Origin of the sequence: Flavobacterium sp. T12S277, from assembly GCF_048514875.1 — a bacterium.
In the GTDB taxonomy this organism is placed as follows: Bacteria; Bacteroidota; Bacteroidia; order Flavobacteriales; family Flavobacteriaceae; genus Flavobacterium.
The window spans coordinates 57,672-159,864 of the sequence record NZ_JBLYEG010000015.1 but is presented as its reverse complement, the minus strand read 5'-3'; the positions used below and the strand labels follow the sequence as shown (position 1 = coordinate 159,864).

Here is a 102,193-nt window from a genome sequence, read left to right as displayed (position 1 = left end):
GATGACAATAATCTTCCGATTGACTTCTTATGCCCTTTAATTTCGTCTCACAAACGCTTGTTTCAATATTTTTTTGGTTCATCATAATATTTTTCATTTTTTATTTGGATATAACTTAGGATGCCGTTGTCCCGCGACAACTTTTTAATAATGGATTTAAATTAAAAGGGTTGACACCCTTTTTTCTTTTCGATTGGTAGAAATAATGTTATTGAAAAACATTCTTAAAAGCAGGGATTATCGGAATCTGCTTCGATAATTAAGAACGGGAATAAATTTCGGCAGCCATGAAGGCTGCCCGGCGATGTCCTTTATAACTGAAAGGATTTCTATTGTAGATTAGATGGAGATTAAATAGGTATATTTCAGTGATATTATAGATTTCTGGAATGGTAGCTTGTGTATTTACTTACCTATGTATTTACGTATTCATGCATTCATGCTTTTACGCTTTTACGCTTTCATGCTTTCATGCTTTTATGTTTGTATGCTTTTATGTTTGCATGCTCTTATGCTTTTACGTTTGCATGTATTCACGTATGCACGCTTACATGTTTCCATGTATGCTAATCTGCAAGCCTGTAGTTAAATAGATATGCACTACTGTATAAAAGTAAATTTTTAAGCGCAATTGCGCAGGTATAATTAAATCTGTATAAACACCCAGAAAATATATTATTTCAAAAGAAAACAGAAAAACCGGAAAAAAGAAAAAGAAAGCAATTTTACAGGACGGGTTGTGGGCAGGCCAAAAGGAAACGGAATAAGTCCCGTAAGGGTGGATTGCGAGTATGCGAGCAAGACATTATGCCGTAGTCTTTTGGTTAGCCAAACAACCCGACCTACCTTCGTTTTCTTTTTATTATTTCTCTTTTATTGTTTTAGAAAAACATAAAATCAATCTGTACATAACCTTATACAATCCTGTCAAATGAAGCCATAAAATTCAATAGCTTATAATGCTTGTCGTGCCTTAATGGATGTTCTCTACCTGGACAGTAAAAGCCAAATACTTCCTTTTGGTTCTACGAATGCTAGCTGAAGAAGACTAGGAAGTAAATTTGCGTCTATAATACGAATTGATTTAAATATGGAAGGAAACAGTAATAACTCTCGTCAAAAAAAAGGCGGCAGGCATCTAAAGAAAGATCCTGCCGTTTTTCGCTATTCCATTAGCTTGAACGCTGAAGAAAATGCCCGATTTCTTTCCTTGTTTGAACATTCAGGAATGAATGTAATGGCACATTTTATAACTGCCTGTATCTTTCAAAAAACTATTAAAACAATAAAAATAGACAAGACCACCATGGATTATTATATGCGACTGACTACATTATACGGTCAGTTCAGGGCTATTGGCGTTAATTACAATCAAGTTGTTAAGCTATTGTATCGCAATTTTTCCGAAAAGAAAGCCGCCGCCTCTTTATACAAGCTGGAAAAAGAAACAATAGAATTAGCCGTTTTGTCCCAAAAGATGATACAGCTTACAGGTCAATTCGAAACAAACTACCTTAAAAAATAGCATCAGAAATGATAGAAATTATTAAACGATAGAATTATTTATAGAAGAGGATAATTTAATAGGTATGCTTTATTATAATCATCACTATTTAATAAGCTTAAGAGGGTTATTTTCTCCTTTCCGCTTCTAACAAACGCTCATAAAGCTTTCTGTTTTCTTCGTATGCCTCGATCAATTTATCTAAAGGATTAAATGTACAATTTGTATTAAACCCAGAACTCTGATCATTAAATGTATTAAAATAATTAATAACACCTTCCTCAGAAAAATTCTTTATAGCCTCAGTACTAACCCCCAGAGCCTTTGCCACTTCAATTAGTTTTTCTTCATCAATTGTCTCACTGTTTTCCATAATAGATATTGCCTGTTGGGTGGTTCCCAGTGCCTGTGCCAACGCATCTTGCTTAATATCGCGTAGTTCACGGATACGGCTGATTTTGCGTCCTATATGATTTGATTTTGTTGTCGTACTCATAAATTCAAAGGTAATCGTTAGTTATGATAATCTATGCAATGTAAAAAACATGATTTTCAATGTATCGTATATAAAAAAAGGATATGATACATCTGTGCGTTTTTTTTACTTGCCGGTCATTACAAAAATACAATTTTTCATTTATGTTCTACCGCAAATATTTAATTTATCCCATAAGGTCTCCGCCTCTCAATTCGTTTTACTCATGGATTAATAAAAATTGTTGCTCCTGTGCATTTTAATTTTGCTAGATAGCTGTCTTCAAGTTTTATTGAATTGTATTTCCCTTCTAAAAACATATTGTCTTATACATTACGCCATTAATAGACAAACTACGCCAACAATATCACTGTCGGGATCACTTCAAAGATGCATTTTTATATTTGTTAGAAGACAAATAAACGGATTGAAAAAAGACCATCCAAAATGGCTTTTTATTTTTAGCGGGCTGGTGAAGAAAGAAAAATGATTTCCCTTGTATTAGGCAATTACTATTTGTATTAATCAAAGGTTTTATCCAAAGTATTCCCATTCTCCTTTCCCTAAAACAACACAGTCCTGTAACGGCTACGGGTCACCTTACGGCCTGAAAATAATGGAAAACCATTAAATATTTATGGAAAATTTAGAAAGCCTTTTCCGCTCATTTGAAACAGGAATCCGAAGTGTCAAAGCCCTAAAGCCCAATGCATACCTCAAGGGTATCGGGTTGGATTATTCCCAGCTTAGGATTGGCTTTAACTCCGGACAGTTCCACCACCGTAAGCCGCAAGAGGTAAAAGATAACTTTGAAAGCTTGGGACTTCTTACCAAAAGTTATGCTCCGATTAGATGGGATACAGATATGACCTCCTATACTGTTTTCGGACGTTATGGTCTTATTTTTCCACTGCTGGACAAAGATAATGTGATTGTCAATTTTTTTGCCCTGCGGTTTGACCTTGACTCACCAAAAGAAGAATTCCTAAATGATAAAGGCATTTATCCTGCCTATCCGCATCCTCTGACCAAACGATTATTTATCGTGGGATCAGTTATTGATTGTGCCACCCTTCTTCAAAGCAAGGCACTTAACCAAAGAGAGGCGGTTATAGCACTACATGACGGAGAATTATTGCCACAACATCAACAAGCTATCAAAGCATTACATGAATTAGAAGCAATAATAATCATAAAGGGGTAAAACTATGGAAAAGATCAGATTACAAATGCAGCAGCTAAAACCCGATGTGCCCTTGTCAATGGTGGAATTGCCAGAAGGACACAGTCTCAATGACATTTGGGTCAATTATGGAACGGACGGAATACTGAAGCTTTTTAAAAATGCAGAAACTGAAAAATCAGGAGTCGCCTTGCAGGTACACAACGATTATAAAATTAGTTATAAGGGAACTACTGGAACATTTTATGTCGTAGGTAATCTACCGATGGACTTGGGAAATCTGAGGGTTTCACTCCAAATTGTAGAGACGGACACCCAAAAGAAACACCGGTTGAAAGTAGACTTATTTGACTTTTCAAATGTACAGAACCAGTGTACTGAGCTATCCGAAAAACAAGGTTTTGATTATCAGGAACTGGAAACGGATTTGGTACAGCTGACAGATCTTTTGGAACAGCATAGGGATTTACTTTTTGAGGCGGAGATCAACCCAGTAACGGATAAGTATTCCGAAAAGGAACTTACACCACAGGCACATGAAAAAGCCATTGCTTTTCTCTCCAAATCCAATCTGTTAGAGAATATCAATACACTTTTGGAACAAAACGGTATTGTCGGGGAAGAAGAAAACAGGCTGCTACTTTTTGTATTGGCTTCAAGCTATAAAATGCCGTACCTCATGCATGGGCTTGTACAAGGTTCCAGCGGTGAGGGAAAAAGCCACCTGATTAACGGAATTGCCCAGTGCATGCCTCAGGAAGATGTAATGAACATGACCCGCATTACCAGTAAATCGCTCTACCATTACAAGGACAAAGAACTTATTAATAAACTGATCGTGATTCAGGATTTTGACGGGCTGGATGAAGAAGCGCAGTATGCTTTTCGGGAAATGCAGTCCGCTAAATTTTTAACCAGTTCTACTGTGGTCAAAGATATTTTTGGTAATAACAGGGGTAGGATGAAACAGGTACAGGCGCACTTTGCAAGTTTGACCACAACCACTAAAGCGGAAGTATATTATGATAATATGAGCCGTTCGGTCATTTTAGGTGTGGATGAAAGCCAGGCACAGACGATGAGAATTATCGAAATTCAGAACAGAAAAATTGCAGGGAAAAGCAATAATGAAAATGAGCAGCAGGCAACACAGTTGCTTCGAAATACCATGCGTGTTCTGAAATCCTATGAAGTCGTGAACCCTTTTGCGGACAAACTCATGCTTCCCCTTGAAGCCAAGATGCTCAGAAGACTTAACAGTCAGTTCCAAAACTTTGTTTCACAGATTGCTATCCTGCACCAATACCAGCGAAAAACCGATGTACAAGGCAGATTGATTGCCACCAAAGAGGATATAAAATATGCTGTGGATATATTCTTCAATTCCATCATTATCAAAGTGGACGAACTCGATAAAAGCACAAGGCAGTTTTTTGAAAACCTCAAAGGCTATGTAAAGAGCCAAAAAAACGGCTCAATACACCGTTTTACCATTAGAGAGATTCGTCATAAGCTTAATATCAGTAAGACATCGGCATTTAGATATATGCAACTGTTACAGGAACTTGAATACATTCAGGCAATTGAAGGTTCAGTAAACAGAGGTTTTAAATATGTGATTGTCCACTGGGACAATATGGAAAAACTGAAAGATAGAATAAAGAAAGATCTGCACAAACAACTAGAAGCGTTTTAAAAAAATAAAAATGGAACGCCCCGGAACGCCAGCGGAACACCACAGCCCCAGTAAATACTACCAATACGATACTGGCGTTCCGTGTTCCACGCAGTGCGCAAGCGACCACTTAAAAATACCATCATTTAAGAACACTAAAAACAATGAAAAAGACCATACAAACCAAAGATTTTCAAAAACTTGCCAAGAGCTTTGACAGTTTTATAAAAGTCCGGAATTACAAATCGGGAAAAGGACGCATGTATCAAAACACCCTGACGGAATTTCTGACATGGCTCGAAGAAATAGGAATCAATAAGATTAAAGATGTAACGACCAAAGAAAGCGTGAAATATTATGAGTATCTCATTGCAAGACCAAAGCTACGGGGTGAAGGAACACTATCACAGCAAAGTATCAAGTTTCATCTTTTTGTACAGGGATTGTTCCTTGTGAACCTTATGGAAAACAAGGAAATTGAAAATGGGTATTATATACCTGCTTATAGTGGAGGTATTCAAAATCCCCGAAATGTCCTGAGCGTGGAAGAAATTAAAATCGTTTATCAAAACTGTGAAAATCAAATGGAAAAGGCTTTACTGTCTGTAGCCTATGGCTGCGGGCTTCGCCGATCAGAAATAAATGCGCTGGATTTAAGAGATATACAGTTAAACAGCGGAATGCTCATTGTCAGAAGCGGAAAAGGAAGCAAAAGACGCGAAGTCCCAATGAGCGATACCGTTATGAAATACCTCAAAAAATACATACTGGAAGAGCGCAATCAAAAGCTTGTTGGGAAAAGCCAAATGGAAGAGGCATTTTTTATCAATAGTAAAGGTAAACGAGCTACTGGCGAAAACCTGAATGAGATACTTAAAAAGATGATTGAGCAAACCCAAAAGTACGAACTGATTCAAAAGGATATTACCCTGCATTGCCTGCGTCACAGTATTGCGTATCATCTGGCGGAGAATAATGCAGGTATTGATTTTATACGCAGTTTCCTCGGGCATTCCGATATCAATACAACCTATATATATGCCATCAAAAACAAGAAACGAAAACCAATAGTAACCTTTTAAACAATTGTTATGACAAAACAAACACTGGAGCAATTCCTGCTCCAAAATTATAGTAAACAAACGGTGTCAAGCTATTTGTTTGCCATCAACCATTTTTTAAAATTAAACCCCAAAGCCAAGCGATACAAACACGAGAATATTGTAAAGTATATGGATGAAATTAGCTTAAAGCAGCCCAACAGTAAATATCGGGTTGTGATTTTATCAGCCATCAAAAAATATTATGATTATTTGGTTATGAGCGGTTACAGGACCGACCATCCATGCAAACGCCTGAATATTAAAGTGAACAGCAATCAGGCAATACAGGTGCAGGATCTGTTCAGTAGCTCGGAATTACAACTGCTCTTAGAAAGAGAAAACCGGTACAAGCATTTAGATATTAGAAATAACGTATTGCTGTCGCTTCTGATTTATCAGGGACTCACCAGCGATGACATTATAAAGCTTACGGTAAAAGATATTGATTTGGAGAATGGAACTATTTATATAAAAGCTTCCAATATGCTCAATAAGCGAACGCTGGAACTGGTATCAAAACAGATGATTTTATTCTCCAATTATATCAACCAAACGCGAGGTGAAATGCTGCGTTGTAAAACCGAGAAATTTATTATTACCAAGCTAGGCAAGCCTATTACAGTAGGCGGTATTCATGGAATGATTGATCCGCTCAGGGCATTGTTTCCCGACAGGAAACTTAATCCGCAGACCATCCGCATGAGCGTAATCTGCAACTGGCTCAACGAGAAAAAGATTACTTTAGAAAGGGCTCAAGAACTTGCAGGGCATAAATGGCCAGGAACTACAGAGAAGTATATTAAGGTAAACAGTTCTCAGCAAAGGGAAATGATCAACCGATATTTTCCTATGATTTAATTTTATTCGCTTTGTATAATTAGATATCATAACTTAGCGTAGATTTCTAGTTTTAAAAAAATGAGACTACGCAGAATCACATTGTTTCCTAACAATGTTTTTACTTAGATTTATTATTATAAATTTGTAATAAATAGTTTTAATTTATGGAAGAAAACGAAATAGAAGATAAAATTTTAGAGTTAGATAGCGACGACACTACGGATAGCTCCCGATCTAGTTTATATCCATATGAACCTACACTTAATGATTTAGATATGAGTGCAGAACAATTTTCTGTATTTGAATATTTGCGTCAAAAAGATAAAGGGAAAATTATCACACAACCTGATTTTCAAAGAAATTTGGTTTGGAAGGATAAGTCTAAATCTAAATTCATTGAATCTATACTGCTTAATTTCCCTATTCCTTTTATTTATTTAAATGAGATTCTTGAAAAAAAAGGAAATACAGCAGAATCAAAGTATATGATTATTGATGGACTACAAAGAACTTCAACTTTAGAATCTTTTTATAAAAACCAATTTAAATTAACCGATTTAGATGCTATTCCGCAATACAATGATTGTACATTTGAAATGCTACCCGAAATTTTACGAACAAAATTTGAGGATAAAAAGCTGAATATCTTTGTGTTAAAGCCATCTACTCCGATGGAGGTAGTCTACGATTTGTTTAATAGGATAAACACCGGAGGAACCCAATTAAATAGACAGGAAGTTAGAAACTGCATATATATTGGTAAATCTACAAAATTATTAAAAGAACTTTCAGAACAAGATTATTTCAAAAAAGCAATTTCTTATGGTGTAAGTCCTATACGAATGAAAGACAGGGAATTGATTTTACGATATATAGCATTTAATTACTTTGACTTTAAAAACAAATATGATGGTAATTTAAGTGGTTTTGTTGAAAATGCGATGAAAGAAATCAATATGTGGGATGATGAAAAAATAGGAAGAGTGGTGGTTGATTTTAAAAGAGTAATAGAATGGACATATAAAATATGGGCTGATAAAAATTTTAGAATAGCAACAGACAGAACTCGAGGAACTATCAATATGGCAATTTTTGAAACTATTTGTTATTCAATATCTACGATGTCTGATGATTTTATTAGTAGAAATAAAGCAATGCTTAAAAAAAATTATAATGAACTAATAAAAGATAATATTTATTATGATGCTGTAACTCGCTCTACCAATAGTAAAACGAAAGTAGATGACAGGTTTCGCTTAGCAGAGGAAATTTTAAAACAAAACACCCATGATTAACAAAGTTACACTTAAAAATTTCAAGTGTTTTAAAGATGAAACTACTTTTAAAACAAAAAGACTGAACTTATTAACAGGTATCAATGGGCGCGGAAAATCATCTTTATTACAGTCTATATTACTCATTACACAATCAAATTGGAATATCTGGGATAAAGAAGAAAATCCCATTTATCTAAATAGTTCTTATATAGAATTAGGCGGGTATGCTGATATTAAAAACAGCTACACTACTCAAAGAGAAATTAATATTGGTTTTGATATAAACATCGGAGTTGAAACAACAATTCAATACGTTATTAAAGAAAATGAACAAGATAACTTAACGTTAAATGCTAAACTATTTCTTGATAAAGAAATATTAGACGTTAAACAAGTTTCAACATTTTTTAAAAACATTCACTATGTATCAGCAGATAGAATTGGGCCAAAGAAATATGTAGAAAAGATTTCCATCCCTAAAAGCATTCATACCGGTGCTAAAGGAGAATATGCTATTAATGTGCTCTTCTATTCAGAGAAATTAGAGTTAACTGTAGATGAAAAATTATACTTAGGAAATGATTCTTATTCGATTGTAAAACAAACAGAAGAATGGCTAAATTATATTTTAGATGGTGCTCATTTAAATTTGATTGGAAAAGAGGACGAAAGTAGTGTTTTGAGTCTATTAATGAATAATAAGAAAGACGGCAAAACATACAAACCAATCAATATTGGATTTGGGTATAGTTATATTTTACCATTAATTATAACGGGATTGATATCCAAACCTGGAGAAGTTATAATCATAGAAAACCCAGAAGCTCATTTACATCCGAGAGCTCAATCTAGAATTAGTGAGTTTTTTGCTAGAGTTGCATCCACGGGAGTTCAGGTTTTTATAGAGTCTCATAGTGAACATATCTTAAATGGACTTCGAGTAGCATCACTAAATAAGAATATAGAAATAGATAATTCTGATATTAATATTTTATATTTTAATGAAGAATTTGAACATTATGAATTGCAAATTAATGAAAAAGGCAAAGTAGAGCATTGGCCAGCTGGTTTCTTCGATCAACAGGATATTGATATTTCTTCGATTTTTAAATATTCTCGTGATTGATATGAAAGCTACTTTTTTTATTATCCCCGAAAGTTTTAAATTTAATGGTGCTTCTCAAATAGAAATTGAACAAAAGATTGAAAATTTTGCAATTGATTTAAGAAGGATAAAAGGAGTTTCTGGAAATGAAATTTTTTGCCACCCAGATGTTTATAATATAGAAATTTTTGATAAAAAAACTATTAGCGATGTTCTTTATGATCCATCTATCCAATTAATTGATAGAGATATAATTCAACAATTAAGAATCATATGGGAATTACAAGAAACTACTGATTCAATAAAAGATATTTGTGAAGTTTACCTGCCAAATCATAATGTAGATGAATGTTACGGTTTAATTGCATTTAACCAGATAGAAAATGTTTCGCCTGAATATCAGCTAATTTACGGTATAGACAGTTGGTTTAATTTTAAAAGATTTTTTTTAGCTACTTACCCAAAAGATACTGATTTTTTCATTGAGGAATGTAAAATATATTTCGAAGCTTTGTTTTTTCACGAGGATAATAAAACTACTGTAAAAAAATTATTTCCGGATTGTGTGAAAAAATTGATTCACCATTTATCCGAATTGAATGATAAATTTCCACCATCAAAAACAAGTCCGTACAGTCGAGTAAATACATTGGCTAATTTTAATGTCATTTATAATCACGACGGACAATCTGCTTCAATAGAGGGAGACATAAGTAAAAAAAAGAAAATGACTTTTGCATTTATAAAAGCAGATGGAGAAGATGAAGATGTATACTGCGAAATACATTTAAAACTTAGTTTAGATGATAAGGGTGCTTTTAGCAATGATCGTAGAATCTATTTCCATGAAGGAAATAAAGATATTGAAAAAGGTAAAATTCTTATTGGTCATATTGGAAAACATCTTTAAAAAATATTCTAAAATAATAGTAAAGCCCTCAGATATGAGGGCTTTTTTTGTGGGATAAATTAGATTATATTTTTATTAGGAAAATAATTAAACTAAATCTACTTTCGTATTATTGAAAAATGTAATCGGACGTTCTTATATAGAGATTTTTTTACAAGGAGTTATTTTATATAAAAAAGGTTTGCAGAACCTTATAAGTATAAATTCAGCGGAAAAGAGCTGCAAGATGAGCTGGGACTTAACATGTACGATTATGGAGCGAGGAATTATGACCCTGCACTTGGTAGATGGATGAACATTGACCCGTTGGCTGAATTATCAAGACGCTGGTCTCCTTATAACTATGCCTACAATAATCCAAATTATTTTATCGACCCAGATGGAATGTTAGTTGATACATCAAAAATTAAAGAGGAAGGGAAAGATGATGGTAGTTCAATGGGGAAATACTTAGAAGAACAAGCTGAGATTTCAAATGAAAGCAATAAATCATTCAAAGCATATTTAGAATCTTTATCTAACGAAAGTGAAGAAGATGAGAGTGAGGATGAAGAGCCTGTTAGTCTCTTTTCTTCAGGAAATAATCGTTTTGATGGTGTTGTGAAATCAAGAAAATATAAAAAAGGCGATAGAAGTTTTACTGTTTTTGGTCATGGTGCTGTTCAGTTCATGTTTGATGAGCTAGGAAGATTCACTGTACGAAATGCAGAGGATTTTGATAAAATGATGAGTGCCTTGAATGACCAATGGGATGAAGCCAAAGGTAAAAAGGGAACAACATTATCTCTTTGGACATGTGAGTCTGCAAGAATTGGGAAAAATGGCTTAAGTTTGGCTCAAATGATATCAGAAGCGTATCCTAATATTACAGTGATTGGTGCAGATGGATACGTAAATTATAGGGAAATAGATAAAAATACTGGACCTTGTGAATATAAGATTTCAGGCGTATCTAAAGTTATGTATTCGGGTAAGAATGACGGTGATTTAGTAGCATATAAAAATGGTGTTGAAGTTAGTAGAAAAAATTTTTAGTTTAAAATAAATAAATTATGAAATCAAATATTATAATTGTTGTTATAATCTTAGCACTATTTTTTTCATGTAAAAAAAAGGAAGAGGCAAAAGTTAATTATACAGACGAAAACTCTGGGACTGTTTTTAGGGAAAAATTATCTAATCAAAAATTAATGGATAGCTTAGAAAAACTTGTTTTGTATAGTGGAGATACGCTTGCATATAATCAATTAAAAGGGATTCACTATATGGGAGAACAAAAGTTAGCAGGACTTTTGTATTATTCATTAATTATGTCTAATAAGTATCACTATAAAAAAGCATCCTATGATGTATTTGATATTCTTACATATGATGAAAAAGCTGTAGATGAAAAAACTAAAAAAATGGCTAATGAATACTTGGATATGAGTAAGTAATACAGGGTATCGTAAGATTAGAAACACGGAAATATATCAGATGGGTAGTGTACGTGACCGCTTAGATATATCAATAAAGTTAGATTTGTAATCCGTGCCAAAAAGAGAATCAAAAAGCCATTCCATAACGGAGTGGCTTTTGCTTTTATAGTACTTTAAGATGTACCAAACTGTTAAAATAGAATTCATGTTAGCCTGCAACTACTTGGAAGCCTCAATAGAATAGAAAAATGGAATTCAGAACATCCTCTCTCCCTGTATCGGCTGTTTCAGTACTAAATTTCACGATTTAAATCTCAAATTACCTCCCCGTACTATAAAATTGTGTACCTATTCCAACCGATACCATCCGTGTTTCAAGTGAAAACTCTACAGTTTTTCAAATTCTACTGACCAGTGTCTCATTTTGGAACACATATTTTCCCATCCAAAAAAATATTTTTGAAAAAAAAGTGCCAAAAAGCTACACTTTTCGAGATTCGTTAGTATTTATTGTAAAGATGCTTGACTAACCTCCTTGTATGGAGTTCCTGTATCTAACCATAACGAGATACTAACCAACTAAGAAATGAAATATGAAGATTTAAAGAAATTTATAAAAAGCACAAAATCAAGTAAAAGCACCATCTACCGATTTTACAAAAAGAATGAAGACTTATTTTTAGAAACTAAAAAGCCAAACAGAGAAAGACTTTTCCCCGTTGACCATGCAAGATACTTCGACAGTGAAATCATGTTCGATGAGAACAAAGCCCTCAGACAGGAAAACCAATCCATGAGAAACCTTATAGACTGTCTGGCTGATAAACAGAGCCTACAGCATACTTTCTGGCAGATGGACTGGAGTTTCTTTTTTACCGTAGCTTACAAAACAGACCGCAATAAGACCAGTTGTTTTAAGCAGATGCATGGACTCTATGATTATCTGAACCAAAAATACGGAGCATCAACAGAAATCCGACTGTTCTTTACTACTGAGCCGTTCCCAAATCGAAAAGGCTGTCACAATCATTTTGTTGTCTACATTGCTGATAAGAAGCTTTATGAGCAGATTGTAACGGATATTCAGGACTACTTCAACTACGACAGAACCGATGTAAGTATTTATGACCGATACAAAGCAGGATTGTTCTACATGTCCAAAGACGGTCTGAGCGGAGAAGACTGGGATTTTATCAGTAACAGCACAAACGCTACAGGCTATGAAAATTAAGCTTAAACTTTCTCAGCTCAAACAGGTATTGAGGTCACAACCGCTCAAACTGCCAATTAATTTTAAAAGGGAAAATTTTACCGACCATGAATTTTCAGAGTTTTCACGATTGATACAATCCAAAGAACGAGGCTAACGACCTCGTTTTTTTGTGCTCTGAAATGACCCGAAAAAGCTGTGAGCCCAGGAAATCCAGGATTTTTCTTGTTTAATCCAAAATAGACCTGGACATTTGTTTCACTTTTCCGCAGAAGTGAAAGCGACCATGTAAACCCAATGAAATCAGCGGTTTACGGAACATGGAGAATCGACCGCTTTCAGATACATATATTTAAGGTAGAAAAGTGAAACTAAAATCAAGAATTATGGCATTAAAAGGACAAAAGACAACAAGTGATTTTTTAGAGTGGGACAAGATGCAGACCATCGTTTTGAAACTGGAGCGGGACAATGACCTGAAATTTGCGCTACTCATTGCGACGGGTTCTTACATTGGACTGAGAATTTCAGACCTGCTTCAACTAAGATGGAATGAGGTTTTGAATCAGGATTACTTCACCATCACGGAAAAGAAAACCAAAAAGACCAGAAAAGTGACCATCAACCCAGAGTTGCAGACCATACTTAAAAGGTTGTTCGTTCACCTTCAAGCCAGCGAAACTGATTTGATGTTCGCCAACCGCTCAGGAGAAAAGCCGTTCAGTATCCAATATGTGAACAGCAAGCTGAAAGACATTTTTACCAAATATAAGGTCAGAGGTCAGTATTCCAGCCACTTCATGCGTAAAACACTGGGTCGCAGGGTTTGGGAAGTGAACAAGTACAGTGACCAAGCACTGCTATTGTTATCCTAACTGTTTAATCATTCTAACGTATCCACAACAAAAATCTACTTAGGTATTAGAGAGCAGGAAATCAGTAACTTATATTTAAACGTGTAAATTTAAGTGTTGTAAAATACAAATAAATCTGAAAATAACTTGTGTAATCCAAAAACATGTGTTACATTTGTAATGTAAATTTGAAAATACAACAATATGAGCGATAGTCAAAAACATTGGAGTAGTAAAATGTTAGTTCTTTTTGGAACATGGTTATGGAAGCATGACGAATATGGTCATGCCCTTTTATGTATCCATGGTGCGCAATGGGGACTTAAAATAGGAACTCTGCTCAGTATAACTTGGGATGATGTAGTTCAATATGAAGATGGTTTTTGTAAGCCTGAATTATGGCTATACAGGAAAGATGAATCTATACTACGACCGATTAATATTGATATGAATCAAAATATTGCAAAGGCATATGCTAAACTTCCTATCGTGAATTTTGAGGACAGTCTTTATATGAATTATAAAACAGGCAAGCCATTGACATCTTCAACGCTCAACAGAGAATTACAACGATTCAGCGAAAGATTTTTAGCAGAGATTAAAGAGAAAACATCTTTTGATTTTAATTTGAAGCCTTTAAAGACCAATGCTTTTGAAATTGCATGGGCATTGGATATGGTAAAAAAATACCATTACTCAAAACAAGTGTTTTCTGCTCTTTCAAGCCATATGGGGCATAGGACAATTGGAGATACGATTAAATTACTGGAAGTAGAGCCGACAGATAAGATTAAGTTTGATTTTGATAATATGAGAGACCTTGGTAAAATGTTAGAAGGGAATCTTTTTGATGATGCTGATACTCTTGCAAAATTCATTCACTTCGATATGTTTTTTGAAGGTGAAGAATGGGCTCCTGTTCTGCTTAAAAAAATAAAATAAACCCTACTTAAATAAAATATTTTTTTTCGACTTAATGCTCGAAGCAGGATACCTATGTCCATACGTTACCCAACTTAAAAAAAATAAAGCTTATGAAAAATACATTAGAAACACTTTTCCAGTCATTTGAAACTGGCATCAGAAGTTCCAAAGCAATAAAACCCAAAGACTACCTAAAAAACATAGGACTGGATTATGCAGAACTTAGAATTGGCTTCAATTCTGGACAATTCCATCATAGAGAAACCCAAGAGTCCAAAGATGAATTTGAAGCTCTAGGAGTGCTTAAAAAGAGTGATGCAGGTGTCAGACAGGAAGACCTGACAGCTTATACGGTGTTTGGCGGATATGGACTGATTTTTCCGCTCATGAACAAGGAAAACAGAATCGTAAATTATTTCGCTCTACGCATCAAGCTCGAAACAGTAAAAGAAGAATACCTCAACAGTGAAGGCATTTATCCAGCTTATCCCAGTCCGCTGACCAAACGACTCTATCTCGCTCCAACGGTCATCGACTGCGCCAGCCTTATGCAGTCCAAAGCACTGGAGAACAGGGATGCCGTTATGGCGATACACAACGGAGAGCTATTGCCACAGCACATTGAAGCCTTAAAATCACTGTACGAACTTGAAGAAATCATAATCATAAAAAACTAAGAAAATGCAAAACAACATAAGAACCCAGATACAGAACATCAGACCAGAATTGCCAGTAAGCATGATTCAGCTCCCAGACGGACATAACATGAACGATATGTGGCTGAATTACGGAACGATTGGAATTACTGACATGTTACAGAATCCAGTAAAAGAGAAGATAATCCCAACACTGGAGATTCTAAGCGACTACAAAATCAGTTACAAAGGAAAAACAGGAACTTTCTATGTGATTGGAAGCCTGCCGATGGATTTAGGAAACCTGAGGCTTACCATCCAGATAATTCCAAATGACAGCCAGAAAAGACTGCGTGTGAAGATTGATTTGTTTGACTTTACCAGCGTAGAGAATCAGTGCAGGGAACTCAGCGAGAAACACGGATTTGACAGCACGCTTTTGGAAGCTGACCTTTTGCAGTTCACTGACCTTCTGGAAGACTACAGGGAAAATCTCTTCAACACTGAAATGAATCCAGTAACTGACCAATATTCAGAAAAGGAACTCACACCGCAAGCCAGTGAAAAAGCAGTGCAGTTCCTCTCTAAACCCAAGCTTTTTGAAAGTATCGACAAACTGCTCGGACAAAGCGGAATTGTTGGAGAAGAAGACAACAGGATTCTGATGTTTGTATTGGCATCGAGCTACAAAATGCCCAATACCCTGCACGGACTCATACAGGGAAGCTCTGGAGAAGGCAAATCACACCTCATAAACGGAATTGCGCAGTGCATGCCTCAGGAAGACGTTCTTAACATGACCCGAATTACCAGCAAATCGCTGTATCACTACAGAGAGAAAGAGCTCATCAACAAACTGATACTCATACAGGATTTTGACGGTCTGGACGAAGATGCGCAGTTTGCATTCAGGGAAATGCAGTCTGCTGGATTTCTGAACAGCTCCACAGTGGTGAAAGACCTGCTGGGCAACAACAGAGCAAAGATGAAAAAGGTTGAAGCCCATTTTGCAAGTCTGACCGCCACGACCAAAGCAGAGGTTTATTATGATAACATGAGCCGTTCTGTAGTCTTGGGAGTGGATGAAAGCCTTGAGCAGACCCTTAGAATAATCACAGTGCAGAATCAGAAAAATGCAGGTATCAGCAACGCAGAGCGTGAACAGGAAGCCAGACAGTTACTGAGAAACTGCCTGCGGGTTCTAAAGAGCTATGAAGTCGTGAATCCGTTTGCCGATAAGCTTATGTTACCGCTGGAAGCCAAAATGCTCAGAAGACTCAACGCCCAGTTTCAGAGCTTTGTTGCTCAGATTACAATCCTGAACCAGTACCAGCGAAAAGCAGATGATAAAGGAAGACTCATAGCTACCGAAGAAGATGTGAGAAAAGCCGTTGAGATTTTCTTTAGTTCCATCATTATCAAAGTGGATGAACTGGATAAAAGCACCAGACAGTTCTTTGAAAAGCTGAAAGGATACCTCAGAAACCAGATGAGCGGAACAACGCACCGATTTACGACCAGAGAAATCAGACAGGAGCTTAATATCAGCAAGACCTCAGCCTTTAAATACATGCAGACCTTGCAGGAACTGGAATACATTCAGGCAGTTGAAGGCTCGCCAAACAAAGGATTTAAGTATGTGATAAGCTACTGGGATAATCTGGAAAAGATAAAAGCCAAGATTAAGGAAGACCTCAACAAACAATTAGACAAGCTGAAAAACACCTAAAAGAACACGCCAATCCCAGTAATTACTGGTAATATAACGCTGGTGTTCCCAGAATTGGAAAATGTGCATAAGGGAAGTTTTAAAATGATGATTAAAAAACAACAACAAAACCAATGAAAACAACAATACAGACCTCAAGATTTAAGAACCTTTTGAATGATTACGACCAATTTATCAAAGTAAGAAATTACAAGACTGGAAATTCCAGAATGTACCAGAATGCTGTATTGGAATTTCTTATCTGGTTGGAAGAATCAGGAATCACTATGATAAAAAGCGTTACAGGCAAAGAATCGGTGCGCTATTACGACCATTTAATCAGCAGACCCAAAAAGCGGGGAGCAGGAACACTGGCAGGAAAAACTATCAAATTTCATTTGTTTGCTCTTGGTCTTTTTGTTTTCAACCTTTTGGAGAACAAGCAGATTGAAAAAGCTTACTACGTTCCAAGTTACTCAGGAGACAGCGGAAATTCCAGAAATGCCCTGAGCGTTGAAGAAATCAAAATGCTCTATCAGCATTGCGAAAATGATTTACAGCGGGCTTTATTATCAGTGGCTTATGGTTGCGGACTTAGAAGGTCAGAATTAGTGGCTTTAAACACACGGGATATTCAGCTCTCAAAAGGAATGCTCATTGTCCGAGACGGTAAAGGAAGTAAGAGACGTGAAGTTCCCATGAGTGATATGGTTGCGGGTCACATCAAGAGATACATAGCCGAAGAGCGATATGAAAAGCTGAAAGGCAGTAACCAGAATGAAGATGCATTTTTTATTCATGATAACGGGAAGCGGATGAATGGCGAATACCTCAACGATACCTTAAAGAAAATACTGGAACAGACCAGCAATTATGAGCTAATCCAGAAGGACATAACGCTTCACTGCCTCCGGCACAGCATCGCCAGCCATCTGATGGAAAAGAACGCAGGTATTGATTTTATACGTGGTTTTTTAGGTCATTCCCAAATCAATACCACCTATATCTATGCTGTCAAGAACAAGAGAAGAAAACCTATTACAACCTTTTAAGCAACAAGCCTATGAATAAACTCAAAATTGAAGATTTCCTGCTCCAAAGCTACAGCGAGCAGACTGTAAAGAGCTACATGTTTGCCATTAATCACTTTTTAGTGATGAATCCCAAAGCCAAACGATACAAATACAGGAATATCGTTGAGTACATGGAACAAATCGGAAAGCAACAGCCCAATGCCAAATATCGGGTTGTTATCCTCTCAGCTATCAAGAAATACTATGATTATCTTGTTATGAGCGGATACAGAGAAGACCATCCGTGCAAGAAGCTTAATATCAAAGTCAACAGCAATCAGGCAGTACAGGTTCAGGATTTGTTCAGCTCAGAGGAACTTCAACTGCTTTTAACCCGTGAAAATCGATACGAGAATTTGGATACCAGAAACAACGTTCTTTTGAATTTGCTTATTTACCAAGGTTTGACCAGCGATGAGATTATCAGGCTCAATGTAAAGGATATTGATTTGGATGCTGGAACAATCTATGTCAAAGCATCCAGCAACCTCAACAGCAGAAGACTCCAATTGTTAGCCAAGCAGATACTTCTGTTCTCCAAGTACATCAACGAAGTAAGACCCAGAATGCTCAGAGGCACAACCGATAAACTCATCATTGGAAAACTGGGAAAGCCAATAACTGTTGATAGTGTCCATGCCATGATTCAGCCGTTAAAAGCATTGTTCCCAGATAAAAACCTCAACCCCCAAACTATCAGAATGAGCGTTATTTGCAACTGGCTCAACGAAAAGAAACTGCCTTTGGAACATGTTCAGGAACTGGCGGGTCATAAGTGGCCTGGAACAACGGAAAAGTATTTCAAAGCAGACAGTTTGCAACAGCGGGAGCTAATCAATAGATTCTTTCCAATTTAGCATCCATATTTTTAATATATCGGTTGTTAATTTACTAATCGAATCCAAAACCTATCATTGATTTGATAGGTTTTTTTTATGGCATATAGTTAGGAATTTCGTAAGATTACTTCTATTTTCGTCACGGAAAGTAAGTTCTTTGAATTACATAACGATTGGCAAAGCGCAGTAATTACGTTTAAGGAAAATTTGTAAATCCTTATAAGTATAAGTACAATGGTAAGGAATTGCAGGATGAGCTACAGCTTAATGTTTATGATTATGGTGCACGTAATTATGACACAGCCTTAGGCCGTTGGATGAATATTGACCCATTGGCAGAAGTTTCAAGAAAATTTAATCCATATACTTATGCTCTTAATAATCCAATATTTTTTATTGATCCTGATGGGATGAGTGATTTTAATTTTCAAACTGGACAATATGCAAGTGGCTCTTTTGAAGCAGCAATGTCTAAACAAGGATTGAATACTGATGGGAGCAAAAAAAATAAAAATAATGATACACCATCAGATGATATAACAGTTAACTCTTTTGGAATTGTTACTCATGTTATTAAAAATGGTAAACCAAATAGGTATTTTGATGAAGATGGAACACGATTATTCTTCAATGATCCTAAATTTGATAATATTTGGTTAAAAGAAATTAAAGAAGGTAGTAAGTTGTATACTCCAGTATCTAATGCATTTTTAGGAATTTTATTATCCCGAGGCGGATTTGTTCGAGACTATTTAAATATGTACACGGGTTCATATGTGAAAACAGGCCTTACATCATATACATCTGGAGATTTTGGTTTTAATCAATTAAGGGATATTTTCAACACCTATAGTACAGAATATGATGGTGTAAGTGAGGGCAATGGAATGTTTTTTAGAGTAACCAATCAGAAAAGCATCTATAATTTTGCTGATTTTGCTCAATTTGCGTGGGGAGCTTGGATGGGATATAATAAATACTCTTTGTTGGAAGCAAAAGCAGGCGCTCATGCAAATAATTTTTTATCCACTATTTTTTCAACTGATAGGAGTGGAGGATTCATGGATTCAGATGCTGATCAAAGAGCGATAAATAATGGACACAAATATTTTAACTATATAATGAATAGAAAATAAGAACATGAAAAAGAAATCAATTATTAATTTTTTTTTAGCTACTCTAATAATAATATGTGGATTGATTCAATTGCATTATTGTGACGAATATGATTTTTATCGGAGATTTAGAGCTGTTTTAGGGTATTTTTTAATTTTGCCATCAGCTATTTGGTCTTTTTTTTTAACAATAGATGTCTTAAAATTTTATTTAAAAAAAAGCAAGAAAAAAACATTTGTTCCATTATATTTATCAATTCCTTCTATTGTGCTATTATGTTATTTTATTATTTCCATATTAGTTATGACAATTATGTTAATACTTGGCAATTAGTAGTGTTTCAAAGTTAGTCATACAAGATTTTAGATTTCCAACGTATTAAAAATAAATATGATCAAAAAAACATAAAAGATGAGCATTACTGCTCATCTTTTATGTTTTAATATTACTAGTAATTTATCAACTGTGTGGTTTGATAGAAAGGTCTGTAGTGTATATGAAGGAAAAATTAAGTAAATATGGTTTTAATTCTTCGAGAAAGATTAGATTTAAGTATTCAAATTGCAAGAAAACAAGAATGGAGGGCTACAGTAGTAATGCTTATAAATCAAGTACAAACGAAAAGATTTTTCAGTTTATCAAAGAAGGATTAAAAATAAGAAGTGCGGCAAGAATATTGAAGATACCCCGCTCCGCAAAGTGTAGCTGCTGGGCGAATGTCTCTGACTTCACAGCGACAAAGATAATCTCACCGCTGGGTAATGTTACAGATTAGGTGTTTTTATAAAATAATGAAGTAACAAGCTGAAAAGAATATAAGTTATTAATTATTGAATAGAAATAGAGGCGACCTATTGCTCGTCTCTTCTTCTATATCAAAAAAAGATTTTATTACACCTACAATATACTCATCGGTTATAGAGATTATTCTCACACATATTAGGGTACAGCAAAAGTTATATATAAAGATCGGGGATAATGTTAACCTCGATAATATACTACTTCAAAAACTTCTGTAAACAAAGCGCAGGACACAACAAAAATAAAATGAAAAAAAAAAGACTTCTTAAATTTATATTAGGGCTATTATTTATTAGTATTTCTATTATTTCTTTTTATAATTATTTAGAATTTAAATCATCCTTCATTAATAACAAGTCATTGTCATATTCATTTGTTGAGAAAAGAATTAATAGAGGCGGAAGAGGAGAGTCTTATGAAATGGATTTTTTATATAATAATAAAAAACATTCAATATCTATAACTAGTAACGAGTATAATTTGATTGAAGAAGGAAAATACCCCGATTTGTATTTTTCAGAAAGAAGTGGCAATTTTTTTTCAAAATGGGAGGCAAAAAAGTCTTTTAGAATTTCACTCCTATTTTTTTCTCTTTTCATTTTTACAATTATACCATACACCTATATAATAAATAAATTAAAATGATGTAGTGTTTAAGAGGTAATGTACCCCGCTGCCCGAAGAGTTCCTTATGAAAAGCTGCGCAAATGTCTGTGACTTTGCGCAGTTTTTTTTTGTTACTTATAGCTCATAAGCATTTCAAAAGTCTCTGCCATTTTTAATTGACTTATTGATGCTATTAAATTTAGCTTCTTTTTAAATATATTTGTTAGTTGTAATTCAAAGTCAGAGACATTTGGGCAGCGCATTTATGTAATCAAAGGACACTTGGCAAAGCTGGAGGTACTGCGGAATATAGTAAACGAAAAGAAGACAAACCAAATGCAAAATAGTTTTGAACTTATAAACAAATACAAAAAGAGCTTTATATGGCTTGTTATTATTATAATTATGTTTTGGTATGTAGGAATTAGACCTGAAATCAGAGTTTCAGATTTAAAAGAAAACGGCAAGCAAATAAAAGCTTATCTATATGATGTTAAAGACGTTGGATCAAAAGGAACTATAAGAGGTCTTTACAGATTTAAAATAAACAACAACCTTTATGAGGGTTTTTATGACAATGATAAATTAGTAAAATACGATAGCATTGACATAATGTATCTTCCTGATAATCCTGAACGCAATCAAGCTAAACAATTTCTGGAAGATTATTAAAGTAATAACCATTAAAAGGTTAATGCCCGCTCTCCGAAGTATTAAAATATCAACTAAAAAGGTACGCATTCTATGTAATAAAAGAACATTTTGTAGCGTGATTGTCTTTACGAAATACTATAAATGATAATTAATAAAAAAACATGTATTACATTATAATGTGCGAAATAGCAACAGGAATAATATTAGAATTAGATGGAAAAACTAGATTTTTGAAAACTGAAACCAATAGTCATCCATATATCACTTTTGAAAATCTTAAAGAAGCTGAAGATAGAGCTAACATATTTGTTTTAGAAAATCAAGATTTAGAAATAGTAATTTATGACCACGCTTGGGAATTTAAAAAAAGAGTTACAAAAGAAAAGTAGTTCGGTAATATCGCAATTATTTGATTCTTTTTTCACAAAATCAAAATACATTAATAGTCAATATTTTTTGGATAAAATTATTTAAAAAAAGTGAGGAATATTAGACTCCAACTCCTACCATTACGATTAATTTATAAAACATCTCCATGACTAATCAAAGAATTAAATTCAAATGGAGAAGAAATTACATATGAAATTCAAAATAACTGTACCTGCTGGATATCAAGTTAAAAACTACGAAAATGACAATTTAGATATTAATGTAGTTTTAGAGAATAAAGAGATCTTTTTTGCCACTCTTTTTACGACAAATAACATAAAAATGCTTTTAGAACGAGATGAAAGCACCTTTTTCTGGGCCCACACCATGGTAATACTAAAAGATTTAAAAAAAGAAACAATTAAAAAATTCGTTCAAGAAGCTATAGATAGTGAGAGTCTTGAGGCAATTTTTTATAAAATAGGTAACCTTGGTCAAACAAAAGGTTATCCATCAAAGTTCGAAAAAATAACTGATTTTAGTAATGAGCCTAAATAAAAGAAGTCAAAATAAACAATGAGAAAATTTTTAATCCTTATGGCTATTGCCACTTTAGGTTGTACAAATAAACCAGAGCGAAAAGACCGTCTGTATTTAAAGGAAATAAAAGCAAATAATAAAACGATAGAATGGTTTTATTATTCGAATGTCGCTTCAACGAGTGCTGATTATATATTGCTCTACGATTCAAAAAATGACAGAAGCGATACTATTGTTAATTCCACAAATATTAAAGATGTCCGTTTGGTAAATGACACGATTACTTTATATTTTTATGGCAAACCTAAAATTTATGATACTTCTATCATTATAAAAAAGAAAATGGATGAATTCAAAATAATAATTGATACGAACGCAATATCACCAGGGCCTGATCCAAGTAGAAAGTCTTATTTAAAAAAAGACCTTTAAATACTTATCGTTCAAGTGGATTTTAATTGTATGAAAGAAAAATTTATAAAAAAATATTGTTATAACAGAAAAAGATCCACCTAAAATACATTTACAGTATAATAACTAGATTTAATGATTGATAAAATAAAGACCTTAATTAATTGTGTTTTACTAATTACGTTGTTTACTTCCTGTAATAATGGAATCTTGAAGGATTCTGAAATAAAAGAAGCAAAAGCAATAATTGTAAAATCCGGGGATAAAAATTTATATGCAAGCTTGTGCATTTATTATTATGAAAAAGAAGAATATGAATTGACACTTCCTTATTCTCTAGTCATGGCTTATAAATATAATGATAGGGATGCTTATTATAATATTTATAGAACAATGATTCAAATTAATAATGGTGGAAAATTCAATTACAAAGCAATTAAAAAACTAGACAAAAAAAGTAAAGAATTTGCATTGCAAAATTTGACTAAAAGTGCTGATTTAGGATCTATTAGTGCCAAGAATGACTTGGAAAAATATCATTTGGAAGGTACTTTGAAAAATTAAAATTTCAAAACATAACCCATTTATTAAAATAGCAGTTAAAAAAATATAATAAAAAAAGCGCCTCATCAACTGAGGCGCTTTTCGTTTCAAAATTTAAAATAATAGAAGCCGCGAAGACTATTTCCATCCGCCACCTAAAGCACGATACAAATCAACGACGGCTTGCAATTTTTGCAGGTTATCAGTGATTCCGCTTAATTGGGCGGCCAATAGGTTTTGCTCGGAAGTTAGTACATCCGTATAATTGGTAGCCGAGCTATATTCTAAAAGCTGTTGTGTAAAATCAACTGATTTTTCCAGGGCCTTAATTTGTTTTTCTCTTGAATCTTCTTTTTCAACTGCCATTTCATAAGCATACAGAGCGTTCGAGACTTCCTGTCCTGCTTTTAAAAGACTTTGCTGAAAATTATTCAGTGCCTGCACTTGTTTGGATTGTGCTGTTGTAAGTCTTGCTTTATTCAGTCCCTGATTAAAAATAGGCTGTGTCAACCCTCCTATCAAAGAGTAAAAAACAGAATTAGTAAAGAAATCCGTCAATTGCAGGTTCGAGAATCCACCACTTGCGGTAAGGGTCAAACTTGGGTAAAAATAAGTCTTGGCCATATTGGTTGTTTCAAAAGCTGTTCTGAAATCAAACTCGGCCTGACGAACATCAGGGCGATTCTCCAGCAATTGCGCCGGTAAACCTACAGCCAGATTTTCGGGAACGGTCTGATTTCCTAATGTGCCTCTTTCGATTGCTCCTGGGCCTTGTCCCAACAAAATGTTAAGTGCATTCTCGGTTTCGCGAATACTTCTTTTTAAATCCGGAATTAAAACTTCAGCTGCATGCTGATTGGCTTCACTCTGCACTACTGCTGCACCGGTTACGATTGCGCCTTCTTTTAAAGCTTTAATCGTTTCCACATTTTTAATACGACTTTCCAAGGTAGCCTTGGTTATTTCCAATTGCTTGTCATAGGCCAGCAATAAAAAATAGTTGTTGGCGATATCAGCAATCAATTGTGTCTGAATGGCCTGTTTTGCCGCATCTGTAGAAAGATAAGTTGCCAAAGCCGCTCTTTTTGAACTGCTTAATTTTCCCCAGATATCGGCTTCCCAAGAGGTACTCAAACCTAATTTAGAAGTTGTTGTTAATGTATTGATGTTAATTCCCGGCGGAAAGTTTAGTCCGGCCTTTGATTGTTTATTATGCGTTACATTGGCATCAATATTCAGCGTTGGGTAATAGGCCAGTTTTGCCTGTTGCAAAGAGGCTCTGGACTGTACTATATTTTCGATCGCATTCTTTAAATTGAGGTTTTGATCCAATCCTTTCTGAATTAAAGCATTCAGTTTTTCATCTTTAAAAACGGTTTGCCAGGGCATACTCGCCATAGTGGTCGAATCGGCAGCAGCCTGATCCCGATACAACTTATCCGTCGAAATCGTCGATGGACGTTCGTATTTCTTAGTAATCGAGCACGCACTCAGCAGCGCGGCTGCCAGTACCACAAGAATATATTTATTTGAACTATGAGTCATTTTTTTTGAATTAAATTATTACTCTTTATGAGTTTCTGCCAACTGTACTTCCTCGTCATCGTCACCTTCGTCGTCATAATTTTCTTTTGGCGGACCACTCACACGCTCCTGCAAACTCTGGAAAATGATGAACAATACCGGAATAACGAATACTCCCAAAATGGTTCCAATTAACATCCCTCCTACGGCTCCTGTTCCAATGGATTTGTTTCCAACTGCACCGGCTCCCGAAGCAAACATTAAAGGAACAAGTCCTAAAATAAAGGCAAAAGAGGTCATTAAAATCGGGCGTAAACGTGCTACCGCTCCTTCAATGGCAGACTGAACAATAGGCAATCCTTTTCGGCGTCTCTCGAGGGCAAACTCCACTATCAGAATACCGTTCTTCGCCAAAAGTCCAATTAACATGATCAGCGAAATCTGCAAGTAAATGTTACTGTTCAGTTTGAAAATAATCGAGAACAAATAGGCTCCTGCCAATCCAAACGGAATTGAAAACAATACGGCAAAAGGCAAAATATAACTCTCGTACTGTGCACTTAACAGGAAGTAAACAAACACCAGACACAATATAAAAATAAAGACGGTCTCACTTCCTGAGGCTAATTCTTCACGCGTTAAACCTGAAAATTCATAACCATAACCCGCAGGCAAACTTTCTGCTGCCACTTCCTGAATGGCTTTAATGGCGTCTCCTGAACTATAACCCGGTTTTGGTGCTCCTGTGATCGAAATAGACGTAAACAAGTTAAATCTTGAAATCGATTCTGGTCCAAATACTCTGGTCATTTTTACAAATTCAGTAATGGGTGCCATAGTTCCTGCACTGTTGCGGACAAATATTTTGTTCAATCCTTCGGTATTGGTTCTGAATTCCGGAGAAGCCTGAATCATTACACGGTATTGTTTCCCGAATTTATTGAAATTGGAAGCGTACAATCCACCATAATATCCCTGCATGGTTGACAAAATGGTATTGACAGAAACTCCTGCATCTTTCGCTTTTGCCAGATTAATATCCATCATATATTGAGGGAATCCCGGATTAAAAGGCGTCGTTGCATATTGTATCTCCGGACGTGCCGAAAGCTTGGCGAGAAATTCATTGTTTACTTTATAAAATTCAGCTGTACTGTGCCCTCCTTTGTCCTGTAACTGGAATTCAAATCCTCCACTTTGTCCAAATCCCTGAATGGTTGGCGGTGAAATAAAGAAGATATTCGCTTCACGAATTCCGCTCGTTTTAGCAAACAGCTGTCCAATTACATCATCGACGCTCAGTTTGCGGTCTTCCCAGCTTTTCAGCCTCACAATTACCATACTATAAGCACTACCCGCACCCGCTGTAAAGTTCTGACCAACGATACGAAGGGTGTTCTCAACTCCCGGAATGGTATGTGCAATACTGTCTACTTTTTTCGCCACTACATCCGAACGTTCCATAGAGGCTGAAGGCGGTAAGCTGATGTTTGCAAAAACTACTCCCTGATCTTCTGCCGGAACGAAGGCTGACGGGGTTGTTTTCATCATATAAAACAAAGCTCCCGCGGCAATAAGTATAGACGCTAATACAATCCATTTTTTTACGGAAAGGAACTGAACGGAACGTTTGTATTTTTCGGTTACATTGTCAAATGCAACGTTGAATGAGGTGTAAAAACGCTGAATGAAACTTTGATGTTTGTGATCGTCAGCATGTGGTTTTAAAAGTAAAGCACATAAAGCCGGACTCAAAGTAAGCGCATTTACTGCCGACAGTATAATCGCTACCGCCAGCGTAATACCAAACTGCTTGTAGAAAACCCCGGTTGAACCGGTAATAAAGGTTACCGGAATAAATACGGCTGCCATTACCAGTGTGATCGAAATAATCGCTCCCGAAATTTCGTTCATGGCGTGAATCGTCGCTTTCTTAGAGGATTTATACCCATTGTCGAGTTTGGCATGTACCGCTTCGACGACTACAATCGCATCATCGACCACAATACCAATGGCCAGAACCATCGCAAATAGCGTCAGCAGGTTAATGGTAAATCCGAATAAATTCAGGAAGAAAAATGTTCCTACAATCGCAACCGGAACGGCAATCGCCGGAATTAAAGTCGATCGGAAATCCTGAAGGAAAATAAATACTACGATGAAAACTAAAATAAAGGCTTCTACCAAAGTATGGATTACTTTTTCAATTGAGGCATCCAGATTCTCATTAACATTGATCAGAACGGTATATTTTACTCCTTTAGGGAACATTTTTACGGCTTCATCAATAAGTTTTTTAGAATTATTAATTACGTCACGCGCATTCGAACCGGGCGTCTGGCTAATCGCAACCCCTACAGACGGGCGTCCGTTTGTTGTACTTGTAGAAGAATAACTTAGGGAACCCAATTCTACTTTTGCCACATCTCTTAATCGCAGCAATTGTCCGTTTCCGGCCGATTTGATGACGATGTCTTCAAATTCTTTTGCGCTTGTTAAACGGCCTTTGTATTTGATTACGTATTGAAAAGCCTGGTTTCCGTTTTCTCCAAATTTACCCGGTGCGGCCTCAATGTTTTGTTCTGCCAAAGCTGCCGAAATATCGCTCGGAATCAATTTGTACTGCTGCATCACATCCGGTTTCAGCCAGATACGCATCGAATAATCTCTTGAACCAAAAACAGTAACATCTCCTACCCCCACTACACGCTGAATTTGTGGTACCAGGTTGATCTTGGCGTAATTTTGGAGAAACGTTTGATCGTAAGCTTTGTCATCACTGTATAAAGAGAAAATCAATAAGTTACTGCTTTGGCTTTTGGTTACGGTTACCCCTGCCTGAGTTACCTCAACAGGCAATAAACTTGTAGCTCTGGAAACTCTGTTTTGTACGTTTACCGCAGCTAAATCAGGGTCTGTACCTACTTTAAAGAAAATTTTTATAGAGGCATTACCATCGTTAGTCGCTGTAGAAGTCATGTAAGTCATGTTTTCTACACCGTTAATTTGTTCTTCAAGCGGAATTACGATACTTTTTAGTACCACATCTGCATTGGCTCCGGTATAACTTGCCGCCACATTTACGGTTGGCGGTGCAATGTCCGGATACTGCGCAATAGGAAGTGCTGCCAGTCCCAGTATACCCAGGATTACGATAATAACCGATATTACCGTAGAAAGTACTGGTCGTTGTATGAATATTTTAAACATTTGTTTTTATTTTAAGTCCGCGTAAACAGTTTCTGCATTTTGGTTCTGCGCTTTAATCGCTGTTCCGTCTTTAAGTGCTGCCACTCCTTCCAGAACAATCTGATCTCCGGTTTGCAAACCACTTTTTACGACATAATAATTTCCTGCCGTATTTTCTAAAACTGTAATATTTGCATTTTTTGTTTTCCCGTCTTTTCCAACCACTACAGCAAACAATTTATCCTGAAGCTCGAAAGTGGCACTCTGAGGAACGATAATCGCTTCGTTAACTTCATTCGGGATTCTGACAGTAGTACTGTTTCCGCTTCTGATTATGCTTTTCGGATTGGGAAAACGTGCTCTGAAAGTAACCGAACCCGTTTCCGTATTGATTAATCCGTTTACCGTTTCGATATGTCCTTTATCGCCATAAGCGGTACCGTCAGAAAGAAGCAATGAAACCGGAGGCATTTTTTTGATTTTAGCTGCCAGTGAAATTCCCGGATCTGTGTTCTGAGTAAAATTTAAGAGCTTTTTTTCGTTCACCGCAAAATAGGCATACACGTTTCCGATACTTGAAACAGTGGTCAAAGGATCGGTTGTATTGGAACTCACTAAACTTCCCAGACGAAACGGAATGGATCCCACAACGCCATCAACAGGACTGGTTACTGTGGTATATCCTAAATTGGTTTTCGCATTTACCAGACTGGCATTCGCCTGCGCCAGTGTTGCCAAAGCCGATTCATAGGTGTATTGTGCCGATTCTAAATCGTACTTGCTGATGATTCCTTTTTCAACCAAAGGCTTAACTTTATTGACAGCTAGTTTTGCTGCACTTAAATTTGCCTGTGCACTTTTTATACTTGCGGCCGCTGTGCGAACTTCCTGCTCGTACTCGGGAGCACTAATTTTAAACAAAGGCTGTCCGGCTCGAACCACAGCACCTTCATCAACAAAAATCTTATCAATGTACCCTTCAACCCGAGGGCGAATTTCTATATTTTGCTGTCCCTGAATGCTGGCAGGATAATCTGTATATAAAGTCGCCGATTTAGGTTCTAAAGTCAGCGTTTTATATTCTTTAACTTGTGGTGCACCTCCGGCCTGAGCGGTTTTATCATTTTTGTTTCCACACGAAGTGATGATAATAGATGCTGCTAGAATACTTAAAAAAGATTGCTTGTTCATTTTTATCGAATGTATGATTATCTATTTATTAAGGAACAAAAGAACTGAAATAGTACATGCAAAATTTTTACAATAGACGAAAAGCCTGCTGCAATCGATAAAGATTAGATGAGAGCCGATGGAAGATGTTCCCTCATAAATAAGTATTTTTGTAATAGTCTCGTCGGCTCTAAAATGGTTTTTACGGATTGTGAATCTGTTTTGGGCGATTGGTTTTATAAACTGTTCAAATAAAATGTAATATTGTCCTTAAAATCAAAACTTATAATGGCAACCCACTTTTTTAAACCCTTTATGTCTACCGGATTACACATCCTGGCCTGGATACTATTAGGTTACATTCAACTCTTTTATATACCCCTTACCTGGAATATTGTACTTCCCTACATTTTTTGGTTGTGGCAAACTGTTGTCTTAGTTTTTATGATTGTGATTTTTTACTACAATGCCAAAATCATTGTTCCGAAAACGATCATTAAAGACAAAATTGGCCCATTTTTATTATGGATTCTTTGGATCATTTTTGCAATGCAGCTACTTTCTTATTTCTATAATTTAAACACCGATTTACACAATAAACTGGCGGCACTTATTGGATTTAAGAAATACAGAAATGATTATTTCGACAACTATATTTTTAGCTTAACCTTACTGGTTTTAGGAATCAGTACCAGTTATGCCATGTTGCAACACTGGCAAAGAGCGGCACAGCACAAACAAAAACTGGAACAGGACAAAACAATGGCCGAACTGGCGATGCTGAAAGCGCAAATCAATCCGCACTTTTTCTTCAATTCACTTAACAGTATTTACTCACTTACCTATACCAATATTGAAGATTCCCGCAGTGCATTACACACTTTAAGCCGAATGATGCGCTACCTGCTTTACAGTACCGAAGGCGAAAGAACGACCTTATTAAAAGAAGTCGAGTTCATGAAGGATTTCATTGCTTTGATGAAACTCCGTGCCAACAGTAAACTAACGGTTACAGCGGATATTCCGGAAAAAATTCACGATTATCCGATTGTTCCGATGCTGTTATTGCCTTTGGTCGAAAATGCCTTTAAACACGGTGTACATGCTACCGACAAAAGTGAAATTCATTTTGTATTGAAGCAAAACGAAACCCATCTTGAATTTGAAGTCGAGAATACTTTTTTTGAAAAAACAGCTTCAACAGAACCGGGAGGAATTGGCTTAACCAATACCAAACGCCGCTTGCATCTGATCTATCCCAACAAACATACTTTGACCGCCGGTGTCGATCAAAACGGAAAATATAAAGTAAACCTGCAAATAACGTTAGAACAATGATTGTATTAAAATGTATCGCAGTAGATGACGAACCGCTAGCTTTAAAACTGGTGGAGACCTTTATAGAACAAACTCCTTTTTTACAATTGGCCTGCAGCTGTGATAATGCAGTAGAAGCCATGAGTAAAATACGGGAACAGCAGCCGGATATTGTTTTTCTGGATATCAATATGCCCAATTTAACCGGTATGGAACTCGCTCGTCTATTACAGGAACAGCCGGGGCCCTTACCCAAAATTATTTTCACGACAGCTTACAATCATTATGCTATTGAAGGTTACCGCGTAAATGCTGTCGATTATCTTTTGAAGCCCTTTAGCTATGAAGAATTTTTAAGGGCCGCCAACAAAGTTTTACAATTGTCGGAAGAAGCATCCAATCAATTTCAGTCGGTTACTGCCGACGATGAATTTATTTTCCTGAAAGTGGAATACCAGTGGGTTCGAATTTCATTAAAAGACATTCTCTATATCGAAAGTCTGAAAGATTATGTAAAAGTACATCTTGAAGATTCTCAAAAAGGATTGATGTCTTTGATTTCCTTAAAAGCACTAGAAGAAAAATTACCTGCCTTAAAATTTATGCGGATCAATCGTTCTTTTATTGTTGCGCTGGATAAAATAAATGCGATAAGCAAGAATTCGATATTTATCAATAAAAATGAAATAACGGTTGGCGAACAATACAAAGAGACCTTTAAAACCATCGTTGACAAATGGTTGAAGTAAATTAAAAAAAATAATATCATGCAAAAAAGATCCAACAAATATTATCTGACTTTAAGCTTAAAAGAGTACGCAAACGGTGAAACAGAACCTGCAAAAGAACTGGGAATAGAATTTGACAATCACGATGAAATATTTGGCATCATCGAAAAAATAAAAGAAAAAAACATATTTGAAAACCCTTATGAAGCTACGCAATTTGCGCTTGGTTTAAAATTATTCAGCGAAATCAAACTAAAGCACCGCAACAATCCGCTCTTTGAAGAACTCAATGAAGTATTTCCGGTTTTTATGAAAAAATTAAAAAGTTTATAGTCTTTAAATTCATTTTAACACATAAAAACATAAGTTCTATAGCTATCAAAAAGGCTGAAACCATAACGTTTCAGCCTTTTTTATACAAAACTAAAGAATCCGTTAATTGCAATTCTCCATTTCGATAATCGAGAACCCATCCCTAAGAATCTGACTTTCAACAGCAGCAGGAGCTTTATCAATATGACAAAATTTACATTCCTTTGAGGTCAGCGGCTGATCTTCCTGCGCTACTGTTTTAAGATACATTTTGCCATATTCAAAAATCTGACTTTCATCAACGGTGGCTTCGTCAACTAGTATATCAAAATGCATTACTGTTCCGTCTTTTCGGATCACATAAGTATCCCACACCGCTATCTTCATACTATTTAAATTTTACATTTTACAGCTAACATTTCACAGTTAACATTTCACAATAAACCTACCCAATTACGTCTGCTATAGAAGCGCCAAAATTGATATGAAGTACATTTCCATTGGGTGTTACCAAAGCCGGAACCGACTTCAATCCCGCTTTTTGAGCTTCGGGAATTCTGAATTTATCGACCCCCAAATTAACAACTTCAACCTCAGAAGGGTTAATTAGACTTAAAATATCCTGTTCTGCACTAATACAAACCGGACAACCGGCATGATAAAAAATTGATTTACTCATTTTAATTTGTTTTTAATTTGACTTCATTGTCCGTACAAAATTAGTGCGATTCCGGGCCTGCTAAATAATCCAGTTTTTTCATTTATAGCGATAATCTGGTCCAGTTTAACCCGAAACTGGACTATTACTTATACTCAAAACTGGATCTTCTCCATCCACTTCCTTGCGATTACTTTTGTCCTCATGAAAGAAGAAGTGCTATTTAATTTGAAACAGGTACATCAGCGTATTGAAAATGCCTGTAAAAATTCCGGAAGAAATGTGTCGGATGTCAGGCTATTACTGGCTACTAAAACCGTTACCGCCAATGACATTCAAATTGCAATCGAAGCAGGCGAAACGCTCATTGGCGAAAATAAGATGCAGGAATTGCGCGATAAAAATCCGATCTTAAAAGATTTAAAAGTGGAACGTCATTTTATTGGCCATCTTCAAACCAATAAAGTAAAAGACGTTCTTAAGTACGTCACTTGCATTCAGTCTCTTGACCGATTGAGTTTAGCCAATGAATTAGACAAACAATTGCAAAAAGAAGGACGAACACTGGATGTTTTTATACAGGTAAACACCTCGTTTGAAGAAAGTAAATTTGGCTTGCCTCCAACGGAAGTACTTTCATTTATTCAAAAAATAAAACGTTACGAAACGCTAAAAATCAAAGGGCTCATGACGATCGGATTATTGGATGTGGAAAAGGAAAAAATGCGTCCGTCTTTGCGTTTACTGCGAAAAATCAGGGATGAGATTTATGCCGCTGAACCTGAAGAGATCCCTAATTTACAACTTTCAATGGGAATGTCGCAGGATCTAGAACTGGCTATTGCCGAAGGTTCAAATTTAATACGGGTTGGAACTGCCATTTTTGGGAATCGCTTTTTAGGAAAAGAAATCTGGAACGAAAATATTGCAGAATAAAGTCTAATTTTGCACCAAATAAAATCTCAAATGAATCTGTACGAACTTGTTGTAAACGATACTGAAAAAATAGCACTGGATGATTTACTATTCAGCGAAGAGAATAAAGCTGCACTGCTTCAGACGATAAAGGAACATAAATATATTGAGGAATTAAAAAAGTACAAGCTGAAAGTAGATCATAAAATACTACTTCACGGGCATTCGGGCTGTGGTAAAACGACCACTGCAAAAGCCATAGCAAATGCTTTAAACAAGAACATTGTTATTGTAAATCTGAGTACGATAATCGATGCCAAAATTGGCGAAACTTCCAAAAATGTAAAAGCCCTGTTTGATAAAGCCATTCGCGAAAAAGCGGTTTTGTTTTTGGACGAATTTGATCAGATTGGCAAAAGTCGGGACAATCAGGACAAAGATGTTGCCGAAATGAAACGCCTTGTGAATACTATTATTCAACTGATTGATTATTTTCCGTCGGACTGTTTACTCCTTTGCGCGACCAATTATTACAGCAGTATTGACACGGCTTTGCTCAGAAGATTTCAAATTAAATTACAATTTGAAATGCCAAATGAAAAAGAACTGGACCGCTATTATGATAAAGTATTGGCTGATTTTCCGGTTCATCTTCAGGAAATTCCACTGAAATACAACATATCCTATGCCGAAGCCAAAGACTATGTGCACACTACCATGAAAAAACAAATCATTGCCGAACTGGAGCTTCAGGAGCAGCAAGAACTTATTAAAACTCTCTCATAAAAAAGAGGCTGTCCGAAAAGTAAGGACAGCCTTGTTTTTATAAATAATTTAAATTGAATTATAATCCAAAAGTAGTTTATTTGGTCGTCAAAAATTATACGTCTTAATTCAACGCTGATTTGACAGATTCGCTATCGCGAAGACACTGATAAAAAAGGATTCTAAAAATTAAAAAAACTTTTAAATGAGGAAAAAATCTGTTTTTATTCGCGTTTTTACGAAGTAAATCTGTTTTATCCGCGTCGAACTAAAGTAGAGATTTTAAACAATAACATAATAAGAGGAAGTTCATACTTTTCGGACAGCCCCTTCTCTTTTACGATAGTTGCTTAAAAATTAAGCTTTCACTTTTCTTTTTACGGTACAGCCAATTTCTTTGGTTTGCGTGATTGCCGGCTTCTGATTGCTTTTTAATGCTGCAATTACATCTTCGGCATATTTTGTTTTTTCTGTTTTCGTTCCTTCCGGATCGTTATCGATTGCTCCCACATACTCTACCACATTTCCTTTGGCGGTTTTAGAAACAATAAAAAGATGCGGCGTGCGCTTTGCACCGTACTGGTCGGTAATTTTTTGTCCGTCATCAAACAAATAAGGGAATGGGTACTTTTTATCCTTCGCAAGCTCCTGCATTTTCTCAAAAGTATCCGCTTTAGAAGCTTCCGGATCATTCGGGTTAATTGCAATTACAGGATAACCCTGTGCTTTGAACTTTTTATCCAATTCAATTATTCTTTGCTCATACGCCACCGCATAAGGGCACGTATTACAGGTAAAGACAACGATGTATCCTTTGGCTTTTGGAAAACTGGCAAAAGAAACTTCTTTTCCGTCTACATTCTTTAATTTGAAATCCGGAGCAGTCTCCCCGGCTTTAAGTGTTGTCGTCTGAGCCTGAGAAAGCAAAAGACTAAACAAAAACAAAGTTACAGTGATAATAAACTTATTCATAATTTACAGTTTTTTATATTCAGTTAATAATTGGTCATAGGTAAATTCAGATTCTATAAATTTTCTTTTATCCTCTTTAATGAATAATGTTGCCGGAATACTTCCCGACCAGTTCGGATCAATGCGGTCAATATATTCCTGCGGACTACTCTCGTTTAACAGGAACACTTCATTTTTCAGGGCTTTTCTTTTAACAAACGGAACTACAGCCGACTTTAATTTCGATTTAAAATCGACACTTACCAATAAAACGGCTAATTTATCTGACTTATAATCGGCTTTTAACTTCTCAAAATGAGGTAGCTCTTTAATGCAGGGTGCACACCAGGTAGCCCAGAAATTAACGACATAAGTACTGTCTTTTCCATTCTTAATTCTTTCGTTTAGCTGATCTATATTTAACAGCTTCACGTTTTGACTGTAACCACTTACGGAGAAAGCAAATAAAACAAGAATTCTTAAGACGTTGGTTTTCATATTCGTTAGTGCTATTTACATTTTTGCCTTACAAATATAAACCAATGAAAATTTACTTTTTGTTAATAAAAGTTTAATGATTACAGCAAAATTTTCTTTTGGTCAAATTTACAAAGCTGTAAATTGTAACAAAATACTGAAAATTCCGTCATACCAAAAAACAAAACCAAATGGATACCAATCAGAATACCAGTAATTTAAAAGATTTCGAACTCAATATCAGAATAAAACTTGCCTTTCTTTGGGCAGCGGTAACGTTGTGTTATTTGTACGGTGATTATTTTGAATTGTACCTGCCCGGAAAAACAGCCGGACTTGTAAGTGGTGACAATCTATTAAACAGTCCGATGAAACTACTTTCTGCAGCTATTTTACTTGCTCTGCCTCCTCTAATGGTGCTGTTCTCTATTTTTTTAAAGCCAAAAATAAACAGATTGCTCCATATATTTTTTGGGATATTCTTTACCCTAATCATGCTGCTCATTGCGATTGGCTCGCTAACAGTATGGAAAAGTTTTTATGTTTTTCTGGCGCTGTTCGAAAGTGTCATTACCGCCATAATTGTAGTTCTGGCGTGGAAATGGCCCAGAAAAAACTAATCGCAAAAATTTTTCTTAGCGGTACTACTTTGCTGTTGTTATGTTTACATCGTTAACAAACAAAAGCGCTTCCATATTACTCATATTCGTCATCGATAATATGCCGTTTTTATTTTCATTTACGCCATTCAATCTAAAACAAAACTCATCACCGTCCTTATCCATTAAGGTCAAAAATTCAGCACTATCATCTGAATTGTTCTGACAGCTATTTGAAATCGTATAGCGGTACATCACTTTGAAGGTATTTTTGTCGTAGTTAAACACTTTTCCGTCTGCGGTAAATACCCATCTTGTATTTCTGTTTGCATCGGCAAACCAGGTTCCTACAATTCTTTTAGCCGAAGAATCCTGACTTGGTTTGTTCCCCGAGATTACAGGGATTTGCAATAACAACAAAAAAATTAGTACTAGCTTTTTCATAATGTATAGGCTTTAGTCGTTTGCTTGCGTAGTTGTCTAAAATCACCCCGAACCCTTACCTTATCCCTGAGAGAAAAACTCCAGTTGTTTAAAAACCGGAATTAAAGACGCTCCTTTCTCGGATAGATTATATTCGATATGCAATGGTTTTAACTGGATTACCTTTTTATCTAAAATTCCAAAATCTTCCAGTTCACGAAGTGCTGTCGCGATAGATTGTTTGTTCGCTCCTTTTATATCTCTTAAAAGTCCGTTGAAACGTAAAGGACCGCTAACCGCCAGCAAAAAAATCTGTGGTTTCCATTTGCCGGAGAGTAGCTTTAGAAGCCCCTGTGCAGGACATTCGGTCTCTGTTTCTGCTTTATTTTGTGTAGTCATATTTTTTAGACTAATTGACTTGTGATTATAGATGGACGAACTTTACAGTAAAATTATAAAAATTTAAAATTGAAGCGTAAATTTAAAACAGTTATTTATGAAAAGGCTGTCGCTATTACTAATTCTGATTTGCAGTACGAACTGTCAATCGCAAATAAATTCAAAAATGAGTGCAAGCAAAACAAATCCCCTATTATGTGATCCCGAAACCGGAACATGCGAAATGCCCGCTAACGAAAAAACAAATGAAAATAACACCATTCCAACAGAAAATAAACCTGTAAAAATTATTTATTACACAGATCCGATCTGTTCTTCCTGCTGGGGAATTGAGCCTCAATTGAGAAAATTAAAACTCGAATACGGTGCTTATATTGATATTGATTACCGAATGGGCGGTTTACTTCCGGATTGGTCCTACAATAGCGGCGGAATAAGCAAACCAGCAGATGTGGCCCATCACTGGGATGCCGCAAGTGTACGTTATGAAATGCCGATCGACGGAAATGTATGGATTGAAGATCCGCTTGATTCTTCCTATCCCTCCTGTATTGCTATGAAAGCAGCACAAATTCAGGATAAGGACAAAGCTGTAAAATTCATGCGGATTTTAAGAGAGCAATTATATCTCGAAAAGAAAAACATCACTAAATGGGAAAACATTTCTGAAGCTGCCAGTCTTGCCGGACTCGATACAAAAAAGTTAAAATCAGACTATGAAAGTGATGCCAGACTTCTTTTTCAGGAAGACCTGAATTATGCAAGAACCCTTGGCGTAAGAGGCTTTCCTACCCTGTTTTTCTCTGACGGAACGAACAACCAGCTAACGGTTTACGGCTCTAAACCTTATGCTTCTTATGAAAATGCGCTGTTAGCCTTGTATCCTGAAGCCAAAAAGAAAAAAATTGCAAGCGAAAATCCATTATCTCTTTTTGAAATTTATCCGACTCTTGCTCCAAAAGAATATGCTGTTCTATTGGACATTTCGCTTTCCGAAGCAAAAGACATCTTAGAAAATTTATCTAAAAAAGGAGCGTTGAATAAGAAATCTATAAAAAACGGAGTGCTCTACAGTACCGATAAAAACTAATAATCCGAATGAGGGCGATGATCGTAACAAACACTTAAGACAGCTCTCACAGGCTTCTTTTTCCGACATAAATCGTAAAAAACTCTAAAAATTTTGCCAAATATATCCCATAACCGTTAAGAAATTAAACTTAACGGTTATTTTTGTAAATTAACAACTGGAATGAAATTGTATAATAAAAAAACAAAACTATATAATTGTAGTAAGCAGAATTGCAGTAATTTTAAAACATTGGTTATTGTCATATAAAATAGAATTGCGCGTGCTATTTTAGCCATTATGTCACAATTTCCTTATGGTTCTTGTATAATTATAAAATTTTGCTAAATGATGGTCACGCTTATAATCTGGCAGGATTTTCGCTTGTTTTTTGAACAAGTATTTGCAGGAGTCTTTTTTGACGGCAATTGAAATAAAAACAAAACGGATAGTGAAAACTATCGGAATAAATAATAAACAAGTTTAATTAAATAAATTAGTATAATCATGGAAAAATTAAATTTTATAGATCCTCTATTACACGGAATTACCCCAAAACCAGCCTCTAAGCTTTCTGTAAAAAATTTGATTTTCGCAGGTGTAGGAACACTTATCGCTGGTGCCCTTTTAAAAAAAGCAGGACAGAATAAAACCGCTGCCGTTGTGGGAAGCCTTGCCGTACCCTTATTAGCAACAGCTTGTTACAAACAAATATCAAAAACTACAAAAGCTAAAAGAGACCGCAACGTAAGCAGCGGTATCGAATACAATCATTAGGTCTTTTTTGTTTCAGGTTTCAATCCTGAAAACGAGCAGACTTATTTCAAAATTGATCAAAAATAGTTTAGCCTCGAATTTATGAATATGGCACTGTATCCTCAGACCATCGTTCATGAATTCGAGGCTATTTTTTTTCCTTAGAAATTCTAATGCAAATTAATATTCCCTTCCACCCAGTTTAGTGCTTTATTAAAGGATTCTCTTTTAAAACCCTGAAATTCGCCCGGAACGATAGAACTAAATCCATTAGCAAAGGAAATAACCACTTCCGAATCTGAAATGATGGCGGCTCTATTCCACTTTCCAAGAGGTTTTAAGCCTAGTAAAGCATTTTCCAGCCATATACCCGATGAAAAAATTTCGCTATCCGTATCCAGCACCAGCAAAAAATTGATTTCGTTGGTTTGTTTTACTAATTGCTCCACGGCTGGAATCACTACATTTAAAAAATCTTCTGTTGTGAGCTCTGCCAAGGCCCGAAAAGCAACTATATTGTCTGTTGTATCAATTTGATGTATCATAATATTTTATTTGAATGGTTATTAATCCTGACTTATTATCCTTCCCAAATCTGAATAAAAGATCTTTCCAAAAATACGTATAGCTTACACTTCAAATGCTATCTTCTTTCCTTGCTTATTTATAGTTTTCAAAAGACGAAAACATCCTAAAACACAAAGATACAAAGGTTTACAAATTGAATTACAAATTAAACCCTAAAACCTTCACGGTTCATATCCTTGTACTTAGCATCCACAAAACTTTGCACTTTGCAATTAAAATTCATTAAATTTATAATCATTTTCAATGCTGAACTTATGGAAACAAAAGACGGAAGAATAGCAGTCTATGCCAAAACCCGAAAAGAATGGCGTGATTGGTTGCAGGAAAACAGTCAGATCGAAAAATCAGTCTGGTTGATTTTATACCACAAAAAAAGTAAAACGGAAAGTGTAAATCTGATCGAAGCAACTGAAGAAGCTTTGTGTTTTGGTTGGATTGACAGTTTGTGCAAAAAAAGGGATCCCGAGAGTTATTATTTGACATTTACCCCGAGAAATCCTAAAAAAAGCAAATGGAGTCAGCCCAATAAAGACCGGGCGGAAAGAATGATCGCAGAAGGTTTAATGACCCAATACGGTCAGCTTTGCATTGATCTTGCCAAGCAAAATGGGAAGTGGGAATCGGTTTAGAAAGATAAATTATGTTTTAAATTATGATTAATAAAATTTGTACTTAACACATAGAAACATAGCTTTTTAACCTTCAAAAAAGGCGCTTCACTTCTTTAAAATACACATAAATAGGCTATGTGAAAAAAATATATTTCTTTCTGCATTCTTTCCTGCCAAAGAAATCTATGTTTCTATGTGTTCCAATCATCATACCTAATAAACAACTGTACAACAACAACTTGTACATTATTACTCCTAATCCGTATTTTTAAATTCAATTTCATTTGTAAATTTATAATTCACAAAAAACAATGCCATTTCAGAACATTAAAAAATTGAATTTTGAAAAAACAACTTGTATTCACTGCGATTCTGGCCAGTAGTTTTGCCCTTCATGCCCAAAATAAAATCATCACGGTTACCAACCCTCTGCCCCTGGACCGTGAATTTGAAACGATCGAACTGACCCAAAAAATCCTCGGTTTCCCTGCCGGAACTAAACTGGAAAATTGCATTATTAAAGAGATCGGCAGCAATACACTCTTGACCACTCAGGCGGTCGACAACGACGGTGACGGGACAATGGATGTATTGTTGTTTCAGCCCGAAATAAAGGCTTCCTCCCATAAAGATTTTGAAATTTCAGTATCCGAAAACCCTCCAAAAGAAACAACAGTCAATTGTTACTCGAGATTTGTTCCGGAACGAACAGATGATTATGCCTGGGAAAATAACAAAGTCGCTTTCAGAACGTATGGCCCGGTCGCCCAAAAAATGGTGGAAGATCAAATTCCTGGTGGAACGCTGACCAGTGGAATCGATGCCTGGCTCAAAAGGGTTGACTACCCCATTATCAATAAATGGTACGAAAAAGCAACTAACGGAACCGGAACGTATCACAAAGATACTGGCGAAGGTTTAGACAATTTTCACGTAGGTGACAGCCGCGGTGTAGGCGGAATTGCAGTTAAAGTTGATGACAAATACTATTTTTCTAAAAACTTCACTCACTGGAAAACCATTACTACCGGCCCCATCAGAACCAGCTTTACGCTGACTTATGCCGATTGGGATGCAAAAGGCAACAGAATTACCGAATCGAAGCTCATTAGTCTGGATTACGGAAGTTACCTGTCCCGCTTTGAAATTAGTATTACAGGAACAAAATCTGTGGCAGCAGGACTAACGCTACACGACAAAAAAGGAACAATAGGAACCGATATTAAAGAAGGCTGGATAAGCTATTGGGAACCTATTGACGATTCTGAAATAGGAACCGGAATTGTAGCACCAAAAAATACTTTATTCAATTTTGACTACTATGTTACCGATAAAAAAGATCTGAGTAATCTTTATGGAAATATCCAAGTAAAAAACAACAAAGCGATTTACTACACAGGTTTTGGATGGAAAAAAGGAAGCCCTTTTCAGACTAAAAAAGACTGGGAAACTTATTTAACTTCGTTCGCTAAAAAAATAAATAATCCGCTTTTGGTAAAGATAAAAAAGTGATTCTTGGTTACGCGTTTAACCTTTTTCAAACCCGACAGGTTTCAAAAACCTGTCGGGTTTACTATTAGAAGCCTATTGACAATTAATTAACTTCGTTTGCTAAAAAAATAAATAGCCCGCTTTTGGTAAAGATAAAAAAGTGATTCTTGGTTACGCGTTTAACATCTTTTCAAACCCGACAGATTTCAAAAACCTGTCGGGTTTATTAATTAAAAAATATACAGAATCGATTTTAAAAACCTCTCCGGTTTGCTGGAAAATAATTCTCTTTTAAAATAACATCCAGCGGAATATAATGCATGTCTTCTACCGTTTCCTGCAAAACTAATTTTTTATACAAATAGTGAATCCCCATATACCCCTGCTCTTCCGGTCTTTGATTGATTAAAAAATCAATCACACCCTTGTTCAGGTATTCGATATTTTCTTTCAGTAAATCATAACCAATAATCCGGATGCCTTTTATATGGTTTTCTTCTAAAAATCTGGCAACGATATAGGCTCTCGAATTTGGTACAAAAACACTGTTGACACCTTCAAACATTTCCAAATTCAATTGATCAATTCCGGAATCTTTAATGGTGACTTCTGAAAATTTAAAATTCTTAAGATGCTCCTGATCTTTAAAAAACGAATGAAATCCGGCAATGCGCTGCAAATAGACTGAAGTACTTTCGATCTCTCTCGTAATCTTAAAAATGAGAACCTGTCTTTCATTTTTTACCGCAAAACTAATCAGTCTTCCTGCTAAATAGCCACTCTGAAAAGCATCCTGCCCAATATAAGCATGAGGGGTATCCGAATCAATATTAGAGTCAATCATCACCACGGGAATATTGGTTCTTTTATATTCTTTCAGGAATTGAACGGACTCTTCATAGAAAATAGGCGCAAACAATAATCCGTCGCATTCAAAATCCAGTACTTTTTTGACAGCCTCTTTGAAAGAAGCGGTATTAAAATCGTAAAAGAAATAATCCAGCACAATCCCGAATTTACCAAACTCTATTGCTGCCTTTTCGATACCCTCAATCTGGCTTTTCCAGTATTCTAAATTTTCATACTGAGGTAAAAATACTGCAAAATGAAATTTTTTATTCAACGCCAGATTACTGGCCAGAATGTTTCGTTTGTAGCCATACTCCTCGATAATAGCATTTACTTTATCTACATTCTCCTGAGCTACCTGCCCACGATTATGGATAATTCTGTCAACAGTTCCGGGGGAAACGTTAGCCAGTTCCGCGATTTTTTTTATAGTTATGATATTGCTGATTTTTAAGTTAAATGATTTTACGAATCACTTTAAATTATTATTTTTTTTATCAAAAACGAGTTGTTTTACTTAACTTTTTATATACATTTGTAAAATACCGTGTGCGCACACGCAAATATACACAGGTCGATCAAATAATCATAATATTTGGTAAAAATAATAGTACGATTTTCGCTTTTAAAGGATTTAAGAGCCTTTTTTCGAGCTGTAAGAAAGCTAAATCAATTTATTAAAAATACATAACAAACTAACAAACAACAAATTAAACCATTTTATATCAACAACAAATATAAACGTACAAAGAGTAAAACAACTGGTTTTCGTTAGACTGACAGTCAAAAAACAAATTTTTGACCTGTACTGACATCAGAACACAAAAAGCACTCAACAAACTAACTACCAGTATTTTACAATTAAACACATAAAGTAAAAAGCAAATTATCAACCTGCTCTAAAACTGTTAATCAAGACAGCTTAAAGCCTTTAAAAAACATAAAAACCAACTCACAATGATTGTAGATTCATTACCAAACGCAGCCAAATATTACAGCCTGCATCCTAGTTTTAAAAAAGCATTTGATTATGTAAACCAAAATGACATCAGTACTCTTGAAGAAGGTGCTTTTGAAATTGACGAGAACTTAAAAGTAATCGTAATTGTGGGCGAAGGCGCCACTAAAGAAGAAAGTATAAAAGGGTTTGAATGTCACGATAAAAATATTGACATCCAGATTTCAATCAAAGGTCCGGAGATTTTTGCTTGGAAACCCCGAGAGAAATGTGTTAGTCCAAACGGAGATTATAATGACGAACGCGATGTTCGTTTCTTTTATGACAAACCGGATATGTATTTTGAATTACAGGAAAAACAGTTTGCGATTTTATTTCCCGAAGATGTTCATGCAGCAATGATTGGCGAAGGAGCACTTAAAAAAATTGTGATTAAAGTAAAAATTTAAAATAGGTCATGAGACAAAAACAGTCTAAATTATAAAAACTTTACATGGATTCAATATTTAATCTAAAGGGAAAAATTGCATTAATTACAGGCGGTGCCGGAGTACTAGGAAGTAATTTTGCCAACGTTTTGGCCAAACAGGGCGTTATTACGGGAATTGTTTCCCAATCTATCGAAAAAGCCAATGCGACCGTAGCTGCCATAGAAAGCAATGGCGGAAAAGCTTTTGCCATTCAGGCGAATGTTTTAAACCAGGAGGAACTGGAAAAAGCCAGAGATTTTATTATCGAAAAATACGGCCGTCTCGACATTCTCATCAATGCTGCCGGAGGAAATATGCCCGGGGCTACCATTAGACCAGATCAGGCGATCTACGATTTACAGTCCGAAGATTTACAAAAAGTAATCGATTTGAACATTATTGGAACGATGTTGCCATCACAAGTCTTTTCCGAACTTTTTGCCCGACAGAAAGAAGGAAATATTATAAATATCTCATCGGCATCAGCACAGCGGCCTTTAACGAGAGTCGTGGGATACTCCGCTTCAAAAGCTGCGATCGACAATTTCACGCAGTGGATGGCAGTCGAACTGGCATCAAAATATGGTGAAGGAATACGTGTCAATGCTATTTCACCCGGTTTTTTTATAGGCGAGCAAAACCGGTCTCTATTACTGACTCCGGAAGGAAAACTGACTCCAAGAGGCGAAAAAATAATCGAACACACTCCAATGGGAAGGTTTGGAACACCCGAGGACATCGACGGAGCACTTTTGTTTTTGTGCAGCGACATGTCAAAATTTGTGACAGGAACGATTTTAAAAGTTGATGGAGGATTTGCCGCTACCAGTATTTAAAACAAAAATTAAACTCCTGCTTGGTTTTCAAAATCATACAGAATCTACTAAAAACACTTAAAGAATGGAACAAACGTTAAGATGGTTCGGCCCAAATGACCCGGTTTCTTTACAAGATATTAAACAAACCGGAGCCACCGGAATTGTAACCGCATTACACCATATTCCCAACGGAGAAGTTTGGAGTATTGAAGAAATTTTAAAACGAAAAGTCGAAATTGAACATGAAAACGGTGATCCCAAAAAAGGAGCATCCGGATTAACCTGGTCTGTAGTCGAAAGTATTCCGGTACATGAAGACATTAAAAAACAAAGTGGAAATTACCTGCAATACATTGAAAACTATAAGGAAAGCATTCTAAATCTGGCTTTGTGCGGCATCAAATGCATTTGTTACAATTTCATGCCTGTTTTAGACTGGTCCAGAACCGACTTGGCCTATGAAGTTGCTGATGGCTCTAAAGCATTACGATTTGATATTAATGCCTTCGCGGCTTTTGAACTGTTTATTCTGAAAAGACCCGGAGCTGAAAAAGAATACTCCGCAGATCAAATTAAAAAAGCGACAAAATACTTTGAAGCCATGACAGCGGCTGATAAAGTAAAATTGCAGCAAAACATCCTGGCAGGGCTTCCGGGTGCCGAAGAAGCTTATAGCATAGAAGATTTTCTGATTACTTTAAACGCTTATAATGAAATCGACCGAAAAACACTAAAACAGAATCTTTTCTTCTTTTTAAAACAAATTATCCCGATCGCCGAAAGCAAAGGGGTTCTCATGGCCATACATCCTGACGACCCTCCCTACCCGATTCTCGGATTACCCAGAGTGGTAAGTACCGAAGAAGATTTAATCGATCTGATGGCTGCTGCCGACTCAAAATCAAATGGGTTTACGATGTGCACCGGTTCTTATGGAGTGAGGGCCGACAATGACTTGCCTGGTATCGTAAGACGTCATGGCGATAAAATGAACTTTATTCATCTCAGAAGCACCCTAAGAGATGCCGAGGGCAGCTTTTACGAAGCCAACCATCTGGAGGGTGATGTAGACATGTATGAAGTTGTAAAAGCGATTCTGGAAGTAGAAAAAAGAAACAACAGCCAGTTGCCCATGCGTCCGGATCACGGGCATCAAATGCTGGACGATTTAAATAAAAAAACAAACCCCGGATATTCTGCTATTGGCCGCTTAAGGGGCTTAGCCGAATTGAGAGGATTAGAAATGGGGATTGTGAAGTCTTTATAAAATAATCTCGCAAAGACGCAAAGACGCAAAGTTTTTTATGCATGTCTAAAAAGAATTTAATTAGTAAAAACCAGTACATAAACGCTACATCCTACAAAACAGAAAACTTTACGCCCTCGCGACTTTGCGAGAAACTAACCTAACCAAATAACCACAACCATGAATACCCAAACCATCCTGATTTGCTGCAGTTTTTTTGTGTCTGGCTTTACATTTAGTCAACAGACTCCTAAAATACTAACCGATTTAAAAAACAATTACCTTCCTGACTTCAGTTATGCAGGATATCATTTCGGCGAAAGCCAAATTCAGGAACCAACCGGAAAAGTCATTAATGCCACCGATTATGGCGTAAAAGCAAATGATGCATTAGACGATTCAAAAGCCTTATTAAAAGCCATACAGGCAGCAAATGACGTTCAGGGTAATGTTATTTTACAATTGCCTGCCGGAAGAATTATTCTGAGTGCCGTTTTGTACCTCGAAAGAAGCAATTTTATACTTCGCGGTATGGGATCAGGTGAAAAAGGAACCGAAATTTACTGTCCGAGACCCATGATGTATTTCAAAGATCCGGAGTCTTTGGCAGAACTTCGTGAATATTTAACCACCTTTGATAAGAGACAACGCGAACCCGAAAACAACATCGACCTCCCCTTCTCTCAATATGCATGGTCCGGTGGATTTATCTGGACTCAGATTCCGAATGAACGCGTTAAATCTTATCTCGATAAATATGAACCCATTTCGATCCCTTTGGCAAAGGTAAATTCCGGGACAATGGGTCAGCACATCATCACCGTTTCGGAAGTAAAAGGAATCAAAGTCGGTGACATACTCGAGTTGCAGCTGTTCAATAAAGACGGTGAAAATGGCGAAATAATAAAAGACTTATATCAGGGAGCTCCTGTAAAATCGGGCTCTCATCACTGGAAATTCCCAAAACTGCCGATTGTCAGGCAGCAGGTTGAAATCACTAAAATAGCAGGTTCGAAAATCACCCTCAAAACACCACTTACGATCAGCATAAAACCAAGCTATCAGGCACAATTGGTGGAGTGGAAACATTTGAGCGAAGTGGGTATCGAACAGCTGCGCTTCACCTTTCCGGATATTCCGAGAGTCGCACATCATGTAGAACCCGGAAACAATGCCATATTCTTAACACGACTTTTCAACAGCTGGGTCAAAGATGTTGTTATTACGAATGCCGACAGCGGGATTCTGGCCGAAGAAATTGCTAATGTTACCATTCAGGACATTGTTACCGATGGGCCTCATTTGTCGCATTACACCGTTACTTTAGGCGGTGTGCATAATGTATTGGTCAGGAATCTTAAAATTCACAACAAAGCGGTTCATCCTTTAAGTTTCAACACTTTTGCTACAAAAAATGTCTATCAAAACTGTGAGATTTTTGCCGATGCCCTTTTAGACCAGCATTCGGGAGCCAATCATCAAAACTTATTTGATCAGATCACGGTACATATACGACCGGACAAAAATAACAGTTATTATTTGTTTGGCGGTGGAGGCGCCGATTACTGGAAACCCTCACATGCCCCGTTTAGTACATTTTGGAATCTGAATGTTCAGGTTGAAAATCCGATCGAAACGACGCAACCCATTTTATTATACGGCATGAAAGATGGCCCATTTGCCCGAATTATAGGTGTAAATGGTAACGCTAAATTTGAGGTAAAATATGAACCCGAGGCTTATATGGAGTTTCTAAATACGGCGATGGATAAAGTTCCTTCGTTATATGATTATCAATTGCAAAAGCGCTTGAAGAAATAATCTCACAAAGTCGCAGAGTCGCAGAGTCTTTTTTAAGTAACTATTACGCATACCATTTGTCATTTCGACGAAGGAGAAATCGCCTTCGTCGAAATGACATAACCATGAGAAAAGCCTTTGAACCTCTGCACCTTTGAACCTTTGCATCTTTCAACCTCTGCACCTTTGCACCTAAAAAAAACCGCTATGAAATACAAAATAGCCTTTCTACTACTCCTTTTTATTTCCGGAAACATGCTTTCCCAAAATAAATACCGCCTCAAAAACATCTCGACTACTGACGGGCTTTCGCAGAGTTCTGTTATTGTAATTCATCAGGATAAACTGGGTCAAATGTGGTTGGGTACCCGAGACGGGCTCAATAAATACGATGGCAGTAAATTCACCATTTTCAGGAATGATGTCACCAACAAACATTCGATCAGCAACAATGACATTTTATCCATTGAAGAAGACAATACAGGAAAAATCTGGGTGGGGACCTACAACGGACTCAATTGTTACGATCCTGTCAGTAATCGTTTTACGCGATATTTGCACACCAAAACCAATCATACCATAAGCAGTAATGCCATTTGGTCGATTAAAGAAATTGGTGACGAAATGTGGTTTGGAACTTCAAAAGGAATCACCCTTTACAATAAAAAAACCAAGCTGTTCACTTCCCTTTTTCACTCAGATACAGACGATACAACAGTACCCAGTAACAATATCATCACCATTTTAAAAAGTAAAAAAGGTGAAATCTGGATTGGAACCACCAAGGGGTTGTGCAAACTTATCAGCAGAAAAAAAGGAAAATATATCTTTAAAAACTATCCTTTAAATTCCGCAGATCTTCTGAATGTTGTGGCCCTTACAGAAGATGTTTCGGGTAATTTGTGGGTGGGAACAAAAAACAAAGGGCTTTTAAAATTAGATGAAAACTCCAACGTCTTTGTTTCCTTTTTACCGGATGAAAAATACAACGAAATCAATACGGACATCCGCTCTCTGGCAATCGACAAACAAGGTTCGTTATGGATTGGTGCCTACGACGGAATCTATATTTTAGGAAAAGACAAAAGCATTCAAAAAATAAACAGCACGAACAACAGCAACGGAATCGATAAGGTAAAATCGATATTTATTGACCGAAAAGGTTCCGTATGGATTGGCTGTTACTACAAAGGTGTCAACATCTGGGACATTTCAAATGTTAATTTCTCCAACTACAATCAGAATTCTAAAAAAATCCCCATGAGTTTTGATGTCGTAAGTTCGATTGTGGCCGATAAAAATCACAATGTCTATTTTGGAACAGAAGGCGGCGGTATCACCGTTTTTAACCGAAACACCGAAGCGGTAGGTTATATCAACAGTCAAAGTGGAAAAAATGTCAAAAACGATATCAAATCCATGTGTCTTTCCGCAGATGTTTTATGGATTGGAACTTTCTCGAAAGGGCTATCTGCTTACAACATTAATTCAAAAAAAATAGAAGACCATCGAATTGCGCCTGCGTTAAACACTTTGCTCAAAGAATCCGGTGTCTATTCGATCAAAGCTGAAAGCAACGGTATTCTGTGGATTGGGACTTTTGGAAAAGGCCTGATTCGGTACGACACCCTTTCTAAAACCTTTGAAGTCATCGGCAATGATACTGCCCAGCCTGAATATTTAACCAACAACATTGTGCGAACGATGCTGGTGGATGAAAAAAAAGGAATCTGGATCGGAACTCAAAACGGACTGAACTACATTCCATTACAACATTCCGCTTCAAAAAAATACAGCATCAAACATTACTTTTTTGACTCCTCTTCCCTATCCGGAGACGATATCCTAACCTTATTCCAAGACAGTCAAAAGAAAATCTGGGTGGGAACAAAAGCCAAAGGGCTGCATTATTTTGATGGAAAAAAATTCTCAAAAATCAATTTAAGAGTTGGAAACACCATCATTACTTCCATACATTCCATCCTAGAAGATGATGACAAAAACCTATGGATCAGTACCAATCAGGGCATCATAAAATACAATACCGTTCAGAAAACAGTTGTAATCTACGATCAGAAAGACGGCTTGGCGAGTAATGAATTTAATGACAACTCGGCCTTAAAACTCGATTCCAACAAATTCTATTTCGGGAGCCCGTCGGGTGTAACCTTTTTTGATGCCAAAAAAATCTCTCTGAACCGCTATGCGCCTCAGGTATTAATTACTAATTTGAAAATCAAAAACGAAACCATACATCCCAATGATACTCTTGGTATCCTCGAAAAAAGCATCACCTACACCAAAACCATAACGCTGGATTACGACAAAGCCAATTTCTCCATTGATTTTGCGATTCCCAACTACATTCGATCCAAAAACAATCAATACAGCTATCGTTTGGTGGGACTGGAAAACAACTGGACAACAACCAAAAGTTCCGAAGCTATTTTTGCCATTCAGAATCCAGGAACCTATGTTTTTGAAGTTCGTGGGGCCAACAATGATGGTGTCTGGAATAAAGTTCCAACGACTTTAACTGTTATCGTAAAACCTGCTCCCTGGCGCAGCATCTGGGCCTTTTTACTCTACGGAATTTTAATCGGACTGGGAATTTACGGTCTAATCTGGATCATGAAATCCAAAGCCGCACTAAAACAAAAACTGGAACTCGAATATCTAGAAACCAAACGCATAGAGGAAAACAACCTTGCCAAACTCGATTTCTTTACCAATATTTCGCATGAATTCAGAACGCCGCTGACCTTAATTTTGGGCCCTTTGCAGCAAATTCTGTCCAACTATAACGGTACAAATGAAATGTATAAAAAGTTACTGGTTATCGAAGGAAGTGCCAATCATCTTCTGAGCCTGATCAATCGCCTGATGGATTTTAGAAAACTCGAAAATCATCAGGTAACACTCGAATCAGCGGAAGGAAATATTGTAAAATTCACCAAAGAAATCTTTCTGTCTTTTATCGAATATGCAAAAGATGGCGGTTACCACTATACTTTCGAAGCAGCAGATGAAGAAATCCTTCTGTACTTTGACCGTTATAAACTGGAACGCGTTTTTTACAATCTCATTTCCAATGCCTTTCGATACACCCCAAAAGGTGGAAACATTCATCTTAAAATAACACACGATCACGAAAATCTTTTTATAGCCGTAGAAGATTCGGGAGTTGGCATCGCAGCCGAACATATTGATAAAATTTTTGATCTGTTTTACGAAGTTCCGATCCACAACAACGTACAGAAAAACTACAACAAAGGAACCGGAATTGGTCTTTCGATTGTAAAAAACATCGTAAAACTCCACAAAGGAAACATTGAGGTAGAGAACCAACCAACCGGAGGTGTCGTTTTTAAAATAACTCTTCCCTTAGGCCGATCTCATCTTCTGGACCATGAAATTATAGCCAACTTCCAAATCAGTGATGCGATCGAGCAGTACAGTTCGCAGCTGGAAGCTCCTGAAACAACTGAACGCGAAGACATTGCCAGTCTTGTAATGAACAATGAAAAACCAACCATTTTACTTGTCGAAGATCATAAAATTCTTCGATCGTTTATGAAAAATCTGCTTAAAGAAGAATACAATATCATTGAAGCTGAAAATGGAAAGGCCCCATTTGAAAAAGCCCAGCAGTATGTTCCGAATTTAATCATCAGTGATGTCATTATGCCCGAAATGGTAGGCACAGAACTTTGCTCAAAAATCAAAGAGAATTTAAAAACCAGTCATATTCCTGTAATCCTGCTCACTTCGAGAACTTCTCTGGTCTATAAATTTGAAGGGCTCGAAAGCGGCGCCGACGATTATATCAGTAAACCTTTTAATCTGACCGAATTTAAACTTCGCATTAAAAACCTGTTGAATTCCACCGAACGTCTGAAAAACAAATTCTCAAATGAAGACAGTTTTGTCCCTTCGGAAATTACCGTTTCTTCACTGGACGAGGAACTGCTGAAAAAAGCCTTTAAAATTGTAGAAGAAAATATTTCAAACGAGCAATTTGATATTCCGTTTTTCTGTACCGAATTAGGCGTCAGCCGGACCATGTTGTTTTTGAAAATTAAAGCCTGGACCAATTATACACCCAACGAATTTATCCACGAAATACGAATGAAACGTGCGGCCCAACTGTTAGAACAAAACAAATTAAATGTCTCCGAAGTGAGTTACAAAGTAGGTTTTAATAATCCGAAATACTTTAGCAAATGTTTCCAGAAAAAATACGGCGAAACCCCGACACAGTTTGCGGATAAGTTTTTCAGCTCGTCTGTCATTTATTAGGAAATCCATTATTTTAAAGGCATAAAAGAAGGGTATCTGTATTTTTAGATACCCTTTTTTGTATTTCTATATCCTTTGTGCCTCCTACATTTGTCCTTATGAAAGCCCAAAAAACAAAATTCATATTGCTGCAAATTGTGTTTATATTGCTGATAATCGGAATGAGTTTATTGCTTTTTTATTTTATCTAACACTAACCTAAAACCTAAAATGAATGTTTACAAACCAAAATTTAAAATCGCTTAAATGGTGTTTGCTGGTCTATTTTTTACTGGCAAATATTGTGATGAACGCACAGGAAAGAAAAGTCACCGGAAAAGTTACTTCCTCCGAAGACTTGCTTGGACTTCCGGGTGCTAATGTGTATATCAAAGGATCTTCAGTGGGTGCATCAGCAGATATGGATGGAAACTACACTGTTATCGTTTCTGAAAAAAATGCCGTATTAGTCTTCAACTTCATAGGATATCAAACTGTCGAAATTCCAGTAGGCAATAAAACCGTAGTCAATGTCAGCTTAAAACCGGATACCAAAAATCTCGATGAAGTAGTCGTTGTGGGTTATGGTACCCGTAAAAAGAGCGACATCACGGGCTCAGTATCTTCGGTGACAGCCAAAGAACTAACCGCCTATCCGTTATTAAATGCAGAGCAGGCATTACAAGGCCGTGCTGCGGGAGTTTCGGTACAATCCAATAATGGTGGCGAACCGGGTGCTCCTGTAAAAATCAGGGTTCGTGGCGGTACTTCTATCAATGCAAGCGGAGATGCGCTTATCGTGGTAGACGGTTTTGCCGGTGCATCGATGCCCGCCCCTCAGGATATTGCTTCGATAGAGATTTTAAAAGATGCTTCGGCTACTGCCATTTACGGATCAAGAGGTTCAAATGGAGTTATCATGGTGACCACCAAAAAAGGAAAACCGGGAGCTCCTGTTATCGAATTCAGTAATTCCACCTCTGTGCAGTCTGTCAACAATAAATTGCATTTGTTAAATGCCGATCAATTTGTAGCCTACCGAAAAAGCTTCACCACACATACTGCGGCAGGTTCGGATACAAACTGGCAGGACGTTATTTATCGTAACGGCTTAATTTCTAACTCCCAATTGTCATTTTCAGGCGGGTCAGATAAAATCAAATACTATGTTTCTGGAAATTATTTCAACCAAAATGGAGTTGTAATTAACTCCGGAATTGACAAATACACCATTGTAAGTAATCTGGAAGCCGATTTGAGCGACAAGTTTAAAGTGGGTCTGAATTTATTTCAAAGCAAACAAAACAAAGAAGGAATCATCAGCCAGACCAGTGCGGGAGGAACAGGAGCCGCGGGTGTAATTGCTGCTGCTTACCGTTTTATGCCCGACAAAGGAATTTATAATGCCGACGGAACTTTTACCACCACAGCACCTATTGGAGATGATATCGACAATCCGTACGCGACAGCTATGGAAAACATATTAGAGGTAATCAACATTACCAACAGAAGTAACTTCTTTGCATCGTATCAACTTACCAAAGACCTGAACTTCAAAACCACTTTAGGGTTAACCGAATCCAATTCACAAACCGGAAGATATATTCCATCCACCTTAATTGCGGGGAAAAACATCAAAGGAGAAGCTTCTGTAAACAATACCAGATTCTCTTCTTTCTTAACTGAAAATTACCTGACTTTCAAACGTGAAATCGTCGATAAAGGAATCCTTACGGTACTTGGAGGTTACTCTTATCAAAAAAACAGAAACGAAAACTCCTATGCCGCTGCGAGAGGTTTTTTAACGAACACCAACTCCTATCATAACTTAGGTGCCGGAACCGTATTCTTAAAACCCGATTCGGGATTGTCAGAAACAGAACTGATCTCAGCTTTCGGAAGGTTAAACTTTGATTATGCCGATAAATACCTGTTTACTTTTACAGCCCGTAGAGACGGTTCGTCAAGCTTTAGTAAAAATTACAAATACGGAACCTTCCCTTCAGGAGCAATTGGCTGGAATATCGGTAAGGAAAACTTTCTGAAAGACAGTAAAACGGTTTCAAACTTTAAATTGAGAGCCAGTTACGGAGCCACCGGAAACCCATCGATCGGAGCTTATTCGACACTTTCCCGATTTTCTGAAATTTATGATGTAAGCGGAGACGTGATTGTCAATGCTGTTCAGCTGACTTCTTTAGACAATCCGAACTTAAAATGGGAGACCTCCTACCAACAGGATTACGGAATTGATTTGGGTTTATTTGATAACCGAATCAGTATCACAGCCGATTATTACAAAACAATTACCAAAGATTTATTGTTCAACCGACCTTTACCGGGCGTTTCAGGAATTGCTTCTCAGCTTCAGAATGTTGGAGAATTAGAAAACAAAGGATGGGAACTGGGCATCAATACCAAAAACTTTACCGGTGCTGATTTTACATGGTCAACGAGTTTTAATATCTCTTCCAACAAAAACAAAGTACTGAAATTAGCCGACGACAAAGATCTTTTAATCAACTCTACGCCGGGTCACTTCCTTGCGACCGATTCTCAAATTTTAAGAGTCGGACAACCCGTTGGCTCTTTCTTCGGATTTGTTTACGACGGTGTGATTCAGCAGGGAGAAACAGTTCTGCCGGGGAATTTTGAAACCATAGCCGGAGGAGAAAAATTCAGAGATGTAAACGGTGACGGCAAACTGGATTCAAGCGACAAAACCATCATAGGAAACCCAAATCCTGATTTCATCTTCGGACTTAATAACGACTTCACGTATAAAAATCTTGACCTGAATATCTTCTTTCAGGGTTCTGAAGGGAATCAGATTTTAAACTATACGCTGATGGAACTGGCCTCAGGAAACAATAATGCGACAACCGAAGTTCTGGATGCCTGGACACCAACACACACCGATACCAATGTGCCTATTAATGCGGCAAGAACGAAAAGAGTTACTTCAAGATTTGTGTACGACGCAAGTTACATTCGTTTGAAAAACATCTCTTTAGGTTATAGTCTGGATGATAAAATTGTATCCAAAATGGGATTGAGTAAAGTTCGTTTCTACATCAGTGCTCAAAACTTATGGACGATTACCAATTACCCTGGTTCTGATCCGGAAGTAAATTACCTAAACGACACCAACGCCAGAAGCAACACCAACTTAGGATTGGATTATGGAAGTTATCCGAATGTGAGAACGTTTACACTGGGCTTTAATTTAAAATTTTAGTTTCAAAATGATCTTAAACACATCGAAACATAGATTTTATGCTCACAATTATAGAACATTCCAAAAAGCTATGCTTCTATGTGTTAAAATTAGTACACCAAATACCTAAAAAAATAATAGTATGAAAAAATATATAGCTTTTCTTTTCCTGGGAATATTCGCTTTTGGATGTTCCGATTTAGAAGAAAAACCGGTGGGAATCATTCGTCCGGAAAACTTCTTCAGCAATACAGACGACCTGCAGGCTGCTGTAAACGGAGCTTTTGCCAACATTGCCCACAATAATTATTGGGGAAGAGAATTTACAATCGCTTTAATGTTGCGCGATGACATGGCCGATATTGGCGACAGAACCACTCAGGCTGCCCGTATCGATGTGAACGATTTTTCGATGAACGACACCAATGCACTCGTGGCCAACTTCTGGCCGCAATCGTACATCATTATCACCGCTGCCAATCAGGCAATCGAAGGCGCTAAAAAAACACCGGGTGATCCCGCAAAAGTAAACGCCATTGTGGCTCAGGCTTATTTTGCAAGAGCTTTTGCCTACTATCATTTAGTTCGCATCTTTGGAGATATTCCCTACATCGACTTTGTGGTAAACGACGTTTCACAGGTAAATTCCCTAAGCAGAACCAAACAAGCCGATGTATATCCAAAAATTATTGCCGATTTGGAATTTGCCAAACAATGGCTGGAAGACAAACCAAAAGTAAAAGCAGTTCCCGGAAAAGGTACCGCTGCGGGTTACCTCGCCTCTGTTTATTTGACCCTTGGAAACTACCAAAAAGCCTACGATGAGTCCAAATATGTCATAACCAACGAAGCTAAGTTTGGTTTAGGACTGGATGCCGATTTTCAGGATCTGTTTAATGCCACAAAAACAGCGGCACTTAAAGAGCCTTTATTTACAGTTGATTTCAACAACTTAACTTCCGGAAATTACGGTCAGGATTATACTGCATTTTTCACCGGTTCTCTAAAAGACGAAACCTACAGCTACGGACAAGGATTTTCGGTAGCCGTTCCTTCTTTAAAAGTATTCAACGACTGGGACAAAAGAGATTACCGAAGAGCGGTAAGTTTTGACACCATCATCAGAAAAAAAGTGGGCAATAATTTGCAAATTTTTCCTTCGAGTGATAACGAAAAAGCGCCACGTCCGCATATTGCCAAATACTACCGTTTTCCCGGAAAAGCGGGTGCCAACGGAAGGACTTCACAGCACAATTACATCACGATGCGTTTTGCCGAAGTACTCCTGACAGCAGCAGAAGCCTTAAATGAAATCACTCCCGGAACCGCAGAAGCAGACGGATATGTAAACCGCGTACGCGCCAGAGCCAGAAATAAAGCCGGAAAACTGGTTTCCTTTCCTGCCAATGTAACACCGGGTTTATCTCAATCAGCTTTCAGAAAAATGGTTATCGATGAACGCAGACTAGAATTGGCTTTTGAATATGTAAGATGGTACGACATCAAAAGGCTCCAAAATGGTCCGGAAGTATTTGGTCCGACTGGTTTTGAACCACACGCTAATTTTGATCCCAACAAAGATTATTTATTTCCGTTACCGGGCACTGAATTAGCGATCAACCCGAACTTAAAACCAAACAATCCCGGTTACTAAAAACAAGATTTAACCTCATTGTAGTCATCCTGACGAAGGAAACTCGAGCGATAGCGAATTGGCGAAGCAAATCTGCGAGAGAAAAAATTAACACATAGAAACATAGATTTTATGCGCCTAACTATAGATCATTCAAAAAAATCAAGATTTTCTCGCATAGCTTTACGGCAATACTATGAAGGTACTATTAAAAGTGAAATGCCTTTTAAACGCCCCTATAAACTATGTTCCTATGTGTTAAAAATAAATACAACAGATTAAAAAATAAAAATAAAAATCTGCCAGATCTGCGAGAAAAAAATAATACAGCACTTAAAAACCTCTTAATCTGTAGCCAAAAAAATAGAATCTTGTATTAACACCAGATCTCTATATTAAAAACAAAATAAAACTTACATATGAATAGAGTTAGTTTCTTTACTTTAATCCTTGGGTTTGCATTGCTCACAACCGCATGCAAATCCGGGATTAATTCGCACCAAAAAAATACCTCAGCAGCGGACCAGCTTCTCGAAGCCCGATACAAAATGCTGTTGGATTATCCGGTTGATTCGATGGCGATGCCCAGAAGCATGACCCTCAAAACCAATCTCATTAGAAAAGTTCCTTCAAGAGATTGGACAAGCGCATTCTTTGCCGGAAATCTTTGGCAATTGTATCGCTTAACGGGAAATACAGACTATAAAAAACAAGCCGAAAAATGGACGCCTTTCAGTAAAAAAGAAAGCGTTAATAAAGGTTCCCACGATGTTGGTTTTAAAGTGTATTGCAGTTATGGAGAAGCGTTAAAAGCGGAAAACAAACAAGAATACAAAGATGTAATTGTTAAAGGTGCTGAAACTTTATGCAGCCGTTTCGACTCAAAAGTCGGAGCCATTCGTTCCTGGGATTTCAACAAAGAAATTTGGGACTATCCGGTGATCATTGACAATATGATGAACCTTGAATTGCTTTTTGAAGCCAGCAGATTATCCGGCAATAAAAAGTATCAGGACATCGCCATCCAACATGCCAATACCACTTTAAAAAATCAGTTTAGAGCAGACAACAGCTGTTACCACGTTATTGATTACAATCCGGTTTCGGGAGCCGTAAGAAAAAAAACGACCCTGCAGGGATATAACGACGATTCTGTTTGGGCACGCGGGCAAGGCTGGGCCGTTTACGGATTCACCATGTCGTATCGCTATACAAAAGATCCGGCCTACCTCAAACAGGCCGAAGCCACAGCACAATTTTTTATGACCAATAAAAACCTGCCGGAAGACGGTATTCCGTATTGGGATTTTAAAGATCCGGGCATTCCAAATTCGGCACGTGATGTTTCTGCAGCAACCATTATGGCTTCAGCTCTATATGAACTGTACGGTTATACTAAAAACGACCGTTATCTGGCTTTCGCCAACAAAATAATCGCGTCTTTACATTCCGAAAAATACCTGTTAGATGCAAAAATAAACGCCCCTTTTCTATTGGATCACAGCACCGGAAACTGGCCAAAACACGATGAAATCGACGAACCTATTATCTATGCCGACTATTATTTTCTGGAAGCATTGTTAAGACAAAAAGCCTTATAAACTATGAAAAAACTACTGTATCACTACAAGTCTTTCCCTGTTATGACTTTTCTTGTTTGTTGCATGCTCTTCCACAATTATACTTTTGCTCAAACGAAAACCAACCTCAACGAAAACTGGCTGTATTTAGAAAACAATACCTCTAGTCCTGATCAGGCTAAAAAAGCAGACCACTGGAGCAAACTTAACTTACCACACACCTGGAACGCCGAAGATGCAACCGATTTAAATCCGGGGTACCGACGTGATGCCAGCTGGTATCAAAAGAAACTGAATCTTCCTAAAATCGACCAAAATCAACGTTATTATTTATATTTTGAAGGATCGAATGTAACCACAAAAGTATATGTAAACGGTACCGAAGCCGGTGGACATATTGGTGGCTACATTGGATTTACAATCGAAATTACACCTTATATCAAAGAAGGGAACAACGAAATTCTTGTTCGTGTAGACAACAGTTATGATATCGAAATCATCCCGTCTCAAAAAAGCGATTTCTTTATTTATGGCGGTATAACACGTGATGTCTGGTTATTGTCGAAATACAAAAATCATATTGAGGATCTGAAAATTACCACTCCTGAAGTTTCTGCCAAAAAAGCGTCCTTGAATATCGTTGCTAAAACCATCTATTCTGATACCTCAAAAGAGCTCACCTTAACCGTGATTCTTAAAAATCCTAAAGGAAAAAAAGTAGCCACTAAAACCATTCCGATTACAGCCAATATCTCCACAATAACATTCGACAATATTAAGAACCCGGAGCTTTGGGATATTGATACCCCAAATCTATACTCAGTTACCGCGATTTTAACAGAGAAAAATCAAATCAGAGACAGTGTAAATGAAAAAACAGGTTTCAGATGGTTTGAATTTAAAGATCACGGACCTTTTTATCTCAATGGAAAACGACTGCTCCTTCGGGGTACGCACCGCCATGAAGAAGAAGCTGGCGTGGGAGCTGCTATGAGCAATGCACAGCATCGTGCCGATATGGAATCCATCAAAAAAATGGGAGCGAATTTTGTTCGTCTTGCCCATTACCCGCAGGACCCCGAAGTTTATAAGGCTTGTGATGAACTTGGTCTTTTGGTTTGGGACGAATTGCCGTGGTGTCGTGGCGGAATTGGCGGCAAACTCTGGCAAACGAACACTAAAAATATGCTCGCAGAAATCATCAATCAAAACTACAACCATCCGAGTATCATTATTTGGTCGTTGGGGAATGAAATGAACTGGCTGCCGGATTTTCCTGATGGAGATAATACAGACCGAACAAATGTATTCCTGAAAGAATTAAACGACATCGCCCACAAACTGGATCCCACCCGAAAAACAGCGATTCGAAAATACTATGAAGGTTCTCAAATTGTCGATGTCTTCTCCCCTTCGATCTGGTCGGGCTGGTATTCCGGGAGCTATAAAAGCTATCAAAAAGCAATCGATGTTTACAAAAAAGAATACAAACACTTCATTCATGCCGAATATGGCGGTGATAGTCATGTGGGCCGTCACAGTGAAAATCCGGTCACAGGTGAGAATATCATAAAAGCCGAAGGCTGGGAAGAGGCCATAGTGCAAACCAAAGTAGCCAATATTGCTCAAATTGGCGACTGGAGCGAAAATTATATCGTTGATTTATTTGACTGGCATCTGCATATATCCGAGAATGACCCATCGTTTGTGGGCAATATTCAGTGGGCATTCAAGGATTTTGCAACGCCTTTACGACCGGAAGACGATATTCCGTATATGAATCAAAAAGGACTGACGGACCGAAACGGAAACCCAAAAGATGCCTACTATGTTTTTAAAAGTTACTGGAGCAAGGAACCTTTTGCGTACATCGAGTCGCATACCTGGACCGAGCGTCAGGGCCCTGAAAATACCCCTCGCACAATTAGTGTATTTAGCAACTGTGAAAAAGTAACTTTATTTCATCAGCAAAAATCACTGGGTGAAAAGAAAAGAAATCTTTCGCTGTATCCTGCCAATGGCTTAACCTGGGACGTAAATTTTTTAAAAGGAGAAAACATCCTGATTGCCGTTGGAGAAACAAAAGACGGAAAAAAAGTCACAGATACTTTAAAAGTGAATTACCGTTTCAATAAAAATGATACGGCTACGGCACTGCAATTGTCCAGCGAAAAATTAAAAAACGGTAATTATCTCGTAACGGCAATTGCGATCGATCACAACAACTTACGCTGTCTGGATTACGAAGAAAGCGTTTATTTTCAATGCCTAAAAGGTGGAAAAACCATGAAAAATCAAGGAACTCCCACCGGAAGCGAGTCTATAAAAATGGCCAATGGAAAAGCTTCTATTGAAGTGGTTCCCGACGGTTCCGGGATTCCGATTGAAATGACCGCATTGAACCAGAGTTTTAAAGGAGAATATTTGAAGATCGCCAATTAGGCAAATCTCACGAAGGCGCAAAGGCGCAAAGTTTTTTATGCCACTGATTACACAGATTTAAGTGATTTTTGAAGATTAAATTTAAAATTCTGTCTAAAACAAAAAATACGCATTACATTGAAATAGAACAAAATTGCAAACTAAAAAACCAATTATGAAAAATACACTATTTTACAAAATTGCCTTAGTACTACTCAGTTTTGCGGGCCATGCACAAGTCACTTTAAATGCCGATGGTCCGGGTGGCGTTGCAACTTATGAACTCATAACAAATGCATTGGCTCCCGGTACAGCAAATGGAGCTATCGAGGCACCCGATGTTATACATTCCGGTTTTGGACCTCATATTACCGAAGTTTTTGATGCTGAACTGAATAAAAATGTTTTTGTAGTTCACTCACATGTGAGTAACACTCCTCCGGACAATGAACCCGTTGTCGGGAAAACGGACAGACAGCGTGTAGAAATTAAATCGTACAACCCCTCACCTGATAATCTAAAAGGAACAATCGGTGAAACCGTGCGATACAAATGGCGGTTTAAAATTCCTGTTGGATTTAAACCAACCACGAGCTTTACGCACATCCATCAGGTTAAAGCTGTAGATGGCGACGACGACGATCCGCTTTTTACAATAACTCTCAGAAAACTTTCAACCGGCGCAACACGTTTAGAATTGTTATATGACGAAAATGCCGCAACGGCAACCACTAAATACGCTTTACCAGCCTTATCTTTATTTGAGGGCGTGTGGGTCGAAGCTACCGAAACGATCAAAATTGGCAGCAATGGAACCTACGCTATGGTGATCAAAAAAGTCAGCGACGGAACTGTGTTGGTTGACTACAGCAATTCAAATGTGCAAACGATCCGGCCTGCTTATACGGCTGCCAACGGAACTGTTTATGCAGCCAACTCTTTTATCAGACCCAAATGGGGGATTTACCGCAGCCTCACCGATATTGCCAACATGAGAGACGAAACCCTTCTTTTCTCCGATTTCAGTATTGAGGAATTGACTACTTTATCCGCCAAAGAGCATTCAAAAGCAAAAGTTGATATCCAATTCCCCAATCCGGTAGGTGACAAACTCGAACTCTCAGAAGCTGTTTTAAATCAGTATAGCGGAATAAGGATTTATAACAATACCGGCAAACAGGTGGTTTCTTACGACACAATTCCCGAAACCATTAATGTGTCGTCTCTACCATCAGGGCTTTACCTTATAAAATTCAAAAAAGAAAATACCTTTTCAAAAGGTGTAAAAATGATTAAGAAATAAAATAGTATCAATGAAAAAGCTAATCACTTTAGTGCTACTCGCCTCATCCTTTTTTGGAGTAGCGCAAAACCTGATCTCCAATGTTCCAAACCGAAATACGACCTCGTTAAACGGAGTCTGGAACTATATTGTCGATCCATACGAAACGGGCTATTACAGCTTTCATCACGACCAATACGACAAACAGACCAAGCCTTCCAATGCGGCTTTTTTTAATAACTATCATGCCGTAAACAAACAGGAACTAATTGAATATGATTTCGACAAATCTCCCAAAATCAACATTCCGGGAGACTGGACTTCACAGGTTCCGGAATTGAAGTATTACGAAGGAAATGTCTGGTTCAAGAAATCTTTCGATTATAATTTACAGGCCAAAAAACGTCTTTTTCTGTATTTTGGAGCCATTAATTACAAAGCCGATGTTTATTTAAACGGGAAGAAATTAGGAAGACACGAAGGAGGTTTTACGCCATTTAATTATGAAATCACTTCGATTGTAAAATCAAAAGACAACTATTTAGTCGTTAAAGTCGACAATACACGCCACAAAGAAGATGTTCCGACGATCAATACCGATTGGTGGAATTACGGCGGAATTACCCGTGATGTGACATTAATCGAAGAGAATGAATCGTTTGTAGAAGATTACCACATTCAGCTCAAAAAGGGCAATGTCGCTTTGATTTCCGGTTTTGTAAAAATCAATAACTTCAATTCGGCACAAAATAACATAAGCCTTTCGATTCCTGAGTTAAAGATCCATTACAAGGGAAAAATTGGTGCTGACGGAATCGTAAACTTTGAAATTCCGGCAAAAAAAATCTCGTACTGGGCACCTGAAAACCCAAAATTATACGAAGTAACAATCGGTTATAACGGCCAGCAATTAAAAGATACCATTGGTTTCAGAACCATTGAAACTCAGGGAGACAAAATCCTCCTGAATGGAAAACCAATCTTTTTGCGCGGAATTTCGATTCATGAAGAAAATGCAAAAGGCGGTCGTGCCCATTCGGAAGAAGATGCTTTGCGTCTTTTAAACTGGGCGAAGGAACTGGGCTGCAACTATGTGCGTCTTGCTCATTATCCGCATAACGAAAACATCATCAGAGTAGCCGATAAAATGGGACTCATGGTTTGGGAGGAAATTCCGGTGTACTGGACAGTTGAATTCACTAATAAAAACACCTACAAAAATGCCGAAGAGCAGTTGACAGCAGCCATTACAAGAGATAAAAACAGAGCCTGCATTATCATCTGGTCGATGGCCAATGAAACTCCTATTTCGGATGCCCGAAATACATTCATCAAAAATCTGGTGGATCACACCAAATCTTTAGACAATACCCGACTCATCAGTGCGGCTTTACTGACGCAAACCGGAGCAGACGGTTTTGGAACAATCAATGACGAAATTGGTCAGTATCTGGATCTTATTTCCTTCAATCAGTACTTAGGTTGGTATGGCGGAAAACTGGAAAATGCCGAAAAGATTTTCTGGAAAACTAAATACAACAAACCCGTGATTGTCTCTGAATTTGGAGGTGATGCCAAACAAGGTCTCAACGGTGAAAAAAACGAACGATGGACAGAGGAGTATCAGGAATACCTATACATTCAAAATCTGAAAATGATCGAAAACATACCACATCTGAGCGGCTTAAGTCCATGGATTCTGGTTGATTTCAGATCGCCAAAACGACTTTTACCCGGAATTCAGGACGGATACAACCGAAAAGGATTGATTTCCAATGACGGAAATAAAAAGAAAGCCTTTTATATTATGCAGGATTGGTATGCAAAGAAGAAAAAAGAATATTAAAAAAATTTCCTTATAAAATGATAATTTAGGAGAAAAAACAGCTGCATTCTATGTCATTCTAAATGAAACAGAAGAACCGTTAGCAATTCATTAACAAAAAACAAACCTTAATTATATGATTTTTATTCAATATTAACTTACTTTGTGGATATTCTAAAAATTGTAATTCTATGAAAAAATTAAGTTTAATGGCAGTTACTTTATTTGCTGCCTTTACAGTTCAAGCACAGGATTTAGTGAAATTTGCTCCGTTAGACGCAAGTCCGGTCGACATTTCGTACTTCCCGAATAAAGCGGTAAAATTCAAAAAAACCGATAATCCTGCTCCGGCGATTAAGGTTATTTACGCAAGACCTTCTGCTAAAGGACGTGCTATTTTTGGTGATTTAATTAAATTTGGTGAAGTTTGGCGTGTAGGTGCTAACGAAAATACCGAAATCAAGTTTTACAAACCGGTTACTATTGGCGGCGTAAATATTCCTGCCGGGACTTACAGTTTGTTTGCCATTCCTGAAAAAGACAAATGGACGATCATTATCAATAAAGAAATTGATTTGTGGGGTGCCTATGCATACGACGAGAGTAAAGATATCGCAAGAGTAAGCGTTCCCGTGAAACCGGTATCCAATACAATCGAAGCCTTATCGATTGCTTTTACCGCTCAGGGAGCTGTAGCGAATTTAGTAATTGGCTGGGACAAAACAACTGTTGAAGTTCCAATAACCATAAAGTAATTGTTTAGCGGCAGAACGATATACCAAAAGAGACACTAGTTTTAAATTAGTGTCTCTTTTTTTTCACTCATTAACATCAACCTCAAAACCAAAAAAGATGAAAAACACCTATTTATTCTTGTTTTTTTTAGGGGCAATTTGTGTCGGACATTCCCAGCAAAAGTTCAAAATTACCTATGAACAGCTAAAAGAATACGAAGGCCTTTATGAGTACCAAAACAATACCACACTACAAATCGCGGCTTCACCAAAAGATACAATTTTGTATGCGATCATCAACGAAAGCAAATATCCACTGACGCCTTCGGAAAAAGATACTTTTCTAAACTCCTCTAATGAAAAAGTGACTTTTGTACGCGATAAAACTTCTATTCTCAACGGTTATACGACGGATGAAAAGACGTTCAAACTAATCAATAAAAAAGTCATTTTCCCTAAAGAAATGTGGTACCCCAGACTGAACGTACCAAAAGATTACGTATACCTGTACCAACAACCCAAAAAAGAAAATGATGGTCTCGTGACCGGAACTATTGACAATACAGGGCTGGACAAGGCATTACTGGGCGAAATGATGCGAAAAATTGTCAACGGATCGTACCCAAACGTCCACAGTGTCCTGATTATTAAAGATGGCAAATTAGTTTTTGAGGAGTATTTTTATGAGTACAACAAAACCAAATTGCACGAAATGCGCTCGGCAACCAAAAGTTTTGTTTCGGCACTTACCGGAATCGCAATTGATAAAGGATACATTAAAAGTAAAAAAGAAACGGTACTCTCCTATTTCCCCGGTTACACTTTTAAAAACCTCAACGAAGACAAAAGACAAATTACGATTGAAAACCTGCTTACCAACCAAAGCGGACTCGATTGTGATATAAGCAATCCGAAATCTGCGGGTGATGAAACGAGCATGAACTCTTCTGACGACTGGGTTCAGTATACACTTGATTTGCCCATGATTGATGTACCCGGAGGCAAAGGAATGTACTGCTCCGGAAACCCCATTACACTTGGTAAAATAATCGAAAAAGCATCCAAAATGCCTCTGGCCGATTTTGCCAAAGAAACGCTTTTTAAAGAGCTCGGCATTAAAAACTTTAAATGGAATTTTAAACCAGATGCTTCAAGTGCCGAGACCTTCTGTCAGCTATATTTAAGTTCCAGAGATATGGCTAAACTGGGTTTGCTGTATCTCAATAAAGGCGTCTGGAACAGCAAACAGCTCATCTCTAAGGAATGGATTCAGGAATCCTTAACCAAACATACCGAAATTCAGGGGATTAATTATGGTTATTTGTGGTGGCTCAAATACCTGCAAGTCGATGGCGTCAAATATTACGGAGTAGTAGCACAGGGAAACGGTGGCCAGAAAATCTATATCTGGGAACAGCAAAACATGATTACCATTATTACAGGAGGGAATTACAACTCGCAATCCCCAAGTGACGAATTGATTCAAAAATACATTTTAAAAGCTTTTAATAAAAAATAAGTACAAATTACAATCCTGAAATTGGAGTGCAAAGCCCTGCTGCAATTGGCACAGCTGTATTTGATTAAGTATTTGATTTATTTTTTCATCCGGTTATGCTTTATACGATGAAGTTTTGTAATTTTATGAATATCAAAGAATTTAATTTTTAACTTAATCAAAAAATAGATGGGAAAATTTGTAATTACTAAAAGAGCCAATGGTGAATTTCAATTTAATTTAAAAGCTGGTAATGGGCAAACGATTCTAACAAGTGAAGGTTATACTACGAAAGCGGCCTGCTTAAACGGAATTGAGTCTGTTAAAACAAATTCGCAAGACGATGGTAGATTTGACAAACTGGAATCTAAAAGTGGAAAACCTTATTTCAACTTAAAAGCCAGTAACGGTCAGATTATCGGAGCAAGCGAAATGTATGAGAGTACAGCCGCCAGAGATAATGGAATTGCATCGGTAAAAACAAATGCACCTGAAGCTGATACAGACGATCAAACTGCATAAATACGATACAAAATAGAAAAAGATGGGGTCTTGTAACCCCATTTTTTTTGTTCCAAACTTTACCAACTAAAGCTCTCCAAATTTTTCTTTGTAACGACGTAATTCTTCTTCGGTTTTGCTTAATAATTTCTCGAGCAGTCCAATTTTATCTTCATACAAAACCTTTAAAGCGGCACTATTGTCTGAATTAATCTGAATACTTCCATTATTATTCCCTCTCACCTTATTAAAACTGTTGAAGTATCTCTGACTGTCAAAGCTGATTACATCTTCTACACTAACTTCTAAAATTCGGGCAATCTCAACCAGTTTTTCATAAGAAAGAATGGTTTTTCCCTTCTCAATTTTACTATATCCTGCCTGCGTAACACCTAACTGATCTGCCATATATTCCTGCGTATAATTTTTTAATTCTCTTATGCTTTTTATTTTACTTTTTATTGAAGTGGAAGCGGTCATAATTTTATTTGGGGGTATTTTGTATCGCTAAAAACCGACCGGTATGAAACTTTTAGTATTACCGCGATACTTTTTTAGTATACTATCCTACTACTTCAACTGGTAGGTTTATGAAGTAGACGATTTTCATTTTTTTCTGGTGGTAATAACAAAACCATACAATAGGGCAAGCGCTATCACCAGCAGATCATTTTGAGAGATTTCATCTAATAACATTATAGATTTGTTTTTGTTTTTTGTAAAAGCCTGTTAAAATTCAGGTTTAGAAACTGATCAATCTGTTTCCCTATTTCGTGACGATCTAAGACTTTGATTTTTACTTTTGTTTCTTTTTTATAAACATCTCTGACAATAACATAGTAGTCAAATTCAATGGTATTATGAAATCTTAAAATGATAAGAATGGTATAAACTAATATTGTGGGGCCGATATAATACAGCTCATTTAAATTTGAAAAAACCATCGCATAACAAGCCAAAGCGGTAGCCAGAATAAAAGCTCCGTTTTCGAGAAGATAAGTCTTCTTTTTTTTGAGTAAACCAAGTTCTGCAATTTCATTAAAACAGTATTGCCATCGTTTTGAACCATACTGAAACTGGACCTGATCCTGAGTAAGGGTAATGAACATAGTAATTAAAGGTTATTAATAAAGACAAGAAATAATTATGCTGAATGCTTAAACGTAGCGACAATTAAAAATGAATTTTGCGCTTCAAAAAGAGGCAGACTGTTGCTCTTTTTTTTGAATAAAACTCTCATTCGCAATATTACGCATTCTATGCATTTTCTTTCTTACAAACCACCTTATAGAATATAACTAAATGTTGTAATTAAATCTAAAATATCAATTTTTACTGATATTCAGGCGCAACTGATGATGATTTTACCTATTTCCGGTTTACAGCACATTGCTACCCTTATTGCTGCAAAAAATTAAAAAACCCTAATCAAAATTTTGTTTAAGGGATTACTATTTATTGCTATTGGAGATTATTCTTCCCCTCTCAGGAGGCTTTCAATTTTTGAAGTTGGAATTTTAGGATTGGCTCCCGGCGAAGCAGCAACTAAAGCTCCTGTCGCACACGCAAAATCGATTGCATATTGAGGTGTTTTTCCGGTAAGTAATGTCGTAATCAAAGCGGCTAAAAAAGAATCGCCAGCTCCTACTGTATCGATAACTTTTACAGCATATCCGCCGTTCTCATACAATTGATTTTCCCAAAGCAATAGTGCACCATGTTGCCCTCTGGTGACGCAAATGGCATTGGTATTGGTTTTCCCGGCAATAAAATGAATATTTTCCTCCAGTGTGGAAAAAGGCGAATGCAGTGCCTGGGCAATTTCTGCTAATTCTTCGTCATTGAATTTAATAAAACTGGCAGAATGCATCAAACGCTCTAAAATCTCATAGGTATAATGAGGTTTTCTTAGATTGACATCAAAAACTTTGTACACATTGGTCTGCAATAATTCTTCAAGCGACTTCCTTGATACGGCATCCCGACAAACTAGGCTTCCAAAAATCAAAACATTGGCATTGGCTGCCAGATTTCTGGCAAAATCACTCAATATAATCTTGTCCCATGCCGCCGGATGTTGAATAGTATAACTCGCCGAACCTTTATCGTTTAAGCTTACTTGAACCAAACCGGTTGAAAAATCTTCTGACCTGATAATCGCATCCGTTTCAAGTCCGAAACTTTTTATATGATTGATGAGAGCGGAGCCGTCTTCATCATTGCCTACACTACTAATCATCGCCGCTTCGCAACCTAACGATTGCATTCGCAAGGCAACGTTTAGTGGTGCGCCGCCAATCTTTTTTTCAGTAGCAAAAACATCCCAAAGTACTTCTCCATAGGCTACTGCCTTGAGATTATTTCCGTTACTCATTCTAAAAACAATTTTATATTAACAGGCTTGTTTAGTACAGTTTAGCATCGATTTTTTTCTAAAAATGGAGAAGTCAAAAAACGCTTCTCCACACATTCGACGTTATTGCAATATAATGATAAAAAGCTTTGGATATAATTAGAATCAGGTTCAAAAGTTGTGGAGTCCTAAAAAATATTTTCCATAAAAAAACCTCGTTTAAAATTCATTAAACGAGGTCTTTTTTTGAAATAAAAATATTATTTTTTAGATTCTTCGATAGAAACTTTTCTAAACTCTTTTAAAAGTTTTTCAATTTCTAAAGTTGATTTACGCGCTCTTGGACCAGCAGCTTTAACACCTTTTTCCGTTAATGATTCAGCCTCTGCTTTAAATGTTTCAATTTCGGCGTTGATTTTTACTAATAGATCGTTCATGCTTATAATTATTAAATTAAGACGCAAAAATAAAAGTTTGCATGGGAGTTACAACACTTTTGCTGTTAAATTTATCCCCATTTTTCGGGGCTTAGCTTAACAATAAATTTACTTCTTCATTTTTCAGCATCCCGTTTTACACAATAAACTAATAGTCAATATCTTATTTTTCTAACCCGATAATTCCTGCCTTGTAGCGCACTCAAAAGTATTTTTTATAAAATTTCGTTTTCTCTCTTCAAAACCTCAAAAAAGCAACTTTTTGCTCCATCCGACAACTGCAATTTGCTGTTTTATTGGAGAAAATCTACCCAAAATGGACCTGATTGAACTAAAAGTGCTTCAAAAGTGACTGTATTTAGAAGGAACGTAGAGAACAAAGAAAAGTTTATTTCTCTATTTCAATTTTTACTTTTACAAAAAGCTGTTCCTCCAAATCAGATTCTTTCTACAGGAGTTACATTGCCATCTATAAATGCAATTAACTCGGCTATTTTATGACAGCAATTGTCTTTAGTAGAAATTGAAATGATGTAGGCATTTTTGTCTCTGATGTATAATAAAAAGAAGTCTTTGGTGAGAATCGCCTTTTCAATCTGACACCATTGATGGGTGAACCCGCCTAATGGCGAATGTACTCCAATAAATGAATTGGTAAAACTAAATTTATACCTGCGCAAAAGACGGTCAAATTTCAATAATTTTTTGATTAAGCGAAAAGTTACTTTACAAATTGTATTTACAATCAAACAGTGAAAAAGTAAAAAGAAAATCACCAGAATTAAATCTCTTAAAATCCATTGGAAAAAATCGTGGTTATGGTCCCCTCCCAAAAAAACAATTCCTAACAAGACGATGGCCAAAAAAAACGTTACTCTTTTTTTGTACAAATCTTTGAAATACATTTTATTCATAGTACGTATTTCCGCATTGTTCAGATCAAACTCTAAAGAAAAGGCAGAGGTGCTCATATGCTGTTGTTCTAATTATTTTTTAATAATTAATTTTCCTTTAATCCAATCTTGTTTTCCTGAAAAAACGATCCTTTCATAAAGTTCTGAGCAAATTTAGACGCAACTTTTTTTTTCGGGCACCGCTAGAAGCCATTAAACTATCGTGATAAGACAAATCTTCAATTGGTACACATAAAGAACTTTTATACCTGTTTAACAACCACTTAAAAGTGGTTCTGAGTCACTTTCCCCATAGCTCTAAATAAAAAAAGAGAGAACCTCCGTTCTCTCTTTTTTGAAAATATCATTCTTAAACTGTTTTATCTAATTCCTTTTTTAAGCAAAGCTAAAGCAGGATCTGTACTTATTTTTATCTGGTTGATTACAAGCTGAGCGATTGCTGTAGCTCCTTTTAATGACAAATGAGTATCATCACTTTTATCTTTGTCGTAATAGGCATTTTCACCCGCTTTAAAATGCAAATGCAGCTGTTTCGATTGCTCGGGTCCATAAGTTTGTTCCAGTATTTCTGTATAGTATTCCAGGTCAATAAAAGGAACTTTATACTCCTGGGCTACCCATCTGGTTTCTAAAGGATAATCGCCATGCGTAGGCACCAAAACTCCTTTCTCATTAAAATTGCGTCTCGCGATGGAGGTCAATAATACAGGGATTGCTCCTTTTTCCCGACTTTCTTTTACAAATTTAATCAAATTGTAGCGGTAGCTTGTATGGGGATTTGTATAACGGGTTGAATCTTCTATTTTTTCATCATTATGTCCAAACTCAATAAAAACGTAGTCTCCTTTTTTAAGCTTTTTATAAATAGAATCCCATCGCTTTTCGTTGATAAAACTTTTTGTACTTCGCCCGTTTACTGCTTTATTCTCCACTTTTACATCTTTGGTAAAAAAAGGCTGTAACACCTGCGCCCATCCATGTTCCGGATTACGTTCAGGATCTTTTTTATTGGCCATTGTAGAATCGCCAATCGTATAAAGTGTTGTTTTCTGAGCGAAACAAGCCACTGAAAACAAACACATAAGTAACAGATAGTATTTCATCATTTGATTTATAATTAATGCGTAGGGGTAAATATTCAACACCCAGAAACATATTTTCGTACTACAAAAAAAGCTTAGCACCTAAGTACCTCAGCATCTTAGACCCTCAAGAAAAAATCTACTTCGCTGCTGTTGGTACCGTTGCTTTTTCTCCGATAACCACTTCATTAAGCAGCACATTTTCTGCATTCTCACTCGAGATGGCATTTTTTGCCCATTTGATAGTAATATGTTTTAAAGAGATGTTACGAACTTTTTTATCCGGAAACCCCTGAATTACGATTCCCGATTCCGTGGCTTTATTACACGTAATATTCGAGAAAAAAATATTAGACAGGTCAGACTGAAAACCACTTCCTTCCCCATGATAATTGGCCGTGATGTACAAACAATCTTCTACCTCATCCAGCTTTATGTTTCGGACAAATACATTTCTGATGAAACCACCACGGTCAGCATTAGTTTTCAAATAAATGCCTCTCTTTAAATAGCCTGCCGTTTTACAGTTCTCTACAAATATATTTTGAACTCCAGCCGACATTTCACTGCCAATTACAACGCCGTGAAGTCCTTTAAAATTACAGTTTCTGATCACAATATTTTCACTTGGTGTAGCTGAATTAGCTCTTCCCTCATGATCTCTTCCGGCTTTGATAGCCACGTTATCGTCACCATTATCAAAGGTTACATTTTCAATTAAAACATCTTTTGCATACTCAGGATCAATTCCGTCGTTGTTATAATTCAGTGATTTATAACGAACCCCGCGTACCGTAATACTTTGTGATTTCAATAAATGCAAACACCAGAAAGGAGAATTTTCAATTCGAATATTCTCGACTAAAATGTTCCTGCAATTAAAAAACTGAATCATTTGCGGACGTAAAAAATAGCCTTCTCCAAATTTCCTGTCTTTCAAAGCTACGTTATTGTGATTCATGTCACGGCTTCTGTTTTTTCCGGGGCCTTCCTTCGCTTTAAAACTTTTCCAGATTTTAGCTCCTTCTCCATCCAGAGTTCCCTCGCCAGTTATGGCAATATTCGAGCAGTCATAAGCATAAATCAATGGACTGTAATTGTAGAGCATGGTCCCTTCCCAACTCGTTAAAACCATGGGTAAATAATCTTCCGGGTTATCACTGAACTTAATTTTTGCTCCTTTTTCCAGTTTAAGATTGACATTACTCACAAAATGAATCGGGCCGTTTATTTTATAGATTCCTTTGGGAACAACAATCGTTCCGCCATTGTTCTTTTTACACAGCGCCATTGCTTTGTCAAAAAAGGGTTTGTTATTGGTAATAGAATCTCCCTTTGCCCCCAATTTCAGAACATTAATTTGATACGAAGGAAATACCGGAAGCTGAATTCGATTCACAATTGAATCTACTTTTGCTGATGGAAATTCGGTATGCTGAGCCACAGAAATCCAGGTGATGAATAGAAGAATGAAGTATTTAAGATTCATGTTTTTTTATAGGTTCTGAGGTGCTAAGTTTTTTTTTCTATTGCTGTACAGTTGTCAGGCCTGAATACCAGTTGGCAATTGAATCTTTCAAAATGTTGTCTATCGTATATTTTTCTGCATCTTTTTTCTCAAGTTGATGCGACCACGAAACTCTTTTTGCAGACGAAGCTCCTTCGCCTTTGCAATTGTATTCAGCATAAAAAGCTGTTTTTTCCGCTTCGGGTTTCGACCAGTTTTCCCATCCTTCCGGTCTGATATGTTTTGCCATATCGCACTCGATATAAACTGTTTTGGCATAAATACGCCAGGGTCTACCGAGATAAACTGCGGTTGCTGATGGCGCTGCTGTAAGTCTGCAATTTTTAAAAACAAATCCAAAAGCAGTTCCTTCGGGCGTTGAAGCGGCAGTAATATATGAGTTTTTGAGACTGTGGATTTCGCAGTTTTCAAATAAGGCTGTTGCGCTTCCAAAAATAAAATCGGTGGTTCCTTCAATGTAACAATCTTTGATATACTGTTTGGCTTCTTTCCCTGACAGGTATAAGGTATCCTGATTTCCCAGAATATTACAGTTTAAAATCTGTACCCGATTGGCTACGACAGAGAGTGCAATCGCCTGACCATTGTCGCCCGAAGCATTTTTGATCGTTAAATTTGATGCCGAAAAATCATCCCCTTCTACCAAGACTGTATAGGTATAAAAAGTACTGTTTCTCCCCGTATTAATTTTGGAAAAATTGTCATCAAAAACGATCACTGTGTTCTCTTTGCTTTCACCAATTAGCGCCAGCTGTGTATTCCATTCCGGGATTCTGATTTTTTCATTGTACGTTCCGTTTTTCACAAAAACAGTGATTTTTTCGTAGGGAAATGACGGGGCAGCATTTATAGCGTCCTGGATTTTTGTAAAATCACCTGAACCGTCTTGAGCGACCGTAATGAAGTTACTCTTTTTTTTTTCAAACGGTTCTTTAGCTGAAATTTTCAGTCCGTTTTTTGCTGCCCAGGCCGCGTATTTTTTAAGTACTTCTTTGGGTGCATCTGAATACCAGGAATAACCGTTTCGTCTTTCAGCACCAATCTCTTCTAAAGATTTTTTCCTGATTCCGTCACGATCGCAGAAAAAGGGTTCGTTGGTCGAAAGATCCATAAATCTTGCCCAAATTGGAGCCGAATTCTGTGTTACGATCATTTTTTTATCAATGATTTTTCCATCCTCATTTAAAATACGTTTTTCTTCAAGATTGGTAATTTTTGTTTTTTCAAACCAGGCCTGCGCATTTTGTACAGCCGTTATAATTTGTGGAGAAGGCTTTTCTATTGCCATTAAAAGCAGTACAATCTTTGCCGATTCAGAACCACTTAACGACGCCAATTCGAATGCCCTTGCATTTGCTGGCGCAAGAGTAACTTCATCGTGCTGTGCACACCAGGCGGTTAAAAAGCCATTTTGCCTGTACTGTGTTTTTAAAATACAGTCGATTCCTTTTTCGAAAGCTGCTTTCGCTTTTTCAACAATTGCTTTGGCTGGTTTTATACTAAAATAATTCGTTTCCTCGCTCACTTGTCTTATGGTGTTCAGAATGTTCACCATAGAATCGTCATTGTAAGTAATGTGTGTGTAATAGCCTTTTTTTAAAGGATAAAACTGAGGCCATCCTCCATTTTTGTATTGCGCATCGAGCAGGTACTGAAATCCCTTTAAAAAAGATTGCTGGTAGCGATCGTCTTTTACCTGTGTGTACATTTTCGACATGAAAAGCATTTCCTGACAAGTTGCTCCATTGTCTGTCGTTGTTTCTGCAGTTGTTTTTTTGAGTGCAAGCAGCTCCTTTTTCTGCTCGGGCGTTAGCTCTTTCTGCATCTGAATGTTCTTTGGCCAGCCACCTATATCCCTTTGATACAGTAAAACATTCTCTGCTATTTTTTTTGCTTCATCGGTACCAAACCAGGCTGCATCACTTTTCCGAATAATATCCGGCCAGTTTTTATAGCTGTTCTGTGCCTGAATACCAAAACTCAGAACCATACCAAAAAGCAATAGGATATTTTTTAACTTAATCATTATAAAATTTTATTTTGTTACTTTAACCCAATTAAACCCAACAGGTTTTAAAAACCTGTCGGGTTAATTCTATTTTATCTGTTTAATTCGACAGCTGCCAGAATAAACGGTCCGGTCGCTTTAGGATCGTTGTCTTTTTTCTTTTCGTTTACATAGTAGGTGTACGAACCATCACGATAAGGATTACCGCCTAAACCTGCCACCTGACAGGCTTGTGTAAGTGTAATTCCGCCATCAGCATCTACCTTTATCAATTGTTTGGTCAAACCGTCAAAAGCTTTACTGGCCAGGCTTTTGTATTTTGCTGGCAGGTATCCTTTATTGGCTCCTTTTGCAAAAGCATAAGCAAACATAGAAGATCCCGAAGCTTCAAGATAGTTTCCTTCTGCACCACCTTTGTCTGTAACCTGATACCATAAACCGGATTTGTCCTGATATTTAGCCAAAGCAGCCGAAACACTATTGAGGTATTTTACCAGTTCTTTTTGTTTTGGATGATTTTTAGGAAAATAATCGAGGGCATCAACCAATGCCATCGCGTACCAGCCTAAAGCTCTGGACCAAAAGTTTGGAGAGGTTCCGTTTTCTTTATTCGCCCATGCCATTGCTTTGCTTTCATCCCAACCGTGGTACAATAATCCCGTTTTGGGATCTGTGGCATGCAATTGAATCAACTCAAATTGTTTCGCAACATCATCAAGATTTTTTCCTCCTTCAAAAGTAACAGTATATTGCGCATAAAATGGTTCTCCCATATACAAACCGTCCAGCCACATTTGGTTGGGATAGATTTGTTTGTGCCAAAATCCACCACTTGCCGTTCTGGGCTGTTCTGCCAATTGTTTGCGTAATAGTTGAAGTGCTTTTAAATATTTTTCTTCCTTAGTAGCGGCATAAGTCTGAAACAGCAAACGTCCCGGCACAATTAAGTCAATATTGTATTTGTCTAACTCATAGGTTTTAATGGTTCCATCATTCTGAACCAAAGTATCCAGGTAGCTTTTTACATAAGCCGCGTACCTTGGATCCGGATTCTTTTTGTACAATTCTGCAATAGCATGCAAAACCAATCCATGAACATAATCCCATTTTGGTGTTTTCGAATCATCAATTTTATAACTTTCAGGATGGCGTTTCATTAAAGTCAAAGTCATTTTATCGGACCATTTTAGATCTTTACCAATGACAATTTCCTTTTTTGACGTTACCTGAGAAGTCACTTTACAGCTTGTAAAGGCCATCAGACAAACTAAAGCCACTGCTGTAAAACAACCTTTCGTTCTATTATTTTTCATTTTTAAACTATATTTTAGATTCTACTATTTTTCCAATTCTAATGCACTGAGCAGAAAGGCTGCAAGCGCTGGTGAGCTATTATCCTTTGTTTTGCTTTTGATGTAATACTCATTTGTTCCGTCCCGAAATGGTTTTCCTCCTAAACCTACATTCGAAGATACTTTTGAAATAATGATATGTCCCTGACTGTCTTTGCTTACAAATTCTTTCAGATAGGCTTTAAATGATTCTTCGGCTGTTTTTTTATATATCGGTTTCAGGTATCCTTTATTCGCCCCTTTCGCTAAAGCATAAATAATCATAGCCGAGGCCGAAGATTCTAAAAAGTTCCCATTCATTTCAGGCTTATCTGCAACCTGATACCACAAACCTGATGCACTTTTATGCTGCATGACACTTTTTGCAATTTGATTCAGATCTTCTGTCAGCGCTTTATATTTAGGATGTGTTTTTGGATAATACTCCAAGGTTTCAACCAAAGCCATCATATACCAGCCAATGCCACGTCCCCAAATCGTTGGTGAAGTTCCTGTTTCTGGATTTGCCCAAGCAATTTCTTTGCTTTCATCCCAAGCCTGATAAACCAAGCCTGTTTTTTTATCCACTAAATGTGTCTGTACCAATTCAAATTGCTTTGCAATATCGTTTAAAGCTTTACCATTTTCAAATCTAACCGTATACTCGGTGTAAAAAGGTTCGGCCATGTACAAACCGTCAATCCACATTTGATTGGGATAAATTTGTTTGTGCCAGAATCCGCCACTGGCTGTTCTGGGCTGGTTTTCAAGCTGTTTTCTTAATTCCTGCAGTACTTTTAAATAACGTTTGTCTTTCGTTTCATCGTACAGCTTAAACAGTAATTTTCCAGGATTGGCACAATCGATATTGTACTCATCTCTCTCATATTTACTATTATTTCCATCGGCATCAATCAGTTCGTCTGCATATTCTTTGATATAATTGAAGTATTTTTTATCGTTTGTTTTTCGATATAATTTTTCAAAAGCCGATAATACCAATCCCATTTTATAATCCCATTTGGGCTTTTCGGTCCCATCGATCTGCCAGGCTTGCGGGTATTTATCCAAAATCGTAAGTGCTGTTCTCTCCGACCATTTTAGATTATCAAGCAAGACGCTATTTTCATGTGTCTGTGCTATTGTTTTAGTACTGATCATCAGCAACAAAACAATAAGGTTAATTTTTATAAAAGTCGGTTTACGCATAAAATTATATTCTTGCAATTGATGTTTTTTTGCCACAGATTACAACGATTAAAATGGATTAAGCTAACTTGTGTTTTAAATTGCGAATATTTTTCTCTCGCAGATCTTGCAGATTATGCAGATTTTTTAATCTCTAATCCTTTTATCTGTGATCTATTTTTAAACTACATTTTACATATCACATCTTACATTCTACATCTTCCCCTTTCTATTCAACACCTCCAGCTTTTCATCTAAATATTTTACAAATTCTTCTTTCGATTTAATTCCGTTTTGTTCTTGTTCCCAAGCACCTAAAAGGTAAAAAGAAGTCGCTTTTGTTGTTGGTTTGAATACTAAAAGATAATCTAAATCTGTATCCGGGGTACTCTCAATTGTGCCGATTTCATAAAAAATAGCCATTCCTAATTTATCCGGAACTAATGACTGCTGCCCGTATGTTGCCAAATAAGCCCATTTTTTATTTTTACTTTCTTTTTTAAGAAGTTCCGTGTTTTTTTGCTTTACAATTCCGGTGCAAATTCCCTTAATTTCTTTGGATGCCTGAATGGTGTGTTTGGTATACAGTTCGTTTGGTTTGATGGTCAAAACTGATGTGAAATCGATTTTTTCAGAAGCGGTTTTCCAACCATAGTACTGCACTTTTACACCCGATTCATTGGTTTTGTTTACTACTGTTGCAATGGTAGAATCCACTTCATGGAAATGTAATTTTTCATTGTTTAAATAGCGGTCTATTGAACCAATTCCGATTCCTTTTCCGGCTTTCAGAATATCAGCACCCCAATCGCTCATCTCATGATACGAATCAAAATTATCCTGTCCCACTTTTGGCAAAATAATTTCTGCTGTTTTTTTTCCAAATATATCAATCGCATTTCTCCAGTCTAAATACAAACGATATCCAATGCGGTTATTTTCCCAACCCGGTCCTTCGTAACGAATATCAAATGAGTGATCGGTATGTTCCGGCGACAATTTGAGTCTGTCAACATTTTTGAATACTGTTCCGCCAATGTATTTACGACCTTCCCACTTTCCGTCTGTTTTAGCAGATATTTCGGCATAGGTTTTAGCGGTTTTTAGATCCTGTTTTTGCGCATTAACTGCTGTAATACCAACTAAAAGTAAGGTCGCTAAGGTGATTTTCGTTTTCATTTTTATTGTAATTATTTAAATACTTTGTTTAAAAATTGTGTGGCATAATAAACCGTTTCATCCAACCACGGCTGAAAAAACCAAAAGGAATGCGGTGAATTCTGAATTGTTCTGACCTCATTGTAAATTTTATGCTGATTTAAAATCGCAATCATATCGTCTCTGCCGGCATGAAACCGATCAAAACTACTGTTGATAAAGAGTATTGGCGGCGTATTTTTATCCGTGTGCCTTAACGCTGCTGCCTGCTCCCAATTCTCAGGATTCTCCTGATAGGTTCCATTTAACCAAAAAGCTGCCATTTCTCTTTCTTCCGATTCAGGATGTTTAAATGCTAAAATTCCGTCAACATCAACTATTGCCTGCACTTTTGACGACGATACACTCCTGTTCCGAGGATCTTCAAATGCTAAATTCTCATTTGTTGTACCAATCAAAGCTGCCATCTGACCTCCTGATGAGCATCCCAAAATGGCAATTTTGTCCGGATCTACATGGAATTTTTTCGCATTGTCTTTTACAAATTTAATGGCATTTTTTACATCATAAATCGCTTGCGGATATTTTGCTTCCGGTGATAATCTGTATTCGATTGCAAAACACGAATATCCTTTTGCGCTTATTGCCTGTCCTAAAACCTGCAGCTGCTTTTTATTCCCGGATTTCCAGCCTCCCCCATGAATGAGAATGACTCCCGGATTTGCCTTTTTACCTTTATTCCAATAGGCGTCCAGATGTAACTCCCTCTTTTCAATTTTATCATAGACTATATCCTCTATTTGAAGAACATTTGCCTTGTTGTCTGCTTCCGCTATTTTTATAAACGGATATTTCTTAATTAGTTTGGCATAGGTGCTTTTTTCGGTATAGGAAGTATCAACGGCATACTGGTTTTGTGCCAGCATAACCTTCGAAAAAAGCAATAAAACAATCCCTATTCTTTTCATTTACCTGCTCTGGTTTTTAGTTAAAAGGAGTCCGATTCCGGGTCGAACCCCTTTTTAACTGCCTCAAAAAAAAAAAAACGAACCTCAAAATTTTTAAACTACTAATTATAAAAGCCTGTTAATAAGCCGGGTTTTGAGGATAATTTTTACTTCTGTTCAAATCTAATGCTGACTGAGGGATTGGTCTTAGTATTTTAAGATTGCCATTTTGCCCGCTAAAGACGTTTGCATTTGTGATTTTAGGATTGTATAAAACCGCTCTTTGCACTAAGGTACCGGTACGTTTCAAATCGAACCAACGGTGGTACTCGCCTAATAATTCTCTTCCTCTTTCATCTAATATAGTATTGATATCAATGGCGGTCATTACCGGAATTGCTCCGACTACTCCACCACCTGCTCTTCTTCTTACTTCATTTAAACGTGCTAAAGCTGTCGCAGGCTGACCGGCTTTAAAATAAGCTTCGGCGGCTACCAAATAGGTTTCTCCAAGTCTTGCTACAATAAAATCACGGCTACTGCTTCTGTTGGTTGCCGGTGTGATCGGTGTGGTGTTGTAGTTTGCACTGGTTGCACCGCTATAGGGAGCGTTTGGATCGTCAAATTTACGAACCGGAATCAGGTTGTAGTCACCCCCTGAAGCTGCTGCTGAAGAATAGGTTCCCCAATTGTGATATCTGAAAGTTGCTGCATTTGCTTTTCTTGAAGCATTAGCCGTATTCCAGGCTGCTCTATCGGCCAAAGTAAACCAACGAGGCTCATAAAAATCTGTAATTTTTAATGCTGTTTTATCTGCTACAGTGTAAAAATCATAGTATTTGCTGTAGATTTCTGTCATGAAGGTATTCTCCCAACGTTTGTCGCCCTGCTCATACAGCGATAATGCGTAAACTGTAGGGCAAAGTGTGTAACTTCTGTTTGGATAAGGATTACCTGCTGCTGCCGCTCCTAAATACGAGCTAAACCAGTAGTTTTGCGAACTTCCCAAAGCTGTTGGACCGGTAGCATTTGACGCTACAGAAAACTGAACAGAGAAGATCGTTTCTGCATTCATTTCGTTTCCTGGTTTTACCACGTCGGCAAAAGAAATATTAAGTGGCTGTCCCGCAATTACCTGATCGGCTAAATTGGCCGCGGTTGTAAAATCTGCCGCAGTTCCAAAAGTTTCATAACCTTTCGTCAAATATACTTTTGCCAGTAAATCCTGAACGGCTCTTTTATTAATTCTTCCTGTGTAGGCGCCTGTAGCCACTGCAGGTAAGGCTTCGTTAAGATCTTTTAAAATTTGAGTGTATACTTCTTCTGCCGAATTTCTGTCGAAAGAAGTCACAGCAGTGTTGATATTTTCCAATACAACAGGAACACCTCCGTAGGTCTGAACCAAAAGAAAATAAGCATTTGCTCTTAAAAATTTAAGTTCTCCCACTCTTGTATCTACGGTACTTGCTTTTTCGGTAAGGGTTGAATAGTACAATCCTTTGTTGGCTTGCTGAATGGCCATGTAACAAGTTCTGTATAACAAATCTACTCCCGCAGAAGACGAAGAAAGGGTTAAATATTTAGCCAGTCCTTCCGGTTCCTGATTTCTTCCTTCAGAGTACATATCGGTACCTGCTTCAAACAACCACGGATCACCACCGTAAATGTCTTTTAAAGTTGCATAATTGGTGTTTACCAAAGACTCAAACCCGGGTGCCGTAAGAAAATATTGTTCTGCCGAACCGAAGGCACGATTGTCTTCTTCTATAAAATTGGAGCACGAATTTAATGTCGTCACCAGTATTCCTAAAACTATTAGTATTTTTTTCATTTTTCTTACTTTAAAATTTTAAACTTAATCCCATCTGAACCGTCATTGTTGCTACGCGATTCACCGCTAATGCTGCAGTTGCCCATTCAGGGTCATATCCTTCATAATTTGTAAATACAAAAGGATTCAACACATTCACATAAAGTCTTAAACTTTTAATTTTTAATTTACTCACCAAATCCTGATCAAAACTATAACCTAAAGCAATGTTTTGCACTTTTACAAAAGAAGCGTCTTTATAAAATGCTACGTTATTGGTATCGTAGTAAACACCCGCTCCACGTGGTAACGGATTTGTGTTTGAATACTGGGCAGGCAAACCTGCACCATTAGCCGGAACATACCAATCGCCAAGATCAAACTTCTGACGTCCTCTGTCGGTAACATCGGCAAAGTTGTCGTGGAATCCGCTAAATACCGTCATTCCCTGATTGGTGATCAAAGACATCGACAAGTCAAATTGTTTTACTTTTAAAGTGGTAGAAAAACTTCCGGACCATTTAGGATCGTAGTTTCCTAAAATAGCTCTGTCGTTATTGGCATCAATTTTACCGTCGTTGTTCAGGTCTTTTACTTTTGCTTCTCCCGGTTTCTGACCGTAAGTAAGGGCCTGTGCTGCTTCGCTCTCCTGCCATACGCCATCAAAAACATAGTTGTAATAAGAGTGAACATTTTCTCCGATAAATAAGTTATTTCCAACATCACTTACCTGATCCTGTCCATAAATCGATTCGAGTTTGTTTACGTTTTTAGTAAAAGTAAAACTCGTTTCCCAACTCACATTTTTAGTCTGAACATTTTTAGTAACCAAGGCAACCTCACTACCTTTATTTCTGATCGAACCTACGTTAGAGGTAATGGTTGGTACTCCAATTTCCAATGGAAGTGCTTGCTGAAACAATAAATCTTTTGACAAACGATTGTACACATCCACACTACCTGAGATTCTGTTATGAGCAAATCCGAAATCTAAACCTAAATTCACCTCTTTTGTTTTTTCCCAGGTCAGGTTTGTATTTCCTAAACTTGAAGCCGTGTAACCATTTGCGATGGTACCGTTGAAATCATAATAAGTAGGATTTTTTAAAACGCTTAAACTCGAATACGGACTTACGTTATCGTTTCCTGTGTACCCAATACTTCCTCTTAGTTTGAAATTAGAAACAAAATCTAATTTTTTCATAAATCCTTCTTCATGAACATTCCATCCTAAGGCTACAGAAGGGAAAGCGGTCCATTTATTATTTTCTGCTAAAACTGATGATCCGTCATAACGTACCGAAGCGGTTAACAAATAACGTCCCTTGTACGCATAATTGAAACGGGCGGCATACGATTCTAAAGTGTTTTTAGAGTACGGTGTGAATACTCCCGAAGGAATTAAGGCGATCGTCCCGGTTGATGGTGTCAAAGAGTAAGTAGACTGAACTCCTGAACCTAAATTGTAAAAACTGGTTTCAAAAGGGTTTTCTCTTGAGGCTGCAAAGTAAGTTTCGGTAGTATTAGAGTAGAAACTCTGAAGTCCTAAAAAGCTAAAAACGTGGTCTTTGTTTAAGGTATAGTTGATGTTAAACTGGTTGTCCCAGGTATAATTAAAATTATTCAGATTCGTTACGTCACCGGATGGTAAACTTTTGTTTTTAAGACCAAAATCGGTTTGAGCACCAAAGGATCTTCCTTCTCTGGCATCCATTTTTCCTGCTGAAAAAGTAGATCGGAACGATAACCAACTGTTGATTTTATATTCTCCAAAAATATTCCCAATAGTGGTGAATCTTTCGATTTCATCAGCCGAATTTGCGATTTCTAAAAGCGGATTATAAGAACCCGTTTTGTTAATCGCCAAATTTCCGTTAGGATATCTTAATGTCCCCGGCTGCTGCGCATAAGTGCCCACAATTTCATTACCGGCAGCATCTATAGCCCAAGGCGACGTATACGGATTTTGTCTGAAAGTTTCCTGCATGGCCGTTGGACTCCCTAACTGTTCGGAAGTCTTAGAAATGGTAAGGTTTACTCCAAATGAAATTTTATCGTTTACCTTATGGTTTAAACCTGCTTTAAAATTGTATTTATCAATTCCTTCATTGTCAATTACTCCGGTTTCTTTCTGAGCTCCCAAACCAATGTTGTAAGACAGTCCGTTATCAGCACGGCCCGAAACATTCAGATAATTGTTTTGTGTCATTCCGCCTTTAAGAACTGTATCCTGCCAGTTGTAGCTTTGATTTTTAGCTACTCGCTGAAATAAAACGGGGTTTGTACCTGCCTGCCCTACAGCTGCATTCAATTCTGAAGCATCAATATCATTATAGGTTGGATTTGTAGCTGAAATAGTGGTTGCCAAAAAAGCCGATTGATGGTAATACCACCATTTTTCAGGACTCATTAGTTTTGGTAATCGAACGGCCTGTTTGTTACCATAAGAGCTGTCAAATGTAACCGTTACACCCGACTTAGCGCTCGTTCCGCTTTTGGTGGTTACAATGATAACCCCACTTCCTCCTCTTGAACCATAAATTGCAGCAGAAGAGGCATCTTTCAGTACGTCCATTCTCGCAATATCCTGCGGATTCAGGAAGTCAATATTGTCACTCGGTACACCGTCTACCACAAAAAGCGGTTTAGAACCATCTTTATTGATCGAGTTTGTTCCTCTGATCACCACATTAAAACCGTCTCCAATTCGGCCACTGTTTGAAGTTACCTGAACTCCGGCAATACCCCCCTGAATGGCTTCCATTGGGTTCGTCACGTTTCTCTCGGTTATTTTAGCCGCCGATAAGGTATTGACAGCCCCTGTAAGATCTGTCTTTTTTGCTGTACCATACCCTACAACCACCACTTCATTAAGTGAGTTCGATTGTTCGGCAAGGCTAACATTTACTTTCGATTTTCCGGCGACACTCACTTCCTGCGTCTGAAAACCTAAGTAGCTTACAATTAAAATAGCTTTGTTACTGGTGACATTTATTTTAAAACTTCCTTCAAAATCTGTAGAAGTTCCATTTTTAGTTCCTTTTTCCTGAATGTTTACACCTGGCAATGATAAACCCGCAGCATCTGTAATTTTCCCCTCTATTGTAGTCGACTGCCCATAAGTGGCGGTGCTCAACAGAAAATTCAGGAAAAATAAAAATACAAGACTGTATTTTATTTTTTTCTTTAATAATGGTCTGATATTCATAATTTTTAAAAATGGTTTGGTTAATTGATAGTTTTTGTTTTAGAAGTTATTCTACTTTTTTTTCATTGATATAGGTATTCATAAATTTGATGTTCTTTACGTTTTTAAGCAGGTGTACGGAGTCTACTTTTTGAATGACTACGTTTTTAAGCGTGATATTTTCAACGGGAGATTGTGCATAACCTTCTGCCCAGATTCCATATTTTCCCCCATTTTTCACTTTTACATTTTCAAGGCTTATGTTTCGGATGGTCGGAATAAAGTTGCCCGTTTGCGATCCGTAGACGTTGTAAAACATGTTTAATTTTAAAACACATTCTTTTACAGTTCCGACTTCAAGATTTCGGACATATACATTTTCTATGACCCCGCCTCTTTTTGAATTGGTTTTGATCCGGATGGCGCGATCCAGATTGGGGCTGTCCATGACACAGTCTTCTACAAAAACGTTGTTGACACCGGCCGATATTTCACTGCCAATAACAACTCCCCCATGACCATCAATCATTTTACAATTCTGAACAATGATATTCTTGCTCGGAATAGCCACACGTCGGCCATCGGCATCTCTTCCTGCTTTGATTGCGATACAATCATCACCGGTATTAAACGTGCAGTTTTTGATGAGAATGTTTTGCGAGTATTCGGGATCACAACCGTCATTATTAGGTCCATGACTGTTTACGGTAACACCATCAATAATGATGTTCATGGATTTTAGAGGATGTAAGATCCAAAAAGGAGCGTTTATGATCGTAATGTCTTTTACCAGAACGGTATTGCATTCAAAAAACTCAATAAAATTAGGGCGCAGGTAACGTCCCTCTCCAAAAACTCTTTCGGGAACCGGAACTCCTTTTTCGGCCATATCTACCAAAACCTCACGGTTCTGCGGGTCATTTTGTGATGGAATTCCTTTTTTCCAGCCGTAATCTTTACCTCCCGACCAAATCCACCAATTGGTGTGATCAGCCTGTCCGTTTAAAGTTCCTTTTCCGGTTATGGCAATGTTGGTTTTGTTCTTTGCATAAATAAGAGGGGAATAATTCATCAGCTCGGTTCCTTCAAATGAGGTATGAACTATAGGATATTCATTAGGATTGATACTAAAAAGAATTTCAGCATGATCGTCCAAATGCAGGTTTACATTGCTTTCTAAATGAATGGCTCCTGTTAGATACTTCCCGTCAGGAACCAGTACTTTTCCACCACCATTCTGAGCACATGTTTTTATTGCTTTTTCAAAGGCTAAGGTGTTTGATGTTTTTCCGTCGGCCACCGCTCCAAAGTCTTTAATATTATAAGTCTTATCCGGAAAGCGGGTTTCGGGAATGCTGTTAACGATGGCTTCTTTGTTTTTCCAGGGATCAGATTCAGAAACTGTCAAAACCTGCTTCCCACAAGACAACATAATGATTCCTGCTGCCACCGCCATTAAAACTGATTTAAACACTAAAACTTTCCCTGTAGTCATTTGTATGATATTTTTGGTTTGATTTCCAAAACAATGCAATTATGTAATCGATTACACGAAAGTAAAAAATAAGTTCCAATGCACCAAATTTATTTGAAAATTAATTATATATTTAATTTTTATTGGGAATTATAATTACACTTAATGTAAAAAAACATATAATTTATTAGCATTGTGCAACTGAAATCGTTTTAATTATAAATTATGGTAATCGATAACAATTTGTGTAACGTTATAAAAAAATATGTATTTTTGTCAGAGATTAATTTGAAAAAACATTTTTCATGAGCGAAAAAATAACCATTTACGATATTGCCGAAAAATTAAATATCACCGCTGCTACTGTTTCCCGGGCGTTAAACAACAATCCGAAAATAAAAGAGAGCACTCGTGAGTTGGTTATTAAAACTGCGGCTTCAATGAATTACAAGCAGAATAAGCTGGCGCTCGCCTTAAAAAGTGGCCGAAGTAATAATATTGGCGTTATCGTTCCTCGTATCGACAGCAACTTTTTTGCTTCGGTAATCAGAGGTATCGAAGAAGAACTTCATCCGCATGGCTATCAGGTTATTATTTGCCAGACGCACGAAAGCCCGAAAAGAGAAAACGAAAATCTATATACTTTAATAGACGCTCAGGTCGACGGCATCATCATGTCGGTTACCGATGTCACGGGAGAAAACGACGGTGCCTTTCAATATGTCTTAGAAAAAAATGTTCCGTTGATCTTTTTTGACAGAAGCAAACATATTGACGGCGTAAGCTCTGTAACGATAAATGATTTTAGAGGCGGTTATTTAACCACCAAACATTTGATCGATGAAGGCTGCAAACAAATTGCACATTTATCCGGAGATCAGTCGCTTGAAATTTTCAAGAACAGGTTCCTCGGTTACAAACAGGCATTACTGGATAGCGGAATCCCTTTTAATGAAGCGTACGTTATTCCGGTTAAAAGTACGGTTGATCACGGAAAAGAGGCTGTTGACCTTTTGCTTCAACTGGAAACTCCTCCCGATGCGATATTCTCATCGAGTGATTTTGCTGCTTTAGGCGCTATACAGGAATTAAAAGAAAGAAACATCAATATTCCGAAAGAATTTTGTGTAGCCGGTTTCAGTAACGAACCTTTTACCAAATTCATGGAGTTATCCATTACCTCTGTAGACCAATCTCCTTTAGAAATGGGGAAAATGTCTGCACGTGTTTTTCTGGAACAGGTTGATAAAACCGAGACTATTAAAATCGAAAAAAAGGTCGTTCTTGCGCCGGAATTGCACATTCGTAAGTCTTCCAGCAGAACAACATCTTCTTCTTAAACAGAATCAGAACACACAAAGTTTATTTTCCCCAATCTTGTCATTTCGACCGAAGGGAGAAATCGCATTAGAGACTCCGCAAAAAATGTCGCCAATCTTTGTCGATTAGCGAGTGTGATTTGCTTCGCCTGTTCGCTATCGCTCGAGTCTCCCTTCGGTCGAAATGACAAACTGGATGAATTACTATAAATATTGCTAAAAAAACAAATAATAAAACCCTAAAAATCAATCTATTTATTGACTTTTAGGGTTCTTTTTTTAATCATTTTATAAATCCAATTTAAATAAACTTAAAGTGAAACTCCTCTTTTCCAGGGAATAAAATCGTTTTGATTTAAGATTGCTGCTTTGGTTTTAATGGTACCACTGGCAACATCGATGATAAATTCCAACATTTCGTCGGCCATTTCGTCGATCGTTTTTTCTCCGGTGATGATTCCGCCGGTATCAATATCAATGATGTCCGACATTTTTTTAGCCAGATCTGTGTTGGATGAAATTTTCACTACGGGTGCGATCGGGTTTCCTGTTGGAGTTCCCAAACCTGTCGTAAACAATACCATATTGGCTCCTGAACCTACCATTGCTGTTGTACATTCAACGTCATTTCCAGGTGTGCAAAGCAAGGTTAATCCTGGTTTTGAAATGTATTCACCATAATCAAAAACACCCGTAATTGGTGATGTACCGCCTTTTTTAGCTGCTCCCGCAGATTTCATCGCATCGGTAATCAATCCGTCTTTGATATTTCCCGGAGAAGGGTTCATATCAAATCCTGAACCGGCATCTACCACCGTTTTTTCGTACCATTTCATCAATTCGAGAAAACGCTCTCCTCCTTCATCTTCCACGCAACGATTGACCAATTCCTGTTCTACCCCGCACAATTCAGGAAATTCCGAAAGAATGGTAGTTCCTCCTAAAGCGGCCAGTAAATCTGACGTTACTCCTAAAGTCGGGTTAGCCGAAATTCCCGAGAATCCGTCTGAACCGCCACATTCTAAACCAATTTTTAGTTTTGACAAAGGTGCCGGAGCTCTTTGTACTTCATTGGCTTTTTTAATTGCTTCAAAGGTATCTTTTACGACACTGCTCAACATGGTTTCGATGGTTCCGATTTGCTGCTGATCGTAAATCAAAACCGGTTTTTTACTGTTTGGATTTATGGCATCTAAAGCATCTTTAAAAATCTGAATCTGCAGATTCTGACAGCCCAAACTCAAAACAGTTGCTCCCGCCACGTTTGGATTGTTTACATAACCCGCCAACAATTTAGCCAAACTATGCGAATCCTGACGAATACCGCCACAACCACCCTGATGCGTGATAAATTTTACTTCGATATTGTTGAATAAATTGGCTTCATTTGAAGCGGCTTCATTTCCTGCACCACCCGTTTCTGATTTGACCAAAGAACGAAGCAACAATTGATAATCGTTTTCCTTCGGTTTCATCAATTCTTTCTCAAAGATGTCTTTTAAGATTTCGATGTTTCGGTTCTCACAAAATACCAATGGAAAAAACAACCATACATTCTCTGTTCCAACTTGCCCGTCTTCTCTGTGATAGCCCATGAAAGTTCTGTCTTTCCATTTGTCAATATTAGGAGCCGTCCAGCCAATCGTTTCTGTTTTTCCGGTAACCTTATCGCTTTCATGTTTGACATTTGCTGTAGAAAGCAAACCTCCCTTTTCAATTTTAGCACTGGCTTTCCCCACCAAAACACCGTACATAATAATCCTGTCACCTATATTAAAAGGAACCATCGCGATTTTATGTTTCATTTTCACATCACTCTCTACAGTAACAGCCGAGCCGTCAAAATCAATCACCTCACCAGCTGAAAGATTCACTAAAGCTACCGCTACGTTGTCAGTAGGATGAACTTTTATTAGTTTTTTTTGCGTTGCCATAACTAAACTTTCTGAGTTACCTTGTTTATTTGTTTTTGAAAATTGGCGAAACCATTTTCAACTCCGTTTGCATCAATTTCTTCCAATGCCACTGCAATTGCTTTTGTTAATCCCGGCAGCAGAGTTAAATCCTCGTCCCAGAAATTTTTATTTTGCAAAGTCAGTCGCGCTATTTTTTCATAATCATCCGATTTCCAAAGACTGTCAAAAAAAGAGACGATATCCTCACTGTCATTAACCGGCAAGGCCTGCCCTTTCCAAGTTCCTTTGTAGAAACGAATTAAGGCCGCAAATGCAAATGTTAAATGAACCGGAAGTTTCTCGTGAATCGCTACATAACCTGTCAAACTAGGCAATACCCTTACTTTGAATTTTGAAACTGAATTTAATGCAATAGATGAGAGTAAATGCTTGATAAACGGGTTTCTGAAACGATCCAAAATTTCTTCAGAGAAACTGGCCAATTCTACTTTGTCCATGTTCAAGGTCTCATTAATTTCCTCAAAAACAGCTTTGTTTACGAAAGCTCCTGTAAAAGCATTATCAACCGTTTCTTTTACTGTTTCGTTGCCATAAAGCATTGAAAAAGGAACCATAGCGGTATGTGCTCCATTCAGAATTCTCACCTTGCGCGTGCGGTAAGGCTGCATGTCTGCCACGATTTTCACATCTAAAGCGGTTTGATCAAACGGAAGTTTTGCTTTTAGCTGATCATCGCCTTCAATCACCCATAAAAAGAAGCTTTCGGCACTTACAATCAAATCGTCTTTATAAGTTAACTGGCTGTTGTATTCTTCGATCTGGTCTTTAGGATAACCCGGTACAATTCGGTCTACCAAGGTATTGTGAAAAGAACAGCTGTTGGTTAACCAGGAAATAAATTCTTCTTCCAGTTTCCAATCAGCACAATATTTTAAAATAATTTCTTTTAAAGTATCTGAATTGTAATTGATTAATTCACAAGGAATAATCGTTAAAGCTTTGTCTGCCGCACCGTTAAAATGTTTGAATCTTTCATACAAAAGCACCGTTAATTTAGCCGGAAATGAAACCGGTGGCTGCATCGCCAGCTGATCGGATTCGATGTATTCGATACCTGCTTCGGTTGTATTTGAAATGATAAAAGCCAGTTCTTCTTCTTTGGCTAAAGCCAGATATTCCTGAAAAGAAGCGTAAGGATCCACTGCTTTCACGATATTGCTAATCAATTCTTTCTCCTGAATTTCTTCTCCTTTTTTAACGCCCTTCATAAACAGGGTATATAGTCCGTCCTGAGCATTAATCATATTCACCAAACCTCTGTCAATAGGCTGTACTACGGCAATTCCTGCATTAAAACCAGCGTCCTGATTTAATTTTTGAAAAGCGTATTCGACAAAGGCTCTCAAAAAGTTACCTTCTCCAAACTGAACTATTTTTATAGGAAGTTTTTCTGAAAAACCTGAGTTTTCTCTGTTTATTTTTTCCATTACTTTTCTCTTAAAGTGTTACAAATAACCACGTTTAATCTCTTACTTCCGCTCCTTCTCTCGTCTTGTAAAAGAAACATTACGCTTGTGTGAGGAAAACAAATCTTGCTGTGAGGATTCACAAAATTTATTTATCAAGCGTAATGCTCAATTACAATTTCTAAAATCTAAAAAAACGCATGTTAAATAAGGATTGGCATGATTACTCCTTATTTATTTTTAATATTTTTTATGATCTCAAGAACCTGACTGACTTTTGTTTTTAGTCCGTCAAAATCATTGTTATCCAATATGTCTTTTGAAATTAACTGTGACCCGATCCCAACACAGGTTGCTCCTGCATTAAACCACGAAGTCAGGCTGTCTACTGTTGGCAAAACTCCGCCGGTAGGCATAATACTTGTCCACGGGCAAGGGCCTTTTATAGCCTTTATAAATTCCGGTCCGTAAATATCCCCTGGGAACAGTTTTACTATTTCGCATCCTAATTCTTCGGCTCTCGCAATTTCCGTCAAAGTTCCACAGCCCGGAGACCAAAGCACTTTTCGGCGATTACAGGCGATTGCTATATCTTCTCTAAAAACCGGCGTTACGATAAAATTTGCTCCTAAACTCATATACAACGAAGCCGCAGCCGCATCTGTAACAGAACCTACACCAAGCATCATTCCCGGTAATTCTGCCAAAGCATACTTGTTTAAAGCACCAAAAACTTCATGAGCAAAATCTCCCCTGCTTGTAAACTCCATTAATCGTGCGCCTCCATCATAACAGGCTTTTAGTACTTTCTTGCTTATTTCGATATCTGAATGAAAGAATAGCGGAACCATTCCGTTCTCTTTCATCGTTAAAGCCACTTCTATTCTTGAATATTTTGCCATATTTAAATCAATTATCTGGATACTAATCCGGCAGAATCACCATCTATTATATTTTCAACTTCTTTTAAGGTTACCAGATTATAATCTCCGGCTATGGTATGTTTTAAACAGCAGGCGGCCACTGCAAAATCTAGGGCCCGCTGATGGTTATTCTGATATTGTTGCAATCCGTAAATTAAACCTCCCATAAAGGCATCTCCGCTTCCTACTCGGTCTACAACTGGCGTTACTTCTTTTACGGCTGCCTGATAAATGGCTTTTCCGTCAAACAAAATTCCGCCAATTCTCTGGTGTGAAGCATTTACAGAATAACGCAGGGTTGTGGCTACTGTTTTTAAATTCGGAATCAAATCAAACAATTTGCGGTACAAAACCGGAAGTGATTTCTCCTCCTGATAATCCGGATTGACTTTCGGAATTCCAAGCATAAAATAAGCGGTATCAATATCTCCTAAAACAACGTTGCAGTATTGCAAGAGCTCCGGCATTACGTCGGCTGGCGTTTTTCCATATTGCCATAATTTTGATCTGTAATTCAAATCACAGGAAATTGTGATTCCCAACTTATGAGCCGCTTTCACTGCTTCTAAACAGGCTTCGGCAGCACTTTGAGAAATTGCCGGCGTAATTCCGCTCCAATGAAACCAAGTTGCTCCTTCGAGCACTTTCTCCCAGTCAATCATTCCTTTTTCAATAGTTGCCATTGAGCTGTGGGCACGATCATAAACAACATTACTGCCGCGTGTTCCTGCACCGGTTTCCAGAAAATAAATCCCTAAACGTTCGCCTCCGTACACTACGTTACGGGACTCTACATTCATTTTTCGCATTTCTTTTAAGGCCGAAACCCCAATTTCATTCTCGGGTAATCTTGTTACAAATTCTGCATTGACACCATAGTTCGTCAAAGACACGCAAACGTTAAATTCGCCGCCGCCATATGTAGCGCCAAATGCTGTAGCTTGCGAAAAACGCAAATGTCTTTCAGTCGACAAACGCAACATGATTTCCCCAAATGCAACTACTTTACTCATATTTATTATTATTTTTTTGCCACAGATTATTATGATTAAAAAGATTTTAAGCTTTGACGCTAAAACTCTTTCTTCTCACATTTCACACTTCACATTTCACATTTCACTAAAAACCGAAATATCCTTTTGCATTGTTATACGAAATATCAGCCACTAATTTTCCAATCCATTCCATATCATTCGGAAGCTCACCGCGTTGGATTTCATCTCCCAGAAGATTGCATAAAATACGTCTGAAATACTCATGTCTCGGGAACGACAGAAAGCTTCTTGAATCTGTTAGCATCCCCACGAAACAGCTGATTAACCCCATATTGGAAAGGGCATTTAATTGTTTCGTCATTCCGTCTTTCTGATCCAAAAACCACCAGCCTGATCCAAACTGCACTTTTCCTCTGACACTACCGTCATTGAAATTTCCAATCATGGTTGCCATAACCTCATTATCAGCCGGATTTAGGTTATAAATAATGGTTTTGGTCAATTTATCCTGACTGTCCAGGGCATTTAAAAAGCCGGATAGTTTTTGTGCCTGCGGATAATCTCCTATAGAATCCCAACCTGTGTCCGGTCCTAAAATTCGATGCATACGGGCGTTGTTATTTCGCAATGCTCCTAAATGAAACTGCTGTACCCATCCAAATTCATGATAGGTTTCGGACAAGAATAACAATACAGCGCTTTGAAATTTTAAAATTTCTTCGGGGCTTAAAATTCTGTTTTCTCTTTTCTTTTTGAAAATGGTGTTGATTTCATTTTCTGTAAAATCTTCAAAGTAAATCTGATCCAGACCATGATCGCTCAATTTACAGCCATTTTGATTGAAAAACTCAATTCGGTTTCTTAAGGCACTGCACAAATCTGAGTAGGTGTGTATTGCAACTCCGGACACATCCCCTAATGTGTCCAGATATGCATTATAGCCATCATTAGAAATTAAGATCGCTTTATCAGGTCTGAATGCTGTACTCATTTTGGTTCCGATTGGATTTTTTGCCAGTTTCTGATGAAACTCCAAATTATCAATAGGATCTTCGGTGGTACAAACCAATTCAGCGTTTACTTTTTTAAGCAAATTTTGTGTGCTGTAGGCTGGAGAGTTAATTTTCTCCGTGGTTTCGATGTATATTTTCTCCGCCGATTTTTCATTCAGCAAATCATAAATATCAAAATAACGGGCCAGTTCTAAGTGTGTCCAATGGTACAAAGGATTGCGCATGGTATACGGAACTGTTTTCGCCCAGTTTAAGAACTTATCTTTGTCGGAAGCAGTTCCGGTTACAAACTGCTCGTTAATCCCTAAGGTACGCATCGCACGCCATTTGTAGTGATCTCCGTTGATCCACACCTTTGTAATGGTATCAAAAATTTTATCTTCGGCAATAAATTGCGGGTTCAAATGGTTGTGGTAATCTATGATGGGCTGATTTTTAGCGTAAGCGTGATACAACTCTTCGGCAAATTTATTTTCAAGTAAAAAATTATCGTTTATGAAGGTATTTGAACTCATGTCTGTTTAATATAATTGAACTAATTATTCGTTTGACGGCTTGCCAATTGTTGCCAAAATTCCACCATCGACATACAAAATATGACCGTTGACAAAGTCACTGGCTTTTGAAGATAAAAATATAGCTGCTCCTGCTAAGTCACTGGCTTCTCCCCATTTTGCGGCCGGCGTTCTGCTGATGATAAAATCGTTAAACGGATGCCCGTCAACGCGGATCGGTTTGGTTTGCTCGGTAGCAAAATAACCGGGGCCAATGCCATTGATCTGAACATTGTGTTTGGCCCATTCGGTAGCCATGTTTTTAGTAAGCATTTTCAAACCGCCTTTTGCAGCAGCATAAGCTCCTACTGTACTGCGGCCTAACTCACTCATCATCGAACAAATGTTGATTATCTTACCTCGTCTTCTTTCAATCATTCCTCTCACCACGTGCTTTGATACAATAAACGGACTTACCAGATCAATATCGATAACTTCCCTAAAATCGGCGACTTCCATTTCGATCAGCGGAATCCTTTTGATGATTCCGGCATTATTGATCAGGATATCAATGGGACCCACTTCATTTTCAATTTGTCGAATGGCGGCAATCACTTCCATCTCATCGGTTACATTAAACTTATAACCCACCGCATGAATTCCGTCTTTTTCAAGTTCGGCTACAGCAGCATCAATTTTTTGTTGAGAAGAGTTACCGTTTATTACAATTGTTGCACCTGCCTCACCCAATCCTTTTGCCATTGCCATCCCCAGTCCGTGTGTACTTCCTGTAATCAGGGCAACTTTTCCTTTTATATCAAACAATGAGTTTACCATAATTTCTATCTTAAATCGGTGATTTTACACACATCCATATCTCCATAATCTAAATTCTCACCGGCCATTCCCCAGATAAAAGTATAATTACTGGTTCCGGAACCGGAGTGGATGGACCAGGGTGGTGAAATAACGGCCTGATGATTGTTCATCCAAATATGTCTTGTTTCCTGAGGCTGCCCCATAAAATGGCAAACGGCCTGATTTTCGGGAATGTCGAGATAAAAATACACTTCCATTCTGCGATCGTGTACGTGTGCCGGCATGGTATTCCAAACACTTCCGGGTCTTAACTCGGTCATTCCCATCTGCAACTGGCAGGTGGTTACAACACCTCCAATGATCATTTGGTTTACGGTACGGTGATTGGCGGTTTCCATAGTACCCAATTCCAGTTTATTGGCTTCCGCCAGACTTACTTTTACCGTTGGATAGGTAGTGTGGGCCGGAGCCGAATTGATATAAAATTTTGCAGGATTCTTACTGTCATCGCTTTTAAAGATTACTTCTTTGTTACCGCTTCCGATATACAAAGCATCTTTAAAATCCAATTCAAAAGAAACTCCTTCTACTACTACAGCTCCCTTACCTCCTACATTGATGATGCCTATTTCTCTTCTTTCCAAAAAATAACCAGCTTTAAGCGGATCAATACTTTCTAAAGCCAGATCCTTTAACGGAACTGCCGATCCGGCTATGTATCGGTCATAATGAGAATAGGTTAATACAATCTCATCTTCCTGCATCAGGTCATCAATTAAAAATTCATTTCTCAATTCCTGAGTATCATACTTTTTCACCGCTTCGGGGCTTGACGCGTATCTTGAGCTATATTTTGTCATAATTATATTTTAATGTAATCGATTGCACAAAATTAGATTTTTATCCTTAAAAACCATAATTGAAACTAAAAATTTATTTTATTTTTTATTAATACTTCTCTCTTCTATCCTGATACTGAACGACAGTTTACCGGACTTCCGAAAATTTTAAAGATTGGTTATCGGACTGTATTTTGGCACTAACGTTTTCATTACTGACCAGCCTGTTAAGTAACAAACGGCACAAATAGAGAAAATGATAAAGTAGCCGGCCTCAATTCCATGAAAGCCCATAAACGACATATTATTTTCTTTCGCATAATCAAACAGCATTCCTGATCCCTTGTTGATAAAAGTTGAACCAACACCTCCTGCTAAACCGCCAATTCCGGTAATCGTTGCAATGGCTTTTTTAGGAAACATATCTCCCACAGTGGTAAAAATATTAGCCGACCATGATTGGTGAGCCGCCCCTGCAATACCAATAATAACTACAGGAACCCAATAACTTATGTACCCTAAAGGCTGTGCAATTAAAGCCAGTAACGGAAAAAATGCAAAAATCAACATGGCTCTCATTCTGCCTTCGTAAGGGTTCATTCCTTTTTTCTCCACAAAATAGGTTGGCAACCACCCCCCAATAATAGACAGCAGGGTGATCATATACAAAACAAATAAAGGCAAAGCGGCCTGCGTAGAATCCATTCCGTAAACAGAGCTCAGGTAAGCCGGCGTCCAGAATAAGAAAAACCACCATACACCATCGGTCATAAACTTTCCAAAAGCGAATGCCCAGGTTTGTTTGTATTTAAAACAATCTACAAAAGATACTTTGTCTTTGGTTTCCGGAACATATCCTTCTAACTTACTGTCGGCCACATCATCCTGTTGAATATATTCTAACTCTGCAGCACTTACTTTTGGGTGTTTTTCAGGTTTATCATACATGAAAATCCAGAATCCCATCCAGACAAAGCCTAAAGCTCCAATAATGATAAACGCCATTTCCCATCCGAACGATTTTGCAATAAATGGAATGGATATAGGAGCTGCTAATGCCCCAACAGTGGCACCTGCATTAAAAATACTGGTTGAAAATGCCCTGTCTTTTTTAGGAAAATATTCGGCTGTTGTTTTAATAGCTGCCGGAAAATTTCCTGCTTCTCCTACCGCCAAAACAAAACGGGCGAAGATGAACAAGGTTACACTTACATTGATTACCAATCCGGTATCTTTTACAAGGTGAATCGCTTCCTTCGCTCCTTCAAAGCCTACAAACCAGTTTCCCGTAATGATTCCGGCTGTGGCAATACCACAAAAGGCATGCAAACAAGCTCCAAAAGACCAGATTCCAATCGCCCAGAGAAATCCTTTTTTGGTATCCATCCAATCTACAAATCTTCCTGCAAACAGCAGCGAAACAGCATAAAATATAGAAAACAAGGCGGTTATATTTCCATAATCATTATTCGTCCAATGAAACTCCGGCGCAATAAAATCGCTCCAGGTTAAGGAAAGTACCTGTCTGTCTAAGTAATTAATGGTTGTCGCAAAAAATAGCAACGCACATATACTCCAACGATAACTTCCTGTAATTTTTTTGGTTTGGCTCATAATAACTGCATCTGTTTGGTTCATGGTAATGGTTTATTATAAAATTGATATTTTTTCGGGTAGTTTAATCTGTAGTTAACACACGATACAAAAACGGCAGCACCTTTGAATTTAATCTAGCAAAATTAAACAAATGTAATCGATTGCACAAATATAGTTTTAAATCTTTATATTCCAAATAAATTATAGAAAAAATTAATTTAAACTCATAATTAAACATATCAATCAAAAAAAAGAACTCAAAATTAAAGATTAAACAATATATTTGTTAAAAGCTATTGTGTGAAATTTGTCCGTTTTATGTATCAAAATTGTCCAGAAAACTTTCACTTTTGATGAATCCCCAGTAATTCTGCAATCTACAGGGCAAAAGTCATTTGTTACATTTTTACCGGAACTAAAATCTGATCAAAAATTTTGCGATTAAAACTCCCATTTCATTCACTTAAAAATTCAAATAATTCATGAAAAAATTGCCTTTTTTAAAACACTATACCATCAAAGAAGTACTTCTAACGCTATTTTTACTCACCATAATACAGTCTAAATTACACGCACAAGATCAAATCATACCACTGTGGAATACGATTCCAGGAGCTATAAAAGCTTCTAATTATATAGAAAACGAATCTCTTAAAGACGGAAAAGTACAAAGCACGAGTTTAGTCAGCATTCCAACTCTGAGTATTTTTTTACCGAAAAATCCTAAACCCAATCAGACCGCTGTTCTTATTTTCCCGGGCGGAGGATATCAGCATTTAGCAATAGACAAAGAAGGCACGAAAGTTGCCAACTGGCTGAATCGTTTAGGAATTGCCGCTTTTGTGGTCAAATACAGATTGCCTAGTGATCAGATCATGAAAAATAAAAATACCGGCCCATTACAGGATGCGCAGGAAGCCATGCGTTATGTGAGGCAAAATGCGGCCAAATACAACATAGACAGCAACAAAATTGGTATTATTGGTTTCTCAGCGGGAGGACATTTGGCCTCGACCTTAGCCACTCATTACGACGATGTGACCTACGAAACAAATTCTACAATAAGTGCTCGTCCTGATTTTTCGCTATTGATCTATCCGGTAATTTCGATGCAAAATGATATTACGCATAAAGGTTCCCAAACGAGTCTGCTTGGAAACCATCCCCCTCAGGAGTTACTGGATTTTTATTCGAACGAGAAGAAAGTTACGTCAAAGACTCCTGCAGCTTTTTTAATTCACGCTACCGATGATACAGTGGTTTTGTCAGAGAATAGCATCAATTACTACCTTGCGCTCAAAAAAAATGGCGTTCCGACTGAGTTACATCTTTATGAAAAAGGCGGGCATGGTTTTGGTCTGGGAGTCAACGATACCAGTAAATTCTGGACCAAAGATTGTGAAGAATGGCTTAAAGCTAATGGGTACGCCACATTTTAAAGAAAAATAAACGCAAAAAAAAAGGGTCTTTAGACTCGGTTAACCAACCAACCAAATCTAAAAACCCTATAAAAATAAGACTCTTTTGTACTCTTGCAAATTCATACAAAGCTTATACCCACGATCAAATGAATAAGTCAAATTTTCATTGTAATTAAAAAAATTGTTTCTCCAAAAACAGTTAATTATAGCAACCTACATGCCGCATAAAAGGTAAACACGACATAACCCACGGTTTCTACGGCGCAAAAGTACATGCAACTTTAGAGAAATCATTACGCCTTTCCACATTCCAAAAATCTTTTTCGCTCTACTACCGCTAAGTCACTGACTGTCTGAATCAGCAGGGGGTAAAAATCTTTTATTTTTTTTCTGAGGTACTGAGGTGCTAAGGTTTTGAAAACTTTGTGGTTTTCTTATTCTAGATTAAGTTGAAACAAATTCTTTACTAGTAAATTTGTCAAACACATGTCTTTTTCTAAGGTACTAAGATTGTGGAATCTAAAACCTTAGAACCTTAGTGTCTCAGAACCTCAGTACCTTAGAAAAAAAACTCTACTAACTATGAAAACATACGAATTTTTAATACTTGGAAAAAACCAGGCGATACTGGAAATTTTGCTGCGACTGGTCAATGCTTATGAAAACTGGAATGCAGTTGGTTTCAGTGACGAAAAATTAGCTCAGGAGTATTTTCTGAACCACAAAATAGATATTGTTCTTTTGAGTTCGGGAATTGAAGATCATATCGAGAAGGAATTTACCTCTTTCTGCCTGAAAGAACAACCTAATGTCGAAGTTATTGAACATTTTGGAGGGGGAAGCGGATTGTTAAAATCAGAAATAGAGCATCGACTACATCTTAAAGGAAATTTATAGACCGGAGCATTTCTTCGCGTGTGGCCTCACGTTTTAAAGGGACTGATCTTAAACCGTCCGAATCCAAACGGTTTATTTAAATTTGCACCAAACCAAACGCCAAAAATGGAAAAGAAATATTCAGTTGTTATTCACCCGTCGCAAGAAATAATTGAGGCTATCAAAGTAATGAAAGAACTTTTAGCTGCTGAAATTGGATGGTACAACAGTAAGAATTCAATAGCGCATATTACGATTTGTGAATTTTCAACTGACGATTCTCAAATAGATAAATTCAGACAAAGGCTTTTAAAAGTTTGTAATAGCTATACTCCTTTTCAGGTGCTACTAGATCATTTTGGCTCGTATGAAAGCGGTGCTTTTTTCATTGCTCCAAATGAAGAATCAAAGAAGGATTTAAAACCGATTATGAAAAAAACACAGGAGGCATTACTGCTTTCTAATCTTAAAAAAAGTAGCGATCCTCATATTTCTATTGGCCGGAAACTGACTCCCGAGCATCTTAAAACAGCATCACAGCTTTTTACCACAATTGCAATGGATTTTTTATGCGAAGCAATAGTTCTACGCGAATTCGACCCTATAAAAAAACAGTTTTTTGTGATTGATTCGATCCCTTTTGGCAGTAATCCCCAGCCGGAATTAATCCAGGGAAGTTTGTTTTAAATGTGAAGTGTGAGATGTGAAACTTGAAATCTGAAAACTCTCGCTCAGCCTAGTCTCCTTACCTCATACACTTTCCAATTATTCAGTTTTGTCATTTCGACCGAAGGGAGAAATCACACCAGAAACTACGCAAACTAAGTCGACAATCTCTGTCGCTCCTCGTATGTGATTTCTCGTTCCTCGAAATGACAAGATTGCGCAAACCTGAAACTTGAAACCTGAAACTTGAAACCTGAAACTTGAAACCTGAAACCTGAAACCTGAAACTTGGAATTTGGAATTTGATATTTAGAATTTCCGTATATTTGAATTTTACAATTCTCAGCTATGAAATCACTGGATTCCTTTTACAAAGATATTACTGAAGGCTCGTCTGTTGAACCGAGTTCTTTATTGCCTAATGACATTCAAAAAGAAATTGGTCATTTTAATGTGTTTGATATTAAGGAGCTTCTGGAACGGCTTCAAGGGAAAGCGATCATGCCTTACGACCGACGTGCCTATTACAAAATCAGCTTGATTAAAGGTCGAAACCGCGCCGAATATGCTGATAAAATAATCGAGATTGAAAAACAGGGCCTTCTGTTTGCTACGCCAAAAATCCCATACAATTATTTGCCACAGGACACTAATCAGTCGGGACAATTTTGTGTGTTTACCAGTGAGTTTTTATCAAAAACAAAAAGCGGAATTGATTTAGACGAACTTCCGATTTTTGCTTCTGACGGTTATCCTGTTTTTCAGCTAACGGACGAAGAAGTGACCGAAGTAGAATTGATTTTCAACAAAATACAAAAAGAAATCAACTCCGATTATATTTACAAATACGATTTGATTCGGAATTATGTCGCTGAGTTAATTCACTTCGGGCAAAAATTACAGCCTATAACGGCCTTGTATTCGAAACACAATTCGGCAGCCAGAGTTTCCTCTTTATTTGCTGAACTGCTAGAACGACAATTTCCGATTGAATCTCCAAATCAGCGATTACAGCTCAGAACCGCCAAAGATTTTGCAGAAAGATTATCGGTTCATGTGAATCATCTCAATAAGGTTCTAAAAGAAAATACCGGAAAAACTACAACCGAATTAATCAGCAGCCGTTTGACCAGTGAAGCCAAAATTCTTTTAAAACAAACAGACTGGAATATCTCCGAAATTGCTTTTTCTTTGGGTTTTGAAGAATTAGCCCATTTCTCGAATTTCTTTAAAAAACAAACCTCTTTTACCCCTTTGGCCTTCCGTACCTAATTTCTTGATTTGAATTTTGCAAACTTCGGTTTGATATTTACAACTCCCCACTCCTGCTTCGCTCCTACCTTTGTATTGTGAATTTAAAGAATGATTTCAACACAAACAATCATAATAAAAACAAATATAAAATGGCAGTAAACACAAAAATTGCTCTGGTTACCGGTGGTAGCAGAGGTTTAGGGAAAAATATGGCAATCGCAATTGCCAAAAAAGGAATCGACGTGATCATTACTTATAACAGTAAAAAAGACGAAGCCGATTCAGTTGTAAAAGAGATTGAGGGTTTAGGGCAAAAAGCAGCCGCTCTTCAATTAAATGTGGCTGATTCCGGTA

General features: G+C 37.3%; 88 protein-coding genes and 1 pseudogene (1 of these 89 running past the window's edge). 54 read left to right on the top strand and 35 right to left on the bottom strand.

What is annotated here, in order from left to right; all coding sequences use genetic code 11:
* Positions 1-1,090 precede the first annotated feature (1,090 nt).
* Positions 1,091-1,525 carry a conjugal transfer protein MobA gene (gene mobA / locus ACN1CN_RS19435; protein WP_419136933.1) on the top strand — a complete coding sequence of 145 codons (435 nt, stop codon included), beginning with the start codon at positions 1,091-1,093 and terminating at the stop codon, positions 1,523-1,525.
* A gap of 106 nt (positions 1,526-1,631) precedes the next feature.
* Here the strand turns inward: mobA and ACN1CN_RS19430 are convergent, their stop codons facing one another.
* Positions 1,632-2,000, bottom strand: a complete 369-nt coding sequence (locus ACN1CN_RS19430; protein ID WP_017496777.1) for a helix-turn-helix domain-containing protein — start codon at positions 1,998-2,000, stop codon at positions 1,632-1,634.
* Between the two features lie 616 nt (positions 2,001-2,616).
* Between ACN1CN_RS19430 and ACN1CN_RS19425 the strand changes: the two genes are divergently transcribed.
* From ACN1CN_RS19425 to ACN1CN_RS19315, 23 genes and pseudogenes are all read left to right on the top strand, one after another.
* Positions 2,617-3,183, top strand: a complete 567-nt coding sequence (locus tag ACN1CN_RS19425) for a hypothetical protein (protein WP_419136931.1) — start codon at positions 2,617-2,619, stop codon at positions 3,181-3,183.
* Between the two features lie 4 nt (positions 3,184-3,187).
* Positions 3,188-4,858, top strand: a complete 1,671-nt coding sequence (locus ACN1CN_RS19420; RefSeq protein WP_419136929.1) for a hypothetical protein — start codon at positions 3,188-3,190, stop codon at positions 4,856-4,858.
* Between the two features lie 143 nt (positions 4,859-5,001).
* Positions 5,002-5,919: a tyrosine-type recombinase/integrase gene (locus ACN1CN_RS19415; RefSeq protein ID WP_419136927.1), complete on the top strand. Its 918-nt coding sequence runs from the start codon at positions 5,002-5,004 to the stop codon at positions 5,917-5,919.
* Between the two features lie 9 nt (positions 5,920-5,928).
* Positions 5,929-6,798, top strand: a complete 870-nt coding sequence (locus ACN1CN_RS19410; protein ID WP_419136925.1) for a tyrosine-type recombinase/integrase — start codon at positions 5,929-5,931, stop codon at positions 6,796-6,798.
* Positions 6,799-6,944: 146 nt separating this feature from the next.
* Positions 6,945-8,075, top strand: a complete 1,131-nt coding sequence (locus ACN1CN_RS19405; protein ID WP_419136923.1) for a DUF262 domain-containing protein — start codon at positions 6,945-6,947, stop codon at positions 8,073-8,075.
* Complete coding sequence (locus tag ACN1CN_RS19400; protein WP_419136921.1) at positions 8,068-9,183, top strand: AAA family ATPase; 1,116 nt, start codon at positions 8,068-8,070, stop codon at positions 9,181-9,183. The genes ACN1CN_RS19405 and ACN1CN_RS19400 overlap by 8 nt, the downstream gene beginning before the upstream one ends.
* A gap of 1 nt (position 9,184) precedes the next feature.
* Positions 9,185-10,072 carry a hypothetical protein gene (locus tag ACN1CN_RS19395; RefSeq protein ID WP_419136919.1) on the top strand — a complete coding sequence of 296 codons (888 nt, stop codon included), beginning with the start codon at positions 9,185-9,187 and terminating at the stop codon, positions 10,070-10,072.
* Positions 10,073-10,264: 192 nt separating this feature from the next.
* Positions 10,265-10,459: pseudogene (locus ACN1CN_RS19390) on the top strand (RHS repeat-associated core domain-containing protein); the annotation flags it as partial.
* A gap of 665 nt (positions 10,460-11,124) precedes the next feature.
* The gene (locus ACN1CN_RS19385) at positions 11,125-11,508 is read left to right on the top strand and encodes a hypothetical protein (protein WP_419136918.1); all 384 of its coding nucleotides are present in this window, start codon (positions 11,125-11,127) and stop codon (positions 11,506-11,508) included.
* 568 nt (positions 11,509-12,076) lie between these two features.
* On the top strand, positions 12,077-12,721 hold the full coding sequence (locus ACN1CN_RS19380) for a hypothetical protein (RefSeq protein ID WP_419136917.1): 645 nt from the start codon (positions 12,077-12,079) through the stop codon (positions 12,719-12,721).
* A gap of 365 nt (positions 12,722-13,086) precedes the next feature.
* The gene (locus ACN1CN_RS19375) at positions 13,087-13,575 is read left to right on the top strand and encodes a tyrosine-type recombinase/integrase (RefSeq protein ID WP_419136915.1); all 489 of its coding nucleotides are present in this window, start codon (positions 13,087-13,089) and stop codon (positions 13,573-13,575) included.
* Positions 13,576-13,758: 183 nt separating this feature from the next.
* Complete coding sequence (locus ACN1CN_RS19370; protein WP_419136913.1) at positions 13,759-14,496, top strand: hypothetical protein; 738 nt, start codon at positions 13,759-13,761, stop codon at positions 14,494-14,496.
* Positions 14,497-14,588: 92 nt separating this feature from the next.
* On the top strand, positions 14,589-15,155 hold the full coding sequence (locus tag ACN1CN_RS19365; RefSeq protein ID WP_419136911.1) for a hypothetical protein: 567 nt from the start codon (positions 14,589-14,591) through the stop codon (positions 15,153-15,155).
* Between the two features lie 4 nt (positions 15,156-15,159).
* Positions 15,160-16,842 carry a hypothetical protein gene (locus ACN1CN_RS19360; RefSeq protein WP_419136909.1) on the top strand — a complete coding sequence of 561 codons (1,683 nt, stop codon included), beginning with the start codon at positions 15,160-15,162 and terminating at the stop codon, positions 16,840-16,842.
* 113 nt (positions 16,843-16,955) lie between these two features.
* Entirely contained in the window at positions 16,956-17,873 is a 918-nt protein-coding gene (locus ACN1CN_RS19355) for a tyrosine-type recombinase/integrase (protein WP_419136908.1), read from the top strand.
* Between the two features lie 11 nt (positions 17,874-17,884).
* Entirely contained in the window at positions 17,885-18,751 is an 867-nt protein-coding gene (locus tag ACN1CN_RS19350) for a tyrosine-type recombinase/integrase (RefSeq protein WP_419136907.1), read from the top strand.
* Positions 18,752-18,978: 227 nt separating this feature from the next.
* Positions 18,979-19,869, top strand: a complete 891-nt coding sequence (locus ACN1CN_RS19345; protein WP_419136906.1) for an RHS repeat-associated core domain-containing protein — start codon at positions 18,979-18,981, stop codon at positions 19,867-19,869.
* Between the two features lie 1,027 nt (positions 19,870-20,896).
* Positions 20,897-21,295 (top strand): hypothetical protein, encoded by a 399-nt coding sequence (locus ACN1CN_RS19340; RefSeq protein WP_419136904.1) that lies wholly within the window; start codon positions 20,897-20,899, stop codon positions 21,293-21,295.
* Positions 21,296-21,538: 243 nt separating this feature from the next.
* Positions 21,539-21,928, top strand: coding sequence for a hypothetical protein (locus tag ACN1CN_RS19335; protein ID WP_419136902.1), 390 nt, complete (start codon positions 21,539-21,541; stop codon positions 21,926-21,928).
* Between the two features lie 143 nt (positions 21,929-22,071).
* Complete coding sequence (locus ACN1CN_RS19330) at positions 22,072-22,299, top strand: hypothetical protein (protein WP_419136900.1); 228 nt, start codon at positions 22,072-22,074, stop codon at positions 22,297-22,299.
* A 172-nt stretch (positions 22,300-22,471) separates the two neighbouring features.
* Positions 22,472-22,837: a hypothetical protein gene (locus ACN1CN_RS19325; RefSeq protein ID WP_419136898.1), complete on the top strand. Its 366-nt coding sequence runs from the start codon at positions 22,472-22,474 to the stop codon at positions 22,835-22,837.
* Between the two features lie 18 nt (positions 22,838-22,855).
* A complete protein-coding gene (locus ACN1CN_RS19320; protein WP_419136896.1) occupies positions 22,856-23,251 on the top strand; it encodes a hypothetical protein in 396 nt (131 codons plus the stop codon).
* 114 nt (positions 23,252-23,365) lie between these two features.
* A complete protein-coding gene (locus ACN1CN_RS19315) occupies positions 23,366-23,794 on the top strand; it encodes a hypothetical protein (protein WP_419136894.1) in 429 nt (142 codons plus the stop codon).
* A gap of 117 nt (positions 23,795-23,911) precedes the next feature.
* Here ACN1CN_RS19315 and ACN1CN_RS19310 read toward each other — a convergent pair whose 3' ends face one another.
* Genes ACN1CN_RS19310 through ACN1CN_RS19300 form a run of 3 tightly spaced genes read right to left on the bottom strand, consistent with a single transcriptional unit; the run spans position 23,912 to position 29,677 of the window.
* Complete coding sequence (locus ACN1CN_RS19310) at positions 23,912-25,318, bottom strand: efflux transporter outer membrane subunit (protein WP_419136893.1); 1,407 nt, start codon at positions 25,316-25,318, stop codon at positions 23,912-23,914.
* Positions 25,319-25,336: 18 nt separating this feature from the next.
* Positions 25,337-28,507 carry an efflux RND transporter permease subunit gene (locus tag ACN1CN_RS19305; RefSeq protein WP_419136891.1) on the bottom strand — a complete coding sequence of 1,057 codons (3,171 nt, stop codon included), beginning with the start codon at positions 28,505-28,507 and terminating at the stop codon, positions 25,337-25,339.
* A 6-nt stretch (positions 28,508-28,513) separates the two neighbouring features.
* Positions 28,514-29,677: an efflux RND transporter periplasmic adaptor subunit gene (locus ACN1CN_RS19300; RefSeq protein ID WP_419136890.1), complete on the bottom strand. Its 1,164-nt coding sequence runs from the start codon at positions 29,675-29,677 to the stop codon at positions 28,514-28,516.
* Between the two features lie 267 nt (positions 29,678-29,944).
* On the opposite strand from ACN1CN_RS19300, the gene ACN1CN_RS19295 reads away from it, so the two are divergent.
* Genes ACN1CN_RS19295 through ACN1CN_RS19285 form a run of 3 tightly spaced genes read left to right on the top strand, consistent with a single transcriptional unit; the run spans position 29,945 to position 32,034 of the window.
* Positions 29,945-30,994, top strand: a complete 1,050-nt coding sequence (locus ACN1CN_RS19295; protein WP_419136888.1) for a sensor histidine kinase — start codon at positions 29,945-29,947, stop codon at positions 30,992-30,994.
* On the top strand, positions 30,991-31,722 hold the full coding sequence (locus tag ACN1CN_RS19290) for a LytR/AlgR family response regulator transcription factor (RefSeq protein WP_419136886.1): 732 nt from the start codon (positions 30,991-30,993) through the stop codon (positions 31,720-31,722). The genes ACN1CN_RS19295 and ACN1CN_RS19290 overlap by 4 nt, the downstream gene beginning before the upstream one ends.
* 18 nt (positions 31,723-31,740) lie before the next feature.
* Positions 31,741-32,034 carry a DUF3861 domain-containing protein gene (locus ACN1CN_RS19285; RefSeq protein WP_419136884.1) on the top strand — a complete coding sequence of 98 codons (294 nt, stop codon included), beginning with the start codon at positions 31,741-31,743 and terminating at the stop codon, positions 32,032-32,034.
* A 102-nt stretch (positions 32,035-32,136) separates the two neighbouring features.
* Here ACN1CN_RS19285 and ACN1CN_RS19280 read toward each other — a convergent pair whose 3' ends face one another.
* Both ACN1CN_RS19280 and ACN1CN_RS19275 read right to left on the bottom strand, forming a co-directional pair.
* Positions 32,137-32,400, bottom strand: a complete 264-nt coding sequence (locus ACN1CN_RS19280) for a DUF2024 family protein (protein WP_419136883.1) — start codon at positions 32,398-32,400, stop codon at positions 32,137-32,139.
* A gap of 58 nt (positions 32,401-32,458) precedes the next feature.
* Complete coding sequence (locus tag ACN1CN_RS19275) at positions 32,459-32,692, bottom strand: thioredoxin family protein (protein ID WP_419136881.1); 234 nt, start codon at positions 32,690-32,692, stop codon at positions 32,459-32,461.
* 183 nt (positions 32,693-32,875) lie between these two features.
* Between ACN1CN_RS19275 and ACN1CN_RS19270 the strand changes: the two genes are divergently transcribed.
* Both ACN1CN_RS19270 and ACN1CN_RS19265 read left to right on the top strand, forming a co-directional pair.
* Positions 32,876-33,607 (top strand): YggS family pyridoxal phosphate-dependent enzyme, encoded by a 732-nt coding sequence (locus ACN1CN_RS19270; RefSeq protein ID WP_419136879.1) that lies wholly within the window; start codon positions 32,876-32,878, stop codon positions 33,605-33,607.
* Between the two features lie 30 nt (positions 33,608-33,637).
* Positions 33,638-34,372, top strand: coding sequence for an AAA family ATPase (locus ACN1CN_RS19265; protein WP_419136877.1), 735 nt, complete (start codon positions 33,638-33,640; stop codon positions 34,370-34,372).
* Positions 34,373-34,708: 336 nt separating this feature from the next.
* On the opposite strand, the gene ACN1CN_RS19260 is transcribed toward ACN1CN_RS19265, so the two are convergent.
* Together ACN1CN_RS19260 and ACN1CN_RS19255 are read right to left on the bottom strand one after the other, a co-directional pair.
* Positions 34,709-35,323 carry a thioredoxin family protein gene (locus tag ACN1CN_RS19260; RefSeq protein ID WP_264524293.1) on the bottom strand — a complete coding sequence of 205 codons (615 nt, stop codon included), beginning with the start codon at positions 35,321-35,323 and terminating at the stop codon, positions 34,709-34,711.
* A gap of 3 nt (positions 35,324-35,326) precedes the next feature.
* Positions 35,327-35,800: a TlpA family protein disulfide reductase gene (locus ACN1CN_RS19255; RefSeq protein ID WP_419136874.1), complete on the bottom strand. Its 474-nt coding sequence runs from the start codon at positions 35,798-35,800 to the stop codon at positions 35,327-35,329.
* Between the two features lie 170 nt (positions 35,801-35,970).
* On the opposite strand from ACN1CN_RS19255, the gene ACN1CN_RS19250 reads away from it, so the two are divergent.
* Positions 35,971-36,399, top strand: coding sequence for a DUF6326 family protein (locus ACN1CN_RS19250; protein ID WP_419136872.1), 429 nt, complete (start codon positions 35,971-35,973; stop codon positions 36,397-36,399).
* 24 nt (positions 36,400-36,423) lie between these two features.
* On the opposite strand, the gene ACN1CN_RS19245 is transcribed toward ACN1CN_RS19250, so the two are convergent.
* Both ACN1CN_RS19245 and ACN1CN_RS19240 read right to left on the bottom strand, forming a co-directional pair.
* Complete coding sequence (locus tag ACN1CN_RS19245) at positions 36,424-36,822, bottom strand: hypothetical protein (protein ID WP_419136870.1); 399 nt, start codon at positions 36,820-36,822, stop codon at positions 36,424-36,426.
* A 60-nt stretch (positions 36,823-36,882) separates the two neighbouring features.
* The gene (locus tag ACN1CN_RS19240; RefSeq protein WP_264524297.1) at positions 36,883-37,200 is read right to left on the bottom strand and encodes a winged helix-turn-helix transcriptional regulator; all 318 of its coding nucleotides are present in this window, start codon (positions 37,198-37,200) and stop codon (positions 36,883-36,885) included.
* A 166-nt stretch (positions 37,201-37,366) separates the two neighbouring features.
* On the opposite strand from ACN1CN_RS19240, the gene ACN1CN_RS19235 reads away from it, so the two are divergent.
* Both ACN1CN_RS19235 and ACN1CN_RS19230 read left to right on the top strand, forming a co-directional pair.
* A complete protein-coding gene (locus ACN1CN_RS19235; RefSeq protein ID WP_419136868.1) occupies positions 37,367-38,290 on the top strand; it encodes a DsbA family protein in 924 nt (307 codons plus the stop codon).
* Between the two features lie 486 nt (positions 38,291-38,776).
* Positions 38,777-39,046, top strand: coding sequence for a PrgI family protein (locus ACN1CN_RS19230; RefSeq protein WP_264524299.1), 270 nt, complete (start codon positions 38,777-38,779; stop codon positions 39,044-39,046).
* A gap of 149 nt (positions 39,047-39,195) precedes the next feature.
* On the opposite strand, the gene ACN1CN_RS19225 is transcribed toward ACN1CN_RS19230, so the two are convergent.
* Positions 39,196-39,570 carry an STAS/SEC14 domain-containing protein gene (locus tag ACN1CN_RS19225; RefSeq protein WP_419136866.1) on the bottom strand — a complete coding sequence of 125 codons (375 nt, stop codon included), beginning with the start codon at positions 39,568-39,570 and terminating at the stop codon, positions 39,196-39,198.
* Positions 39,571-39,867: 297 nt separating this feature from the next.
* Between ACN1CN_RS19225 and ACN1CN_RS19220 the strand changes: the two genes are divergently transcribed.
* Together ACN1CN_RS19220 and ACN1CN_RS19215 are read left to right on the top strand one after the other, a co-directional pair.
* Entirely contained in the window at positions 39,868-40,242 is a 375-nt protein-coding gene (locus ACN1CN_RS19220) for a YdeI/OmpD-associated family protein (RefSeq protein ID WP_264524301.1), read from the top strand.
* 324 nt (positions 40,243-40,566) lie between these two features.
* Positions 40,567-41,736 (top strand): DUF4861 family protein, encoded by a 1,170-nt coding sequence (locus ACN1CN_RS19215; protein WP_419136865.1) that lies wholly within the window; start codon positions 40,567-40,569, stop codon positions 41,734-41,736.
* A gap of 232 nt (positions 41,737-41,968) precedes the next feature.
* Here the strand turns inward: ACN1CN_RS19215 and ACN1CN_RS19210 are convergent, their stop codons facing one another.
* Complete coding sequence (locus ACN1CN_RS19210; RefSeq protein ID WP_419136935.1) at positions 41,969-42,940, bottom strand: LacI family DNA-binding transcriptional regulator; 972 nt, start codon at positions 42,938-42,940, stop codon at positions 41,969-41,971.
* 581 nt (positions 42,941-43,521) lie between these two features.
* On the opposite strand from ACN1CN_RS19210, the gene ACN1CN_RS19205 reads away from it, so the two are divergent.
* The 14 genes from ACN1CN_RS19205 (at position 43,522) to ACN1CN_RS19140 (ending at position 66,846) form a co-directional block, all read left to right on the top strand.
* Entirely contained in the window at positions 43,522-43,971 is a 450-nt protein-coding gene (locus tag ACN1CN_RS19205; protein WP_419136863.1) for a YhcH/YjgK/YiaL family protein, read from the top strand.
* Between the two features lie 44 nt (positions 43,972-44,015).
* Positions 44,016-44,828, top strand: coding sequence for an SDR family oxidoreductase (locus ACN1CN_RS19200; RefSeq protein ID WP_419136861.1), 813 nt, complete (start codon positions 44,016-44,018; stop codon positions 44,826-44,828).
* 64 nt (positions 44,829-44,892) lie between these two features.
* Entirely contained in the window at positions 44,893-46,077 is a 1,185-nt protein-coding gene (gene uxuA, locus ACN1CN_RS19195; protein WP_419136859.1) for a mannonate dehydratase, read from the top strand.
* Between the two features lie 159 nt (positions 46,078-46,236).
* Positions 46,237-47,877 (top strand): hypothetical protein, encoded by a 1,641-nt coding sequence (locus ACN1CN_RS19190; protein ID WP_419136857.1) that lies wholly within the window; start codon positions 46,237-46,239, stop codon positions 47,875-47,877.
* 186 nt (positions 47,878-48,063) lie between these two features.
* Positions 48,064-52,155: a two-component regulator propeller domain-containing protein gene (locus tag ACN1CN_RS19185; RefSeq protein ID WP_419136855.1), complete on the top strand. Its 4,092-nt coding sequence runs from the start codon at positions 48,064-48,066 to the stop codon at positions 52,153-52,155.
* 214 nt (positions 52,156-52,369) lie between these two features.
* Positions 52,370-55,372, top strand: a complete 3,003-nt coding sequence (locus ACN1CN_RS19180; protein WP_419136853.1) for a SusC/RagA family TonB-linked outer membrane protein — start codon at positions 52,370-52,372, stop codon at positions 55,370-55,372.
* A gap of 121 nt (positions 55,373-55,493) precedes the next feature.
* Positions 55,494-57,005: a RagB/SusD family nutrient uptake outer membrane protein gene (locus ACN1CN_RS19175; protein WP_264524309.1), complete on the top strand. Its 1,512-nt coding sequence runs from the start codon at positions 55,494-55,496 to the stop codon at positions 57,003-57,005.
* A gap of 398 nt (positions 57,006-57,403) precedes the next feature.
* Complete coding sequence (locus tag ACN1CN_RS19170; RefSeq protein WP_419136851.1) at positions 57,404-58,585, top strand: glycoside hydrolase family 88 protein; 1,182 nt, start codon at positions 57,404-57,406, stop codon at positions 58,583-58,585.
* A 3-nt stretch (positions 58,586-58,588) separates the two neighbouring features.
* Positions 58,589-61,006, top strand: coding sequence for a glycoside hydrolase family 2 protein (locus tag ACN1CN_RS19165; RefSeq protein WP_419136849.1), 2,418 nt, complete (start codon positions 58,589-58,591; stop codon positions 61,004-61,006).
* Between the two features lie 154 nt (positions 61,007-61,160).
* Complete coding sequence (locus tag ACN1CN_RS19160; protein ID WP_419136847.1) at positions 61,161-62,288, top strand: T9SS type A sorting domain-containing protein; 1,128 nt, start codon at positions 61,161-61,163, stop codon at positions 62,286-62,288.
* Positions 62,289-62,298: 10 nt separating this feature from the next.
* Positions 62,299-64,113 (top strand): glycoside hydrolase family 2 protein, encoded by a 1,815-nt coding sequence (locus tag ACN1CN_RS19155; RefSeq protein WP_419136845.1) that lies wholly within the window; start codon positions 62,299-62,301, stop codon positions 64,111-64,113.
* Between the two features lie 170 nt (positions 64,114-64,283).
* Positions 64,284-64,847 carry a DUF2911 domain-containing protein gene (locus ACN1CN_RS19150; RefSeq protein ID WP_264524314.1) on the top strand — a complete coding sequence of 188 codons (564 nt, stop codon included), beginning with the start codon at positions 64,284-64,286 and terminating at the stop codon, positions 64,845-64,847.
* 97 nt (positions 64,848-64,944) lie between these two features.
* Complete coding sequence (locus ACN1CN_RS19145; RefSeq protein WP_419136842.1) at positions 64,945-66,345, top strand: serine hydrolase domain-containing protein; 1,401 nt, start codon at positions 64,945-64,947, stop codon at positions 66,343-66,345.
* A 168-nt stretch (positions 66,346-66,513) separates the two neighbouring features.
* On the top strand, positions 66,514-66,846 hold the full coding sequence (locus ACN1CN_RS19140) for a YegP family protein (RefSeq protein ID WP_264524316.1): 333 nt from the start codon (positions 66,514-66,516) through the stop codon (positions 66,844-66,846).
* 66 nt (positions 66,847-66,912) lie between these two features.
* Here ACN1CN_RS19140 and ACN1CN_RS19135 read toward each other — a convergent pair whose 3' ends face one another.
* The 15 genes from ACN1CN_RS19135 to ACN1CN_RS19065 all read right to left on the bottom strand — a co-directional run bounded on the left by ACN1CN_RS19135 (position 66,913) and on the right by ACN1CN_RS19065 (position 86,263).
* The gene (locus ACN1CN_RS19135) at positions 66,913-67,305 is read right to left on the bottom strand and encodes a helix-turn-helix transcriptional regulator (RefSeq protein ID WP_264524317.1); all 393 of its coding nucleotides are present in this window, start codon (positions 67,303-67,305) and stop codon (positions 66,913-66,915) included.
* A gap of 215 nt (positions 67,306-67,520) precedes the next feature.
* Positions 67,521-67,934, bottom strand: a complete 414-nt coding sequence (locus tag ACN1CN_RS19130) for a hypothetical protein (RefSeq protein WP_419136840.1) — start codon at positions 67,932-67,934, stop codon at positions 67,521-67,523.
* 362 nt (positions 67,935-68,296) lie between these two features.
* On the bottom strand, positions 68,297-69,199 hold the full coding sequence (locus tag ACN1CN_RS19125) for a carbohydrate kinase family protein (RefSeq protein ID WP_419136838.1): 903 nt from the start codon (positions 69,197-69,199) through the stop codon (positions 68,297-68,299).
* A 239-nt stretch (positions 69,200-69,438) separates the two neighbouring features.
* The gene (locus ACN1CN_RS19120) at positions 69,439-69,615 is read right to left on the bottom strand and encodes a histone H1-like protein Hc1 (RefSeq protein WP_017495627.1); all 177 of its coding nucleotides are present in this window, start codon (positions 69,613-69,615) and stop codon (positions 69,439-69,441) included.
* A gap of 437 nt (positions 69,616-70,052) precedes the next feature.
* Positions 70,053-70,586, bottom strand: coding sequence for a hypothetical protein (locus tag ACN1CN_RS19115; RefSeq protein WP_419136836.1), 534 nt, complete (start codon positions 70,584-70,586; stop codon positions 70,053-70,055).
* A gap of 302 nt (positions 70,587-70,888) precedes the next feature.
* On the bottom strand, positions 70,889-71,635 hold the full coding sequence (locus ACN1CN_RS19110; protein ID WP_419136834.1) for a rhamnogalacturonan acetylesterase: 747 nt from the start codon (positions 71,633-71,635) through the stop codon (positions 70,889-70,891).
* A gap of 115 nt (positions 71,636-71,750) precedes the next feature.
* On the bottom strand, positions 71,751-73,100 hold the full coding sequence (locus tag ACN1CN_RS19105; protein WP_419136832.1) for a glycoside hydrolase family 28 protein: 1,350 nt from the start codon (positions 73,098-73,100) through the stop codon (positions 71,751-71,753).
* Between the two features lie 37 nt (positions 73,101-73,137).
* The gene (gene pelA, locus ACN1CN_RS19100) at positions 73,138-75,165 is read right to left on the bottom strand and encodes a pectate lyase (protein WP_419136830.1); all 2,028 of its coding nucleotides are present in this window, start codon (positions 75,163-75,165) and stop codon (positions 73,138-73,140) included.
* Between the two features lie 74 nt (positions 75,166-75,239).
* On the bottom strand, positions 75,240-76,460 hold the full coding sequence (locus ACN1CN_RS19095; RefSeq protein WP_419136828.1) for a glycoside hydrolase family 88/105 protein: 1,221 nt from the start codon (positions 76,458-76,460) through the stop codon (positions 75,240-75,242).
* 24 nt (positions 76,461-76,484) lie between these two features.
* Complete coding sequence (locus ACN1CN_RS19090; protein ID WP_419136827.1) at positions 76,485-77,687, bottom strand: glycoside hydrolase family 88/105 protein; 1,203 nt, start codon at positions 77,685-77,687, stop codon at positions 76,485-76,487.
* Between the two features lie 192 nt (positions 77,688-77,879).
* Complete coding sequence (locus ACN1CN_RS19085) at positions 77,880-78,845, bottom strand: DUF4861 family protein (protein WP_419136825.1); 966 nt, start codon at positions 78,843-78,845, stop codon at positions 77,880-77,882.
* A gap of 11 nt (positions 78,846-78,856) precedes the next feature.
* Positions 78,857-79,792 (bottom strand): alpha/beta hydrolase fold domain-containing protein, encoded by a 936-nt coding sequence (locus ACN1CN_RS19080; RefSeq protein WP_419136824.1) that lies wholly within the window; start codon positions 79,790-79,792, stop codon positions 78,857-78,859.
* A gap of 118 nt (positions 79,793-79,910) precedes the next feature.
* A complete protein-coding gene (locus tag ACN1CN_RS19075) occupies positions 79,911-81,602 on the bottom strand; it encodes a RagB/SusD family nutrient uptake outer membrane protein (protein ID WP_419136822.1) in 1,692 nt (563 codons plus the stop codon).
* Positions 81,603-81,612: 10 nt separating this feature from the next.
* Positions 81,613-84,789, bottom strand: coding sequence for a SusC/RagA family TonB-linked outer membrane protein (locus tag ACN1CN_RS19070; RefSeq protein WP_419136820.1), 3,177 nt, complete (start codon positions 84,787-84,789; stop codon positions 81,613-81,615).
* A gap of 46 nt (positions 84,790-84,835) precedes the next feature.
* Positions 84,836-86,263 (bottom strand): glycoside hydrolase family 28 protein, encoded by a 1,428-nt coding sequence (locus ACN1CN_RS19065; protein ID WP_419136818.1) that lies wholly within the window; start codon positions 86,261-86,263, stop codon positions 84,836-84,838.
* 284 nt (positions 86,264-86,547) lie between these two features.
* Between ACN1CN_RS19065 and ACN1CN_RS19060 the strand changes: the two genes are divergently transcribed.
* Positions 86,548-87,582 (top strand): LacI family DNA-binding transcriptional regulator, encoded by a 1,035-nt coding sequence (locus tag ACN1CN_RS19060; protein WP_419136816.1) that lies wholly within the window; start codon positions 86,548-86,550, stop codon positions 87,580-87,582.
* Positions 87,583-87,872: 290 nt separating this feature from the next.
* On the opposite strand, the gene ACN1CN_RS19055 is transcribed toward ACN1CN_RS19060, so the two are convergent.
* From ACN1CN_RS19055 to ACN1CN_RS19020, 8 genes are all read right to left on the bottom strand, one after another.
* Positions 87,873-89,495: a UxaA family hydrolase gene (locus ACN1CN_RS19055; protein WP_419136814.1), complete on the bottom strand. Its 1,623-nt coding sequence runs from the start codon at positions 89,493-89,495 to the stop codon at positions 87,873-87,875.
* 2 nt (positions 89,496-89,497) lie between these two features.
* Positions 89,498-90,964 carry a tagaturonate reductase gene (locus tag ACN1CN_RS19050; protein WP_419136812.1) on the bottom strand — a complete coding sequence of 489 codons (1,467 nt, stop codon included), beginning with the start codon at positions 90,962-90,964 and terminating at the stop codon, positions 89,498-89,500.
* Between the two features lie 209 nt (positions 90,965-91,173).
* Entirely contained in the window at positions 91,174-91,845 is a 672-nt protein-coding gene (locus ACN1CN_RS19045; protein WP_291287256.1) for a bifunctional 4-hydroxy-2-oxoglutarate aldolase/2-dehydro-3-deoxy-phosphogluconate aldolase, read from the bottom strand.
* Positions 91,846-91,856: 11 nt separating this feature from the next.
* Complete coding sequence (locus tag ACN1CN_RS19040; RefSeq protein ID WP_419136810.1) at positions 91,857-92,879, bottom strand: PfkB family carbohydrate kinase; 1,023 nt, start codon at positions 92,877-92,879, stop codon at positions 91,857-91,859.
* A 106-nt stretch (positions 92,880-92,985) separates the two neighbouring features.
* A complete protein-coding gene (uxaC, locus tag ACN1CN_RS19035; RefSeq protein WP_419136808.1) occupies positions 92,986-94,389 on the bottom strand; it encodes a glucuronate isomerase in 1,404 nt (467 codons plus the stop codon).
* Between the two features lie 24 nt (positions 94,390-94,413).
* The gene (locus ACN1CN_RS19030; RefSeq protein WP_419136806.1) at positions 94,414-95,205 is read right to left on the bottom strand and encodes a gluconate 5-dehydrogenase; all 792 of its coding nucleotides are present in this window, start codon (positions 95,203-95,205) and stop codon (positions 94,414-94,416) included.
* 5 nt (positions 95,206-95,210) lie between these two features.
* Positions 95,211-96,047, bottom strand: coding sequence for a 5-dehydro-4-deoxy-D-glucuronate isomerase (gene kduI, locus ACN1CN_RS19025; RefSeq protein WP_419136804.1), 837 nt, complete (start codon positions 96,045-96,047; stop codon positions 95,211-95,213).
* A 147-nt stretch (positions 96,048-96,194) separates the two neighbouring features.
* On the bottom strand, positions 96,195-97,664 hold the full coding sequence (locus ACN1CN_RS19020) for an MFS transporter (protein ID WP_419136803.1): 1,470 nt from the start codon (positions 97,662-97,664) through the stop codon (positions 96,195-96,197).
* A 440-nt stretch (positions 97,665-98,104) separates the two neighbouring features.
* On the opposite strand from ACN1CN_RS19020, the gene ACN1CN_RS19015 reads away from it, so the two are divergent.
* The 5 genes from ACN1CN_RS19015 to ACN1CN_RS18995 all read left to right on the top strand — a co-directional run.
* Complete coding sequence (locus ACN1CN_RS19015) at positions 98,105-99,061, top strand: alpha/beta hydrolase (RefSeq protein ID WP_419136801.1); 957 nt, start codon at positions 98,105-98,107, stop codon at positions 99,059-99,061.
* A gap of 564 nt (positions 99,062-99,625) precedes the next feature.
* Positions 99,626-99,940: a hypothetical protein gene (locus tag ACN1CN_RS19010; RefSeq protein ID WP_419136799.1), complete on the top strand. Its 315-nt coding sequence runs from the start codon at positions 99,626-99,628 to the stop codon at positions 99,938-99,940.
* A gap of 105 nt (positions 99,941-100,045) precedes the next feature.
* Entirely contained in the window at positions 100,046-100,606 is a 561-nt protein-coding gene (locus ACN1CN_RS19005) for a 2'-5' RNA ligase family protein (RefSeq protein WP_419136797.1), read from the top strand.
* Positions 100,607-100,933: 327 nt separating this feature from the next.
* Complete coding sequence (locus tag ACN1CN_RS19000) at positions 100,934-101,857, top strand: helix-turn-helix domain-containing protein (RefSeq protein ID WP_419136795.1); 924 nt, start codon at positions 100,934-100,936, stop codon at positions 101,855-101,857.
* Positions 101,858-101,988: 131 nt separating this feature from the next.
* A protein-coding gene (locus ACN1CN_RS18995) for an SDR family NAD(P)-dependent oxidoreductase (RefSeq protein ID WP_419136793.1) crosses the window boundary here: on the top strand, positions 101,989-102,193 show its 5' end (the start). 560 nt of this gene lie beyond the right edge of the window; the window shows 205 of its 765 coding nt (coding positions 1-205); its start codon is at positions 101,989-101,991; its stop codon lies off the right edge, out of view.

Bases quoted from the DNA above. Each gene is read 5' to 3' on its own strand.
- mobA (WP_419136933.1), top strand. From the start codon at position 1,091: ATGGAAGGAAACAGTAATAACTCTCGTCAAAAAAAAGGCGGCAGGCAT.
- ACN1CN_RS19430 (WP_017496777.1), bottom strand. From the start codon at position 2,000: ATGAGTACGACAACAAAATCAAATCATATAGGACGCAAAATCAGCCGT.
- ACN1CN_RS19425 (WP_419136931.1), top strand. From the start codon at position 2,617: ATGGAAAATTTAGAAAGCCTTTTCCGCTCATTTGAAACAGGAATCCGA.
- ACN1CN_RS19420 (WP_419136929.1), top strand. From the start codon at position 3,188: ATGGAAAAGATCAGATTACAAATGCAGCAGCTAAAACCCGATGTGCCC.
- ACN1CN_RS19415 (WP_419136927.1), top strand. From the start codon at position 5,002: ATGAAAAAGACCATACAAACCAAAGATTTTCAAAAACTTGCCAAGAGC.
- ACN1CN_RS19410 (WP_419136925.1), top strand. From the start codon at position 5,929: ATGACAAAACAAACACTGGAGCAATTCCTGCTCCAAAATTATAGTAAA.
- ACN1CN_RS19405 (WP_419136923.1), top strand. From the start codon at position 6,945: ATGGAAGAAAACGAAATAGAAGATAAAATTTTAGAGTTAGATAGCGAC.
- ACN1CN_RS19400 (WP_419136921.1), top strand. From the start codon at position 8,068: ATGATTAACAAAGTTACACTTAAAAATTTCAAGTGTTTTAAAGATGAA.
- ACN1CN_RS19395 (WP_419136919.1), top strand. From the start codon at position 9,185: ATGAAAGCTACTTTTTTTATTATCCCCGAAAGTTTTAAATTTAATGGT.
- ACN1CN_RS19385 (WP_419136918.1), top strand. From the start codon at position 11,125: ATGAAATCAAATATTATAATTGTTGTTATAATCTTAGCACTATTTTTT.
- ACN1CN_RS19380 (WP_419136917.1), top strand. From the start codon at position 12,077: ATGAAATATGAAGATTTAAAGAAATTTATAAAAAGCACAAAATCAAGT.
- ACN1CN_RS19375 (WP_419136915.1), top strand. From the start codon at position 13,087: ATGGCATTAAAAGGACAAAAGACAACAAGTGATTTTTTAGAGTGGGAC.
- ACN1CN_RS19370 (WP_419136913.1), top strand. From the start codon at position 13,759: ATGAGCGATAGTCAAAAACATTGGAGTAGTAAAATGTTAGTTCTTTTT.
- ACN1CN_RS19365 (WP_419136911.1), top strand. From the start codon at position 14,589: ATGAAAAATACATTAGAAACACTTTTCCAGTCATTTGAAACTGGCATC.
- ACN1CN_RS19360 (WP_419136909.1), top strand. From the start codon at position 15,160: ATGCAAAACAACATAAGAACCCAGATACAGAACATCAGACCAGAATTG.
- ACN1CN_RS19355 (WP_419136908.1), top strand. From the start codon at position 16,956: ATGAAAACAACAATACAGACCTCAAGATTTAAGAACCTTTTGAATGAT.
- ACN1CN_RS19350 (WP_419136907.1), top strand. From the start codon at position 17,885: ATGAATAAACTCAAAATTGAAGATTTCCTGCTCCAAAGCTACAGCGAG.
- ACN1CN_RS19340 (WP_419136904.1), top strand. From the start codon at position 20,897: ATGAAAAAAAAAAGACTTCTTAAATTTATATTAGGGCTATTATTTATT.
- ACN1CN_RS19330 (WP_419136900.1), top strand. From the start codon at position 22,072: ATGTATTACATTATAATGTGCGAAATAGCAACAGGAATAATATTAGAA.
- ACN1CN_RS19325 (WP_419136898.1), top strand. From the start codon at position 22,472: ATGGAGAAGAAATTACATATGAAATTCAAAATAACTGTACCTGCTGGA.
- ACN1CN_RS19320 (WP_419136896.1), top strand. From the start codon at position 22,856: ATGAGAAAATTTTTAATCCTTATGGCTATTGCCACTTTAGGTTGTACA.
- ACN1CN_RS19315 (WP_419136894.1), top strand. From the start codon at position 23,366: ATGATTGATAAAATAAAGACCTTAATTAATTGTGTTTTACTAATTACG.
- ACN1CN_RS19310 (WP_419136893.1), bottom strand. From the start codon at position 25,318: ATGACTCATAGTTCAAATAAATATATTCTTGTGGTACTGGCAGCCGCG.
- ACN1CN_RS19305 (WP_419136891.1), bottom strand. From the start codon at position 28,507: ATGTTTAAAATATTCATACAACGACCAGTACTTTCTACGGTAATATCG.
- ACN1CN_RS19300 (WP_419136890.1), bottom strand. From the start codon at position 29,677: ATGAACAAGCAATCTTTTTTAAGTATTCTAGCAGCATCTATTATCATC.
- ACN1CN_RS19295 (WP_419136888.1), top strand. From the start codon at position 29,945: ATGGCAACCCACTTTTTTAAACCCTTTATGTCTACCGGATTACACATC.
- ACN1CN_RS19290 (WP_419136886.1), top strand. From the start codon at position 30,991: ATGATTGTATTAAAATGTATCGCAGTAGATGACGAACCGCTAGCTTTA.
- ACN1CN_RS19285 (WP_419136884.1), top strand. From the start codon at position 31,741: ATGCAAAAAAGATCCAACAAATATTATCTGACTTTAAGCTTAAAAGAG.
- ACN1CN_RS19280 (WP_419136883.1), bottom strand. From the start codon at position 32,400: ATGAAGATAGCGGTGTGGGATACTTATGTGATCCGAAAAGACGGAACA.
- ACN1CN_RS19275 (WP_419136881.1), bottom strand. From the start codon at position 32,692: ATGAGTAAATCAATTTTTTATCATGCCGGTTGTCCGGTTTGTATTAGT.
- ACN1CN_RS19270 (WP_419136879.1), top strand. From the start codon at position 32,876: ATGAAAGAAGAAGTGCTATTTAATTTGAAACAGGTACATCAGCGTATT.
- ACN1CN_RS19265 (WP_419136877.1), top strand. From the start codon at position 33,638: ATGAATCTGTACGAACTTGTTGTAAACGATACTGAAAAAATAGCACTG.
- ACN1CN_RS19260 (WP_264524293.1), bottom strand. From the start codon at position 35,323: ATGAATAAGTTTATTATCACTGTAACTTTGTTTTTGTTTAGTCTTTTG.
- ACN1CN_RS19255 (WP_419136874.1), bottom strand. From the start codon at position 35,800: ATGAAAACCAACGTCTTAAGAATTCTTGTTTTATTTGCTTTCTCCGTA.
- ACN1CN_RS19250 (WP_419136872.1), top strand. From the start codon at position 35,971: ATGGATACCAATCAGAATACCAGTAATTTAAAAGATTTCGAACTCAAT.
- ACN1CN_RS19245 (WP_419136870.1), bottom strand. From the start codon at position 36,822: ATGAAAAAGCTAGTACTAATTTTTTTGTTGTTATTGCAAATCCCTGTA.
- ACN1CN_RS19240 (WP_264524297.1), bottom strand. From the start codon at position 37,200: ATGACTACACAAAATAAAGCAGAAACAGAGACCGAATGTCCTGCACAG.
- ACN1CN_RS19235 (WP_419136868.1), top strand. From the start codon at position 37,367: ATGAGTGCAAGCAAAACAAATCCCCTATTATGTGATCCCGAAACCGGA.
- ACN1CN_RS19230 (WP_264524299.1), top strand. From the start codon at position 38,777: ATGGAAAAATTAAATTTTATAGATCCTCTATTACACGGAATTACCCCA.
- ACN1CN_RS19225 (WP_419136866.1), bottom strand. From the start codon at position 39,570: ATGATACATCAAATTGATACAACAGACAATATAGTTGCTTTTCGGGCC.
- ACN1CN_RS19220 (WP_264524301.1), top strand. From the start codon at position 39,868: ATGGAAACAAAAGACGGAAGAATAGCAGTCTATGCCAAAACCCGAAAA.
- ACN1CN_RS19205 (WP_419136863.1), top strand. From the start codon at position 43,522: ATGATTGTAGATTCATTACCAAACGCAGCCAAATATTACAGCCTGCAT.
- ACN1CN_RS19200 (WP_419136861.1), top strand. From the start codon at position 44,016: ATGGATTCAATATTTAATCTAAAGGGAAAAATTGCATTAATTACAGGC.
- uxuA (WP_419136859.1), top strand. From the start codon at position 44,893: ATGGAACAAACGTTAAGATGGTTCGGCCCAAATGACCCGGTTTCTTTA.
- ACN1CN_RS19190 (WP_419136857.1), top strand. From the start codon at position 46,237: ATGAATACCCAAACCATCCTGATTTGCTGCAGTTTTTTTGTGTCTGGC.
- ACN1CN_RS19185 (WP_419136855.1), top strand. From the start codon at position 48,064: ATGAAATACAAAATAGCCTTTCTACTACTCCTTTTTATTTCCGGAAAC.
- ACN1CN_RS19180 (WP_419136853.1), top strand. From the start codon at position 52,370: ATGTTTACAAACCAAAATTTAAAATCGCTTAAATGGTGTTTGCTGGTC.
- ACN1CN_RS19175 (WP_264524309.1), top strand. From the start codon at position 55,494: ATGAAAAAATATATAGCTTTTCTTTTCCTGGGAATATTCGCTTTTGGA.
- ACN1CN_RS19170 (WP_419136851.1), top strand. From the start codon at position 57,404: ATGAATAGAGTTAGTTTCTTTACTTTAATCCTTGGGTTTGCATTGCTC.
- ACN1CN_RS19165 (WP_419136849.1), top strand. From the start codon at position 58,589: ATGAAAAAACTACTGTATCACTACAAGTCTTTCCCTGTTATGACTTTT.
- ACN1CN_RS19160 (WP_419136847.1), top strand. From the start codon at position 61,161: ATGAAAAATACACTATTTTACAAAATTGCCTTAGTACTACTCAGTTTT.
- ACN1CN_RS19155 (WP_419136845.1), top strand. From the start codon at position 62,299: ATGAAAAAGCTAATCACTTTAGTGCTACTCGCCTCATCCTTTTTTGGA.
- ACN1CN_RS19150 (WP_264524314.1), top strand. From the start codon at position 64,284: ATGAAAAAATTAAGTTTAATGGCAGTTACTTTATTTGCTGCCTTTACA.
- ACN1CN_RS19145 (WP_419136842.1), top strand. From the start codon at position 64,945: ATGAAAAACACCTATTTATTCTTGTTTTTTTTAGGGGCAATTTGTGTC.
- ACN1CN_RS19140 (WP_264524316.1), top strand. From the start codon at position 66,514: ATGGGAAAATTTGTAATTACTAAAAGAGCCAATGGTGAATTTCAATTT.
- ACN1CN_RS19135 (WP_264524317.1), bottom strand. From the start codon at position 67,305: ATGACCGCTTCCACTTCAATAAAAAGTAAAATAAAAAGCATAAGAGAA.
- ACN1CN_RS19130 (WP_419136840.1), bottom strand. From the start codon at position 67,934: ATGTTCATTACCCTTACTCAGGATCAGGTCCAGTTTCAGTATGGTTCA.
- ACN1CN_RS19125 (WP_419136838.1), bottom strand. From the start codon at position 69,199: ATGAGTAACGGAAATAATCTCAAGGCAGTAGCCTATGGAGAAGTACTT.
- ACN1CN_RS19120 (WP_017495627.1), bottom strand. From the start codon at position 69,615: ATGAACGATCTATTAGTAAAAATCAACGCCGAAATTGAAACATTTAAA.
- ACN1CN_RS19115 (WP_419136836.1), bottom strand. From the start codon at position 70,586: ATGAGCACCTCTGCCTTTTCTTTAGAGTTTGATCTGAACAATGCGGAA.
- ACN1CN_RS19110 (WP_419136834.1), bottom strand. From the start codon at position 71,635: ATGATGAAATACTATCTGTTACTTATGTGTTTGTTTTCAGTGGCTTGT.
- ACN1CN_RS19105 (WP_419136832.1), bottom strand. From the start codon at position 73,100: ATGAATCTTAAATACTTCATTCTTCTATTCATCACCTGGATTTCTGTG.
- pelA (WP_419136830.1), bottom strand. From the start codon at position 75,165: ATGATTAAGTTAAAAAATATCCTATTGCTTTTTGGTATGGTTCTGAGT.
- ACN1CN_RS19095 (WP_419136828.1), bottom strand. From the start codon at position 76,460: ATGAAAAATAATAGAACGAAAGGTTGTTTTACAGCAGTGGCTTTAGTT.
- ACN1CN_RS19090 (WP_419136827.1), bottom strand. From the start codon at position 77,687: ATGCGTAAACCGACTTTTATAAAAATTAACCTTATTGTTTTGTTGCTG.
- ACN1CN_RS19085 (WP_419136825.1), bottom strand. From the start codon at position 78,845: ATGAAAACGAAAATCACCTTAGCGACCTTACTTTTAGTTGGTATTACA.
- ACN1CN_RS19080 (WP_419136824.1), bottom strand. From the start codon at position 79,792: ATGAAAAGAATAGGGATTGTTTTATTGCTTTTTTCGAAGGTTATGCTG.
- ACN1CN_RS19075 (WP_419136822.1), bottom strand. From the start codon at position 81,602: ATGAAAAAAATACTAATAGTTTTAGGAATACTGGTGACGACATTAAAT.
- ACN1CN_RS19070 (WP_419136820.1), bottom strand. From the start codon at position 84,789: ATGAATATCAGACCATTATTAAAGAAAAAAATAAAATACAGTCTTGTA.
- ACN1CN_RS19065 (WP_419136818.1), bottom strand. From the start codon at position 86,263: ATGACTACAGGGAAAGTTTTAGTGTTTAAATCAGTTTTAATGGCGGTG.
- ACN1CN_RS19060 (WP_419136816.1), top strand. From the start codon at position 86,548: ATGAGCGAAAAAATAACCATTTACGATATTGCCGAAAAATTAAATATC.
- ACN1CN_RS19055 (WP_419136814.1), bottom strand. From the start codon at position 89,495: ATGGCAACGCAAAAAAAACTAATAAAAGTTCATCCTACTGACAACGTA.
- ACN1CN_RS19050 (WP_419136812.1), bottom strand. From the start codon at position 90,964: ATGGAAAAAATAAACAGAGAAAACTCAGGTTTTTCAGAAAAACTTCCT.
- ACN1CN_RS19045 (WP_291287256.1), bottom strand. From the start codon at position 91,845: ATGGCAAAATATTCAAGAATAGAAGTGGCTTTAACGATGAAAGAGAAC.
- ACN1CN_RS19040 (WP_419136810.1), bottom strand. From the start codon at position 92,879: ATGAGTAAAGTAGTTGCATTTGGGGAAATCATGTTGCGTTTGTCGACT.
- uxaC (WP_419136808.1), bottom strand. From the start codon at position 94,389: ATGAGTTCAAATACCTTCATAAACGATAATTTTTTACTTGAAAATAAA.
- ACN1CN_RS19030 (WP_419136806.1), bottom strand. From the start codon at position 95,205: ATGGTAAACTCATTGTTTGATATAAAAGGAAAAGTTGCCCTGATTACA.
- kduI (WP_419136804.1), bottom strand. From the start codon at position 96,047: ATGACAAAATATAGCTCAAGATACGCGTCAAGCCCCGAAGCGGTGAAA.
- ACN1CN_RS19020 (WP_419136803.1), bottom strand. From the start codon at position 97,664: ATGAACCAAACAGATGCAGTTATTATGAGCCAAACCAAAAAAATTACA.
- ACN1CN_RS19015 (WP_419136801.1), top strand. From the start codon at position 98,105: ATGAAAAAATTGCCTTTTTTAAAACACTATACCATCAAAGAAGTACTT.
- ACN1CN_RS19010 (WP_419136799.1), top strand. From the start codon at position 99,626: ATGAAAACATACGAATTTTTAATACTTGGAAAAAACCAGGCGATACTG.
- ACN1CN_RS19005 (WP_419136797.1), top strand. From the start codon at position 100,046: ATGGAAAAGAAATATTCAGTTGTTATTCACCCGTCGCAAGAAATAATT.
- ACN1CN_RS19000 (WP_419136795.1), top strand. From the start codon at position 100,934: ATGAAATCACTGGATTCCTTTTACAAAGATATTACTGAAGGCTCGTCT.